At 44.1% G+C, this 115,343-nt stretch carries 96 protein-coding genes, 1 tRNA gene and 1 pseudogene (2 of these 98 cut by a window edge); 42 read left to right on the top strand and 56 right to left on the bottom strand.

Translation table 11 applies throughout. The features are described 5' to 3' along the window. Together dnm_RS25795 and kdsB are read left to right on the top strand one after the other, a co-directional pair. Window positions 1-2,828, top strand: the final stretch of a protein-coding gene (locus tag dnm_RS25795; RefSeq protein ID WP_207679763.1) for a response regulator. 4,366 nt of this gene lie to the left of the window's left edge; only the last 2,828 of its 7,194 coding nucleotides appear in the window; its start codon lies off the left edge, out of view; the stop codon is at window positions 2,826-2,828. 70 nt (window positions 2,829-2,898) lie between these two features. Continuing rightward, window positions 2,899-3,645, top strand: a complete 747-nt coding sequence (kdsB, locus tag dnm_RS25800) for a 3-deoxy-manno-octulosonate cytidylyltransferase (RefSeq protein WP_207679764.1) — start codon at window positions 2,899-2,901, stop codon at window positions 3,643-3,645. A 21-nt stretch (window positions 3,646-3,666) separates the two neighbouring features. Here the strand turns inward: kdsB and dnm_RS25805 are convergent, their stop codons facing one another. Next, window positions 3,667-4,761 carry a hypothetical protein gene (locus dnm_RS25805; RefSeq protein WP_207679765.1) on the bottom strand — a complete coding sequence of 365 codons (1,095 nt, stop codon included), beginning with the start codon at window positions 4,759-4,761 and terminating at the stop codon, window positions 3,667-3,669. Between the two features lie 271 nt (window positions 4,762-5,032). On the opposite strand from dnm_RS25805, the gene dnm_RS25810 reads away from it, so the two are divergent. Further along, window positions 5,033-5,182, top strand: a complete 150-nt coding sequence (locus dnm_RS25810) for a hypothetical protein (RefSeq protein WP_207679766.1) — start codon at window positions 5,033-5,035, stop codon at window positions 5,180-5,182. 189 nt (window positions 5,183-5,371) lie between these two features. Here dnm_RS25810 and dnm_RS25815 read toward each other — a convergent pair whose 3' ends face one another. Further along, window positions 5,372-5,581, bottom strand: a complete 210-nt coding sequence (locus tag dnm_RS25815) for a hypothetical protein (protein ID WP_207679767.1) — start codon at window positions 5,579-5,581, stop codon at window positions 5,372-5,374. Between the two features lie 217 nt (window positions 5,582-5,798). Here dnm_RS25815 and dnm_RS25820 point away from each other — a divergent pair, with 217 nt between their 5' ends. Beyond that, the gene (locus dnm_RS25820; protein ID WP_207677902.1) at window positions 5,799-6,899 is read left to right on the top strand and encodes a transposase; all 1,101 of its coding nucleotides are present in this window, start codon (window positions 5,799-5,801) and stop codon (window positions 6,897-6,899) included. Here dnm_RS25820 and dnm_RS25825 read toward each other — a convergent pair. The 4 genes from dnm_RS25825 to hisD form a co-directional block, all read right to left on the bottom strand. Continuing rightward, on the bottom strand, window positions 6,896-7,900 hold the full coding sequence (locus dnm_RS25825) for a DUF362 domain-containing protein (protein WP_207679768.1): 1,005 nt from the start codon (window positions 7,898-7,900) through the stop codon (window positions 6,896-6,898). The genes dnm_RS25820 and dnm_RS25825 overlap by 4 nt on opposite strands. 482 nt (window positions 7,901-8,382) lie before the next feature. Beyond that, window positions 8,383-8,814, bottom strand: a complete 432-nt coding sequence (locus dnm_RS25830) for a type II toxin-antitoxin system VapC family toxin (protein WP_207679769.1) — start codon at window positions 8,812-8,814, stop codon at window positions 8,383-8,385. Continuing rightward, window positions 8,795-9,043, bottom strand: coding sequence for a ribbon-helix-helix domain-containing protein (locus tag dnm_RS25835; protein ID WP_207679770.1), 249 nt, complete (start codon window positions 9,041-9,043; stop codon window positions 8,795-8,797). The genes dnm_RS25830 and dnm_RS25835 overlap by 20 nt, the downstream gene beginning before the upstream one ends. Window positions 9,044-9,477: 434 nt before the next feature. Continuing rightward, a complete protein-coding gene (gene hisD, locus dnm_RS25840) occupies window positions 9,478-10,776 on the bottom strand; it encodes a histidinol dehydrogenase (RefSeq protein WP_207679771.1) in 1,299 nt (432 codons plus the stop codon). Between the two features lie 215 nt (window positions 10,777-10,991). Here hisD and serC point away from each other — a divergent pair, with 215 nt between their 5' ends. The 3 genes from serC (at window position 10,992) to dnm_RS31815 (ending at window position 14,707) form a co-directional block, all read left to right on the top strand. Further along, window positions 10,992-12,080, top strand: a complete 1,089-nt coding sequence (serC, locus tag dnm_RS25845) for a 3-phosphoserine/phosphohydroxythreonine transaminase (protein ID WP_207679772.1) — start codon at window positions 10,992-10,994, stop codon at window positions 12,078-12,080. A gap of 461 nt (window positions 12,081-12,541) precedes the next feature. Next, on the top strand, window positions 12,542-13,600 hold the full coding sequence (locus tag dnm_RS25850; protein WP_207679773.1) for a hypothetical protein: 1,059 nt from the start codon (window positions 12,542-12,544) through the stop codon (window positions 13,598-13,600). A 729-nt stretch (window positions 13,601-14,329) separates the two neighbouring features. Beyond that, window positions 14,330-14,707 carry a type IV pilin protein gene (locus dnm_RS31815; protein ID WP_435051580.1) on the top strand — a complete coding sequence of 126 codons (378 nt, stop codon included), beginning with the start codon at window positions 14,330-14,332 and terminating at the stop codon, window positions 14,705-14,707. A 22-nt stretch (window positions 14,708-14,729) separates the two neighbouring features. Here dnm_RS31815 and dnm_RS25860 read toward each other — a convergent pair whose 3' ends face one another. Next, the gene (locus tag dnm_RS25860) at window positions 14,730-14,882 is read right to left on the bottom strand and encodes a hypothetical protein (RefSeq protein WP_207679774.1); all 153 of its coding nucleotides are present in this window, start codon (window positions 14,880-14,882) and stop codon (window positions 14,730-14,732) included. Window positions 14,883-14,982: 100 nt separating this feature from the next. Here dnm_RS25860 and dnm_RS25865 point away from each other — a divergent pair, with 100 nt between their 5' ends. From dnm_RS25865 to dnm_RS25905, 9 genes are all read left to right on the top strand, one after another. Then, a complete protein-coding gene (locus dnm_RS25865; RefSeq protein WP_207679775.1) occupies window positions 14,983-16,842 on the top strand; it encodes an ArnT family glycosyltransferase in 1,860 nt (619 codons plus the stop codon). A 67-nt stretch (window positions 16,843-16,909) separates the two neighbouring features. Next, a complete protein-coding gene (locus tag dnm_RS25870) occupies window positions 16,910-18,751 on the top strand; it encodes a tetratricopeptide repeat protein (RefSeq protein ID WP_207679776.1) in 1,842 nt (613 codons plus the stop codon). A 69-nt stretch (window positions 18,752-18,820) separates the two neighbouring features. After that, complete coding sequence (locus tag dnm_RS25875) at window positions 18,821-20,665, top strand: tetratricopeptide repeat protein (RefSeq protein ID WP_207679777.1); 1,845 nt, start codon at window positions 18,821-18,823, stop codon at window positions 20,663-20,665. Window positions 20,666-20,679: 14 nt separating this feature from the next. Beyond that, complete coding sequence (locus dnm_RS25880; protein ID WP_207679778.1) at window positions 20,680-22,734, top strand: tetratricopeptide repeat protein; 2,055 nt, start codon at window positions 20,680-20,682, stop codon at window positions 22,732-22,734. A 275-nt stretch (window positions 22,735-23,009) separates the two neighbouring features. Continuing rightward, a complete protein-coding gene (locus tag dnm_RS25885; RefSeq protein WP_207679779.1) occupies window positions 23,010-24,626 on the top strand; it encodes a tetratricopeptide repeat protein in 1,617 nt (538 codons plus the stop codon). A gap of 202 nt (window positions 24,627-24,828) precedes the next feature. Then, complete coding sequence (locus dnm_RS25890) at window positions 24,829-25,122, top strand: hypothetical protein (protein ID WP_207679780.1); 294 nt, start codon at window positions 24,829-24,831, stop codon at window positions 25,120-25,122. Between the two features lie 8 nt (window positions 25,123-25,130). Beyond that, a complete protein-coding gene (locus tag dnm_RS25895) occupies window positions 25,131-27,914 on the top strand; it encodes a fused MFS/spermidine synthase (RefSeq protein WP_207679781.1) in 2,784 nt (927 codons plus the stop codon). A gap of 303 nt (window positions 27,915-28,217) precedes the next feature. Then, window positions 28,218-29,654, top strand: a complete 1,437-nt coding sequence (locus dnm_RS25900; RefSeq protein ID WP_207679782.1) for a glycosyltransferase — start codon at window positions 28,218-28,220, stop codon at window positions 29,652-29,654. A 725-nt stretch (window positions 29,655-30,379) separates the two neighbouring features. Further along, a complete protein-coding gene (locus dnm_RS25905) occupies window positions 30,380-30,847 on the top strand; it encodes a SoxR reducing system RseC family protein (RefSeq protein ID WP_207679783.1) in 468 nt (155 codons plus the stop codon). A gap of 112 nt (window positions 30,848-30,959) precedes the next feature. Here the strand turns inward: dnm_RS25905 and dnm_RS25910 are convergent, their stop codons facing one another. The 8 genes from dnm_RS25910 to dnm_RS25945 form a co-directional block, all read right to left on the bottom strand. Further along, window positions 30,960-31,796, bottom strand: coding sequence for a nitrilase-related carbon-nitrogen hydrolase (locus dnm_RS25910; protein ID WP_207679784.1), 837 nt, complete (start codon window positions 31,794-31,796; stop codon window positions 30,960-30,962). A gap of 143 nt (window positions 31,797-31,939) precedes the next feature. Continuing rightward, window positions 31,940-32,395 carry a siroheme decarboxylase subunit alpha gene (ahbA, locus tag dnm_RS25915; protein ID WP_207679785.1) on the bottom strand — a complete coding sequence of 152 codons (456 nt, stop codon included), beginning with the start codon at window positions 32,393-32,395 and terminating at the stop codon, window positions 31,940-31,942. 90 nt (window positions 32,396-32,485) lie between these two features. Beyond that, window positions 32,486-32,878 carry a secondary thiamine-phosphate synthase enzyme YjbQ gene (locus tag dnm_RS25920; protein WP_207679786.1) on the bottom strand — a complete coding sequence of 131 codons (393 nt, stop codon included), beginning with the start codon at window positions 32,876-32,878 and terminating at the stop codon, window positions 32,486-32,488. A gap of 201 nt (window positions 32,879-33,079) precedes the next feature. Continuing rightward, window positions 33,080-33,397, bottom strand: coding sequence for a TusE/DsrC/DsvC family sulfur relay protein (locus dnm_RS25925; RefSeq protein WP_207679787.1), 318 nt, complete (start codon window positions 33,395-33,397; stop codon window positions 33,080-33,082). Window positions 33,398-33,774: 377 nt separating this feature from the next. Continuing rightward, window positions 33,775-34,620, bottom strand: a complete 846-nt coding sequence (locus dnm_RS25930; RefSeq protein WP_207679788.1) for an FAD/NAD(P)-binding protein — start codon at window positions 34,618-34,620, stop codon at window positions 33,775-33,777. 86 nt (window positions 34,621-34,706) lie between these two features. After that, a complete protein-coding gene (locus tag dnm_RS25935) occupies window positions 34,707-35,771 on the bottom strand; it encodes a 4Fe-4S dicluster domain-containing protein (RefSeq protein ID WP_207679789.1) in 1,065 nt (354 codons plus the stop codon). A 137-nt stretch (window positions 35,772-35,908) separates the two neighbouring features. After that, on the bottom strand, window positions 35,909-36,856 hold the full coding sequence (locus dnm_RS25940; RefSeq protein WP_207679790.1) for a 4Fe-4S dicluster domain-containing protein: 948 nt from the start codon (window positions 36,854-36,856) through the stop codon (window positions 35,909-35,911). A 2-nt stretch (window positions 36,857-36,858) separates the two neighbouring features. Then, window positions 36,859-37,293 carry a hydrogenase iron-sulfur subunit gene (locus tag dnm_RS25945; protein ID WP_207679791.1) on the bottom strand — a complete coding sequence of 145 codons (435 nt, stop codon included), beginning with the start codon at window positions 37,291-37,293 and terminating at the stop codon, window positions 36,859-36,861. A 1,400-nt stretch (window positions 37,294-38,693) separates the two neighbouring features. Here dnm_RS25945 and dnm_RS25950 point away from each other — a divergent pair. The 3 genes from dnm_RS25950 (at window position 38,694) to dnm_RS25960 (ending at window position 45,332) form a co-directional block, all read left to right on the top strand. Then, on the top strand, window positions 38,694-39,527 hold the full coding sequence (locus tag dnm_RS25950; protein WP_207679792.1) for a HesA/MoeB/ThiF family protein: 834 nt from the start codon (window positions 38,694-38,696) through the stop codon (window positions 39,525-39,527). Between the two features lie 536 nt (window positions 39,528-40,063). Beyond that, on the top strand, window positions 40,064-43,465 hold the full coding sequence (locus dnm_RS25955) for a MopE-related protein (RefSeq protein ID WP_207679793.1): 3,402 nt from the start codon (window positions 40,064-40,066) through the stop codon (window positions 43,463-43,465). A gap of 40 nt (window positions 43,466-43,505) precedes the next feature. After that, on the top strand, window positions 43,506-45,332 hold the full coding sequence (locus dnm_RS25960; protein ID WP_207679794.1) for an ATP-binding protein: 1,827 nt from the start codon (window positions 43,506-43,508) through the stop codon (window positions 45,330-45,332). A gap of 286 nt (window positions 45,333-45,618) precedes the next feature. Here dnm_RS25960 and dnm_RS25965 read toward each other — a convergent pair whose 3' ends face one another. The 7 genes from dnm_RS25965 to dnm_RS25995 form a co-directional block, all read right to left on the bottom strand. After that, window positions 45,619-46,506 (bottom strand): DNA-methyltransferase, encoded by an 888-nt coding sequence (locus dnm_RS25965; protein ID WP_207679795.1) that lies wholly within the window; start codon window positions 46,504-46,506, stop codon window positions 45,619-45,621. A 353-nt stretch (window positions 46,507-46,859) separates the two neighbouring features. Then, on the bottom strand, window positions 46,860-47,840 hold the full coding sequence (locus dnm_RS25970; RefSeq protein WP_207679796.1) for a polyprenyl synthetase family protein: 981 nt from the start codon (window positions 47,838-47,840) through the stop codon (window positions 46,860-46,862). Beyond that, window positions 47,837-49,324 carry a 30S ribosomal protein S12 methylthiotransferase RimO gene (gene rimO / locus dnm_RS25975; protein WP_207679797.1) on the bottom strand — a complete coding sequence of 496 codons (1,488 nt, stop codon included), beginning with the start codon at window positions 49,322-49,324 and terminating at the stop codon, window positions 47,837-47,839. Before rimO ends, dnm_RS25970 begins: the two co-directional genes overlap by 4 nt. A gap of 173 nt (window positions 49,325-49,497) precedes the next feature. Beyond that, complete coding sequence (locus dnm_RS25980) at window positions 49,498-50,478, bottom strand: hypothetical protein (protein ID WP_207679798.1); 981 nt, start codon at window positions 50,476-50,478, stop codon at window positions 49,498-49,500. A 496-nt stretch (window positions 50,479-50,974) separates the two neighbouring features. Next, window positions 50,975-52,018 carry a multiheme c-type cytochrome gene (locus dnm_RS25985; protein ID WP_207679799.1) on the bottom strand — a complete coding sequence of 348 codons (1,044 nt, stop codon included), beginning with the start codon at window positions 52,016-52,018 and terminating at the stop codon, window positions 50,975-50,977. A 33-nt stretch (window positions 52,019-52,051) separates the two neighbouring features. Then, the gene (locus tag dnm_RS25990; protein WP_207679800.1) at window positions 52,052-52,273 is read right to left on the bottom strand and encodes a hypothetical protein; all 222 of its coding nucleotides are present in this window, start codon (window positions 52,271-52,273) and stop codon (window positions 52,052-52,054) included. A gap of 463 nt (window positions 52,274-52,736) precedes the next feature. After that, a complete protein-coding gene (locus tag dnm_RS25995) occupies window positions 52,737-53,279 on the bottom strand; it encodes a rhodanese-like domain-containing protein (RefSeq protein WP_207679801.1) in 543 nt (180 codons plus the stop codon). A 948-nt stretch (window positions 53,280-54,227) separates the two neighbouring features. On the opposite strand from dnm_RS25995, the gene dnm_RS26000 reads away from it, so the two are divergent. Continuing rightward, window positions 54,228-54,303 (top strand) — tRNA-Ala (locus dnm_RS26000). Window positions 54,304-54,609: 306 nt separating this feature from the next. Continuing rightward, window positions 54,610-55,032 carry a helix-turn-helix domain-containing protein gene (locus tag dnm_RS26010; protein ID WP_207679802.1) on the top strand — a complete coding sequence of 141 codons (423 nt, stop codon included), beginning with the start codon at window positions 54,610-54,612 and terminating at the stop codon, window positions 55,030-55,032. Window positions 55,033-55,488: 456 nt separating this feature from the next. Here the strand turns inward: dnm_RS26010 and dnm_RS26015 are convergent, their stop codons facing one another. The 3 genes from dnm_RS26015 to dnm_RS26025 form a co-directional block, all read right to left on the bottom strand. Continuing rightward, window positions 55,489-56,085 carry a poly-gamma-glutamate hydrolase family protein gene (locus dnm_RS26015; protein WP_207679803.1) on the bottom strand — a complete coding sequence of 199 codons (597 nt, stop codon included), beginning with the start codon at window positions 56,083-56,085 and terminating at the stop codon, window positions 55,489-55,491. 391 nt (window positions 56,086-56,476) lie between these two features. Then, window positions 56,477-56,788: a zinc ribbon domain-containing protein gene (locus dnm_RS26020; RefSeq protein WP_207679804.1), complete on the bottom strand. Its 312-nt coding sequence runs from the start codon at window positions 56,786-56,788 to the stop codon at window positions 56,477-56,479. Window positions 56,789-56,879: 91 nt separating this feature from the next. Continuing rightward, window positions 56,880-57,428 (bottom strand): pyruvate kinase alpha/beta domain-containing protein, encoded by a 549-nt coding sequence (locus dnm_RS26025; protein ID WP_207679805.1) that lies wholly within the window; start codon window positions 57,426-57,428, stop codon window positions 56,880-56,882. A gap of 164 nt (window positions 57,429-57,592) precedes the next feature. Here dnm_RS26025 and dnm_RS26030 point away from each other — a divergent pair, with 164 nt between their 5' ends. After that, window positions 57,593-58,432, top strand: a complete 840-nt coding sequence (locus tag dnm_RS26030) for an amidohydrolase family protein (protein WP_207679806.1) — start codon at window positions 57,593-57,595, stop codon at window positions 58,430-58,432. Here dnm_RS26030 and dnm_RS26035 read toward each other — a convergent pair. From dnm_RS26035 to dnm_RS26065, 7 genes are all read right to left on the bottom strand, one after another. Beyond that, window positions 58,429-59,127: a YkgJ family cysteine cluster protein gene (locus dnm_RS26035; RefSeq protein ID WP_207679807.1), complete on the bottom strand. Its 699-nt coding sequence runs from the start codon at window positions 59,125-59,127 to the stop codon at window positions 58,429-58,431. The genes dnm_RS26030 and dnm_RS26035 overlap by 4 nt on opposite strands. 198 nt (window positions 59,128-59,325) lie before the next feature. Continuing rightward, entirely contained in the window at window positions 59,326-60,024 is a 699-nt protein-coding gene (locus tag dnm_RS26040; RefSeq protein ID WP_207679808.1) for an OmpA family protein, read from the bottom strand. Continuing rightward, window positions 59,978-60,358, bottom strand: coding sequence for a hypothetical protein (locus tag dnm_RS26045; protein WP_207679809.1), 381 nt, complete (start codon window positions 60,356-60,358; stop codon window positions 59,978-59,980). Before dnm_RS26045 ends, dnm_RS26040 begins: the two co-directional genes overlap by 47 nt. 134 nt (window positions 60,359-60,492) lie before the next feature. Continuing rightward, a complete protein-coding gene (locus dnm_RS26050; RefSeq protein WP_207679810.1) occupies window positions 60,493-60,747 on the bottom strand; it encodes a hypothetical protein in 255 nt (84 codons plus the stop codon). Between the two features lie 58 nt (window positions 60,748-60,805). Continuing rightward, complete coding sequence (locus dnm_RS26055) at window positions 60,806-61,423, bottom strand: hypothetical protein (RefSeq protein ID WP_207679811.1); 618 nt, start codon at window positions 61,421-61,423, stop codon at window positions 60,806-60,808. A gap of 130 nt (window positions 61,424-61,553) precedes the next feature. After that, complete coding sequence (locus tag dnm_RS26060; protein ID WP_207679812.1) at window positions 61,554-62,513, bottom strand: aldo/keto reductase; 960 nt, start codon at window positions 62,511-62,513, stop codon at window positions 61,554-61,556. A gap of 639 nt (window positions 62,514-63,152) precedes the next feature. Beyond that, entirely contained in the window at window positions 63,153-64,163 is a 1,011-nt protein-coding gene (locus tag dnm_RS26065; RefSeq protein ID WP_207679813.1) for a hypothetical protein, read from the bottom strand. Between the two features lie 179 nt (window positions 64,164-64,342). Between dnm_RS26065 and dnm_RS26070 the strand changes: the two genes are divergently transcribed. The 3 genes from dnm_RS26070 (at window position 64,343) to dnm_RS26080 (ending at window position 67,140) form a co-directional block, all read left to right on the top strand. Next, complete coding sequence (locus dnm_RS26070; protein WP_207679814.1) at window positions 64,343-65,122, top strand: class I SAM-dependent methyltransferase; 780 nt, start codon at window positions 64,343-64,345, stop codon at window positions 65,120-65,122. A gap of 182 nt (window positions 65,123-65,304) precedes the next feature. Further along, window positions 65,305-66,318: an AmmeMemoRadiSam system radical SAM enzyme gene (gene amrS, locus dnm_RS26075; protein ID WP_207679815.1), complete on the top strand. Its 1,014-nt coding sequence runs from the start codon at window positions 65,305-65,307 to the stop codon at window positions 66,316-66,318. Window positions 66,319-66,480: 162 nt separating this feature from the next. Further along, complete coding sequence (locus dnm_RS26080) at window positions 66,481-67,140, top strand: hypothetical protein (protein ID WP_207679816.1); 660 nt, start codon at window positions 66,481-66,483, stop codon at window positions 67,138-67,140. 174 nt (window positions 67,141-67,314) lie between these two features. Here the strand turns inward: dnm_RS26080 and dnm_RS26085 are convergent, their stop codons facing one another. The 4 genes and pseudogenes from dnm_RS26085 to dnm_RS26100 form a co-directional block, all read right to left on the bottom strand. Further along, the gene (locus dnm_RS26085) at window positions 67,315-68,868 is read right to left on the bottom strand and encodes an ATP-binding response regulator (RefSeq protein ID WP_207679817.1); all 1,554 of its coding nucleotides are present in this window, start codon (window positions 68,866-68,868) and stop codon (window positions 67,315-67,317) included. A gap of 199 nt (window positions 68,869-69,067) precedes the next feature. After that, on the bottom strand, window positions 69,068-70,528 hold the full coding sequence (locus dnm_RS26090) for a sensor histidine kinase (RefSeq protein ID WP_207679818.1): 1,461 nt from the start codon (window positions 70,526-70,528) through the stop codon (window positions 69,068-69,070). Window positions 70,529-70,589: 61 nt separating this feature from the next. Beyond that, a pseudogene (locus dnm_RS26095) lies at window positions 70,590-71,009 on the bottom strand (IS1 family transposase); the annotation flags it as partial. Between the two features lie 162 nt (window positions 71,010-71,171). Next, entirely contained in the window at window positions 71,172-72,185 is a 1,014-nt protein-coding gene (locus dnm_RS26100; RefSeq protein ID WP_207679819.1) for an ABC transporter substrate-binding protein, read from the bottom strand. 595 nt (window positions 72,186-72,780) lie between these two features. Between dnm_RS26100 and dnm_RS26105 the strand changes: the two genes are divergently transcribed. Beyond that, a complete protein-coding gene (locus tag dnm_RS26105; RefSeq protein ID WP_207679820.1) occupies window positions 72,781-73,764 on the top strand; it encodes a glycosyltransferase family 9 protein in 984 nt (327 codons plus the stop codon). A 551-nt stretch (window positions 73,765-74,315) separates the two neighbouring features. Further along, on the top strand, window positions 74,316-75,092 hold the full coding sequence (locus dnm_RS26110) for an RDD family protein (protein ID WP_207679821.1): 777 nt from the start codon (window positions 74,316-74,318) through the stop codon (window positions 75,090-75,092). A 489-nt stretch (window positions 75,093-75,581) separates the two neighbouring features. Here dnm_RS26110 and cydB read toward each other — a convergent pair whose 3' ends face one another. The 9 genes from cydB to dnm_RS26155 form a co-directional block, all read right to left on the bottom strand. Beyond that, the gene (cydB, locus tag dnm_RS26115) at window positions 75,582-76,610 is read right to left on the bottom strand and encodes a cytochrome d ubiquinol oxidase subunit II (RefSeq protein ID WP_207679822.1); all 1,029 of its coding nucleotides are present in this window, start codon (window positions 76,608-76,610) and stop codon (window positions 75,582-75,584) included. 3 nt (window positions 76,611-76,613) lie between these two features. Next, window positions 76,614-77,930 (bottom strand): cytochrome ubiquinol oxidase subunit I, encoded by a 1,317-nt coding sequence (locus dnm_RS26120; RefSeq protein ID WP_207683759.1) that lies wholly within the window; start codon window positions 77,928-77,930, stop codon window positions 76,614-76,616. A gap of 153 nt (window positions 77,931-78,083) precedes the next feature. Next, the gene (locus tag dnm_RS26125; RefSeq protein ID WP_207679823.1) at window positions 78,084-78,272 is read right to left on the bottom strand and encodes a hypothetical protein; all 189 of its coding nucleotides are present in this window, start codon (window positions 78,270-78,272) and stop codon (window positions 78,084-78,086) included. A 159-nt stretch (window positions 78,273-78,431) separates the two neighbouring features. Continuing rightward, window positions 78,432-78,869, bottom strand: a complete 438-nt coding sequence (locus dnm_RS26130; RefSeq protein WP_207679824.1) for a flavodoxin domain-containing protein — start codon at window positions 78,867-78,869, stop codon at window positions 78,432-78,434. A gap of 12 nt (window positions 78,870-78,881) precedes the next feature. After that, the gene (locus dnm_RS26135) at window positions 78,882-79,037 is read right to left on the bottom strand and encodes a rubredoxin-like domain-containing protein (protein ID WP_207679825.1); all 156 of its coding nucleotides are present in this window, start codon (window positions 79,035-79,037) and stop codon (window positions 78,882-78,884) included. Between the two features lie 172 nt (window positions 79,038-79,209). After that, window positions 79,210-79,584 carry a desulfoferrodoxin gene (locus tag dnm_RS26140; protein ID WP_207679826.1) on the bottom strand — a complete coding sequence of 125 codons (375 nt, stop codon included), beginning with the start codon at window positions 79,582-79,584 and terminating at the stop codon, window positions 79,210-79,212. A gap of 201 nt (window positions 79,585-79,785) precedes the next feature. Continuing rightward, a complete protein-coding gene (gene rbr / locus dnm_RS26145; protein ID WP_207679827.1) occupies window positions 79,786-80,361 on the bottom strand; it encodes a rubrerythrin in 576 nt (191 codons plus the stop codon). 547 nt (window positions 80,362-80,908) lie between these two features. Next, window positions 80,909-82,381 carry a bifunctional metallophosphatase/5'-nucleotidase gene (locus dnm_RS26150; RefSeq protein ID WP_207679828.1) on the bottom strand — a complete coding sequence of 491 codons (1,473 nt, stop codon included), beginning with the start codon at window positions 82,379-82,381 and terminating at the stop codon, window positions 80,909-80,911. 111 nt (window positions 82,382-82,492) lie between these two features. Then, window positions 82,493-83,515 (bottom strand): amino acid ABC transporter substrate-binding protein, encoded by a 1,023-nt coding sequence (locus dnm_RS26155; RefSeq protein WP_207679829.1) that lies wholly within the window; start codon window positions 83,513-83,515, stop codon window positions 82,493-82,495. Between the two features lie 872 nt (window positions 83,516-84,387). Here dnm_RS26155 and dnm_RS26160 point away from each other — a divergent pair. The 13 genes from dnm_RS26160 (at window position 84,388) to dnm_RS26220 (ending at window position 103,020) form a co-directional block, all read left to right on the top strand. Continuing rightward, window positions 84,388-85,890, top strand: a complete 1,503-nt coding sequence (locus dnm_RS26160; RefSeq protein WP_207679830.1) for a hypothetical protein — start codon at window positions 84,388-84,390, stop codon at window positions 85,888-85,890. 545 nt (window positions 85,891-86,435) lie between these two features. Further along, a complete protein-coding gene (locus dnm_RS26165; RefSeq protein ID WP_207679831.1) occupies window positions 86,436-86,576 on the top strand; it encodes a hypothetical protein in 141 nt (46 codons plus the stop codon). Beyond that, window positions 86,564-88,474 carry an acetate--CoA ligase gene (gene acs / locus dnm_RS26170; protein WP_246556094.1) on the top strand — a complete coding sequence of 637 codons (1,911 nt, stop codon included), beginning with the start codon at window positions 86,564-86,566 and terminating at the stop codon, window positions 88,472-88,474. The genes dnm_RS26165 and acs overlap by 13 nt, the downstream gene beginning before the upstream one ends. Window positions 88,475-88,502: 28 nt before the next feature. Next, the gene (locus dnm_RS26175) at window positions 88,503-88,985 is read left to right on the top strand and encodes a GNAT family N-acetyltransferase (RefSeq protein ID WP_207679832.1); all 483 of its coding nucleotides are present in this window, start codon (window positions 88,503-88,505) and stop codon (window positions 88,983-88,985) included. A 16-nt stretch (window positions 88,986-89,001) separates the two neighbouring features. Continuing rightward, window positions 89,002-90,066, top strand: a complete 1,065-nt coding sequence (locus dnm_RS26180; protein ID WP_207679833.1) for a histone deacetylase family protein — start codon at window positions 89,002-89,004, stop codon at window positions 90,064-90,066. Window positions 90,067-90,299: 233 nt separating this feature from the next. Further along, window positions 90,300-90,566: a hypothetical protein gene (locus dnm_RS26185; RefSeq protein ID WP_207679834.1), complete on the top strand. Its 267-nt coding sequence runs from the start codon at window positions 90,300-90,302 to the stop codon at window positions 90,564-90,566. Between the two features lie 477 nt (window positions 90,567-91,043). Then, on the top strand, window positions 91,044-91,337 hold the full coding sequence (locus dnm_RS26190; RefSeq protein WP_207679835.1) for a hypothetical protein: 294 nt from the start codon (window positions 91,044-91,046) through the stop codon (window positions 91,335-91,337). Window positions 91,338-92,039: 702 nt separating this feature from the next. After that, the gene (locus dnm_RS26195; RefSeq protein WP_207679836.1) at window positions 92,040-93,758 is read left to right on the top strand and encodes an AMP-binding protein; all 1,719 of its coding nucleotides are present in this window, start codon (window positions 92,040-92,042) and stop codon (window positions 93,756-93,758) included. 124 nt (window positions 93,759-93,882) lie between these two features. After that, window positions 93,883-94,311, top strand: coding sequence for a Crp/Fnr family transcriptional regulator (locus tag dnm_RS26200; protein WP_207679837.1), 429 nt, complete (start codon window positions 93,883-93,885; stop codon window positions 94,309-94,311). Between the two features lie 758 nt (window positions 94,312-95,069). After that, window positions 95,070-95,624, top strand: coding sequence for a DsrE family protein (locus tag dnm_RS26205; protein ID WP_207679838.1), 555 nt, complete (start codon window positions 95,070-95,072; stop codon window positions 95,622-95,624). 660 nt (window positions 95,625-96,284) lie between these two features. Next, window positions 96,285-97,904, top strand: a complete 1,620-nt coding sequence (locus dnm_RS26210; protein WP_207679839.1) for a tryptophanase — start codon at window positions 96,285-96,287, stop codon at window positions 97,902-97,904. 328 nt (window positions 97,905-98,232) lie between these two features. Then, on the top strand, window positions 98,233-98,745 hold the full coding sequence (locus tag dnm_RS26215) for a DUF29 family protein (RefSeq protein WP_207679840.1): 513 nt from the start codon (window positions 98,233-98,235) through the stop codon (window positions 98,743-98,745). A gap of 531 nt (window positions 98,746-99,276) precedes the next feature. Then, window positions 99,277-103,020: a response regulator gene (locus dnm_RS26220; protein ID WP_207679841.1), complete on the top strand. Its 3,744-nt coding sequence runs from the start codon at window positions 99,277-99,279 to the stop codon at window positions 103,018-103,020. A 192-nt stretch (window positions 103,021-103,212) separates the two neighbouring features. Here the strand turns inward: dnm_RS26220 and dnm_RS26225 are convergent, their stop codons facing one another. The 6 genes from dnm_RS26225 to dnm_RS26250 form a co-directional block, all read right to left on the bottom strand. Further along, the gene (locus dnm_RS26225; RefSeq protein WP_207679842.1) at window positions 103,213-103,590 is read right to left on the bottom strand and encodes a response regulator; all 378 of its coding nucleotides are present in this window, start codon (window positions 103,588-103,590) and stop codon (window positions 103,213-103,215) included. Window positions 103,591-103,595: 5 nt separating this feature from the next. After that, on the bottom strand, window positions 103,596-104,759 hold the full coding sequence (locus dnm_RS26230) for an RNA-guided endonuclease InsQ/TnpB family protein (protein WP_246556403.1): 1,164 nt from the start codon (window positions 104,757-104,759) through the stop codon (window positions 103,596-103,598). Next, window positions 104,668-104,913: a recombinase family protein gene (locus dnm_RS26235; RefSeq protein ID WP_207679844.1), complete on the bottom strand. Its 246-nt coding sequence runs from the start codon at window positions 104,911-104,913 to the stop codon at window positions 104,668-104,670. The genes dnm_RS26230 and dnm_RS26235 overlap by 92 nt, the downstream gene beginning before the upstream one ends. A 74-nt stretch (window positions 104,914-104,987) precedes the next feature. Continuing rightward, window positions 104,988-106,160, bottom strand: a complete 1,173-nt coding sequence (locus dnm_RS26240; protein ID WP_246556096.1) for an MFS transporter — start codon at window positions 106,158-106,160, stop codon at window positions 104,988-104,990. A gap of 220 nt (window positions 106,161-106,380) precedes the next feature. Continuing rightward, the gene (locus dnm_RS26245; protein ID WP_207679845.1) at window positions 106,381-106,776 is read right to left on the bottom strand and encodes a QcrA and Rieske domain-containing protein; all 396 of its coding nucleotides are present in this window, start codon (window positions 106,774-106,776) and stop codon (window positions 106,381-106,383) included. Between the two features lie 172 nt (window positions 106,777-106,948). Continuing rightward, a complete protein-coding gene (locus tag dnm_RS26250) occupies window positions 106,949-107,332 on the bottom strand; it encodes a RidA family protein (protein ID WP_207679846.1) in 384 nt (127 codons plus the stop codon). A 151-nt stretch (window positions 107,333-107,483) separates the two neighbouring features. Here dnm_RS26250 and dnm_RS26255 point away from each other — a divergent pair, with 151 nt between their 5' ends. Next, entirely contained in the window at window positions 107,484-107,822 is a 339-nt protein-coding gene (locus tag dnm_RS26255; RefSeq protein WP_207679847.1) for a hypothetical protein, read from the top strand. Here the strand turns inward: dnm_RS26255 and dnm_RS26260 are convergent. Together dnm_RS26260 and dnm_RS26265 are read right to left on the bottom strand one after the other, a co-directional pair. Further along, the gene (locus dnm_RS26260; RefSeq protein WP_207679848.1) at window positions 107,819-108,748 is read right to left on the bottom strand and encodes a DNA-methyltransferase; all 930 of its coding nucleotides are present in this window, start codon (window positions 108,746-108,748) and stop codon (window positions 107,819-107,821) included. The two genes, dnm_RS26255 and dnm_RS26260, sit on opposite strands and share 4 nt — an antisense overlap. Window positions 108,749-108,768: 20 nt before the next feature. Beyond that, window positions 108,769-109,032 carry a hypothetical protein gene (locus dnm_RS26265; RefSeq protein ID WP_207679849.1) on the bottom strand — a complete coding sequence of 88 codons (264 nt, stop codon included), beginning with the start codon at window positions 109,030-109,032 and terminating at the stop codon, window positions 108,769-108,771. 90 nt (window positions 109,033-109,122) lie between these two features. On the opposite strand from dnm_RS26265, the gene dnm_RS26270 reads away from it, so the two are divergent. Next, complete coding sequence (locus tag dnm_RS26270; RefSeq protein WP_207679850.1) at window positions 109,123-109,818, top strand: Bax inhibitor-1/YccA family protein; 696 nt, start codon at window positions 109,123-109,125, stop codon at window positions 109,816-109,818. Between the two features lie 129 nt (window positions 109,819-109,947). Here the strand turns inward: dnm_RS26270 and glmM are convergent, their stop codons facing one another. The 3 genes from glmM to dnm_RS26285 all read right to left on the bottom strand — a co-directional run. Then, entirely contained in the window at window positions 109,948-111,300 is a 1,353-nt protein-coding gene (glmM, locus tag dnm_RS26275) for a phosphoglucosamine mutase (RefSeq protein WP_207679851.1), read from the bottom strand. A 572-nt stretch (window positions 111,301-111,872) separates the two neighbouring features. After that, window positions 111,873-112,547 (bottom strand): hypothetical protein, encoded by a 675-nt coding sequence (locus dnm_RS26280; protein WP_207679852.1) that lies wholly within the window; start codon window positions 112,545-112,547, stop codon window positions 111,873-111,875. An 11-nt stretch (window positions 112,548-112,558) separates the two neighbouring features. After that, a protein-coding gene (locus dnm_RS26285; RefSeq protein ID WP_207679853.1) for an HsdM family class I SAM-dependent methyltransferase crosses the window boundary here: on the bottom strand, window positions 112,559-115,343 show its 3' portion. 308 nt of this gene lie beyond the right edge of the window; 2,785 of the gene's 3,093 nt are visible here — the last part of the coding sequence; its start codon lies off the right edge, out of view; the stop codon is at window positions 112,559-112,561.

Raw genomic sequence — 115,343 nt, forward strand, 5'->3', positions numbered from 1 at the left:
TCGGTCTTTTATATCTGGAGAACAACAGTACCCCGGGAGCGTTCACACCCGACCGGGTCGAAGTCCTCAGACTCCTCTCTTCTCAGGCGGCAATATCCATTGATAATGCAAGACTTTACACAAAATATCATTCTCTCTGTGAAAACGCGGTGGAAGGCATCTTCCAGATCACCCGGGATGGCCGTTTTCTCAGCGCAAATCCTTCCGCTGCCCGAATTATGGGCTATGATTCTCCGGAAGAACTCATTTCCTCTGTCACCGACATTGGAAAACAATTATATGTTTTTCCGGAAGATCACAAGACATTTGAGCGCATTGTCCGCCAGGAAGGACAGATTATCGGATTTGAAGCGCAATTTTGCAGGAAGGATTATGCTGTGATCTGGGTCTCCGTATCCGCCCGAACCGTGTGTGACAGCCGCGGCAATATCCTTTATTATGAGGGGTCTTTTTTGGACAGAACAGCCGCTTATGAGAAAATGAAAGCGGAAAGAGAGCGGAAGGCCGCAGAGGCTGCCAATGCTGCCAAGAGCGACTTTCTCGCCGCTATGAGTCACGAAATTCGGACCCCTATGAACGCTATCATCGGGCTTACCGGACAGGTATTGAAGACCGAACTGAACCTCAGACAGCGGAATTACCTGAAAAAAGTAAGCTCATCAGCCCATGCCCTTCTCGGGATATTGAATGATATCCTTGATTTTTCCAAGATTGAAGCCGGAAAGATTGACATGGAGGAAAGAGATTTTCAATTGCAGGAGATTCTGGAACAACTCGCGGACCTGTTCTCGGATCAGGCCGCGGAAAAGGGAATTGAGATTATTATCAGCAAAGGGCGGAATGTTCCCAGCGCACTGAGGGGGGACGCTTTACGCCTGAAGCAGATTCTCATTAATCTTATGAGCAATGCTGTCAAGTTTACTGAGACAGGTAAAATTATCCTCAGCGTCACCTCTGCTGAAAATACGCAGGATCGGTCTCTGCTCTCTTTTTCTGTCAGAGACACCGGTATTGGGATATCAGAGGAGAACATTGCAAAACTCTTTTCTCCCTTTACCCAGGCAGATGATTCTGTCACCAGGAATTACGGCGGAACCGGCCTGGGGTTAGCCATATCCAAAAAACTGGCCGGCCTGATGGGAGGGGAGATTTCTGTGGAAAGTGAGCCTGGAAAGGGAAGCGCATTTTCTTTTATGCTTTCTTTCAGACGACAACCTGAGGAAAATGAGCCTGCCCACAGCCTGATCAGCGAACTTTGCGGTTTAAGAACGCTGATTGTGGATGCGGATGACATCAGCAGAGAAGCGATAAAGGATATGATGCCTTTCGGTATTGAAACAGAGTTCGCTGCTTCCGGTGAAGAAGCGCTGATAAAGCTGAAAGCGGCTGCTGCCGCGAACACCCCGTGCCAGCTAGTGGTAATGGACTTGAATTTACCTGGTACTGACGGCATTGCCACGTCCAAAAAGATAAGGGAAGACCCCCGGCTTTCTGATATCCCTGTAATCATGATCGCAGCTTTTGGAAAAGAACAGGAGATGAGTCTCAGGGAAAAAACAGGAACAGACATCTTTCTCATTAAACCCCTGAAACAGTCCGTGCTTATTGATACCCTGACAGAGATTTTTGAAATTGGAGAGTTGAAACTTGAAACTGGAAACTTGAAACTGGAAACCGGAAACAGGGAACCCGATTTTCAAGTTTCAGATTTCAAGTTTCAAATTTCAACGCTTCTGGTGGAAGATAATGACATCAACCAGGAACTGGTGACGGATATATTGAATGATGCAGGTGTCGCGGTGGAAACCGCGAACAACGGAAAAGAGGCCGTCGAAGCAATATGCGGGAACTCACCGGCTGAGTGTCCTTACGACGCCGTGTTCATGGATATCCAAATGCCGGAGATGGACGGAGTTGAGGCCACAAGGCTCATTCGAAACTGGGAAGAAGAATATAAGGCTGATATCTCAAATCTTACGCAGACCACAGGCTATCAGCTCTCAGCGGTCCGTTCTCAGCTGCCCGTCATCGCCATGACCGCCCATGCCATGAAGGGAGACCGTGAAAAATACCTGAACGCGGGCATGAATGATTATATCTCCAAACCCATAGACCCGGAAAAGCTGCTTGCGATATTGGAAAAATGGACAAAAAAAGAAAGCTGTTCAAATTTAAAAAAGCAGCGTAAGGAATGTCAGTTGTCAGCCGTCAGCTATCAGTTGCCCGGAATTGATGTTGAATCCGGATTGCAGCGGTTCCGGGGAAACAAGACGCTTTTCATCAGGCTTTTACGGAATTTTGTCATGAATTATGCTGTCATTGCTGATGAAATAAGAGACGGTCTTGCTGACAATGACACGGAAAAAGTACGGAGACTGGTTCATACGCTCAAAGGGACCGCAGGCAACCTCTCTGCAACAGAATTGTTTTTGGCTGCCCAAAACCTGGAAAGTGCTATCAGAGAAAAACAGTCAGATACCGGGACAGATGTTGAACAGATGATCTGCGATATGGAAGATGCATTGCTACAGGTGATGGAGTCGGTAAGGATTTTTGAGGAAATTCCGGAAATAAAATATGAAGACAACCGTTCAGCAGAGGAAGAGACGCTGAATCTGTCTGAAATCAGACCCATGCTGGCCGGACTTGACAAGCTTCTTACTGAAAATAACATAGAGGCTGAATCCCAGATTGAATCCCTTAAAAAATATATGATTCCTTACGGACTTCGGGAGGAGCATCAGCAACTTGAAGCCCAAATCGCCCGATTTGACTTTAAAAGCGCACAAAAAATTTTGGCTAAAATTATTGAAATTTTGAATTTTTGAATTTTTGAATTTGAAAACGGAGTGCCGGACTTACAGTTTGGCAATTCTCCGAATGAGTGAGGAGAAAAATATGAAGATTGTCGTCATCATACCTTCGAGATACGGGTCAACCCGGTTTGAAGGAAAGCCGCTTGCCCTTATTTCAGGAAAACCCATGATACAAAGGGTCTATGAGAGGGCAAAACAGGCGGCATGCGTCACAGATGTTGTCATTGCCACGGATGATTCTCGGATTTTTGATGCTGTAACAAAATTCAGCGGCAACGTGGTCATGACTTCCGCTGAGAACCGATCCGGTACAGACAGGGTCGGAGAGGTTGCAGAAAAAATGGGGCTTGGTCCTGATGATATTGTGGTAAATGTGCAGGGGGACCAGCCGCTTCTTGATCCCCGCTGTCTTGATGAGGTTGTAGCGCCTTTGAAACTCGGAATTCAGAATTCGGAATTCGCAATGAGTACGCTTGCTTTTAAAATTGAGAATCCGGATGAAATAGCCCATTCAAAGAATGTGAAAGTCACTTTTGACAACAGGGGGGTTGCACTTTATTTTTCCCGATCCCCGATCCCTTATGGCCGTGACGCTTCTCTCCGTTTTGATACTTACAAACACTTGGGGGTTTATGCTTACACAAAACGCTTTCTGGAGATATTCAGAGAACTCCCCGAGGGAAGACTTGAGGCGATTGAAAAACTGGAACAACTGCGGGCCCTTGAAAACGGCCATAAAATCATGGTCGTAGTCACCTCCTATGACTCGCCTGAAGTGGATTTGCCGGAGGATATCGCCCGAGTTGAAAAGTTGAAACTTGAAATTTGAAGCTGACAAGTTGAATGTTTTCTAGCGAATATCTTGTTCGATAATATCTTCGGGTAAGGGGCCGACTGGCGGCTTTAAGGGCTTGGTCGCCGGAAGGCTGTTTTTCTGAGGGACTGATTTCAAAATCTTTTCAAGTTCCTTCAACTGCTTCTGAACGGCTTTTATTTTGTCTTCTTTGTTTTTGAGATTCTTGTTTATGGAATCCAGTTTCTGCTGGTAAATTTCTTTATGGTTTTGAAGCGCGAGGTAGATGACGTCTTTATGCTCTTCAATTGCAGTGTCCATGGCCTCTTTGTCTATTTTACCTGGCGAAGAGGCAGAAATTCTCTCCTCTAATTTACGAATTTCTTCCTCCTGGGTATTTGCTGCTTCAGCAAGGCTTGTCAGTTCTTCTTGCAGTTTGCTGATTGCTTCATCAGGATGAGTGATTGTTTCTTCAATTGCTGCCACTTTTTCTCGTAACGTACTGATTTCCTCTTCCGGGTTCTTCATTGTTTCAGAGAGTTTTGCCAATTCTTCTGTAAATTTTTCCTCAATTACTTTTATTTCTGGTGTCATATCAGCAGATTTCAGACCGTCCAATTCCTTACGAACAGGTTCTATCATTTTTTCAATACTGCTGATTTTTCCGATAATGCCTTCCCATTCTTTTTTATTTATTTCAAAGGCCCTGATTTTATTAATGCCCGCTTCTGTTTTTCTGAGATCATTTTTCAAAGAAGTGGTTGTGTCTTCAAGGGTTGCAAGAACTTCCTCCAGGGACGATACTTTTTTTGTCAATAATGCCTCAAATTCCCCATACTGAGCAGAGAGTAATGAGAATCTTGATTCAAAATGCTGTGAAAGCTTTTGCACTTCTGTGGATTCTGAACTATGTATCTTCGCAAATCTTTTTTCTATCTCAAGATAGGCGAATCCTCCTGTAATACCGATCAGAAAGAAGATGAGAATGAAAATGAGTGTTATCCTCCGGCTTAATGTTTCAACCCGTCTGTTCTCTCTCCATACATGCTCCTTTCTTGCCTGAAAAAGTGATTCGGGCCTTTCATCATCATCAACATTAAATTTGAAACTGGAAGGTTGTTCCTTTTCTTTTTCCTTTTTTTCTATGTCCATTTAATTACATCCGTATTTTTTGGGGAAAATTCCATAAGAAAGGAATTAAATCCTGCTTCTTATAATCCTCTTCTTATAGCAAGTCCCTGTAGCAAAGGCAGGTTTTATGATTTCCTGTGCAAAGAACGAAAAAATGCGATCATCGAGTACTGTTTTTTATATATAGCTCCTTTCCGATGTTTCTGCAAGCAAAATAAGCATGGATTTTATTTAATTATATTAGTTGATTATAAGCAAATAAAAATAAAACTGATTATAACGGATTTAGGGGATGCCGACAAAGCCCGCGGGGCGATATCTTTGTGGCATTTATCATGCCGGGCCGACAAAGCCCCGCAGGCTTGGCGGGGGACTGCAAACCTGCGGCTACAAATATGCCGCCCTTACAGGGCTTGGTCGGCTTCCCCTCAATCCGTTATAATCAGTTTCTTTTCACTCGATGTTCAATTTTTTTTGATCCGATCCGGCCGGAGAGTCTGTCATTTCTGCAAAAGCGGGAATCCGTTTTTTGCAGATTTTACGAATCCGGAAGCAGCGGAATCCTGCTTTCGCAGGCTTGGGCGTGAGTTCAGTCGAACGGAATGACAGAAAAAAACGTGATCATCGAGTTTCAAATTTTTACCAGTTCATATTCACGGTTCCCGATACCCAGCTTTTGAGCGTACTCAAGCTGGATGGGCCAGTCAACATCGGGATATAACCCTTTGAACTTATCCTCACCCGGTCTGACATTTTTCTCAATACAGGACCCGGGAAGAGCATGTTCCTGATTCACAAGGTCAGCAAATGCCTGGTCAATGGCAACTTCACTACCGTACACTTTTTTTAACTATTTTTAATTATTATATAAAGACGACCATAGTTGGTTTGAAATTTAAATAACTGTTTGTTTTTTAAATTTTTTTAAGATTCACCATCGGCTGTTTTTTCTGAGTAAATATTACTCATCTGAGATTATGACACAAAAAAATCTTAACAGAAAAATATAATAATGGTATGACAGCTTTCAGAAAATAACAGATAACAGGGAGGCTGTCATGAGCGACAATGTGAACAGATATCGTGAGATCAGAAAGGCTTTGGACAATATGTATCCGAAACAGCCGAAGGGAAACGAGGCCCGGCGCCTGAACACGCTGGCCGCGATAATCAGCGGCATCACGGGGAGCGGGAGCTGCCAGCTTCCGAAAATTGCAGGCAAAGTTCCGGATGAGAACGCCGCGCCGGCGAGTGTGGAAAAGCGTATAAAACGTTGGATTTCCAATGACAGCATTGAATCTGAAACATTTTTTCTGCCGTTCGCACAGGCGCTGCTGATCAGTCTGGGACTTTCCGAAATTGTGCTGGCAATGGACGGAAGCACGGTCGGCCGGGGATGCGTAACCCTGATGATCAGTGTGATTTATAAAAAACGTGCCCTGCCCCTTGCTTACACGGTGGTCAGAGGTAAGAAAGGTCATTTCCCGGAAGAAAGCCATGTCGGACTGGTCGGGGAGGTTGCCAACGTGATACCGGAATCCGCGCAGAAGGTTATTTTTCTTGGTGACGGAGAGTTCGACGGTGTCGGTTTGCAAAAAAATCTGGCCGAACGGGGATGGCTGTATGTGTGCCGAACGGCATATAATACCAAAATTTTTTGGGACGGAGAGGAGCATCGTCTTAATGTTCTCGGTGTGTTCACGGTTCCGGACAGCTATCGGTACATACGCAATGTTTTGTTCACAAATAAAAAATACGGACCGGTGACGGTTGTCGTCTGGTGGGCGAAAGGAAATAAGGAACCGATATATCTGGTTACGAATATGAGATCGCCCTGGGAAGCCTGCCAATATTATTCCAAACGGTTTCGTATCGAAACATTTTTTTCCGACCAGAAAAGCCGGGGGTTTAATATTCATAAAAGTCATATTTCCGACCCTGACCGGTTGCGCCGCCTTATGATCGGAGCGTGTCTTGCCTACATCTGGATTGTGTTCCTGGGAACACTGGCAACGGAACAGGGCTGGGACAGAATTATTCACCGTGCCGACCGATGTGATCTGAGTCTCTTTCAATTAGGTCTGAGCCTGTTGGAATATTTTTTAAATTACGACATACCTGTTCCGGTTGCCTTTCAAATGTTCAATCCGACTCTCTAGTCATCAATCATAAACGGAACCTGTGTCACATACAATTTATAAAATAAAATCAGATTATTATAAAAAGTGTACGGTAGTGAAATGGCAACAGGGTCTTTTGAGGCAACAACGCCGATATCTCTGACAATAGGGGCATCGTTGTTGGCACAGCAGTCACATGCCGGGGAGATATTGTTGATAAAGTTTACATACAACGATCTGCTTTCTTTACCTTTTAATACGCCAGCCGTGTATTCTGCCATTTTTTCCAGAAAAACAGGGATAGATTCTCCCCATTGAATCCCTATGGCGCTGTTGGGGCAAATCAGGATACACTCCGCACAGCCGATACATTTTTTTTCATCAATTACAGCCTTTTCCTCTGCCAGAGAAAGTGCATGTTGCGCGCAATGTTCCACACAATCCCCGCACCCCACGCATTTCTCTTCTTCCACTTTCGGACACAGACCTGAATGCTGGGCCATCTTTCCCCGGCGGGATGCGCATCCCATTCCCAGATTTTTAATGGTTCCTCCGAAACCGGAAAGCTCATGGCCTTTAAAATGCGCCACGGATATCAGCGCATCTGCCTCAGCAATTTCAGACCCGATATAAACCTTTTTAAAATGTTTTCCGTTGACACTCACAGCAGTTTCTGTTTTTCCTCTCAGACCGTCGGCAATCACAACGGGCGCATCCACCACAGCATAGGCAAAACCGTTCTGAATGGCTGTCATCACATGACTGACTGCATTTCCCCGTGTGCCTGCGTAGAGCGTGTTGGCATCTGTGAGGAAGGGTTTGCCGCCATGATTTTTAATGCTTTCAACGATCTTCCGCAGAAATATGGGGCGAATAAACGCCGCATTTCCCGTCTCTCCGAAATGGAGTTTCACTGCCACAAGGTCTCTTTTTTTAAAGGTTTCTGAAAGCCCTGCTGTTTCCAGAAGTCTTCCGAGCTTTGCAAAAAGGTTTTCCTTAGGCGTTGTTCTCAAATCCATAAACCAGACCGTGCTTTTCATAATATCCTCCTGATTTAGTTGATGAGTGTATTGATAAGTACCTGACCATAAGTTTTCGATATTTGCCCGGGGAAGAAACCCGGGTTTTTTCCCGGAATGATCCGCCGACCCTGAGGGAAAAACCCGGGTTTCTCCGCGGTTTGCAGAAAAAAAGATGTATAAAAAACTTTTGATCGGGTACTTGGTTGATAAGTGTGTTAATCTCGTTCTGCCCTCCTGCTGATCTTGTTCCGGGCGTGTTTATAAGTCGGGGAGAAGTGCTGAAATGAAATCCGGCCTCCGGCCATTTTCATTGCTCTTACTTTTGTTCAGGATGTGGCAACAGATTAGGGGAATATCAGCAGATTGAAAAATTTCGGAGTTCCGCCTTCAGGCAATCCGAAATTCCAGAGACATCTCTCTGTTTTCATGAGGACTGCATCAAGGCTGAACTCCGAAATTTTTCTGGATTAATCTGAGGTTTTCAATCTGCTGAATATGCTTTATTTTAGCGGGGCAATATAAGGTTCTAATAAATTTTTCAAAGCCCGTTTGTCTTTCGTCCGATAAATATAATAATCAGAATCTATTGTAATTATATCTTTTATTCCGGTCAGTTCTGAGACAACTAATAACGAGCCGTCCGCTAAATCCATCGGAATATCTGAGTATTTTTCTGAAAGCTCAATCAGTCGTTCCAAATGTTCATCTCTGAGACTTGCGATGCGAATCGCACCCTTATAAAGCCATTTTAGGAAATCAATCTGAACTCTTACATTGAAATCAAGCATATGGGTTGTTTCAGTTATCACAGGCCATGTTGTAATAAGGCTGCCAAAATAATCTGAGAGGAACTTTTTTACGATATCATGAAATTTATCGCTTTTATCAAAAAGTGCGATGAGAGGACCGGCATCAATGAGAGTGTTTTTCACAAAGCTTTTCCTTTAGTATTTTTTTGTAATTTTGTGAAAGTCTGCCGTCTCCGCTACCGTATTTTCCGAACAGATCCCTTCCGAGATCATACGGAACTGCTTTCTGATAATAACCGTCAAAATATAGCTGAAGTGCTTTCTTTATAATCTCAGATGTTGTGATATTTTCATCTTTGGCAATTTGTTCCACTTTTGTTTCATAATCTGACGGAAGATTTATAGAAATCATATTATCACCTCTCCGGTTTGCTAATGCTGCTTTTTTCCCCGAGTGTAAAATTTTGGCACTGGTTCCGTTCAATGGGATTTTCTGGAAAAATCGTCCGAATTTGTTTGAAAAATCAGCAGATTGTCCGGATTTTGACGTGACCATATAACAGCCTGATTTTATAAAATTCTCCATTAAACGGAACCCGTCCCGAAATTTTCAGTCCGGCTACAATAGCCCTGTTTCCAAGCCAATAGGCTGTAATCTGAAAGCAAGCGTAAATGAAAATCAATAATGTGTCAAGCAGAAGCAGAAAATTCAGCGTTTTGATTGAAAGCTGAATTTTATACATTAAATAGCGAGGCTATTGTCCATTATACCAAAACTGTCATCTCGTTCTCGTTCCCACGCTCCCGCGTGGGAACGAAATGAGCAGGTAAAATACCAAACACCTTTTATTTTAACCTGATCTTAACGGAATTTGCATGGGCATCCAGTCCTTCGATTTCAGCCAGCCGGACAATATCCTCGGCCTCTTTTTTAAATGTGGCCTCGGAATAGTGAATCAGACTGGTTTTTTTGATGAAATGATCCACTGAAAGCGCGGACGCGAACCGTGCCGTACCCGCGGTGGGAAGCACATGATTTGGCCCGGCAATATAGTCACCCACCGGTTCCGGCGTATAATTCCCCATAAAGATGGCCCCCGCGTTTCGAATCTGTCCGATATACTCAAACGGGTCCTTTATCTGAAGTTCAAGATGCTCCGGCGCGATGCGGTTTGCAAGTTCCGCGGCAGCCGCAAGATCAGGAACAACAAGGATGACCCCGTATTTTTCAAGGGATTCCCTGGCAATTTCTTTCCGGGAAAGACATTCCACCTGTTTTTCCACAGCAGCGGCAGCAGCCTTTGCAATCGCTTCTGAATCTGTCACCAAAATGGCAGATGACAACGGGTCATGTTCGGCCTGTGAAAGAAGATCAGCCGCGATAAATTCCGGGTTTGCCGTATGATCCGCAATCACCAGAATTTCACTCGGACCGGCAATCATGTCAATGCCCACGGTTCCTGATACAATTTTTTTGGCAAGGGTCACATAAATATTTCCGGGTCCCACAATGACATCTGCTTTGGGAATGGTTTCCGTGCCATACGCGAGCGCCGCAATGGCCCAGGCACTCCCGGCCTTGAATATGGCATCCGCGCCCACTTTTTTCGCGGCAACGAGGAGATAGGGATTTACGGTTCCCTCCTTTGTCGGCGGGGTCATCATGGAAACATGCCTCACACCGGCAATTTTGGCAGGAATGACCCCCATCAGAACAGAGGAGACCAGGGGAGTCATTCCCCCTTTTGCCCCGGGAACATAAACCCCTGCCGCACCCACCGGGTTCACCATCTGTCCCAGAAGCGTTCCGGGCCTTTCTGTATTAATCCAGGATTTGCTTAACTGGTGTTTATGAAATGCTTTGATCTGCGACACGGCACGATCTAAAGATTTTATAAAGGCTTTGTCCACCTCTTTTTCAGCAATATCTGTTTCATCAGGTGTCACCTGAAGGGATTCTGCTGTTAAATCAGGAGCGTCAAAGCGTTTGGTGTATTTAACAACCGCCTTGTCCCCATTTTCTCTGACATCCTCGATAATGCGGGTAATTTCGGCGATATCTTCTTTTCTGAAATCAAGCCCGCGGTTTGAAATAGCTATAACTTTTATTTTAGCTGATTCTGATGGATAGTTATAAATTTTCATATTCAAAACTTTCTGTTATTTTAAAAGATTATAAATTGCTGAGGTCATAAAAGGGCTTTGTCATCAAAATATTGATTGACATACTTTGATATATCGGTGCAAGTTAAAAATTTTTTAATTAACATATAAGAATTCACGGGATGAATGAACTGCAAGCTGTCCCCTGCCCTGTGTGATTCTTGTAATTTCAAATAAAATCGGAGGAATTAAAGTACATGAAGGAAAACAGAATTTATAATTTTAACGCGGGACCTGCCGCACTTCCCCTTCCTGTTCTTGAGGAAATCAAAGACTCATTTTTAAATTTTAACGGATCAGGTATGTCCATTACGGAAGTCAGCCACAGATCCAAATGGTTTGATGATGTTATAAATGATGCCATTGCCAGGACCAAACGGCTTTTAAAGCTAAATGACAAATTCCAAGTCCTGTTTTTCCAGGGCGGTGCCAGCACGCAGTTCTGCATGATTCCCATGAATTTTCTGAAGCAAGGCCAGTCCGCGGATTATGTGAATACTGGCACATGGTCCACCAAAGCCATAAAGGAAGCTCAGATACAGGGAAAATCTGTCAATGTTGTCGCGTCATCCGAAGATAAGAATTTTTCCTATATCCCCAAAGATATCCCTTTCAACAGTGATGCCGTTTATACCCACATCACATCCAACAACACCATCAAGGGGACCCAGTGGGCAAATTTTCCTGATACAAAAGGCGTTCCCCTGATTGCAGATATGTCCTCTGATATCATGTGCAGAGCATTTGATCCGAATCCGTTTGGTCTTATTTATGCGGGCGCACAGAAAAACATCGGTCCGGCCGGTGTGTGCATGGTGATTATCCGGGAAGATATGTTGGAAATGGTTCCGGATTCCCTGCCCAGCATGTTGAAATACACGACATTCAGCGCAAAGAACTCCATGTACAACACCCCGCCCTGTTTTGCCATTTACACGATTCAGCTTGTGATGAAATGGCTGGAAGAGACCATCGGGGGCCTTGACAAGATGGAAGAAATAAATCGGAAAAAGGCGGGGGATCTGTATTCCTTTATGGATTCCGGTGAGTTCTACAGGGCCACTGCTGAACCTGACAGCCGTTCCCTGATGAATGTCACCTTCCGCCTTCCCAGCGAAGAACTGGAACAGGCTTTTGTTCAGAAAGCTTTGGAAAATGGCTTCGGCGGCCTGAAAGGACATCGGTCCGTTGGCGGTTGCAGAGCATCCATTTATAATGCCACAACGCCCGATGCAATAGAATCGCTTGTTGATTTTATGAAAACATTTGAAAAAGAAAACGGATGATCCCAAATGGCCCGGTCGTTTTTGTTGCCGGGCTGTTTTTTTCAGAAGATGATGTGGCATCCTTCATCGAAGCTGAAAAGCAGTTCACACTTTTTTCGACCTGTACAACAATTTTATAAATTGTTCTGTGATGAAGCGTGAACTGACAAATAAAGGATGCCAATATTTATATAAAAATTTTTTTTTAAAGAGGCGGTTAGGAGGTATCCGGACGGATAGTTTTATAATTTTACTGAATCAGATTTATTAATTTGCGGAGATTCGTTTGATGAGAATTAAATCTGTTATGAATAACACTTTAATCCTTAACTGCATTAAGTATCTGAACCAATAACTTTCTGACATTCCCGATACGGCGACGGCCTGAAAATCACACCATGTGATTCAGGGAAAAGTTACGAAACTTCTGCAAAGATACTGAATCTCAGCAGCTATCAGAAACATCATGAAGGAGAGAAAAAATGGAAATTGAGTTGAGATGGAAAAACTGTACATGGATAATGGCCCTGCTTGCATGGGCGGTCTTCGCTTTTGCAGTACTCATCTGGAGCTGGCATCTGATGGGAGAGGTGTGGCATAAATCTTATTTTATTCCGATTCTGGGATATTATGTTTTTGTTTCCATCTGTCAGAGTCATTATTTTAAGGCAACCATGACCCCGAACTGGGAAGGGCTTCTGAGGCAATGGGTCTCTTTGTCAAGCGCTGTTTTTATTTTCATCATTCACGGATGGATAATGAGACATATCATCGGCGTGCCGGAAAAACTGATCATGGCCGGACAGTTTATCTTTATTGTTCTGGGCTTCTTTTTCTTTGGCTGGGATGATTTTCTGTTCAAGGGCCAGTTGTCCAAATGGATAAAACATGACAGTCTGAAAGCGCTTTTCTGGTATATGATTATGTGGCTTGTCTGGTATCCGCTGTTTGCCATGGACGGGGGAATATGTTCAGCCCTGGGTAAATTCGACGGACTGACCTTTAATTGGCTTCTGGGATCATTTCAATGGGTGATTATGATGTCCATGATGATTGCCATTACATGGAATGATTTTCTGGAAACGGTTTCTTTTCCGAGCAACTATGTCAGGGGTATTTTGCTTTTCGCATTCTGCCTCATCGCAGGGTTTATCATCGCTTATCTGTGTTACTCGGGCATCAATATTTTTGCTCCGGACCTTAAAGCATCTGAGAAATGGCATCATGTGCTTTATATGGGAACCTATCCGCTCATTCCCATGATCCTGTTCGGTGTCTATTCAAATCATTTTAACCATATTCAGGATATCAAGAAAAAGACTTTGGCCCGGACAGCCTTTGTCGTGGCGATGATTGTAACAGGATATCTGATATTTCATTATGTCATCGCCCCCACCAACGTCTTTGGGGAGCATCACTGGGTTCATCATTTTGATCTGGCATTTAACTTTACCATTGCCATCATGCTTCTGACCCATCACTGGTTTAATGGACGACTGGGATTTGTGACCGTCAGAATGCGGGAACCCGGAACTTCTTAAAACTGATTTTCATGGGGGATAAAAGACCATGGTCTTCCCCCTTTGTCAGCTTATGAAGTGATTCACAGGGAGGATTTGTTTCCTCCGGAAAAGTTGCTATCCGTCCGATACCTCATTCCAGTACGTCCCAAGCCTCTGATAATCCGCGGGGAAACGTCATCAGCGTGACCCTGCGGTTTTTCTTCTCATAATACGAAAGTTTCAGAATCTTTCTTAACACCTAACACCTAACACCTAACACCCAACACCCAACACCTAACACTTCCTAATTAACATGTTCCAATTTGGATATCACCCGATGTTTTGCGATTTGCCGGACGGGGATAATTTAAAGAGGCTGAGTTTACAAAATTTGTAAACAAGTTTACAAATTTTGTAATTAAATAACATACTGATTTAATAGCAATAAAAAAACATGGGATTTTTATCGAACATTTTTTATTTAAATTCAGAAGGTTGTAAACTTACAAATTTTGTAAACTTATGATAACTTAATCAATAATAAGATTTAACAATTGTTCTTCCTTAAATTTTTTATTTCATATAAATACAAAATGTTATTAAAAAACTAATAAAATTTTGAAGTGTATGGCATGATCATTGCTTATTATACAAAGTAAATTTAAATTATATTGAGGAGGTGATAAGAAAAAGTTTGAAAATTTTTTTATAATTTTATACTTTGGTTGATTTTATTAAATTAAATTTATTTAAAAAGGAGAATTTCACATGCTACAGAAAATCAGAGGTAATGACCAAAAAGGTTTTACCCTTATTGAGTTGATGATCGTTATCGCCATTATCGGTATTTTGGCGGCTATTGCTATTCCGAACTTTATTGCGTATCGGAAGAGAGGTTACAACTCCCAGGCTAATGCTGATGTTAAAAATGCTTTTACCTCATGCCAGGCTTATTTTGTAGATTATACGGGTATGGACTGTAGTCTTAACGGGGCATCATCGTCCGGGTGGAAGAAATCAGAGGATACTGCCTGTAGTATTACAGGGCCCTCAACTGCTTTGTCAATCCATTGTACTCATCCTGAAGGGGATAAACAGTTTAGTACTGACGATACCGGAGAGATTACAGAGTGGCATTATGAGTAGATATCAAAAGTTCGTTGTGCCGCTATTCAGACGGGCGATTGCGGTCGCATTCGAGCTTAATTGTCTGAATTTTATAGGCGTTACTTAAAAAAAAATTACGGACTTTTGATCTGCTGTTAATGGTTTTTGAAAGCGGAGAAGGAGATATCACCTTCTCCGCTTTTGTAATTTTCAAGAAGTCTCTCCTTCTTCTGAGTACTCTGTTGCAATTACGCCCGGTCAGTTCATTAAATCTGAAAATGCCAAAAATTCCCCTGCCGCATTTCTGAATCATTATGACAGATATCATTTGCTTATCAGGTATATGTGTTCTTGTGGTAGGAATGGGGCGCTTTATTCTGGATAGGATCGGTATCCGTTCGGTATCCTTGGGTCAGGACGTGATAATCTCCGCAGGAACAGGCTTGGGCGTTCTGAGCTATTCTGTTTTTATTCTGGGCATATTCCAATGCCTTTTTCCTGTTGTCCTGTATATTTTATTAGGAATATACGCGGCATTCTCTCTGAGCGGATGGCTCATCTTACGAAGGTCGTGGCTGAACCTTCGGACGCTGAACAAAAAGGATAACAGACTCTCTTTTTCAGATATATGTATCAGCGTTATTTTAGGTATATCGCTTCTGGGCGCTCTCCTGTTTGTTCTGACACCGGCCATCGGAAATGACGCGCTCACATATCACCTGGCAGTTCCCAAACTCTTTTTAGAACATCACGGATTTTTTTTTATCCCGGGCAATATATTTTCTCACTATCCCCTGAACAGCGAAATGCTGTTCCTCATCGCCCTTGTCCTGCGAGGTGATATTCTGGCCAAAGGCATTCATTTTGCCATGGCAATGTTCACCCTCGGGGCCCTGTGGCAGTTTACCAGGGATTATATCTCCGAAACCGCTTCTTTCCCTCTGATCCTTCTTATCTTTTTCACCATTCCGTCCGTTTTTATGAACGCCCATATGGCATATAACGATATGACCCTCACATTTTATACGTTTTTAGCTGTTTACACGTTTATGAACTGGTTCAGCCAAAAAGGATCCCGGTGGATTATCTTATGCGGTCTGTTTTCCGGCCTGGCCATGGCCACGAAATACGCTGCCCTTCTTGTCCCCTTGTTAGGATGTCTGGGCATCCTGTGTGCTTTTCATCGGGAAACCCATTACCGCAAAATGTTTTATGTTCTCGGGATCTATGCTCTGTGTGTGGCGGTATTCGGAAGCCCTTTTTACATAAAAAACTGGGTCATGAGCGGCAATCCCCTTTATCCTTTTTTTTACAAAATATTCGGAGGCAAAGGATGGAGTACGGATCAGGCCCGATACTATGATTTTTTTCTTCAGAATCTGGGGATGGGGCGGGGGCTTTGGGACTATGTGCTGCTGCCGTGGAACCTGAGTTTCCACGCCAAAATGCACAGCCCCCAGTTTGACGGGATTATGGGGCCTGTGTTCATTTTAACCCTGCCTTTTGCGCTGGGGATGCGGAAAATTGCCACAGGGGCCAAAGTGGGAATGATCTACTGCCTGTTTACTTTTATTTTCTGGGCGTCCTCTGCCCAGCAGATCCGGTATTTAATCCCCATATTTCCGTTCCTTGCAGTTATGACGGGCTATACACTTGACTACTATCGTAAAAACAGAATTGTTCACACGCTGCTGGCCATGTTCATCACCCTGAGCCTGGTATTTAACGGTTATTATATTGTCAAAGATTTTATAAAAATCAGACCATTCAGTTTTGTGGCAGGAACTGAGGACAGAGACGCGTATTTAAACCGGCTGATTCCTTCTTATGCCATGTTCCGCTATGTCAATACCCGTTTACCCAAGGACACGAAAATATTTTTTATTTACATGAAGAATCAGGGATACCTCTGTGACCGTCCTTATTATTCGGATTCCATGTTTGAATCTTATACGATCCAGAATATCCTGGCCAAGTCCGCGACACCGAAAGATGTTTATCTTGCCCTGAAAAAAACAGGGTTTACTCACATGCTTTACGATATTAATTATATTACAGGGAAGATCAGCACATTTTCGGATCAGGAAAAATCGCTTTTTCTTGATTTTCAGAAAAGATATCTTAAATTGTTAAAAATTGAAAAAAGAAAGTATTATCTTTTTGCTTTGCCGTAAGGGATTTCCCCAAAAATAAAATACCCTACGTTTTTGTATCGGGTATGTTATTTATTTCGAGTGAATCATGAACAAAGAGACGCTTTTCAGCATACGCGCGGACTTTCTGATCTGCCTGTTTTTCGTCCTTGGCATACTTACGGTCTATTGGCAGGTGAGACATCATGAATTTGTGGCGTTTGACGATGAAGTCTATCTCACCCAAAATTCCAAGGTCCGGGCCGGTCTGACCCCGGAGAACCTCGTATGGGCATTTACCACAGGATACGCATCCAACTGGCATCCCCTGACATGGCTCTCCCATATGTCAGATGTTCAGTTGTACGGAATGGACCCGGGGAGACATCATCTGACCAATGTGCTTTTCCATATGGCAAACACGCTGTTGTTATTCTTTGTTCTCAGACGAATGACCAATAACTTATGGCCCGGTGCGATAGCGGCCGCGCTGTTCGCGCTTCATCCGCTTCACGCGGAGTCTGTTGCTCAGGTCGCGGAGCGTAAGGATGTGTTAAGCACATTGTTCTGGATGCTCACCTTATGGGCCTATGTCCGATATGCTGAACGTCCTGTCCTGGGCAGATATCTGCTGGTTCTTGTGTGCTTTATGCTGGGACTTATGGCCAAACCCATGGTCATAACCTTGCCTTGTGTGCTGATTTTACTGGATTATTGGCCTCTGAACCGATTTTCCTCTGACACTTCGGGGAAAAACAATTTGAAAAATTGTCTGGCTGAGAAAATTCCTTTTTTTATCCTCTCCGGCGTATCAGGTGCGGTCACTTTTCTTGTTCAGCAAAACGGGGGAGCAGTTCGGTCTTTGGAAACCTATCCCCTCCATATCAGGATTGGCAATGCACTGGTTGCATATGTAAAATATATTGGAAAAATGATATGGCCCTCGGACCTGTCATTTTTCTACCCGCATGAGGGGATATTACCCTTATGGCAGATTCTCGGGGCCGGCATATTGCTTCTGCTTGTATTTTTGTTTGTCATTCGGAATATAAAGCAGCACCCTTATCTCGCGGCAGGCTGGCTCTGGTATATGGGAACCCTTGTGCCTGTTATCGGGCTGGTACAGGTCGGCAGCCAGTCCATGGCAGACCGATATACTTACATCCCCCTCATCGGCATATTTATAATGATTGCATACGGCATTCCTGATCTTCTGACGCTGTGGCCCGGCAAGGAGCGATTACAAACCGTTTCTTACAAGGCAGGGCTTGCCGTGGTAAGCACAGTGCTTCTTTCGGCTCTCATGGCGATGACTTATACACAAGTCCGATACTGGCGCAACAGCATCACACTTTTAGAACATGCCATTGATGTCACAAAGAACAATCTGCCTGCCCATACCAATCTGGGGGTCCTTTTGCTGGAACAAGGCAAATTAAAACAGGGTTTCAGGCATCTTTCCGAAGCCTTGCGCATCCGACCGGATGCAGTGAGACACCGCAATATGGGAATTGCTCTGGAAAAGCTGGGGAAATCAGATCAGGCTAAGGACCATTACACCCGGGCATTGCGTCTGAATCCCAACTATGTAAACGCGCACATCAATATGGGACTTCTTTTGGAGAGCCAGGGGAATCTGACTCAGGCCATCCGTCATCATGCCGAGGCGTTGCGTCTGGATCCCGGTTCTGCAAAAGCCCATCATGCCATGGGAGTCGCACTGTTCCGACAAGGCAGGACAGATAAGGCCATTGCCCATTTCCAAAAGGCATTGCAAATCAATCCTGATGACCCGGAATCACATAACAGCCTGGGAGTGGCGCTGTTTCAGAAGGGAAAGAATGAGGAGACCGTGGCTCACTTTAAAAAAGCATTGCAAATAAAACCTGATTATGCTGAAGCCCATGACAACCTTAGAAAAGTAAAGAAAAAATTGGGAATTAATAAATGATGCCCCTTTTTTTCAGAAATAACTCATTTAAATTATAATAGAAAATATTTTTCTCATAACATTGGATTTATGTTGACCAAAAACAGTTTCACCATAAGACCCGATTTCCTGATTTGTCTCATGCTTACGCTGGCTGTTATCAGCGTCTATTGGCAGGTAGGCAGCCATGAATTTATCAGCTTTGATGACAGCGTATATGTCACAGAGAACCGCTATGTAAAAGCCGGGCTGACCCGGGAAAGCATGATATGGGCATTCAGTTTCGCAGATAAGAAGGGCGCGTACTGGCAGCCGCTCACATGGCTTTCCCATATGCTGGATTGCGAACTTTATGGCTTAAACGCGGGGATGCATCATCGGACAAATCTGCTTTTTCATATTGCGAACACCATACTCCTTTTTCTTGTATTCGGACGGATAACCGGAGAACTCCGGAAGAGCGCGTTTGTCGCTGCCTTGTTTGCCCTGCATCCCCTGAACGTGGATTCGGTCGCGTGGGTGGCGGAACGTAAGAATTTGCTGAGTACTTTCTTTTGGATGCTTACCATATTCGCATATGTCCGTTATACTGAATCCCCCAGTTTTATCAGATATATATCAGTATCCCTGATGTTTTTGTCAGGCCTCCTGGCAAAGCCTATGATCGTGACCCTGCCCTTTGTGCTTCTTCTTTTGGACCATTGGCCTATGGGACGTTTTGAAAGTCTTAAATCCGCAGCTCTGACATCAGGCATCCGATCTCCCACGTCAGTTTTGCTTTTAGAAAAGCTTCCCCTGTTCATGCTTTCGGTCATCTCAGTCAGTCTGTCTTCTTCATCGCTTCAGCATTATGAAAACATAACTGTCCGAGGTGCCCCGACTGATCTTCGGTTTGCAAATGCACTGGTCTCATATGTGGGATATATCTGGAAAATAATCTGCCCCCGAAATCTGTCAGTTTATTATCCTTATCCTGAGGCCATTCCCCTGTGGCAATACACCGGAGGCGGACTGCTATTGATCTGTGTTTCTATTCTGACCTTGAGGACATTAAAGCGAATGCCCTGTCTTGCCACAGGATGGTTATGGTATCTCGGAACCCTTGTGCCGGTCAGCGGACTGATTCAGACAGGTCTGTGGCCGGCCCTGGCTGATCGCTGGGCATATGTGCCGCTCATCGGTATTTTTGTTATGATGGCCTGGGGAATCCCTGAAATATGTAAAGATCGGGAATGGCGACATGCAAAAACAGGGCTTGTCATCATCGCTGTCATGGTTCTTTCAATTCTCACGGTAATGACATGGTTTCAGGTCCGATATTGGAAAAATAACATTACCCTGTTTGAACACGCCCTTAAAGTGAATCCTCATAATTATGTGGCCCATGGTCATATGGGCGTCGCGCTGGCCGCCCAGGAAAAAACAGATGAGGCAATCCGTCATTACACCAGGATATTGCGCTCAGATCCCAATGATTTTAAGACGCTCAATAACATGGGGCTTGCGCTGAGTGACCAGGGAAAGCCTGATGAAGCCATCCGATATTTATCTCAGGCATTGCGTCTGAAGCCCGATTACGCAAAAACGCTCAACAATATGGGCATTGTTTTGGCCAAACAGGGAAAGACAGAAGAGGCGGTTCATTATTTTTCGGAAGCATTGAAGTCAGACCCTGATTATGCGGAACCCTCTTATAATATGGGGAATATTTTTAACAATCAGGGAAATATCAATCAGGCTGTTGAATATTATACCCGTGCCCTGCGTTCATCTCCTTATGATGCGGAGATTTATAACAACTTAGGGATAGCGATGCTTCGCAAGAAGAAAATCAATGAAGCCGCAGCCTGCTTTCAAAAAGCCCTGCAAAATGATCCGGACAATACCGAGGCCCTGGGCAATCTTAAAATGATAATGAATTCAAGGAAGAATTAAAGGCAGCGTCAAAAATGAAAAATCAGAAAATCATCCCCGTGTCAGAGCGGGAACCAGAAATCAGAAATAGCAAAGTTCTCAATATCCGTCCGGATATGCTGATCTGCCTGCTTCTCGTCCTGGCCACATTTTTTGTTTATTGGCAAGTCAGAGACCACGCTTTTATCAACTTCGACGATGACCACTATGTATATAAGAACAGTCATGTGAGTACGGGTCTGACATGGGAAAATGTCGTATGGGCATTCACTACCACCAACGGTGCCAACTGGCATCCGGTGACATGGCTGTCGCATATGACAGACACCACGCTTTACGGACTGAATCCGGGTCAGCATCATCTGACCAATGTGATTTTTCATATTTTAAATAGCTTATTATTGTTCTTTCTGTTCAGACGGATGACAGGGGCCTTATGGCGGAGCGGATTTGTGGCCGCTCTGTTTGCCCTTCATCCCCTTCATGTGGAATCTGTCGCGTGGGTGGCAGAGCGTAAAGATGTATTAAGCACATTTTTCTGTTTCCTGACCTTGCACTGTTACGTCCGGTATGCGGAACATCCGAACAGAAAAATCTATCTGATGACAATCATTTTCTTTATCCTCGGGCTGATGTCCAAACCCATGCTGGTGACCTTGCCCTTTGTATTCCTTCTGCTGGACTACTGGCCCCTCGGGCGGTTTCCCCGGGAAACACAAAACGCACAGGGATTTCCCGTAAAAAAGCGGACGCAATTCCTTTTCTTATCAAGAATTTTTGTAATAGAAAAATTGCCTTTTTTTGCACTCTCGGCCGGATCAAGCATTGTCACTTTCCTTGTCCAGCAAGGCGCGGGAGCCACTGCTTGTATTGAGTACTGTCCGTTGCATTTCAGGCTTGCAAACGCGCTGGTTTCCTACGCAGCCTATATTGTGAAGATGGTTTACCCTCACCCGCTCGCTGTTTTGTATCCCCATCCCGGTATGCAGCCCTGGTGGAAGATTACAGGGGCAGCTTTTCTGCTCATGTTCCTGTGTGTATTCGTGATCCGGTATGCGAAATCATCCCCCTGTTTAATTACGGGCTGGCTGTGGTATCTGGGAACCCTTGTGCCAGTTATCGGGCTGGTTCAGGTGGGAATTCAGTCCATGGCGGACCGATATACATACATACCGCTTATTGGCTTGTTTATTATCCTTGGCTGGGGGATTCCGGATATATTTTTCCGAAAGCGGCAGGGAGAAAATCTTTTTTCTAAAATTTTCAGGATAGGAATCCCCGCGGCCGCGATATCAGTTATTTTTGTGTTCACGGTTCTTTCATGGTTACAGCTACGACACTGGTCAGATGGCATCACCCTCTACAAACATACCCTGAATGTAACATCCGGCAGTTACATTGTCTATTATAACATGGGCAACACTTTGTTATCCCGGGGCAGATTTGACGAGTCTTTGCCTTATTATTACAAGGCATTGCAGAGAGACCCCGAATCCTTTGACGCGCATAATAATATCGGGCTTGTACTGGCTCAGAAAGGAAAAACAGATAAAGCAATAGCCCATTATCGTGAAGCATTGCGGATAAAACCTGATTTTTCAAATCCCTATAACAATCTGGGCAATCTTTTTGCGTCTCAGGGCCGCATAAACAAAGCCATTGATCATTATCGTGAAGCATTGCTGAGAGAGCCTGAAAATGCTGAAGCCCTTAACAATCTGGGGCTTTCTCTGATTCGGATCGGCAAGCTTGAGGAGGCCATTGCCCATTTTCAAAAAGCTTTGAAGGTAAAGCCGGACCATGGCGGTGCATATAGAAACCTTAACAGAGCGCTGGCCCTCAGGGAAAAACTTGATCAGGCAGTTGCAAATATGGATGAGGCCATGAATATGACACCCGCGGACCCTGATTTTACGAATAAGTTGGAGAATCTGTCTCAGAAAAAAAAGGAACTGGATGAGGCCATAGAATTCTATCAGAAGGCCCTTTCCCCTCAGCCCGGATACAGGCGGGATACCTTAAACATAGATAACTACACGAAAGTCCGTAAGATAAAAAAAGAATATGATAAAATGAGGAATGAGGAATGATGCGCGGTAAGTACCTGAACGAAAGTTTTTCATACATCTTTTTTTCCGCGGGCAACAGAGAAACCCGGCTTTTTCCTTCACGGGCGGCGGATCATTCCGGAAAAAAGCCGGGTTTCTTCCTCGGGTAAATATAGAAAATTTATGGTTAGGTTCTTACCTGAAAGATTTACGCAGATGGTTGTATTCACGGCTTCAGGAAGCTGTTCCCGGTATTGTGAATAAAGCCTGATGATGCTGATGCCCGTAACAATCTTGAACAAATTAGAAATCCGAATATGAGCAATAAAAAAACCTTTTTGAATATACGCCCGGAACTGCTGATCTGTTTTTTTCTTGTGATCACGACCATCGGGGTCTATGTCCAGGTGGGGACTCATGCGTTTGTCAATTATGATGATGAATTGTATGTGATAAAAAACCCATATGTCCGGGCAGGACTCAGCCCTGAGAGTGTTACCTGGGCATTTACAGCCACCCATGCGAGCAATTGGCATCCGCTGACTTGGCTTTCCCATATGGCCGATGTGGAACTTTACGGAATGAACCCGGGGCAGCACCATCTCACCAATGTGCTTTTTCATGTGGCCAATACCCTGTTACTTTTTTTCGTGTTCAGACGGATGACCGGAGAAGAATGGCCCGCCGCGTTTGTAGCGGCCCTGTTCGCGCTCCATCCGGTTCATGCGGAATCGGTGGCATGGGTGGCTGAACGGAAAGATGTGTTAAGCACGTTTTTCTGGATGCTCACCTTATGGGGATATATCCGGTATGTTCAGACCCCGGGGGCTGGCAGATATCTCATGGTTCTTTTGTTTTTTATTTTGGGACTCATGGCCAAACCCATGGTTGTAACGCTGCCTTTTGTATTGCTTCTGCTTGATTACTGGCCCCTGAGACGATTTCTGATTCCGGATCAGGCGCATTCCTCTGATATGCCGATAAAAAATCAACAAGCCCCTGGCAGCGGACAACAGACAAGTATTCAATCTTTGATCACAGAGAAGATACCTTTTTTCATACTTTCGGCTGGGTCATCCGTGGTAACGATTCTTGTTCAGAAAAGCGGCGGAGCCGTGGCTTCTTTGGAATCGCTCCCCCTGATTGAAAGAATTGCCAACGCGGTCATTGCTTACTCAGGATATATCGGAAAAATGATATGGCCTTCTCAGCTGGCCGTGTTTTACTCTCATCCCCGCAGCTTTTCAGGATGGCATGTGGCAGGGGCCTCTGTGCTGATTTTTTCCGTATCTTTATGGGTCATCGTGAATATAAAAAAACGTCCTTATCTTGCTGTGGGATGGTTTTGGTATATGGGAACCCTTCTTCCGGTGATCGGGCTGGTACAGGTGGGATTACAGTCCATTGCAGATCGTTATACATATATACCGTTCATTGGATTATTTATTATGATGGCTTGGGGGATTCCTGATATTGCGAATGCCCGGGTTTTTCAGAACATCCGGGATCATATTAAAAACAGAGTGATTCCCGGATTCGCGGCACTGATTCTTCTCAGTCTCATGGGCGCGACCTGGATCCAAGTGGGATATTGGCGAAACAGCGTGACTTTGCATAAGCATACCCTTGAAGTGACAAGCAATAACGGTATGGCCCATTATCTCATGGGAAATGCCTTTCTTCTTGTGCAAGGGGATACAGACAAAGCCATTGTCCATTATACTGAGTCCCTGCGTCTGGGGTTTGATCATATGATGCTCGCACATAATGACCTGGGGGCCGCGTTGTTTCAAAAAGGAAAAACCGATGAAGCCATTGCCCATTTCCGAGCAGCCCTGCGAATAAATCCTGACTATGTTCAGGCTCGCAATAATTTGAAACATGTATTGAAACTTCGAAAAAAGTCGGAGACGAAGAGCCTGTTTGAAAAGTAAGGAATATGAGCAGTCATAAGAGACAATTATCATATCTCCGTGTCACGGTCATATTTTTTCCTGACATGTCTTTTAAAAGACATGTCAGGAACGGTGTCTGTCCCCTTTCCGGCTTCCCGGGCCGCGTTCGGAGTTGCTTTTCGGACAGGCTCACGGTGTCCTCGCGGCAAAAAAAATAGCCACAAAGGCACGGAGACACAAAGTGACACAAAGAACCTTCGTGAACCTTCGTGCCTTCGTGTCTTCGTGGCAAAAAAAATTAGCCACAAAGGCACGGAGACACAAAGTGACACAAAGAACCTTCGTGAACCTTCGTGCCTTCGTGGCAAAAAGAACAGCCACTTATGATTACTCATATTCTTTATTTTTCAAACACGCTCTAAGAGGCAATGATATTATGAAAGTGATTTGTCTTTCGCCCCGGGTTTCATTGCTTGTTGTCACTGGCAGATCATGGCCATTTATCAAGATGTGTAAGCTACTGAATGAAGGATAGCCTTAATAATGATTAAAAAAAATGTTTTCAATGTAAGACCGGGTTTTCCGGTTTTAATTTCTGTTTTAGTATATACTGTCGTATTTATCACAGGTCTTACAGGTCTGGTTTATCAGGTCGCGTGGCAAAAATATCTGGGCAGGCTCCTGGGAAGTGACACCATCGCTACCGCAACCATATTGGCCGTGTTTCTGGGAGGTTTATCTCTCGGATATTATATCTGCGGAAGATTCACCACACAGGTCAGAAACCAGTTTAAAGCTTATGCTGTGTTAGAAGGTATTATCGGAATCTGGTGTCTCAATTTTCCCATGGTCTTTAAGGTTGTTGAATCGCTTACCCGGGAATGGCATTTTTCTCCGCCGCCGGTAATGATCCTTCAGGGGTTTTTCTGCTCCGTGATACTCATGGGAATCCCCACCATTTGCATGGGCGGAACGATTCCGTTTCTGACACGGGGGCTGTCAGGACATATTGGCGAAGCCACGCGTATCCACGCCAGCGTCTATGCTGTCAACACTGCCGGTGCGTTTATAGGAACCCTCCTGGCCGGTTTCTATCTGATTCCGAATCATGGTCTGCCCGTAACCGTAAAAGGAACTGCTTTCCTGAATCTGGGCGCGTTTCTGTTTTTTTATTTTATACCGGGCAAGGGGCAAGGGGCGAGGGGCGAGGGTGAACCGGCACTCAGCAATCCCCAATCACAAATCACAAATCACAAATTACAAATCACAAATCGCAAATCCCCGGCCATCCTCTGTGCGATTGCCTTTTTAAGCGGTTTCTATGTGATGACGCTGGAAAATGTTCTGATCCGAATCAGCAACCTTTCATTCGGGAGTTCTTCTTATTCTTTCTCTCTGATTGTATCTGTTTTTATTCTTTCCATTGCCATGGGAAGCTATGTTGTGGGCAGATTAAAAGATATCCCTCGGCATTTATTATTTACAAATCAGTTGCTTATCACGATAACCTTGTTAATCGTCTATCTCTCCCTTGATACCTGGCCCTACTGGGCTCATCTGATCCGGGGTTCTTTTCCTTCGGACATTTCGGCATTTTCCACATATTATCTCAATGTGTTCGCGGCCCTGGCCCTTATTCTGATACTGCCCATAGGTCTCATGGGAGCGACCGTTCCCATTGCATTTCACGAGATCAAAAGAGATCTGAAAAATGTGGGAAAACACTCCGGTATCCTTTTCTCATTAAATACCATCGGCAACCTTGTGGGAAGTCTGGTCGGGGGAATCTTTTTTTACTATTACTTCAACAATGCAAGGGTCTTTCTGTGTGCAGCGTTACTTGCCGCTATTTCCACATTCCTGGCCACTGTGGAAAAAATCCGAAATCCGAAAATCCGAAATCAAAAATCAAAACTCCTCTCTTTGGCCCTGATCATTACAGTTCTGGTTTTTTTTATATGGGCACCGTTTTATGATGAAGATCATTTTATGGTGGGGACCTTCACCCAGAAGAGACTTTTATCTTATTCCCAGGATGGCCCGGATGATTTCTTCAGAAAGTGGAACAGTAAAAGGGATTTAAAATTTTACAAAGACGGGCCTATGGCCACCGTGGCCGTTACCGAGCATCCCTATCCTCCGGGATCGCCAACAGCACAGAAATCCCTGTCCATCGTTGTCAACGGCAAGTCTGATTCCTCCACCATCGGGGATGCTTATCTGCTCAAGCTTTTGGCCCATCTGCCGGCTCTGTTGGCAGAGAAAAGAGAAAACACTATGGTCGTGGGACTGGGCACAGGCGTCACAGCGGCCGAATTAACCCTCTATCCTGATATCGAGAGTATTGATGTGGCTGAAATTTCACCCTCGGTTGTGGAAGTTCTTCCCTATTTCCGAGAATTCACATATGATCTTCATCTGAACCCGAAGGCCCGTATTCTGATGGGAGACGCGTTCCGCATTCTGAAACGAAGTGAAAAAAAATGGGATATCATTCTCTCAGAGCCGAGCAATCCCTGGGTGACAGGGGTGGATTTGTTATTTACACAGGAGTTTTATAAATTAGTCAGAGAACATCTCACCGAAAACGGGATATTGGCCCAGTGGATCCATACCTATTTTGCGGATCCGTCCATGCTGGGGATGATCATCAATACGGTCAGCCAGGAATTTGACCAATGCCGTGTGTTCATGGCAACCCCGGGAGATATGATACTGCTGGCCTCGGACAAATCTTTTTCACTCAGGGATATCCGGAAGGCTCAGGAGACGTTGAACACCAATGAGGCAGTCAGGGCCTCTCTTGACAAGATCAACTTTCACACGATTGAAACAATGCTTATCCGGGAAGTATGGCCCCCTTCTTATATTTCGGACCATTTCCGGGATTCCGGATCAGGGAAAACAAGTTTCGGGATTCAGACCATGGACAATCCCCGGCTTCATTACATAGCCGGGAAATGTTTTTTTACTGGAAAAGGTATTCCGAATTCCTATTTTTTCAATTCATCATCTGCCCCGTATTTCAAGGATTTCTTAATAACAAAAAAATATGGAAACTGGGCAGCGTTCCCGTTTTCAAAAGAAAAATTTGATTCTCTGATCCTTTCGTTAAAAGACAAATATCTGGGATATGAATTACCCATGACCCACGCACTCAGATTAAAAGCCTTCCTCAGCGATTCCGAACAGTATCCGCTTTCTGAAAAACAAAGGCAAGCCTACGGGATTGACGACCTTATCCGACATGACGGATTAAAAGGCAATATCCGCAGATTCAGAAGCTGGATCGTTCCTTATCCTGTTAAGGGAACTCGAAATAAATAATATACCCGATACAAAAAACGTAGGGTGGGTGGAGCGAAGCGCAACCCACCTTGTGCGGTGGGTTGCGCTTCGCTCCACCCACCCTACACCGGATATTTTATTTTTGTCGAGACCAGCTCAGAAAACCTGATCATCGAGTGATAATATTCCAAAGCTAACCATGCCCCCATATTTAACAAACTGATTCAGGTGGTTATACGGCTTATATGCGGAATTGAAACAAGGGACGTCAAATTTCATTTGCCATTCTCATTTTTTATGATATGCGTGATTGTTTTGAAATAAAATCACTAAGGGGAACATATGGATTCGGCGAAACATCGCTATCAGCAGGAACGTATTGCTCATTGGAATAAGATTTCCCGGTTACATGAAAATCCGAAACGGATCGGCGCGTTTTATCAAAAACTTCTTCAGCATTATTACAAGTTCCTCATTCCTCCGGGATTGCGGATATTGGAACTGGGGTGCGGTCACGGAGACCTTCTTGCTTTGTTGGAGCCATCTGTCGGGGTGGGAGCTGACTTTTCAGATGAGATGATCAGATATGCTTCGGCAAGGCATCCCGGGCTGTCTTTTGTCCGGGCTGATGCGCACGACATGGTCTTTAAGGAAAAATTTGATGTCATTATCCTCTCCGATTTGGTGAACGATCTCCGGGATGTGCAGTCTGTTTTTGAAAGATTTCGTGAGATAAGCCATCCGGGAACACGCATCATTCTGAATTTTTACAATAATCTGTGGCGTATTCCCCTGTCAGTCGCGAATCGCCTGGGCATGGGGGCAGCGGTTTTGGAACAAAACTGGTTATCTCCTCATGATATTTTCAACCTGCTGAATCTGGAAGACTTTGACGTTGTCAAACATATTCGGTGCATTTTGTTTCCTTTGAAAGTTCCGTTGTTACCAAATCTGGCGAACCAGTACATGGTGAATTTTTTGCCTTTCAGCTGGTTTGCCCTGACAAATTTTGTCGTTGCCCGGCCCGCACCAATGCGGAAACAGGCCCGGACAGGCGGACAACCTTCTGTTTCAGTCATTATCCCTGCCCGGAACGAAGCCGGGAATATTGAACATATTTTAAAGCGTACGCCTTCCCTGGGCAGCGAGACCGAACTTATATTTGTCGAAGGGCATTCAAACGATAATACCTTTGAGACCATTGAACAGGTGATTGAACGCTTTCCGGAAAAAAAATGCAGACTGTTCAGGCAGCCCGGAAAGGGAAAAGGTGACGCGGTCCGCCTGGGTTTTGAGAAAGCCCGGGGAGATGTGCTGATGATACTGGACGCGGACATGACCGTCCCCCCCGAGGACCTGACACGCTTTTTTAATGCGATTGTATCGGGAAAAGGGGAATTTATCAACGGGGTTCGCCTTGTCTATCCGTTGGAACAGGAATCCATGCGTTTCTTTAACATCCTCGGAAACAAGTTTTTCAGCCTGGCATTTTCATGGCTGCTCGGGCAGCCAATAAAAGACACCCTGTGCGGAACAAAAGTGCTGTGGAAACGTGACTATGAACTGATTGCCAAAAACAGGGATTATTTTGGAGATTTTGATCCGTTCGGAGATTTTGATTTGTTGTTCGGAGCTGCAAAACTGAATTTAAAAATTGCCGAAGTTCCCATTCGTTACCGCTCCCGAGCTTATGGTAATACCAATATTAACCGCTGGCGTCACGGATGGCTTTTGCTTAAAATGGTGTTGTTCGCGGCAAAACGCATAAAATTTATCTGAGCAACATTATTTTGCAGACTTTTGATAAAAATCTAATGCTGAGGCATGGTTTTTGCTAATTATAACGGGTTCAGGGGGGCAATGCTGTTGATTTAGGCAATTCCGAACGGATCCGGAGTGCAAAAATTTTATTTTTGCGCCTGCGAAAAAGCATTTTTCGCACTCCGGAGAAAATATCGGAAAACCTGCTTATGCTTAAGTCAATAGTATTGGTTCAGGGGAGAGGTCCGGTTAAGCCCATATGCATCAGGCTAAGATCGTAACTCATTGTTTTTATTAATCCGTGATCTGCCGGACGGGGTTTGCAACCCCGTCCGAAATATTTTCCGACCCCCGAAAACAAACGTTTCGGACGGGGTTGCAAACCCCGTCCGGCAGTCTTAGCCTGATGCATATGCCAGTTAAGCCCCGTAGGTGCGATATATTTGTAACATTCCGGCCTGGCCAAGCCCCGTGGAGGCGGCATATTTTCAGGATACTTACTACAAATATGTCGCCCCTACGGGGCTTGGTCGGCCCTCCCCTGAATCCGGTTATAACCAGAAGATTTTTTCCACTGAACCCATGGCTGATTTCATCAGTGAGAATTCATTTCTCATAATAATCTGAGCGGCCTGTTGATACGCGGTGGGGAAGCGGGGCATCATACTTGACAAATTCATTTTTTTCGGAGATATTGTAAGAAAAAGATTGTTGAACACAAAAGAAACAAAAGGAGCTAAATTTTGGCAACTGAAGAAGGTATCGTCATAAAGGTCAGTAATTCCGGAACCGCATGGGTAAAAACAACGAAAAGCAGTTCATGCGAAGCGTGTGCGGCAAGAGATAGCTGTCATTCGATGGGCGGGGGAAAGGAAATGAAGGTTGAAACAATCAACACCGCGGGGGCAAAAGTAGGTGATAAAGTTATCATTGGTTTTGAAACAGCGTCCCTGCTCAAAGCAGCTTTCCTTGTTTATGTATTTCCAATTTTAAGCATGATTGCGGGGGCGGTGATCGGGCAGGAAGTCGCACCAAATTATAACTTCAGTGCCCCTTATGCCTCGGTGACACTGGGGTTCATGTTTTTCTTTCTTGCATTTTTGCTTGTCAGAATAATGGGGATTAAAATGTCCAAAAAGGAAGAATACAGAGCAAAAATCATCAGGATTAAGAGAGGAAAAAAAACAGAAGATCTTTCAGAGGTAGCCTGAAGGCCCGTTTGCAGAACAAACTTTCTATTTAACATTCTCAAAACGGCCTGACGTGGTGAAGTATCCCCAGCTTTCAAGACTTCTGCAACCTTCATCATCCAATTTTTCTGAGCTATATTTTTCTGAGCTGGTTAATCTTACGGCCGCATAGCAGATCATCTCTTCTGTTCGGAAGAAAAAAGTGCATTTTATTATTTCGTACTCCTGTCAGAACATCCGCTTTCAGTTCCGCAACCACCATGTTTTCTCCGCCACTCACATCCTTTTCCATAATTTTTCCGGCCGGATCAATTACCACTGCAACCCCTGGAAAGTGAAGCCCTTTTCCATTTTCACCGGTCTGGTTACATGCAATGACAAAAAAGCTGTTATCATAAGCTCTTGCAGGAAGATGCCGCATCCATGACTCGTATTTTTCCCGGGGAGTTCCCCTCGGAGACGCATGGGGAATAAAAATAACCTCAGCACCTTTTAAGGCCATGAGGGTGGAAAGTTCGGGAAAATGGGCGTCATAGCAAAGCTGAATTCCGAATTTCACGCCACAGGCTTCAAACAGGGGAACTTTATCACCTGCTGAGAACACAGGGCGTTCGGGCGGGGCAATATGCAGTTTTCGGTAAACATCAAAATTTCCCTCGGGTTTTACAACCAGATGGCTTGCAAAGATAAGGCCATTTTCATCTTTTTCAGCCATTCCCGCGAGAATGACAATATCCTGGTCCTCGGCCAGATATGAAAGATGGTCAGTTACGGAACCCGGAACAGGCTCTGCCGCATCCTTTATATCCTGACAAACGCTGTATCCCGTAACATTCATTTCCGGGAAACAGACAACAGCCGCACCCTCTTTTTTTGCAGCCTTTATCCATTTGACCATTCCGTCAAGATTATCAGCAGTCTTACCTGCAAACGACTGGGAAATTATTGCGGCAATGCGGATGTCTTTCATAATTGAGAATTGAGAATTGGGAATTGGGAACAGAAAAGCGGAACCATCTGTTTAGAAACTGAAATCCGAATGCTTAAAACCAAAAAGTTTCAAGTTTCGAGTTTCGAGTTTCGAGTTTCAAGTTTCGAGTTTCAAGTTTCAAACTACAGATCAAAATGCGCTTTAACTTTAAACAGCTTTGTCGCAGGCAGATTGAGAATATCAGTTATTCCTGTTTCTTTGGAAATTTTTTCAAGGTTTGATTCTATTTCTTCCATGGAGGGTGCAATAAAGGTGAACCAGATATTAAAATTATTATCTCTTTGGTAATTATGCGTCACTCCCGGATAATGGTTGACAGTTTCCGCAAATAAACTGATTTTGTCTTCCGGAACCTTTGCCGCACAGAGCGTGCTGACAAATCCCAGTTTTCCAGGAAAAAAATTTCCGCCAATTCGTCGGATAATTCCGGCTTCTTTCAGGCGGACAACCCGGTTTAGCACATCTGTCTCAGAAAGCCCGATATCATTGGCTATGGAAAGATATGGACGCGAGGTAATAGGAAAGTCGGACTGAATCCGGTTAAGAACAGCTCTGTCAATGTCATCCATCAACGGCATGGGATACTCCTTGGAAATTGATAATTGATAATGGACAATTGATAATTATCCATTATCAATTGTCCATTATCAATTATCCATTATCAATTATCAATTTTTTATAAAGCTTATATTTACTTTTCTGTTTCGAGGGCCGTCAAATTCACAGAAAAATATTCCCTGCCATGTCCCTAAAACCAGTTTTCCGTTTTCAACTGCTATCAGTTCCGAGGCCCCAACAAGTGTTGATTTTATATGGGCTGGTGAGTTTCCTTCGAGGTGACGGTAATCTGCTTCCCAGGGGATGATCTTGTTTAAGACCATCAGAATGTCGGCCTTCACACTTGGGTCGGCGTTTTCATTTATGGTCACGGCGGCGGTGGTATGCGGAACACAGACCATGCAAAGCCCTTCATTCAGACCGGCTGACTGAACCGCTTCCTGTATCTCTGAGGTGATATCAATTAATTCTGTTCTGGCTTTGGTTTTGACGGTCAGAAGCATTTTTTTTCAACCTCCGTACAGTGAGAATTGAGAATTGAGAATTGAAAATCGAGAATCCGGAAGATTGCCATTTTCAGTTCCCAATCCTGACTTCCGGTTTTATAATTTCCTGTACAAATAAAAAAAGCCCTCCCGCTTTTTACGGTCAGGGCTTTTTCTTTTATAAATTAAATACAGGACAAAAACAAGATGATCTTAGTTTTAGACGCATCCCGTAGGTTTGGGAAGGCCAGCCATTTTACAGGCTCCCTTACCAGGTCCTGAGGGGAACAGTTCATAAATATGTTTCAGTTTGAAACCGGTAACCTTTGAAAGAACACGGACCATGGGGGCAATTCCGTTTTTCTCATAGTACTCCCGAAGCACGTCAATGACTTTCTTATGCTCGTCATTAAGTTCTGAGATTCCTTCTTCCTGTTTTACGAACTGCACCCATTCCTCAGACCAATTGGTATAGTCATCAATAAATCCGTCCTCATCAACGTTGAACTTTTTCCCTTGGAATTCAACTTCTGGCATTTAAACATCCTCCTTTTTTATTTTTCTTTATGGCTCGCAGCCTGTTAAGCTTTTATAAAAAACGTATTCTTATACGATTAATTTTTCAATGTCAATATGAAAAAATATAAAAAATATAACTGTTGCAAGCTGAAAGTCTTAAAAGCTTAAAAAAATTAAAAACTCAGGTAGCTGTAAAAACAATCTGAGTATGATTAAACATAATATTTACAAGTTGTTAGCCTTGTAGGACGGTGACAATCTTACCAAGTTGGGTTACAGCATCCTCTTTACCGTGAAAATACATTTTGAAAAGCCGGGTTTTTTATCTGAAAACATTTTCATGACCGGGGGCGAAAAACCCGGCTTTTTTATGAGCGTTTATTTTTTAAGATATCTTAATATTCTTTTGGTGTGTTGTTCAATTCGGCCAATGTAAAAACCGGACCGTCTTTGCATACAAATTCTTTTCCGATATTGCACCGTCCGCACATTCCGATACCGCATTTCATGCGATTTTCAAGAGACATGATAATCTGGTCATGGCTGTACCCCAGATTGTCCAGAACAGGCTGGGTAAACTTGATCATAATCGGAGGCCCGCAAATAATGGCATAAGTTTCTCCGTCAGAGGAAGGGGCTTTCTGTTCAGTAATGGTCGGAACAAATCCCACATTGTATTTCCAATCCGGATCATCTGTGCCATCCACGGTGATGTGCATATTGATATCGTCCCGCTTTTCCCACTCGGCCAGCTCGTCCCGATAAAGCAGCATCCCGGGGGACCGTGCGCCGTATATCACATGGATATCTTTGAATTTTGAGCGGTTGGCCGGATCCAGCATATATATGATGGATGAACGGAGTGTGGTAAATGCGAACCCGCCTCCGATGATGACAACATTTTTTCCCTCCATGGTTTCCCAAGGATACCAGTTTCCCAGGGGACCCCGGATTCCCATAATATCACCGACCTTCATGGTATGCAGGAAAGATGAAACCAGTCCCACCTTGTTGACCGTGAATTTCACAAATCCTTTTTCTGTAGGAGATGAGGCAATTCCGATGGGAATTTCGCCTTTTCCGGTCACAGAAAGCTCACCAAACTGCCCGGACTTGTAAGCGAATTTTTTTTCATCCTCAGGGTTTAAAAAAACAAATTTGAATGTTTTAAGATTCTTATCCTCGGTCTCAGTAATGATTTCATCAATACGAACCGGATAAGGCAAATATGGATTTTGCATGGTTTTCTCCCTTTGGAAACCAAAAACCGGAAACCGGAAACCTGAAATGAATCAAGTTCCGAGTTTCAAGTTTCAAGTTTCAAATTTCAAGCGACCTGACAGGCAGCGTCTGCCGGTTCATAACTGTTCATCAATTCGCAAACCTTCCGGATATCAATGTTGACCGGACACAGGCGGATACACCGCCCGCATCCCACACATTGTATCCCGTCACCATACTTGTCCACATAGTATTTCAATTTGTGCATGAACCGTTGCCGAACCCTGTGAACTTTGGTGCCTCTGGGATTATGCCCCGAACCATGAAGCGTAAACAGCGGATACATGCAACTGTCCCAGGTTTTCATGCGTATTCCTGATGTTCCATGAGTCTCATCCTGAATATCAAAACACCAGCATGTGGGGCAGACATAAGTACAGGTTCCGCAGTTCAGGCAGGCAAAAGCCACATCTTCCCAAAACGGAGCATCATAAAGCTCAGTTGTTATTTTGTCTTTCAGTCCGTCAGTGTTGACAGAAGCGGTGATTTTGGCCTCTGCCTCTTTTTTCAGGGTTTCGATCTGGTCTTCCCCGGCATCCGCCTCGGTATTCCAACCAGCGGCCTGTAACAGTTTTTCCCCTTTATCCGTAATGACCTTCGCCAGAAAATAGTCTCCCGCGTCAGCAAGAAGCACGTCCAGTCCGTCTTCATGAAAAGGCCCGCACCCGGCACTCGTGCAAAAGCAGGTGGAACAGGGATTGTTACAGGCAAGTCCCACAAACACACTGGCTTCATAGGCGTTTATCCAGTAAGGGTCTTTGTATTCCGGAGTATCAAAATTTTTTTTCACCAGCAGAAAAGCGGCCGCGTCACAAGGTCGGATTCCGATAGCCGCCCGGGGGGAATAATCCTTTTCAGCCTCTTTCATGATATGATGATCTGCTTCGTTTTCATCCAAGGAATATTTGAACATTGCCTCTGCCTGGGGAAAAACCATGGATTTTGCCGAAAGTTTTGTATTGGAAAAATCAAAATCCGGCAGTTCACCGTTATCAAGTTCCTTAAAATTATGAAATTCCTTATCTTTTACAGGGCCAAACAGGCGATAGCCTCCGCTTAACTTAGCAAGTCCGTCAGCCCAGTCTTTCTTATCAATCTTAATGACCTTCATAGCGTTTAACCTTAATTAGAAATTAGAAATTGGAAATTTGAAATCAGAAATTCGAAAACAGTGTCAGAAATTCGAATGTTGAATTTCAAGTTTCAAATTTCAAGTTTCAAATTTCAAATTTCAAATTTCCATATATTTTATTTTATAAAATCTTCAGGGTCATCCGGTTTATAGGCATCAAGGGGCGGGCGGGCATCCAGTGTCAGCCCCGCTTCCCAGCCGTAGTATTCAAAACAGTCTTTTTCCAATTTCTTTGTGAGTGTCCTCATATTGATCCCTACGGGACAGGCACGCTCACAGGCCCCGCAATCCGTACACCGGCCCGCACAATGATAAGCCCTCAAAAAATGGAATGTTTTTGTGTCAATCGGATCCGTGGTTTTGCCCACCCACTGGGGCTGAGATTCGTCAACAAAGCATGTGGGACAGTAGCAAAGCGGACAGGCGTTTCTGCAAGCATAACAACGGACGCAGGCGGACAGAAGATCATCGAAATAGTTCCATTTGTCCTCAGGAGACATGGCTTCGATTTCACGGATATCCGCATATCTGTCAATATCCTTTTGTTCTTCCACAAGATCCGCGGCCAGTTCATCATATATGACAGGATTCCGATGGATGCATACGGCACAGTTTTTCTGCAAAACCTCTTCTTTTTCCAGGATTTTCTCAGCATCCCCCGTTTTTACAATGACCTTGCCATCTTCTTCGGCAACGGACAGAATTTCCGTTTCAAACATGGAAGTGATTTTGCGCCGGTCAATCATTCCCTTGCATGGCACACCAATGATAACAAGCTGATCCCTTTTGATTTTGTTTTCAATGATATGAGTGACAATGTTCCGTGAATCACAGCCTTTGGCGATCACACCGATTTTTTCTTTTCTGTCGGTCAGATAATTTGCCAGGTTGATTCCGCAATTGCTGTCCCACGTCAGTTTTTCCACATCTTCCGGCCTCTTTGCAAAGCAGGGTTCGTTCATCATGGGCATGCTTCCCTGTCGGAAACCGATGACCATGTCAACTGTGCCCTCTTTTAAAAGCCTTTCCGATATTTCCCTTATTTTATCAGTATATCCTACCATAATTAAGCCACCTTAGGCATATGTTTTACAAAATTGTCATGAGGTCCTAACGCTCTGACCGCCTCGGTAACTTCGTTGACAACCTCAATGAATTTAGTCGCTTCTGCTGAAGATACCCATGAAAAATGCAGACGGCCGGGTTCAATCCCCATATGTTCGATAAGGTTTTTAAAAAGCGTAAACTTTCTGCGTGCGTAATAATTACCTTCCAGGTAATGACAGTCTCCGGGATGTCAGCCGGAAACCCATACCCCGTCTGCTCCGTTTCTGAATGAAGCCAGAATAAATTTAGGGCTTATCCGTCCGGTGCAAGGAATCCGGATAACCCGGATATTGGGGGGATATTGCATCCGGCTGACACCTGCGAGGTCGGCAGCTCCGTAGCTGCACCAGTTGCACAGGAAAGCCACAATTTTTGGTTCCCAATCTGTTGGCATGTTATTTTCTCCTTAATTTAAAAAAAAAGATTCAATCAGGAATTTAAAAGATTCAATCAGGATAAAACACTAATTATCTGAAACTTTTTCAGGGAATGATATTCCCATTTAGCCGGGCAGGACCTGCGAAATTTTGTGAATCTCCCAAGTCTTACGAAATTTTCAGGAAACAATCCTAATTTGAATATTTTCTGATCATTAAATCAGGTTATCCAATTGAAATCATAATGTATTATAAGTATGTTCAATTTAATCTGTTCTCCCAAATAAGCATGAGTCAGATAAAACCAGAATTTGAAGAAATAGATCGTAACTTGCAACCTGTCAAGAATAAAAACAGAGGATGAAGATTAATGCGAAGATACAGAGAAATACGAGTGGGGTAATACTAGTGCATGACCGCAATGATTATGACGGGTGAGAGAAATTCGGAAAATCCGAAAGCATGTAGGACAATTTTTCAAATTGTCCGAAAAAACAATTTGAAAAATTGTTTTACATTCGAAAAACCCGTCAGAATCAATGCGGTCGGGCACTAGTTAAATATCTCAGAATCTGACTTGCTTTCTTTTTTTTACTTTTGTTATTGGCAAACTTGTTTGAAATTGATCCGGAACAGAGCATTTCTGCTGAAAGTTTTAATCGTATGTTTGCATTCATCAGGAAGCACGGGATGATATTTTTCAACATTTTTTGCCAAACAGGAATGTCTTGAGGGGCTACTGGTATTGATTTGACATGTGTTTGTTACCCTGTTGCGCTGTAAAACACGGAAAAAACCCTTTGAATTTTCCATTTACTCGCCATATCAGCCTGTATAATGGAAATCAATAAAAAAATCAGCAGTGATTTTCATTTGCCAGTTCGGATTTCTGTCTTTTTCTTTACCGTGAAAATACATTTTGAAAAGCCGGGTTTTTTATATGAAAACATTTTCATAACCGGGGGCGAAAAACCCCATATGCATTAGGCTAAGATTACAACCTACTGTTTTTATTAACTCTGATTTTGCCGGACGGGGTTTGCAACCCCGTCCGGAATATTTTCCCGGATCGCCGCCCGCAAACGTTTCGGACGGGGTTGCAAACCCCGTCCGGCAGCCGTCCCTCATTCTTAGCCTGATGCATATGGCGAAAAACCCGGCTTTTTCATAAGCGTTTATTTATAACCAGGAAAAATCCGATGTTTCATGAGCGGTTCTGTTATTTTAATTATTGTTTTCGGAAATGCGGAGCGAAAATGATTTGCCAAATTTTTTTTAGTTTGATAAATAAACGCTCATAAGAAAGCCAAGTTTTTTGCTTCTCCGGTTATGAAGATATTTTCATATAAAAACCCGGCTTTTCAAAATGTATTTTAACGCTAAAAAAATTCCCTCTGGCAATGGGAAATTAAATTTTTTGAAAAAAGCTGTTTTCCAGACCGTTCATTTTCGTGGCAACCGTCAAAACACCAAAACACTTTACACAATTAATTCCTTAAATGCTATGACAATACTATCTTCGGAAGAACTGACCCGATACAACAGACAAATCATCATCCCTGAAATCGGTGAACAGGGACAAAAAAAACTCAGACAGGCAAAGGTATTTATCGCCGGAATGGGCGGACTTGGTTCTGTTTCCGCCTATTATATGGCAGCGGCCGGAATTGGCACTCTCAAAATCGCTGACATGGATCATGTGCTTTTAGGAAACCTTAACCGTCAGATTCTTTACGGCATCAATGATATCAAAAGACCCAAAACAGAGTCCGCACTGGAAAAACTCCGGGAACTGAATCCCTTTTGTCATATTCTGCCGGTTCAGGAGGAAATCTGTGATGAAAATGTTATGGATATGGTCGCTGATTGTGAAATCATTCTGGATGCCACAGATAACCCGGAAACCCGAAAAGTCCTTAACCGGGCTTCTGTTTCAAAAAAAATTCCTTTTGTTTACGGAGGGGTAAACGGTTTTAGCGGGATGGTGACGACCTTTGTGCCCGGGGAAACCCCGTGTTTTGAGTGCCTGTTTCCTCAGAACTCGTTAAAAAAAGGAGAAATTCCCTCGCTGGGGCCTGTGGTCGGGATAGTGGCCTCCATACAAAGCCTGGAGGTAATAAAGATCATTTTGGGGATAGGCAGCCCCCTGAAATGCAAATTGCTTTATATTGAGGGGCTTGACATGACTTTCAAAGAGATCAGGGTAAAAAGAAACCCTAACTGTAAAGTCTGTCAGAAACTTGAAACTTGAAACTCGAAACTCGGAACTTGAAACTTGAAACTTGAAACTTGAAACTTGAAACTCGGAACTTGAAACTCGAAACTTGAAACTTGAAACTTGAAACTTGAAACTCGAAACTTGAAACTCGAAACTTGAAACTTGAAACTCGGAACTTGAAACTCGGAACTTGAAACTCGGAACTTGAAACTTGATTGTCAGGCTTCAGGTTTCAGATTCAGGGATTATATTTGCCGGACGGGATTTGAAACCCCGTCCGGCAATGTCCGGCAATGCGGCAATGAGCAAATCCTGTCCTGCAAAGGGCAAACGAGCGTGCTTGAACAGTCCCGTAGGGACGGCATATTTGTAGCATAAGAGTCTCACCCCCGCCCGAGTCCCATAGGGACGGCATATCCGGCGTAAACATACCATCCCCGCGGGACTCGGAAACACGGACATATCACCTGCAAATAATATCGTCCCCATAGGGACTTTTCAAACACGCTCTTAGGCATATAGCTGATAAGAATAAAATAATCCATAACTTTATGAAAGGAATGTGTCTGATGAAAAAAACAGGGCAAATCCTCAAAAGTATGCAGTTCTGCCTTATGAGATTTATTTTTATTTTGGGGCTGGTTATTATTGTTGGCATGGGATGCAGCAGCAGTGATGATGGCGGTGATGATAATACCACCACTATGGACAACGATAAAGATGGGTACACAGTGGAACAGGGCGATTGTAATGACAATAATATTGGCATTCACCCGGGTGCCAATGAAATATGCGGTGACGGCATTGATCAGGATTGTGATGGCAGTGATCTTGCTTGTGATCCTGATAATGACGGGGATGGTTACACTGTAAAACAGGGCGACTGTGACGACACCAGAGCCAGTGTCCATCCGAACGCTGATGAAATATGCGGTGACGGCATTGACCAGGATTGTAATGGCTATGATCTCCCTTGTGGTCCGGGGAGTGACATTGATAATGACGGGGATGGTTACACAGAAAAACAGGGCGATTGCAACGACAGTAACGCCGCTATTCACCCCGGGGCACAGGAAATCTCCGGAGATGGTATTGACCAGGATTGTGACGGAAAAGATCTGTCTGAAGATAAAAAATCGCCTGTGGCAAGATTCACGGCCACTCTGCCTGAAGATCAATATACCCCGCCATATGAGATAACTCTGGACGCATCCAAATCCTATGATCCTGATGGCAATATCGTCCAATATCAGTGGACAAGTTCACAGGAACCAGGAAAAACCTGGGAAGGCAAAACACAGACATTGACAGTGCCAGATGCGGGAACTTATACGTTTACCCTTACAGTAACCGATAATGACGGTCTCCGGCACACAGACGGGAACCAGGTAACAATAACGCCTTCCGGGCCAAATGTCGGCGGACCTTTTAAGGTAACAGAACTGATCCTTACAGCCGAATCTCCCCAAAGTGACTGTCAAAAACCGTCATCTGAAACTTCCTTTGATGATAATGACAAAAACATTACCGTCTGGGTCCATTATCTTAACTTTGAAGCTGGTAAGACGTATCAGTTTAAATGGTATGATCCGAATAATAATCTTGTTCACACAAGCGAAGAAAAAAAGCCGGAAACTGCTATTTCAAGCGGATGTTCATATGTCAGTGTTCCGTTGGCAGTTTTTCAGAAATACGGGGCAGGGGAGTGGCGTGTTGAATTTTATTACAATGGTCAGAACTATAAGGAAAAAAATTTTATCTTCAGTTCCGAGCATACAGGCTTTCAATTTGAACTGCTTGAATTCGTAGTCACTGCTGAAAAATCCCCGGATGATACTGCTGACCCTTCCGCGGATGAATGTGAAAAACCCGTACCTCAGACATCCTTTGGTGAGGATGACGCTCATATAAGCGTCTGGGCCTATTATCGTAATCTTGAAGGCGGCAAAGATTATGAATTCGTATGGTATGCTCCGAACAACGCACTGGCGCATAAAGACAAAGGTAAGCGTAATTATGATGTTATTGGCGGATGTTCATGGGGAAGCATTGAAAAAGATACACTTCAGACACATGGCTCCGGCCAATGGCGGGTTGAATTTCATTATGATGGTCAGAAATATGATGAAAAATATTTTACCTTTAGTTCTGTCAAGCCGCCCGGGAAATTTGAGCCAACAGAATTTGTTCTGACAACAGCATCTCCGAACCAGGATGACTGTGAAACCCCTGCCGCCCAAACTGCTTTTGATGAAAATGATCCCCGGGTGACAGCATGGGTTCGTTACCAGAATCCTGACAGCGGGGAAAAATCTTTCAGCTTCAAATGGTATAGTCCGGATGGGTCTCTTTCCCAGGAGAGTGCCGGAAATTCATATCTGACCGGGGCTGGGGACGGATGTGTGGCAGGAAGTATTGAAACCGAAAGGCTGCGGTTATACAACCCGGGTCAGTGGACAGTTGAATTTTATTCTGATGATCAGAAGCATGGGGAAAAGACATTTACATTCACTTATACCATTGTCTTTGAGGCAGAGGAAATCTTGTTTACCACTGAACCCCCTGCGGACGGATGCAAAAGACCCGCAACATCTGAAACGAATTTCAGTGAGAATGACGAAAACATTTTTACCTGGGTTCGTTATCATCATTTCGAAGCTGGCAAATCGTATAAATTCGAGTGGTATGCTCCTGACGGAACGCTCGCCCAAACCAGTGATGCTGATGAGTCATATGATGTTTATGTCAGAGACGGATGCGTATGGAAAAGTATTGATGCACAAAGGCTCCGGCAGTACGGTTCCGGCTGGTGGACGGTTAAATTCTGCTATGACGGACAGCCGTGCAAAGAAGATAAATTCTATTTTACCTCTGATAATCCGAATATGGAATTTGAAGTAAAGGAATTCCTTTTTACAACCGAATATTCACTGGGGGATGAATGTGAAACCCCGGAGATTCAGACCACTTCTTTTGATGATAATGATACCAAAGTGATCGCCTGGGTCCGTTATGCGTTTTTTGAAGAAGGAAAATCTTATGAATTCAAGTGGTATAGCCCTAATGGCACTCAGATAAATACGCCTGCGCCACATACCCCCGATACCCGTGACGGATGTGCTTTGTCCGAAATTCCCACAAACACACTTCTGGAACATGGCCCGGGCAAATGGACCGTTAAATTTTGCTACAATAATGATGAATATTGCAGGGAAAACCAGTTTGACTTTGTTTCCAATGCGGAATTTGAGATAACGGAATTCGTTTTTACAACCGAATATGAAGACTCCGAAGCCAAATGTGAGCAGCCCACGCCAGAAACATCTTTCAATGATTTTGACGGCGATGATGGCGAGGTCATCGCCTGGGTCCGTTATCACAGATCAGAACCGGGAATGTCCTATGGCTTCAGGTGGTACAGCCCGGACGGGATTCTTGCTCAGACCGCTCAGAATCCGCCCAAAACTGGTGAAAGTCCAATGGGATGCTTATGGGAAAGTATTCCGATAAATAAACTCCGGCGATATAACTCAGGAACATGGCGTGTTGAATTTCTTTACAATAACCGGAAATATGAGGAAAAATATTTTACCTTTGCTTCCCGTTATTCTGACACGGAATTTCAGGTAACCGAATTTGTTCTCACAAGTGAATATTCCTCGGAAAACAATTGTGAAACTCCGGAATCTGAGACTTTTTTCAGCGATAACAACGCCCAGGTCGTTGCCTGGATTTACTATCGCAACCTTGAAAAAGGCGTTCCATATGAATTCAGATGGTATAATCCCGCTGGTGTTAATGTTCAACCAGGTACAGCAAATCTAGGCTCGGACAAGGATATTCCCCGAGGGTGTACATATGTAAGTATTTTAAAAAGCACACTCAAAATCTATAAGCCGGGGAAATGGCATGTTGAGTTCTATTATAACGGCCAAAAAATATCGAAGAAAGATTTTGAGTTTCAATTTTGAAATATTTGAGATTTGGGATTTGGGATTTGGGATTTGGGATTTGAGATTTGAAATTCGAAGCCCGATAACAAAGTTTCAAGTTTCAAATTTCAAGTTTCGAGTTTCAAATTTCAAGTTTCGAGTTTCAAGTTTCGAGTTTCAAATTTCAAGTTTCGAGTTTCAAGTTTCGAGTTTCAAGTTCCGAGTTTCAAGTTCCGAGTTTCAAGTTTCAAGTTTCAAGTTTCAAGTTTCGAGTTTCGAGTTTCAAGTTTCAAGTTTCGAGTTTCAAGTTTCAAGTTTCAAGTTTCAAGTTTCAAGTTTCAAGTTTCGAGTTTCAAACATGACAAAATTTTTTAATACAACAGGCCCTTGCAGGCCGGAGATACATTATATGGCTGATCCTCTGTCGCGGCTTCCGATGGTACGGGAACTGATTGAGGATCAGCATTATTTTGTATTACACGGGCCCCGTCGAACAGGAAAAACCACATATCTTTATGCCCTGATGAACCAGCTCAGTCAGGAGGGAAAGTATTCCGCGCTTACGGTAAATATCCAGCCTGCGGCCAGCGTTCAGAACCCGACCCGCGCCATGATAATGGTGGCAGATGCTATCTGCAATAAAGCCAGGCGTCATCTCCCTGAAAAAGAGTGGCCGGAACCTGTTGAGAATCTGGATCAGGACATGCTCGCCCGGGGCCAGTTACAGCGATATCTGAACTTGTGGGCGGAAAAAAATCCCAAACCCGTGGTCCTGTTTATAGACGAAGCAGATTCCCTGCCGGATGAACTGTTTTTAGCCCTTTTACGTCAGTTGCGTGCCGGGTTTGAAGATCGGCCCCATGGCTTTCCTCACTCCGTGGCTTTGGCGGGTCTGAGACTTGGGATCAATGCTTTGCTCAATATAAAAACACCATCACTTCTGCTGGATGCTTTTACGCTATCGGAGACAGATGCTCTCCTAAATCAGCATACCGCTGAAACAGGACAAATTTTCACCAGGGAAGCTATAAACGAAATATTCCGTCTCACCCGGGGCCAGCCCTGGCTCACCAATACCCTTGTCAGAGAGACCATTACTGAAATTCTCAAAAATGACTTCACCAAGGAAATCACACCCGCCCATGTTGCCCGGGCCAGAAAAGCACTGGTCCGAGAGCGGAAGACCCATTTGGACAATCTGATTGGCAAATTAAAAGAATCTCCTGTGAAAAATGTCACGGAAGCACTTATCAGCGGAGAATTTTTGCAGTCTGACCGGCTCGAAGACCTGACATATCTTCAGGATTTCGGGCTTGTTACCAGAGAACTTCCTATAAAGTTTGCCAATCCCATCTATACGGAAATTATCCCCGAGGCATTAAGTTACTGCTGGAAGGTTTCTTTTAGTCAGGAACTTGTTTATGAAAAAAAATACATAAAAAACGGGTTATTAGATATAGATTCCCTGATCTCGGCTTTTCAGGAGTTTTACCGCCATCATTCTGAAATATGGCTTGAAAGGTTTGAGTTCTGTGAAATTGGCAGACAGCTGTTGTTCATTGCCTTTCTTCAAAGAATTGTGGGAACAGAAGCCATGTTTGAATATGAAATGGAACTGGGCAGCAGACACCTCAGCTTACTCCTGGAATTCGCTTCCGAACGGTTTGCCATGGAACTCAAGTTACAGAGAAACCGTTATTCAGAAGATGAAGGGCTGAAAGAGATTGTCCGTTATCTGAATCGCATAGGCATGGATCAGGGCTATCTTATTTTATTTGAGACCAACTCGCAAATCCCATGGGAAGAATGTACTTACCGCTTAGACTCTCAGATTCCCTGGGAAAAGCGCATCTATCGGAAAGAGATAACGCACGAAGGGAAAAAAATTATTTTTGTAGGAATGTAGGGAGGAAATGGGACCGCCGAGGTTTTCAAAACCTCGGCGGTCTTCGGCGGTCTGAAAAAAGAGTATGCAAATTTCCATTGCCCTTCCTATGACTCGATAATCAAGTTTTTGACCCGGATCGAATAAAAAGTCTGTCATTCCTGCTTTCGCAGGAATGACAGAAAAAAACTGGATTATCGAGTATGAGTGTATCCAGTAAAAGTAATATCTTTTATCATTGCCTTCGGTATTCGCTGTCTGGTCGCATAAGGTGGCAACTTGTTTTATTTTATAATCTTTTTGTAATTCACCGGATGGAATTCCGCCTCTCCTCATTTTTCTTGTCAAATTCAATCCATGCGTCTTTGTTTTTTCTGACAACATTCTCAAGGCGGCTTATTGCCCACTCATTATATTTTGATTCAAGTTCACAGCCCATCCATTTTCTGCCAAGCTGTTCCGCTACAACCAGAGTCGTTCCCGACCCGGAAAACGGATCCAGCACCACATCTCCCTCATCAGAAGATGCGAGAACCAGTTTTCTTAAGAGTTCCTCCGGTTTCTGAGTGGGATGCGGAGTCTTCTCACCCATTCCGTTGCAGGTCGTGGGGATTTCAATCACATCTTTGGGTTTTGCGCCTTTCGGGTGCGGAGTCCAGATATCTTTTCTTTTGCCATTGTTTCCGTACTGACTGGTAACCGCCTGGGGATGCGAGGGATATTTCAAGGTGTGCTTTCCGTAGGGAATTCTCACATCGTCAATATTAAACGTAAATTTCCGAGCTTTTCTCAGATGAAGAATGCTTTCATGGGAACGGCCCCAGTCTTTCCCCAGATTTGCCTTATTTTTATAATGCCAGATCAGCCATCTGCACCCTTTGAAATACCTCATGGACGGATGCTTCAGATCCGCCAGTATTTCTGTAAAACCGCAAATATAAAGAGTTCCTGTCTTTGTCAGAATTCTTGACGCCTCTTTAATCCACTGCATTGACCATCTGATATATTTTTCCTGATTCTCAAATTTGTCCCAGTCTGCTTTTTTAATATTATACGGAGGATCAGCAAAAATCAGAACCGCACTTTCCGACGCCAGAGACCTCAGCCATTCGGTGCTGTCTCCCTGGAAAAGCGTTCCGTTTTTTTGTTCGTGGATGAGACAGAAAGATTTTCTTTTATAATTCTTGCTGTTCACAATTATAAAAAGTGTCAGGTGTCAAGTGGTGTCCTAAAACTGGACCTGAGCCGATATTTCCTAAATTGATTCAAATGGTTAAAATTTTTAGCTCCTGTTTTGAAACACTAGCTAAAAAGTGTTAGGTGTTAGGTGGGGTGATGAAAATGTTTCTAAGACTCTGAAAAAGCTGATCCCGTTTTTGTTCCCCTAAATTTTTTAACTCTCTGATTTTTAAGTCATAAAAATTTTTCGGAATAAAAATGGAATCGCAATTATCCGCCCGGTTTGTGACATTTTCATCACCCCAGGTGTTAGGTATAATTAAAATACCAGAGTTTTCCTAACACCTAACACCTAACACTTAAAAAAAACTATTCTTTTCTGTTCAGCGCATAGTCAGCGATATGTAGCAGAATGTCTTTTGTTTTTGAATCACCAAACACCGAAAGGGCTTGTTTTGCGTTTTCAATGTGCTTTGCCGCCACCTGCTCCGCATACACAAGTCCCCCGTATTTTTTTAACATTTCCACCAGGGTCTCAAAATCCTGAACAGAAAAATTTTCATTTTTTATTATATTTTCCATGGAGATGCGATGTTCAGGAGCAGCCGCTTTCATGGAACAGATCACTGGCAGCGTCAGTTTTCCTTCTCTCAGGTCAGCCCCGAGTTCCTTTCCCAGAGATTTGGTATCTGCTGTATAATCAAGAAGATCATCTGCGATCTGAAAAGCAATCCCTAAATTAAGGCCGTAAGTTGAAAGCGCCTCTTCCTCTTCCGGAGATGCATCTGCCATTACCGCCCCCACACGACATGTTCCCTGGATAAGCATAGCCGTTTTTCTTTGAATAATTTCCATGTACTCAGCTTCTGAAAGATCAGGATTTCCTTTTCTCATCAGTTGCTGGATTTCTCCCTGGGACATATTCTCAGTGACATCCGCTATGATTTTGATGATTTTCAGATACCCTGTTTCAGTTCCGATGGAAAGGGAACGCGCAAGCAGAAAGTCTCCCACAAGAACCGCTATGGAATTCCCCCATACAGAATGAGCAACAGGTTTTCCCCGGCGTAATGTCGCACTGTCTATAAGATCATCATGCAGAAGAGTGGCTGCGTGCAGATATTCAAAAACAATGGAAAAAGTCTTGACGTAATCGTCGCCATAACCGCAGATTCTCGATGAAAGCACCAGCAGCAGGGGTCTCAGTCGCTTACCACCGCTGAACAGTATGTGACTGGCGACCTGACGCACCACATCAATATGGGGACCTAAATTTTCCTGAAGAGCAGTTTCAATATCTCTGAGGTCATCTTTCACTTCATCAAGGAGCTTATGCTTCAGATTGCTCATAGCGATTCTCCGATAAGATCATACTCAAGTGTGTCTGTGATTTTTACGCTGACAAAACTTCCAATCTCCAATTCCCCTGTTCCTTTCTGTTCTGTTTCTGAGGACTCGGAAGTGCGGATATATGTGATCCCGTCCACTTCCGGAGCCTGAAAAGCTGTCCGGCCTGTAAAAAGATTCTCTTCTGTTTTTTCTTCCACCAGGACAGTGAGGTTTTTTCCCAAATATTTTTCATTATTTTCCGAGGATATTTCCAGCTGACACGACATGAGCCGGTCATACCGTTCCTGAGCCACATTTTTCGGAACATGCCCCGGAAGCTGGTGAGACGCGAGGTCTTCGGAATCAGAATAGATGAATGTGCCCAAGTTGTCGAAACGGACATCTTCAGCAAACCTTAAAAGCAATTCAAAATCCGCATCAGTTTCTCCCGGAAATCCCACAATTACGGTGGTTCGGAGCGACGCATCCGGTGATAAGAACCGGATATTGTCAAACAGCCTGTAAAGCGATTCCCGCGAGTAATTCCGTCCCATCTGTTTCAAAACAGCGGCACTGGCATGCTGGATCGGAATATCATAATAAGCGCATATGTTATGGCGTTCCGAGACAGTTCTGATCACCGATTCGCTGATGCTGTCAGGATGGCCGTACAAAAACCGGATCCATACACTTTCAGATATATCTGAAATTTCTTCAAGCAGGCGGCCAAGATCAGCATTCTGATTCAAATCTTTTCCATAATTTGTTGTATCCTGAGCAACCAGCGTCAGTTCTTTTACACCGGATTCAATTAAAAAGCGTGCCTCAGCGACAATATCTTCAACGGGCCGGCTTCTCTGCTTTCCCCGAAGTTTCGGAATAATACAATAGGTGCAATGCCTGTTGCATCCCTCCGCAATTTTGAGATAAGTTTGAAATTTGAAACTTGAAACTTGAAACTTGAAACTTGAAACTCGGGAGCCGAATCCTGACAGATTAGGGTCTGGCAAAAGGCACATTGAACTCCCGATTTTCGATTTTCGATTTTCGAGTTTCGAGTTTCGAGTTTCCAGTTTCCAGTTTCCAGTTTCGAGTTTCCAGTTTCCAGTTTCCAGTTTCGAGTTTCCAGTTTCCAGTTTCCAGTTTCCAGTTTCCAGTTTCCAGTTTCCAACTGCCTGTACAATTTTGTCAAAAGCCCCGGTTCCCAGGAAAACATCCACTTCCGGCAGTGCGCTGACAATATCTTCTCTGAAGCGTTCGGGGAGGCATCCGGCAACGATAAGACGCTGGCATGATCCGTGTTTTTTCAATTTTGCCAGTTCAAGAATCGTGTCAACGGATTCATCCACGGCAGACTCAATAAAGCTACAGGTATTTATGATAATGACATCGGCCTCGGCAGGTGTCTGGGTAACGGTCCATCCGGCTCCTGTAAGTTGGCCCAGCATGAACTCACTGTCAACAATATTTCTCGCACATCCGAGACTCACCAAGTGTACTTTCATTGATTATTTTCTAAATTTTCTCAAAGACCTTTGAAGTTAAAAAAAACGACAAGGTCTGAATATAATGTTTCCTGAAAAATTTTCAAGGATTTTAATAACAGCCATGGCCCTTTGGCCACAAGCAAATATAAACTTTAAGCGTTTTTCCTGACACTTAATACCTGACACGGTCGTTAAGGTTCCGTATCCTGTTGAAGCCGAAAAGATTTCACTCTTTTTTGCAAAAAAATTTTTAATTCCTCAATTGCCTGTTTTCGCAATTCGTTCCCATTTTTACCATTAAAAAAATACACATTGACACTGGATCCGAATTGTTGTCTGTTTTTTAATTTGAACTTAATTTCAGGAAAATATTTTTTATGTCCTTCTTTCCTGAAAACGCATTTTATTCTGTCCCAGTTTATAACAATTCCAAATATTGAAACGATAGTAAAAATGTCAATGACAGATATGTTTTGTCTCACTAGAAGCGTTGCAGCGTCTGTTCCCACGGCAACAGCCAGACTGAATATTATTTTAAACAGCACCCTTACCAATTTTTTTAATGGTCTTTCCGGAGTCACAATGACACTGTCATAAGGCGTTTCAACAGTTGCAAGGTCAGACCACAGTCCAAAGGTTATTGCCAAAGCCTGGCCTAATGATTTGTATCTGCTGCCATAAGCTCTTCCGAATTTAATTGCGTCCTTAACTGACAATCTTACCTGTTTTTTATAGTGATAAAAACCTCCCCCGTTATCAATAACAGATATTCTTTTATATTTTCCCAGTACAATCTTAATCACACAAAAGGCAACGCCCTGTTTTACGTGCTGATGAACATTTTCCAGCAGCCCGGCCGCGGCACAAATTTCCCTTTCTTTTAAAATCGAACCGTAACGTGTGGTTATATAATCATAAAATTGTTTATAATCATTTCCTTTCACAGACCAGAAATCAACATTAAGATTTTTAAGACTTGTTTTATCTGCTTTGGGACCGGCCGTCACCAATACATATGTGTAGGGCATTTTTTCCAGTTGATCTCTGAGGCGGCTAAAAGTTTTCCAATCCCCATTATTTTCATAATAAGGCATCGCTTCTTCAGCCTGTTGTATCAGCTCATCTGTTTCTGTAAAGAAATCTTCAAGTTCCCTGTCATCTGTCTGGTCCATTTTCTACCTTTCAGAAATTGAGTTATCATTTCCGGAAATCAATGCGGCCCGATACAATTTCCCCTGTATTATTAGTTACAACAATCTGCTTCGAAGTATTCATTTAGAAATTTCAATTTTATAACAGGTATCTTTTATTTGACAGTTTACACTTTACTGTAAACTACTTTTCAGCTTTTGCGAAGGATGCCTTATCGTCAGCAGATCAAAAAAGTTTTCAGGCCCTCGCGGGGCAGACAGAACGGAGAAAAAACCCGGCTTTTTCCGGCGGGGGACACTTCATCCGGGGAAAAAAGCCGGGTTTCTCCGCTGTCCGGCGCACAGCCCGAAAACTCTTCGGTCTGCCAGATAATATATCATATCATCTCACTGCCATTAAGTCAGGCTTTCCGGAGTGCGAAAATTATTTTTCACACCCTCGCCTGAAACAGCTTTTGCCACCTCGGATGATTTTTAATTTTAATGGCAGTGAGGCAGAGTTCGGGAACAAGCATGGTTATTTGCTTTTTATCGGCTTTGGTAAGTATATCAGTTCTTCATTTGCTTTAGACCCGTTTTCTATCAGTTTTGACTTGTTCAGAAAACCCATCTTAATCAGATGGCACATATTACAATTATTCGTTCTTTCAGTGGATTTTCTTATCACATGAGGCATGGTATCGTAGTAATTGGGTACGGTGTCATATTTTTCCATCTTTATACCGACCTTCCCAAAAGTGTCTCTTACCGTAGGAACAGCTCTCAACGTGGTAATTTCATCTTTGTTCCTCGGATTCCGGCCCAGAATAAAACCCGCTTTTGATTTTCCACCTTTGCCTAAATGGCAGTTGTAACAATTTTTATAAGTTGACAGCGCGTGGCAGGCTGTGCAGCTGACCTTGTCCTTATGTTTTTCATGCGCCTGCTTTGCCTTATCACTCTTTTCTTTTCCCGGAGGATGGCAGGTCACACATTCAGGTTTGTTTTTTACGTCTCTTCTTGATGTATAGGCATTTCCATCTCCGTGAAACTCATTTTTTTTGTGGCAGTCCAGGCACATCATTTTCTTTTCAAAATGCACATCCTGAACCACACCATACTGCCCCGTGAATTCAGGATACACCCTGCCGCCATGACAAAAGCCGCATGTTTTCACCTCATCACGTCTGACAAATTTATGACCTTTGAGAAGCCCTGTGCATATCACACCGATTTTAGGGCCTTTCACATGGCAGTCACCGCATGAGGCATGGCAGCTTCGGCATGATTGCTGAAAAACTTTTTCATCAAAGATTTTTGCTTCCTTATCTGAAAATCTGGCAACAGCGCCATGTCTCAGACCGGCTGTTGTATAATGAAGGGAAGTTTTGTATCTGTCTGCAATCTCATAGTGACACTCACCACATACATTCACATCATCAGAGGGTCTTTTTATCAGTCCTTTGTGAGCATCTTCTTTATTATGAGCATTTTCATTCCCCTTATGACAGAAGCCGCATCCCTGGGCAAAATGCTCATCTTCATCTGTCAGATTTTTGTCCACTAAAAAACCTTTGTACATCTCTTCCGCCCTGACCGGAGGAAGTATGCCGGCTCACCCTTCGCCTTCTTCTGCTTTGAAATTGATCTTGGGAGGCATATAAAGGGATCTGATTTTCTTTTCGTCCGTATGACATTCAATACACCCGTTCACGTTTTTTAAAGAGTAAACATTTTTCACCAAACAAATAAAACACACAAAAACAACCAGAAATATTGTTGCAAACACAAACAGATGTGCTTTTATCCTGGACAAAAACAACCTGATGATTGTCATATTACAGTCTTCCTCTCATATAAACATTTATGAAAAGAAGCCCGGTTTTTCACCCCCGGAGATGAAAAAAAATCTGCTTAAAAAACCCGGCTTCTCAGTTATATTTTCATGGTAAAAAATCATAAAATTTTGTCTGATAAGTACTTGATCAAAAGTTTTTTATACATCTTTTTTTCTGTGAACGGCGGAGAAACCCGGCTTTTTTCTTCAGGGCCGGCGAATCATATTCCGGGAAAAAGCCGGGTTTCTTCCCCGGGCAAATATCGAAAACTTATGGTTAGGTACTTACTTCCTATCGGGAAATTTTTAAATTCCCCCTGAGCGAGTATCAGCAGATCGAAAATGATCCCAAATCGGTTCCGGGAGATTGGAAAATCAGCGGGAAAGGCCTGGGATTTGTCAATCCCAGGCGAGCATTTTTAGAGTATTTTCAACTTACTAAGTATGAAAAATAATCAAAAGATTAATACGGATGGAATTCCCTTACACGATATTTTCCATCTTCGTTGAAATTCTTATGGTACTCCGTAATCACAAATTTCCCCGCGAATTGGTTCACCACAGGATGCCCTGCCTTTACCCATCCGACAAGACCGCCTTTGACAGCATGGATATTTTTGTATCCGTATTTGTAGAGAAAACCAGCCACATAAAAACTGCGATGCTCGGTTCTGCACAACAAATATATTTCAGCGTTGGGATCTTTGATTTTTCTCGGAATGGTGTACATATGCCCGGCGTGAATATGATCCGAGCCTTCAATGTGGAAGGCATAAAACTCAGGATGGGTCCTGCAATCAATTATATACGCATTTTTCTTGCCCGCGAGAACTTCGTCATGAATCTTTTTAAACTCATCAAGCCCTACGACCTTGTCTTTCGGCACCAGTGCTGCAAATTCATCATATATTTTCTTTTCATTCACTTGCAAATCCTGGGCCTGGACAGAACTGAAAATTCCTGCCGCCAAAAGTATGGCGGCCAGTAGTGTAACGATTTTTTTCATTTTTTCATTTCCTCCTAATTAAAAGATACAAGTTGAACATATTTTTAGCCTAAAAAAGTTATCACACCTCCTTTTTCTGATAATTTTTCTCACCATCACTCACTTTTTCACTATTATAAATTTTTATAATCAAAAGAAAAAGTTATATATCCATTATCAGGTTATTCCTTTATCTTCAGACCTCAGTGTATTTACTATAATAAATTGAAATAGTAATAAGTTATTCTGATTTATCAGCCATTAAAAGATAAAGAATCTTATTTACTGATAGCAAGACAAGTAAATTACTATTCACTCGATGATCAGGTCTTCTGACCCGGTCCGAACAAAAAGCTTGTCATTCCTGGGAAAGCAGGAATCCGTTTTTGGCAGATGGGGCGTTCCGGGAGCGGTGAAGTCCTGCTTTTACAGGCTTCAGCAAGCTCAGACTTCGGCAAGCTCAGTCGGCTCGTCGAACGGAATGACAGAAAAACTTGATCATCGAGCATACAAGTAATTTGAATAGTAATTTATAATAGATATATATCAAATAGTTAATCTGATTATCTGATATTAAAATTTAATGCTGATAACTATTTAATATTATTTGATATAAATCCAATAAGAATTCATTTTTATTAATCGGATAATGGATATATATCATATAAAAAAAAATATTGTCAATCAGGAATATTCTTATGTTATCACTCGATGATCAACTATCAGCAGGTTTTTCCGCGGCTTGAGCGTCTGCGATATTCAAAAGTTGAATATCCTGATTTATGGACAGATATGTTCATACAGAATATGATAAACAGAGTATGAATATCAACTAAATTTAATATAATTTCAAATGATTAATGTCAGATTTATACCATTGCCCGGCCAAGTTTATAAATATTTTTTGTAAAGCGTAAAATTTGCTATTGACAGAAGCAATAATCTCTGTTAGAACGCCTCTCAAGTTATGGGGCTGTAGCTCAGCTGGGAGAGCGCATGACTGGCAGTCATGAGGTCAGGGGTTCGATCCCCCTCAGCTCCACCAAAAGAAAACAAGGGGTTATGATACTTTTATCATAATCCCTTTTTTTGTTCCTGCGATTTTGTCCCTAAATAAAAGTCGGTGATGTTCCAAAGCCGGACTCGATTCGATATTTACTGAATTGATTCAAATGGTTAAAAAGTTCAAGTCCAGTTTCAGAACACTTCCCCTAAAATTACACATAAAAAGAGAAACCTTCCGACACTGCTGATTTTGCTGAAACAAAATCCTGACCAGGTGAGCGCCGGTCACTACGACCTTTCAACAGGAAAAAAATATATATCCGTGACATTCTCACGCATAAAGAATATGACAGAAACAAATGGAGGAAATGAGATGTTACCCCGTCAGACAATAGAGAATTTTGAGCAAATTTCGGAGTTTGTCTTTGTTCCGAACAGCGAAAGCGAATATGACCGGATTCTTGAGCTGCTCGACGAGATTACAGACATAGTGAGAGACGATGAGAAACATCCGTTGGCAAATCTGATGGATGTGCTCGGCGTGCTGATAGAAAATTATGAAAACCGGTTCATTCCCGAACCTGTGTCAAAACCGGCAGATGTTCTGAGGCACTTTATGAAGGAACACGGCCTGGAATCAGAAGACCTTCCGGAACTTGGCAGTCAGGAGGCTGCGCTTGACATATTAAACGGGACAAAAGAACTGAATCTGAGACAGATCAGGGAACTGAGCAGGCGGTTCAATGTTCCGGCATCTGTGTTTATCTGAGATTACCGAGCATTTCTGTGATGCTTATGGTGAAACTGAATGCTCTTTTTTTAAAATCCTGTTAGTAAGTTATCAGCTTTCTCCCTGGAAAGAAACCTCTGGCGTTTATTGTCCCCCTGTGGAAATTTGACACGGGTGACCGGGTTTTCTCCGGTAAAAACATAAAAGTCACAGGCCTGATTAAAAACCTGTCTGACCACCGCCAGACAATACCGGATTGTCCGGGGGGAAAGGTGTTCTGTTTTCTTCTTGATGCGTTCCAGATCAAAAGGGGAAATTTCCGGAAAGGTCTTGTTGCCGATAACAGGAGCTATGTAATCCCGGAAAAGGTATTGTTCTGTGTCACAGCTTATCTGACCTTTGTTTTGTCTGGCAACTGGCAGATAAGTTCATAGAAAGGGGTAAGAAAAGGAAAAAAATTTCCTTATCCGATTTCCCTGCACTTTTAATAAGTTGTCATCGAAACGCCCGTCTCAGTGTACTTATAAATTTAAAAAACAGGTGACTTCGTTTCCGCCATGACCGTCTGACAAGATTATCAAACATTTTCTCTCTCAGCCCCCTGGATATTTCCAACTGCACTCCCTCACCGGTCCGGCATCGGTTACATATGTTTTCAGGATGCCGGGCACGCAAACCCGCCTTTGTACATATCTCGGCATTAAATCCCTCTTTCTTCAGGGTCTGCCTTATTTTTTCCATGAGAGTCTGATTCCTGCCTCCGATAAAAATCTCATCCCCTTTTCCATGGTATCCGTGAATTGAAAGAACAATGTCGGCATTTTCTGCGATTCTGATCCCTTCTGGCTCGTCAAATTTGTTGCTCGTAATATGTAAGACCCCATTTTTTTTCTTTTTTATCCCCTTAAAAGCATAAAAACTGTGTCTGCCGCCGGCTATCCCGTCTGCAATATCAACGGTTCCAGGCTCTATGCCTCCGCCGTGAGGCGCGATGACGGCAATACCAGAATAGCCTTCTCTGGAGAGGATTACATAATCTTCCCCTTCCTTTTCATGTTGCTTCAGATCGTCGTAGTTTGCGTATTTATCCATTTTTTATAAAAGAGGTGTTAGGGTGTTAGGGTGTTAGGTGTTAGGGTGTTAGGGTGTTAGGTGTTAGGGTGTTAGGGTGTTAGGTGTTAGGGTGTTAGGTGTTAGGTGTTAGGTGTTAAGTGTCAGGCGGTTTCCGAAAAAAAAAGTTCGTAGTTCCGCCTTTAGGCGGTGTGAGACCGCCTAAAGGCGGAACTACGAACTGGTAAAATCGTCTTAGATGGTTTTAAGGTGTTCAGGGATTTCTGCCAAACTGCAAGTTTGGCACTCCGGATCGCTTAATTTCTTAGGATTGATAAAGCCGATGGTTTGAATTTATCGATCCGAACTGAACAAAGGGGCAGGCATTCGCTCTTCTTAACACCTAACACCTAACACCTAACACCTAAATTTTTCAAACCTGCTTTCCACAGAAAGGGCAATACTGAAAATCCTGATGCAATGCCCTTCCGCAGTGCTTGCACGTTTTGTCCTGTTTGTCCAACCAGTCATTATATTCGTCTCCGAATTCGTGCATATTTCTTTCACATTTTTCACACATGATGAAAGGTTCCCCTTTTTTAACTCTCAGAATCGGAATGAAAAATAAACTGAAATAATGGTCTGTCCGTCTGTAATAAGCCTGGGCCAGACCGCATACGGGACACAGTCTGGGTTTGTCATCAAGCGTTTTTATTTTTGGGGAAATACCGGCGATAAGGAACATTTTAAATTGCCTCGTTTGGTGTTCGGTGTTTGGTGTTCAATGTCCGGTGTCTGGCTAAGGACTGAAATTAAACACCAAACACCCTGTCACATCAGAAATCTCTTGGTTTACAAATGATTTCCCGTATCCGCATGTCAAAAAGATCAGACTGGTTGGCAGGTTTTAAGACCAGGGCGGTATCCGCCCCTCTTGATGTCCCGCCGATGGAAATGATATCATTTCCTTTGAGAGTTCCCGCATCCGTAGCCATGATGGACACTTCCACAGCAACCTTTGTGCCATGGCCGAAAAGTCTCAGTGTGTCGGCAATCAGCAACACAGGATAACTTCCCGTGTATTTTTTGGCAATGGATCGTTCCACACCGGACAGGGCGTGGGTTGCCGACACAATCCTCACCCCTTTTTCTTCCAAATCTTTTTTCACACCATCCGACATCATATTTTGAAATGGTTTTTTTAAACCACAGTGATACGTTACCGAGATAATCTTGAATCCGTCAAATATTTCCAGGGCTTTGTAAGCGGTGTCCCCCATGGTGGAAGCTAAGACCACCTCGTTTAATCCCAGTTCCTTTCCCCGTTCATATGCGAGTTTCAGTGTTTGCTCAGTATTAACTTTTCCCGGTTTGTCAAAATACATACTATCCTCCTGTTTAGATTTGGTTGAAAAAGTAGGTTGCATTGTATAAGAATTAGCGTCATAGTCAACAGGATTCCGGAGACTTTCGAAATTTTAAGCTGCCTTATGTTTTCTGTTTCGGAAGTCTGAAGAAAGAATTATAAATTGAAAGGAGATAGTTACGCATGATCATTGATTTTCACACACACATTTTTTCTAAACAGATCCGTGAAAACAGGGAAAAACATTTTCCTTCTGAACCAGCTTTCAAGCTTTTGTATGATTCACCCAAATCAAAACTTGTCGGGGCTGATGAACTGATCATTTCCATGGATGATCAGGAGGTGGATGTATCTGTTATTTTCGGGTTTCCCTGGAAAGATTCAGAAACATTTAAAAAAGAAAATGATTATATCATGGAAGCCGTTCAGAGATATCCAAATCGTCTCATTGGGTTCTGTTGTTTTGATCCCTTTCATAAGGATGCCCCTTCGGAAACAGTACGATGTCTTGACAGCGGGCTTTCAGGGGTGGGTGAACTTGCGTTTTATCAGTCCGGCATTGATGAAGCATCCCGGAATCATTTGGAACCGATTATGGATATCTGCCGGGAAAGGGACCTCCCTGTCCTGATTCATACCAATGAGCCGGTGGGTCATATGTATCCGGGCAAAACCCCGAACACGCTGGGACAGATTTACAGTCTTGCCAAACAATTCCCAGATAATAACATTGTGCTTGCCCACTGGGGAGGAGGCATATTTTTCTTTAATCTTCTTAAAAAAGAAGTAAAGGAGACGCTGAAAAATATCTGGTTTGACACCGCGGCCTCCCCGTTTCTTTATGATCCTGAAATCTACAAGACCGCCCTCTGGTTCGCAGGAGAGGATAAGATTCTGTTTGGCAGTGACTTTCCGCTGTTAAAGCCGTCAAGATATTTTAAGGAAATTGAAAACGCCGGGGTGTCAGAAAATGGCAGGAAACGTATTTGCGGGATCAACGCGGGAAATCTGCTTAAAATTTAAATCTGTTCCCTTGGTACTTTGATGGACTGAAGGGACCTGAGGATTGGCTCTGCCTTATCCTTATGCTCAGGGGAAACAAGCACAACTTTTATAGGCGCGTTTGATATCAGTCCGTCACAGGGATTTGTCAACGTGCTGTCTTTGTAGCATTGACGGTTATTGTCAGATGCCATGAAAAGAAGAACATCTGTCAGATTGCCGGAAAAGCCCTGGGCGTCAATGTGTTCGATGAACTGTAAGAACACATTATTCACAGCGATAACGAACGGCTCTGTGTCCGCATATCCGGTTTCACTGCAATTTTGTTTTGAAACAAAACATCTGCATCCGAAAGGTCTTACCGGATACACAGGGCATTCGTTATCTGTTAAAAAAGGGCACCTTCCCCATGAGGGATCATTTTCCTCTTCCGGAGGCTCGTCTCCCCGCATACAAATCTCCGCAAGCTGGTTTGTCGTGGTCAGGGGCTGAAATCGTTTTTTATGTGACGCATCTTTAAGTTTTTCAAATAAATCTGATTTCCCATTTGAAATCAGATAGTGGGCAATTTTGTATCCCTCAAGGGTCGTCAGGGTTACATTTCGGGTGCAGCACTGAGCGCAGTATTGTTTGCACGCCACGTCCAGAGTTGCTGCAAATTCATCATAAATTTTGTAAATCTGATTTAAAACAACTAATTTTGTGTCCAAATTCATTGATTAGATTAACCCTCAGTAAAGTAAAGGAGTGCGGAAATTTTATTTTCGCAAAACACTTTGCGAAAATAAAATTTCCGCACTCCTTTGTTTGTATTTTCTTCCGCACTCCTTTGTTTGTATTTTCTTCCGCACTCCTTTGTTTGTATTTTCTTCCGCACTCCTTTGTTTGTATTTTCTGTTGCGGCCCGAATTTTATTATTCCATTACCAGAAGCATCACCCGCCGGTTTTTTGAACGGTTAATTTTATTGGTGTTGGGTACAACGGGCTTTTCTTCGCCATAAGAAAAAGTACTCATTTTATGGAGCGGGATATTGTGTTCAGTGTAAAGATAATTTCTAACGGTTTCGGCCCTGTCATGCCCCAGCTTTAAATTGTATTCCTTGGAACCAATGTTATCTGTATGTCCCTGAATCTCGATAAAAATATCTTTGTTTTGTGCTAACAGGACATTGGCAAAAACATTGATGGCCAATTTGGCTTCTTTGGAAAGCTCCTTTTCATTATAAGCAAAGAAAACAGACTCATCAGACATTGTCACCTCATAAAGCAATTTGCCGACAGCCAGTTTGCCTGCGGTTTCAGCCCTTGCCAATGCCTCTTCAACCACACTCAGTTCCGCGATTCTCTCTTTTTGCTTTTCTACGGAGTCTTTTAAACCGCTAATCTCTTTCTGATTTTCCCCTATCTCTTTCCAGACTTTGCCGATATCCTCCTCCATTTCTGTCCGGAACGATTTGATTTCAGAGCTTAATTGCTTATTTTTAACGGATGATAGCAATCTGATGTTTTCATCAACGTATTCATTAACGTATTTTTTTGTGGCACATCCGAGCATTCCTGATAAGCTAATGCTGGCTATGGCAAAAAAAACAAAGAAATATCTTCCCATCATTCATCCTCCTTTGAAACTTGAAACTGGAAACTTGAAACTGGAAACTTGAAACTGGAAACTGGAAACTTGAAACTCGGAACTCGGAATTTGAAACTTGAAACTTGAAACTTGAAACTCGGAACTCGGAATTTGAAACTTGAAACTTGAAACTTGAAACTCGGAACTCGGAATTTGAAACTTGAAACTTGAAACTTGAAACTCGGAACTCGGAATTTGAAACTTGAAACTTGAAACTCGGAACTCGGAATTTGAAACTTGAAACTTGAAACTTGAAACTCGGAACTTGAAACTTGAAATTCGGAGGTTCTGCGGATTTTCTTCTGTGCATATGCATATAAGAAATATAACTCCCTGTATAATTTCTTATGGATAAGGCGATTTAAATATGCCAGGCATGTTTTTTTCCGGAAATCGCCTAAGCGTTCCGAGGGTTCGGAAATCTCAGAACGCTTTGAAACTGTGTTTTGTCTAACTGGTTTTCCTAAGCAATTCTCTTGCCACTTCAATATCATACGCTTCGTTTGGATTAAACCCCTCTCCTTTATACATGGCAGAGGCTTGTCTGATGGCGTCATAAGACACCCAGCCATGCTCTTCCCAGAGGTTCGGGTCATCCGAATTCCACAGTCTGAAACAAGTCCCTTCCCCTGTCTCACGGACATACATGCGAACGTGAGTGTTCTGGGGAAAGGGATGATAATATAAACCTCTTTCGTCTTTCATTTATGTTACTCCTTATTTTATATTAAAAAGTGGGAATGTCAATCCTGCGTCCCACTTCTCACTTTATCTGTGCGAGTTTTTTCACACGCAGCAATCCGGGACTGTTGTGCATATACATAAGCGGGGAAGAATATCCCGCGTTCAGAAAATAATGTTCCAGCGTATCAAAAAGCACGATTCTGTCCGGCCATGTATATTGTTTTTTACGCTGCTTTAATTCTTCCCATATGGTTTCAGTACCTGGTTTTTCTCCGAACACTGTTTTCTGAGCCTGATCACAAAGAAACATTTCACAGACAATGGGCTTCAGATGCCACATACATCCGTTTTGTCCGAGATAAACGCATTTGGACCCGTTATTGGGTTTTTGAAGCACTGTCATCAGGGCTTCAATTTCCTGTTTTTCAGATAACAGAACATTGATGACCACATCTGCAAAAAAAGTAATAATCCCCTCACGGGAGCAGCACGCACTCAGCTTGCTTTCATAGCATTTCTGAGTGCATATCTCGCCGAAATATTCAGACTGAAAAGATTCCACGTCCTTACGAAAGGAAAGGTAGTCTGCTGTCATTGCCTTTAATTGCTGCTTTTCTGAAAGAGAAATGGTCTCAAGATGCCGACTGACTTCGACAAGTGTTTCTAACTGCTCTTTTTGATAGTCGTTGTTACTCATATGTTATACTGCGATTTTTTTCCATAATAATTGCCTGACACTCGGCAGCGCGCTGTTGCGTTCAGGCGAAAAAGGTGTTTTTATCTGATATGTCTTTTAAACTCGTGACTCATAACTTTTGATTAATAGGTTAAAACTCCCACATTACCGGATTATCATCCAGATGGTCAGTGACCGTGCGCCCTATGGTGTCTATTTCCGCCAAATCCTCGTCAGCCAGGGACACATCGGCTGCTTTTGCGTTTTGTGTGGCTTGTTCGGCATTGCGTGCCCCGGCAATAGCGCAGACTCCCGGATGGGAAATCACCCAGGCCAGGGCCAGCTGCCCGAGACTCACCTGATTCTCTTCCGCTATGGGTCGCAAACGGGTCAGTGCCGCTTGTATCCGCTGGTAATTTTCCGGTTTGAACAGTTTGCTTTTCGAACGATGATCCTTTTTGGCAAATTTATGATCAGGGCCGAATTTTCCGGTCAGAAATCCCTGGGCCATAGAAGAGTAAGCCATAATGGTAATGTTGTTTTCAACGCAATAAGGCAGGGTATCTGCTTCCACATGCCGCCAAAACAGGGAATACGGCGGTTGGAGACTGGAAATTTCACTGTATTGACAAGCTTCCGCTAACTGATCACGGGAAAAATTGGACACACCGATGGCCCGGATTTTTCCCTGGTGCCTGAGTTCATTCATGGCTCCCAGGGTTTCTTCAATGGGAACAGTTTTACCGCCAAAAGAACCGGAGGGCCAATGAATCTGGTAAAGGTCAATATGGTCGGTTCCGAGGTCTCTGAGGGACTGATGGCAGGATTCAAAAACCTGGTCGCGTTTAAGACGGTTGGCAAACACCTTGGTTGCCAGAACAACCTCATGTCTCACATCTTTCAATGCTTTTCCCACGATTTGCTCTGAATGACCGTCTCCGTAAACTGTGGCAGTGTCAAAGGTGGTGATGCCTGAATCAAACGCCGCCCGCATGGCTTTGACGGTCTCAGTATCGTCAATTCCTGCCCACATTTTCTTACCTGCCTGCCATGTGCCCATGATAATTGATGAAATTTTTATGTCTGACTGACCGAGTGATCTGAATTGCATGATTGTCTCCTGATTCTGATATGTTTCCTATTCCTTTACCGTAAAAATATAACTGAAAAGCCGGGTTTTTTTAACCTGCTCTCTTTTCGTCTCCGGCAAAAAACCCGGCTTTTTCTCCGACAAAAACCCGGCTTTTTTCCCGGAATGATTCGCTGACCCTGAGAGAAAAAGCCGGGTTTCTCCGCCGCTCGCGGAAAAAAGAATGTATAAAAAAACTTTTGATCGGGTATTTATAACCGAAAAGCCGGGTCTTTTTAAGCGACTCTTTTTTTATCTCCGGTGAGAAACCCGGGTTTTTAAAACCCGGCTTTTTCATGAGCGTTTAATTCACAAAGATATTCTTCTATGTTATTCGATATCAAAAATAAAGGATATTGAAAATTTTTGATTGAAAAACAGATTTTTTTTAATAACTGGATTAGCTATCCGGGCGGGTAAGACTCGCACCATCGCATCATCATCGCATGGGTGAATTCAGAGCATGTTTGAAAAGTGATATGCCCCGTGTTTCCGAGGAACGTAGGGTGGGTGGAGCGAAGCGCAACCCACCGTTACATCATTTGTAATGATGGTGGGTTGCGCTTCGCTCCACCCACCCTACGTTTTTTGTATCGGGTATGTTATTTATTTCGAGTTCCCTTATTTTATTTCGTTGGTTCCCATAGCCATATTTTTGGCTTCTTCCAGGTTCAGAGAGAATGTCAACCCGCCTGATGTCACCGCTACAACAGGATTTTCACAAGTCGTATCACTGAAATTCAACTCAATGTCATTAAGGGTCAGTGTGCCTGATACGGGGATACAGCAGGTGGCATCCGGCTTAATGTTGCTGAATGTGCAAACATAGCTCTCATCACCGGACATCATTGTTGTCGAGCCGCTGACACCGGTCTCAGAACTGTAAGAAAACGTTAATGGAACTGTCACATCGGACTGGCCTATGGAAAATGTATTCTGAGATTCCCCGCTCACGGAAAATGTACTCATGTCCTTATCATAGATCATGGTGACAGTGCCATTAAGATTCTGCCCGCAAACTGCCATATTATCGAAAATATGAGTTGCGCTAATCTGGTCCCCTTCAGCAGACAATGTTGTCTGTGAATTTCCGTGAATAACGCAATCCCCCTTTGTGACATTATCAAACGCCACTGAGAAACTCCCGGCAGATGGTGTTACTTTTACGGTTCCGCTGACACCGTCACATCCGGCATCCCCGCTGAAAGTGAACACAATAACAGACTGCCCCTCCATCTCAACGGTTCCGCATGCAAACAGGTTCTTTAATGCATTACAGATCAGCAGGGTTGCAGTATCTCTTTTCTTTGATGTTGCCTTATCCAACCCCATATAATTCATGACACTGACCATTTCCTGTAAGCCCTGTACTGTTTTTTCATTGTCCGCCAAGGCCAAAGCCGCGGCATTTGTAACATCTTCCAGGGACTCCCTTTGTTCATCACTCATCGGATTTATTATTCCGGCCGCTACCTGCAATGCCCAAATCGCCTCGGCAAGTCCGATTTTGCCATCATCATTAATATCGCCATTAAGCTGCGCGTGTGCGGATTGCCCCATAAAAATAAACGCGCACATAATGACTGCCACATACAAAAGATATCTTTGGCCTAACCATTTTTTTCCTTTCATGATATTTTTCCTTTCGCTGGTTGGTTATGAAAAAATAATAAAAAAAAGGCTTTTTATATATCAATAAACAGTGGTGATTTGTCAAGAAAATTAATATCAGGATTTTTTTAGGAAATCATTTGTCAGATCAAAACCTTTTCTCTTGATCAAATCACTTTTTTTCTTTAGAGTTAGTATTTATGGGTTACATTTTCAATTATAATGATGCCATTGCTTATGAACAGTGGTGTAATGAGGCGAAAAATAAACGCGCCACTGAGCTTGAAAACCGGCTTATGCTCAATATGCTTGAACCGGTACAGGGAAGTCGTGTGCTTGATATCGGTTGCGGAACTGGCGCGAGCCTGTTTCCTTTTATTGAAAAGGGCCTTTTGACGACAGGGCTGGACCCCTCACCGGATATGATTGATATTGCCTTAAAAAATTTAGGACACCGTGCGGACCTGTATCGCGGATTTGCCGAAGACCTTCCTTTTGATGATAATTTCTTTAACCAGGCCTGTCTGGTGAAGAGTCTGGAGTTTGTCGAAGATCCCAAAAAGGCAATTGAAGAAGCTTGCAGGGTTGCAAAAGACAAAATTTTCATTGGTGTGCTTAACAGATATTCAATCAGGGGAACCCGTTTGCGAGTCCGGCGAATATTTACAAAAAGCCTTTATGATCATGCGCGTTTTTTCAGTATTTGGGAATTGGAAGAAATTATACGGGAGCTTTTGGGAAATGTCCCTATATCATGGCGGACCGTATGTCAGTTTTCTGCCCCGACCGGAAGAATTTCCCACACCATAGAACATTCCAATCTTGTACAAAAATGTCCTTTCGGAGCTTTTACCGGCATGACTGTCACTCTTATTCCCCGTTTCAGAACCAGACTCCTTGAACTTCTTCGCCACCCCGCGTCCGAGGGAGGGGCAGTGGCAGGTTTGGCAAGAGCGAAGGAATTGAAAATTGAAAATTGAGAATTGAGAATTGGGAATTGAGAACTGGGAATTGAGAATTGAGAATTGAAAACTGAGAAAGGCATCAGAACCTCGCATTGGCACAGATTTTTTTTAATCTGCGAAATCCGTCAAATCCGTGTTAATCCGTGGTTCAGAACTGCTGTTATCGGATTTTAAACAAATAACGGAGACCCAACATCATGGAAGCGTATCTTTATGAGCCTTTGGAGGACAGGAAAGTCAGATGCAACCTTTGCAATCATCGCTGTATTATCAAAGAAGGCAGACGCGGCATATGCAATGTCCGGGAAAACCAGGCAGGTATTCTGAAAAGCCTGGTGTATGGGAAACTCATTGCCCAGCATATTGATCCTATTGAAAAAAAACCGCTGTTCCATCTGCTTCCGGGGAGCCTGTCCTATTCCATTGCGACGGTGGGCTGCAACTTCAAATGTATGTTCTGCCAGAACGCAAATATCGCTCAGATGCCCACTGATCATAAGGGGCTGATAATGGGCGATCCCTGCACACCGGAGGCGGTTGTCCGTGCTGCCGAAGCCGGAAACTGCAAAAGCATTGCTTACACCTATACCGAGCCGACCATATATTTTGAATTTGCTTTTAATACAGCCAAGATCGCTCACGAAAAGGGAATCAAAAATGTTTTCGTAACAAACGGCTATATGACATCCGAGGCCCTGGAGATGATATCGCCTTATCTGGACGCTGCAAATGTTGATCTGAAAGCCTTTAATAACGAGTTTTATAAAAAATTGTGCGGGGCAAAACTGGAACCTGTCAAAGAGAGTCTGAAGAAAATGAAATCTCTCGGTATCTTCGTGGAGATCACAACACTGCTGATTCCGGGTCTGAACGACGACAAAGAAGAGCTTGAAGGTCTGGCTTCATTTATCGCAGAAGAACTGGGAATTGAAACGCCCTGGCATATCAGCCGGTTCCATCCGACATACCGCCTGACTGACCGGCCCCCAACACCGGTCCCAACCCTTGTCATGGCCCGTGAAATCGGTATCAAAGCGGGCCTCCGATATGTCTATGTGGGGAATGTTCCCGGGGAGAAAGGGGAAGATACGTTTTGTTATCATTGCGGGGAAACCCTGGTTGACCGATGGGGGTTCAGTATCAGAAAAAATCTGATAAAGAACGGCGTGTGCAGTTATTGCGGCTCAGAAATTGACGGTGTGGGGTTGTAACTACAATTGATAATTGATAATTGATAATTGATAATCAGTAGGTCAAAATTTTTTGAGCTGCAAAGAAACCCGGCTTTTCCGGCTGAGGAAAGCGCCCCGTCCGGAGAAAAAAGCCGGGTTTCTTCCCCGCAAATCGGTTTTTCCCCATAAGGAACGGAAAAGATGGCATACAGCGAATTTGATCTGGACACGGTTACGAAATCGTTCAACTTGACGATAGAGCATGAAAAGCTGTTTGAAAAGATAAAGCAGACAGGGGTTAGTTCATGGCTTGAAGAATCCCTTGAAAAAGGCTTAAAATTATCGCTGGGCAGTGAAAAAGCACGGGCAGAATTTATTGTCGCACCGGTGCTGCTCGCCAGCAGAGAATTAAGCCATGACAGTTTTTATCTTTATTCGGGTCAGAATCTGGATATTGATCCTGAAAGAGGGCTGAAGGGCAACTGTGATTTTATTCTGACCAATTCACCGCCTTCGCCCACAATGCAGTCCCCCATTGCAGTCATCACAGAGGCGAAGAAAAATGATATAGAAGGAACGTTGGGAGAATGTATTGCCCAGATGCTCGGGGTAAGGTTATACAGAAGGATAATCTCCTTATTCCTCTATCGTGCGGCCTGGATGCTGGGAACAAAATATTCTGAAAAACAGGGCACCCGTGAGCTAAGGACAATTTTTGGCTGTGTCACAACAGGCGAAACCTGGCAGTTTTTAAAGCTCAGGGGCAAAACTGTTTGGATTGACAGCGACCGCTATTATATAAATAAGGTGGATAAAATATTAGGTGTTCTTCAGGCGATTGTCAGCTATTATAAAGAATGAAAATCAGACCATTTTTGTTTCTTTATCTCGGTTTGTGGCCTCCCCCTGTAATCAATACTGTTGACTTTAAGGCTGAACAGGTTTTCCGGTATTCTCTCCGGAGTGCGAAAAATACTTTTTCGCAATTGCAAAAATAAAATTTTTGCACTCCGGATCCGTCCGGCACTTCTTAAGTCAACGGTATTGCCCCTGTAATACCCTGTGTAATATGTTATTCAGTTCTTTCTTCATACAAGGCTTGGGTATGGCCCCCGCAAAACCGTATTCCCTGAAATTCATCATTACCGGATCATTTGAATACCCGCTGGAAATAATTGCTTTTACTTCAGAATCAATTTCTTTCAGTCTCCATACCGCTTCTTTTCCTCCCATGCCGCCTCGTACGGTCAGACCCAGGATAACCGCGTCAAAAGGCTCACCAGATGTTTTGGCTTTTTCATATAAATCAATCGCTTCTCCCCCATCCCGGGCAAATTCTGTCTCGCATCCTAAACGATCCAGCATCTGTTTTAAAAAATTTCGAATCATCTCCTCATCATCCATCACAAGAAGCTTCTTTTTTCCTTTTTCAGCAGCAACAGGCACAGAATTTACTTTTACATTCCTGGGTTCAGCAGTTTCTTTTTCAGAAGCAGGAAGATAGATATGGAAGGTCGTCCCCACACCTGGTTCAGATTCCACCGCAATATGTCCTTTATGTTTTTTGACCACAGAGTAAACGATGGCAAGCCCCAGTCCCATTCCTTTCTGAGTGCCCTTCTCTTTGGTGGAAAAATAGGGATCAAATATCATGGGGAGATGTTCCTCAGAAATGCCGCTTCCTTTATCTTGAAGGGATATTTTTACATACTTTCCGTGTGCTAAAAATAAGACATGTTCTCCTTTTTCCGCATCCACAACAAAATTCTCCGCACACACATTAATTGTTCCTCCCTCCGGCATGGCCTGATCCGCATTCATTGTCATATTACTGATGACATGCCTCATCTGCGCCTCATCATATTCAACCCGCCACAGGTCATTCGGAATATTAAACTCACAACTCACGTTGGAACCTGTCAGCACCAGCTTCACCGATTCTTTTAGGAAGTCCGCGATTGAATCTGTTTTTTTTGTCGAGAATCCGCTTTTTGAAAGGGTAAGCATCTGATGCGTGAGATATTTCGCACGCAATGTCGCTTTTTCGGCCTCATCTAAAAAACCATAAATATCAAAGCATTCCGGTCTTATATCCTCTTTTGCCATATTAATATTGCCTAAAATCACAGATAAGAGATTATTATAATCGTGGGCAATGCCCCCGGCAAGAATAGCAACAGATTCAAATTTTTTGGCTTTCAGAAGTTCTTGTTCCATTCTGGCTTTATAAAACGCCATTTCAATATTGGCGTACAATTCGCGATCCTCAAAAGGCTTGAGGAGATACCCGAACGGCTCGGTTATTTTTGCTCGGTCAAGCATCTCTTTGTCTGAAAAAGCAGTGAGATAAATAATCGGGATATTGAAACGCTTGCGTATCTGATTTGCCGCTTCAATGCCGTCCATAGGCCCTTTTAACATGATGTCCATCAGCACCAGGTCCGGCTTTTCTGTCTTTGCTTTTTGGATCGCTCTTTTTCCCGAGGGCGCCACGCCGCAGACGACGTAACCCTCTTTTTCCAATTTGGCCTGCATATTTTCGGCAATAACATATTCATCTTCTACAATCAGAATTCTTGCCTTTGTCATGTCTCAATCCCCTTTTTTTGAAATTAAGAATTCGGACAGTGTCAAACTGAAGATTAAAAAAATCTTAAATCTTAATTCCTGATTCTTTACCGTGAAAATACATTTTGAAAAGCCGGTTGAAAAGCCGGGTTTTTTATCTGAAAATATTTTCATAACCGGGGGCGAAAAACCCGGCTTTTTCATAAGCGTTTATTTCTAATTATTTTTCATTTTGGAATTTAATGATAAATTCAGTTCCGCTGTTCCTGTTCAGTTTCAATTCACCGTCCAACTGATGTTCGGCAAAACCTCTGACAAGTTTTAATCCTAAGGATGAAAAATTGTTTACGTCCCTGTCTTCCGGTATCCCGACCCCGTTGTCACTGACAGTCAGTTCAATTTCATCATTTTCCCCTGAACACAGGGATACTCTGATTTCACCGGTCCTCTCCTCCGGAAAAGCGTATTTCAGGGAATTGGAAATCAGTTCGTTAAGAATGAGGCCGCAGGGAATTGCAATGTCAATTCCCAGGGAAACATCCTCGATATCTGTTTTCAATCTGACTCTGGTGTTACTGATTTTATAAGACTTAAACAGTGTCCTTGTCAACTCATTAAGATAGGTTCTGAAACCAATGTCTGACAGACTGTCGGACTGATAAAGCTTTTCATGAACAAGCGACATGGATCTGACACGATCTCTGCTTTCCCTGAATAATTTAAATGTATTTTCATCCCCGGCATATTTGCACTGTGTATCAAGAAGGCTCGATATCACCTGCATATTGTTCTTAACCCGGTGGTGAACTTCTCTCAGAAGCACTTCTTTTTCCCGAAGGGCGACGCTGATCTGTTCATTGGCCCGCATCAGTTCATCTCTGGCTTTTCTCAGCTCATGCTCCGCTCTTTTACGTTCATTGACTTCTTCATTAAGCTTATCCCGTGACACAGTGACGGCCGCCAGATTTTCCGTCATCTGATCAAACACGCGGGACAGTTCCCCAATTTCATCTTCTGCGGCTGTGGCAATTTTATAGTTCAGGTCTCCCTTGCCAATCATCTCAGCGACTTCACAGAGTTTTTCAATGGGCTTTGCAATTCCCCTGCCGATGAAAGCTGAATTGACAGCGATCATCAGCGCAATAATAAAGACCATGGATAAGACAATCCAAGCCGTGTTCCGCTGGGTGGCAGAAACTTCCCTGCGGCTTATGATGTTCAGCTGTTCGACACTGGTAATAATATTTTGTGATTTTACAAGCAACTGGCTGACAAATCGTTCCTGAAACTCTGCTGAACGTTCTGTCTTTTTATGATTCTTTTGGCTTTGAAAATTATTAACCAGCAGGGGAAAAATTGCCTTCATGTTGTCATGATTGCGTTTTATTTTATCAAATAAAAGTTGTTCCGCTCTGTTTTCAAATGTTATATTTTCAATCAGTGCCGACAGGGCCTCATGTCTCAGATGCCATTGCATTCGGCTTCTTTCTGAGTGTTTCCAAAGATATTCATACGTCACAAGATTGAGTTCAAACGCGTTTCTGACAATCTGGTCAATGCTGCTGCTTTTTTTTAGAACCGAACTGACCTCTTGAAACGTCATCAGTTCTGTCAGTCCGATGAACAGAATCATAAGAACAGAACAAACGGTATTTATTCTGAATTTTGTTGTAATTCGCATAACAAACGCTTTTTATTTTAAGATGGTCATGCTTTCAGGGTAGTGATGTAGTAATGATGATTTAATTTAAAATCAATGAATTATAGTGATGAATGAAAAGCCATATGGCTCCTATATGATTCTCAAGTTTTTTCGAGAAGGAAAGAGTTTTCCGCACCAGCCGGGAAATTCTCTGGCGAAAAGTATTATTTAATCTCTCGATATAACTTGTTTTTCCGCTGTCTTTCGGGACGGATTTATGGCGTTTCGAAGGAAGGACACTCTTATATGGTTTCCAAAAATCTGTATAAATAACAGCGCATTGACGATATACAGGCGGAAGCGAGTTCCAAAGACCTTCGGCACCTTCCGTGTCCCGGTCACCGACATACGCGCCGACAATTTTTCTCGTATCCTCATCGATTGCCAGCCATATCCATACCTTACAATATTTCCCGCCGACAAACGACCACATTTCGTCACACTGAATCGTCGGTAGTCCTGCAAAGGTAGTGATGAATCCCGTTCAGTCCCCTGATTATCAGGCCACTGAATCTCATTCATCACTACTTGTGCAGGACTACCATTCATTTTATCATCTCGCAATCAGAGAATTGAAGAATAAGGATTGACGATTGCAAATTTTCAATTTTCAATTCCCTTGTTATTTTATGATGGTCATATTTGCAGGTTCCGCGTTTTTAAGCGCGTCCGTATAAATAAAATTCAAATAATTGGGAACGGTTGTGCATTCAGTCAGGTTATTTTTTATTGCCCATTCTGACTGATCCTCCAATGTCATCAGAAAAGACTGATCCAATGATATTTTAAAATGGTAGGTTGCGGTTAATTCATTCAGCAGGGAAGGATCAGTCCTGAGATATCGGGCGGCAATTTCACGAGATTTATCCGAATTATTTTGAATAAATTCACAGCTTCTAATAAGTGATCGGACAACTTTTTCTATTATTTGAGGGTTGTTATGCACATAATCATGTCTTGCGGAAACAGCAAAGAAAGGCGAATACAGGCCCTTTGCATAAAATACGCTTCCCCCCTGTCCGAGCATTTTTCGGGCTTTGCACATCAGAGGATTCCATGTTGCGATGGCATCTGCTTCCCCGCTCATCAGGGTATCAACCATCTGCTCCGGTTTCAAATGGACTATATTTATATCATTGCGTGAGATATTGTGCAAGAGCAAAACCGTGTCCAGAAAATATTCCCCGTTTGTGCCGGTAGTTACTCCGATCTTCTTACCTTTCAGATCGTTGGGTGTCAGAATGCCCCTGTCTTTTCTGGCAACAATGGCAAGATGTTTTTTCGCTGTCATCGTGGTGGCAAACGCGTATATTTTTCCTCCGTTCAGAACAGTGTGCATGAACGGCGTTTCCGATGAAATGCCAAAATCTGCCTTTCCTCTGATTACCGCGTCAAGTACGAGGTTTCCATAGGGATAGTATTGTAAGGCAATGTCCAGTCCCTGATCTTTAAAATAGTCTTTTTCCAGGGCAACATAAACAGGATAGCCCGTAAATGAGAGATGTATGATGCCAATCGTTGCTTTTTCAAGAGGCCCGACCGGTTTTCGGAGGGATTTCCAAGCAGACCATATGCCCGCTCCGATTATTGCCATCAGGGTTACGACAAGAGCTATGATGAATGGTCGTTTGGACATGTTCTGTTTCCTTTCGTCGTCTCCGACCCCCAGTGATTCTGACGGGTAAAAGACCGCCGGGGTTTTCAAAATCTCGGCGGCTCACAGTGTTCCGACCTGTCAGAATCATTGCAGTCGCACAGTAATTTTTCAGTTATCCGGACAGGAATCTGATTCACTGTTCAAAGTGTTTCGGAGTTTCAGAAAATTCAGAAGCCCGGACCAGTCTCACCTGTTTTTTTTTTACTTTAAAATTTCAGGACAAATCAGTGGTCTTATTTTGCATGATTGTTCTGTATTTTCCACGACCCCCTGATCTTGCTCACTGGGATTTTTTCTTGACAATGACAGAGGCGAGGTATTATTGATAAAGTTCAGTTTCTGAGTCTGACTAATTAACCTGTCTGAATCAATGTGATAAACATGGATTCGTATCCGGATGTGTGGCACTGCCGAATTTTTTTCTCCTTTTATAAATTCAGCAGATGGGAAATGCTCTCAGCCGCCTCCGGCGGACTGACAGTTCCTCCGAAAAATGCCCGGGCGTTGTCAGTCCCTGGCGAGTATTCGGAGAACACTTTTCATTTTCTGATATGTCGTAACATGTTTTCTTCTGATGGCAAAACTTCTGATTATCCACCAGGGAGCCCTTGGCGATTTTGTGGCAACGTTTCCCGCTATTATCCGGCTGAAAAAAAGATTCTGCCGGACAGATGTCCTTTGTCAGAGCAAGCTTGGAAAACTGGCCTGTGAGCTTGACATTGCAGATCAGTACTTTCCGCTTGAGGCAGCGTCTTTTTCGTCTCTTTACTCGGATGCTGCGGATCCCCGGGTGCAAAATATTCTGCGTACTTACCATGAAATTGTCCTTTTCTCTTATTCGGAACAACTCGGACAGACCATCAATAAAATCACACATAAAAAAGCCTATCTCATCCACCCCCGGGCAGATGTTCATCAGAGAATTCATATCACAGAACATATTTTATCCCACCTTGTGAAATGCGGGCTGGCTGACCCGCTGCCTCCTGTCTCAGAGGGAATTTTCTCATCTGTTTTCCATAGGGACAGAAGAGAGAAACAGTATGATCCTGCAAGAATACTGATTCATCCCGGATCAGGGGGCAGAAAAAAATTCTGGCATCTTTCAAATTTTACGCAAGTTGAAACTGCGCTCAGATCGGACCGCTTCATGCCTGAATTTATACTCGGTCCTGCAGAGCATTTTCTGGCAAAATCGCTTCAGGATCATCAGAACAGGATTGTTCACACGATTTCCGATTTGACAGAACTTGTTTCATTGCTTAAAATAGCCGGTGGTTTTATTGGAAACGATTCCGGTGTGAGCCATCTGGCCGCATTTATGGGACTGCCTGCTGTGGCGGTTTTCGGACCGTCTGATCCGGAAAGATGGCGGCCTGTGGGACGGGCTGTCAGCGTTGTAAGACCTGCTGACCTTGATTGCAGTCCGTGTTTTGAACTGACGCATCAGAAAACCTGTGACAAACAGGAATGCTTTGACAGAACCTCCCCTGAAACCGTTCTCGGCGTTTTTTATGAACTCTGGCAAAAAAATCTGAAAAACCATTATGTTGTGTAAAAGGAGTGTCAAACTTACAGTTTGGCAGGGCGTGTGCCTCAGCGGGAAGATTTAAAACTATCTGATTATAAAGGATTTTGGGAGGTCTGTCCGCGCCCTGAGCTTGTCGAAGGGGACACACCCCCATATGCATCAGGCTAAGATTACAACCTACTGTTTTTATTAACTCTGATTTTGCCGGACGGGGTTTGCAACCCCGTCCGGAATATTTTCCCGGATCGCCGCCTGCAAACGTTTCGGACGGGGTTGCAAACCCCGTCCGGCAGCCGTCCCGCATTCTTAGCCTGATGCATATGGGACACACCCCCCGTTTCGACAAGCTCAACGAGCGGTTTCCATTTACCCGCTCCGGGCTTGTACAAGGGGACCTTTCGGAGAATCCGGAACATACGTCTTTTTTCCATGTATTCTGCGGTTTTCCCGGTGCCTCCCCAAAATCCGTTATCATCATGAAAATATTGCCAAACTGCAAGTTTGGCACTCCGGATATCCGGATGCTTATTTTCGATAATGCCTGATACACACAACCGAGTATATTCCGGAGAACAGCCATGAACAAAGAAAGAAAACGGACCTTAACCATCAAAACCCCGGAGGGGATTGCTTTCTCCCTGCATCTTGCCGGGCCTGTCACCCGGTTTCTGGCATGGCTGATTGATCTTGCAAGTATCTTTGTCATTTCGCTTACAGCCAGAATTGCCGCGGGCTTCCTGGGCGTTATCAGCCCGGATATTGCTTCGGCGGCCGTTATTTTGGCGTATTTTATTATTTCCATCGGCTATGGTATTGCAATGGAATGGTATTGGCGGGGACAGACCATTGGCAAACGTCTCCTCCGTCTGAGGGTGATGGATGAACAGGGATTACGCCTGCAATTCAATCAGGTTGTGATCCGCAATCTGCTTCGTTTTGTGGACAGCCTGCCCGCATTTTATATGGTGGGCGGACTTGCCTGCCTGGTCAGCCCTCGGGTCCAGCGGCTTGGTGATCTTGCAGCCAATACGATTGTGGTATGGAACGGCGCTGTTTCGGAGCCGGATCTGGATCAGCTGCTTACAGGCAAATATAATTCATTTCGGAATTATCCGCATTTGGAAGCCCGCCTGCGCCATCATATCTCTGTCCGGGAAGCCGGAATCGTGTTGCAGGCCCTGTTGCGCCGGGATGAGCTTGATCCTTCTGCGCGGCTTGAATTGTTTAAAGAAATTGCCATGCATTTCAAAAGGGCTGTAAAATTCCCGCAGGAAGCCACCGACGGAATCTCCGACGAACAGTATGTGCGTAATGTCGCGGATGTGCTATTCAGATCAGAATTTCCGGGCAGGTGAAGCCAGTTTAATGAAATAATAAGTACCTGAGCACTCGATGATCAGGTTTTCTGACCCGATTTGAACAAAAAGCCTGTCATTCGTGCTTTTGCAGGCTTCGGCGAACGGAATGACAAAAAAAATTTGAACATCGATTGAGCAAAAGTTTTTGGTAGTCCTGCACAAGCAGTGATGAATGAGAGTCAGTGTTCTGATAACCAGGGGACTGAACGGGATTCATCACTGCCTTTGCGGGACTACCAGATTTTTAATAGCTGCCCGGGGAAGAAACCCGGCTTTTTTTCCGGAGTGATGCGTCTCGGATAAAGGAAAAAGCCGGGTTTCTCCGCCGATCACAGAAAAAAGATGTATAAAAAATTTTGATCGGGTACTTATCAAAAACTTATGGCTATGTACTTATGTTGTCCGGGGGCCCTGCCGGATTCAGCAATCCGGCAGGAGCATGGAAACGAAACGTAATGTGTCTGCGGCGGGAACTCTGGTAACTTCCTAATACGCCTCATCATAACTCAGGTCTTCTTTGGTCACTTTCCCTTTGAACAGATTATATGCCCAGGTCTGATATGCAATGACAAGAGGAATAAAAACAATCACCACAACCAGCATAATTTTCAGCGTAAGCGGGCTTGAGGATGCATTGTAGGCCGTGAGGCTGAAATCTCCGTTAATGCTTGAGGGCAGCAGCCTGGGAAACAGTCCGATAATGCCGAAAAACGTACACAGAACAATAGTCAGAGCGGACGCGAACCATGCCTTGAAATAGGTTTTCTTAACCAGGAAAACCTTTACGCCCAAAAGGGCAGCCACATTCAGCACAATAAAAATAAACAAAGCCGGATTTGTGATATAATTATCATAGAGCGCTGTTTCAGATTTACTGGCAATCAGAAAGGCCACAGCCACGATCACAAGAAGCACCCACACCTTGTTCGCGACCGACACGGCTCTGTCATGAAGTTCTCCCTCTGTCTTAATCGCCAGCCATAATGCGCCGTGTACCAGAAAAAGGCACAGAAAAAGCAGACCTCCCAGCAGTCCGTATCCATTAAAAAGGGTAAACAGTGTTCCGTGATAGACGCCACTCTCACCAAGGGGTAATCCCTGAAAAATATTTGCAAAAGTGACTCCGAACAAAACAGCGGGCGCGAAACTGCCCACAAAGATGCAGATATCCCAGACCAGACGCCACCCGGGATCATCCACCTTGCTGCGAAACTCAAGGGAAACGCCGCGCAGAATCAGGGCAAAAAGAATCAGCATCAATGCTGAATAAAGGGATGAGAACATCACCGAATACACCAGGGGAAACGCTGCGAACGTCACGCCTCCGGCAGCGACCAGCCAGACTTCGTTACCGTCCCAGAAAGGCCCCATGGAATTCAGCATGATCCTTTTTTCATCATCATTCTTTCCGATAAACGGGTAAAGGGTTCCTATTCCGAAATCAAATCCGTCTGTCATGAAAAACACCGCCCACAACAGTCCCCAAAGGAAAAACCATATACTCTGCAAAGCCATTTTTTACCTCCCCTCTGTCAGTGAATCCGGCCCTTTTTTGGCATTTTTAGCGATCAGATAAAAACCTGTCGCGCCTAACAGTCCGTAAACTCCGATAAACGCAATGAGCGAAACCGCCACCTGAGAGACTGCCACAGGCGAAGCCGCGTCCGATGTTTTCATCAGACCATAGACAATCCAGGGCTGGCGTCCCACTTCCGCCAGAACCCATCCCATTTCACAGGCAATATATGGTAGCGGAATGGCAAAAAGCATCACCTTCAGGTAAAGCGGACTTTCAACCAGACGTTTTCTCAGAAACCATCCGATGATCATCAGAAGGGGAAATAAGGTTCCCAGTCCCACCATGGTTCTGAAGGCCAGCAAGGAGAGCAGGACAGGGGGTCTTTCATCTTTGGGGAAATCTTTCAGTCCCTTTACTTCGGCATTGATATCATGATGCCCCAAAAAGCTGAGAAGTCCGGGAATGGATCCGATTTCAATGAGGTTTCTCTCATTTTCTTCATCAGGAATGGCGAACATGTGAAGCGGCGCTCTTGTGGTTGTTTCCCAGTGCGCTTCCATTGCCGCAAGCTTTGCAGGTTGGACTTCCGTGACATGAACGCCGTGCATGTCGCCGTTGATGGCTAAAAACACGGAAAAGACAAGCCCGAATACCAGACCGATCTTAAATGACCGGGTAAAAAATTCAATATGCTGTTTCTTCAGAAGATGATACGCGCTGATTCCCATGACAAAAAACGCGCTCAGAACATAAGCCGCGCTGACCGTGTGAAGGAATTCTAAAATAGCAAATTTGTTAAAAACCACCGCGGCAAAATCATCAAGCTCGGCTCTGCCGTTTCTGATAACATAGCCCACAGGATGCTGCATCCAGGCATTTGCAATCAGAATCCACACAGCAGAAAGGGTGGAGGCACCTGCGATAATCCACATTATCGTGGCATGGGCTTTTTTTGAAATTTTATTCCAACCGAAAATCCATACGCCGAGAAGGGTGGATTCCAGAAAAAAAGCGGCACTTGCCTCTATTGCGAGAAGTGACCCGAAGATATCTCCGACATAAGCGGAATAACGCGACCAGTTAGTTCCGAACTGAAATTCGAGTGTAATACCGGTAACAACGCCCAGGGCAAAATTGATAAGAAACAATTTGCTCCAGAATTTGGTCATGGAGAGATAGGTTTCATCTCCGGTTCTGACATATTTTGTTTCCATATACGCCACCAGAATTGACAGGCCGAGCGTCAGCGGCACAAACAAAAAATGGAACATGGTGGCGGCGGCGAACTGTAAACGCGAAAGCAGCACAACATCCATTTTATTCTCCTCTGTGAATTGAAACTTGAAACTTGAAATCCGAAGGCTTGACTGCATCTTTTTACTGCCTGAATTCTGAGTTTCAAGTTTCAGGGATTGAAGATTGGAGAAAATTCCTCTCCAATCTCCAATCGTCAATCATAAAACCGGATTTTAAGCTCCTCCCTCCAACGTACACTGGGTGAAGTCTATTTCTTTGCCGCATTTACTGCATTTATGCGTTTTGTCAAACTCATCGGAAAATATTTCTTTTTCTTCTCCGCACTCAGGGCATTTGCATGTAAAGGACTTCAAACTTTTGAACTGTTCATAACCGGGACAATGTTGCGGTGTAGTAGCCATGGCAATCTCCTTTTTTTAGTTGAATTGAACATTAACGTTAACTACTTATTTAATTAAAAATTAAAAATTGAAAGTTGAGAATTATCAATTATCAATTATCAATTATCAATTATCAATTATCAATTATCAATTATCAATTATCAATTATCAATTATCAATTTATTCACCCAGCTTTGCGGCAATTTCCCGGCCATAATCCTGGGCCATCTTTGTTCCGCCGCCAAGCATGGAAGATTTTAACCTCAGGGGGGCGCTGACCATATCCATCTTAAAGATGTTTTTCATGGTGTCAAAAATTCGGTCAGGAGCTTCTCCGCTCCATCCGAACGCGCCGAACGCGCCGCCGACTTTTCCTTCAAGCCCCGCTTTTTCAGCAAGGAAAAGCATGGTCTTCATTTTCTGCATCATGTCGCCGTGATAGGTGGCTGAACCAAATACCAAGCCATCATAGCCCTGAAGATCAGCTTCAGTTTTGATGTCATTGATATTTGTGACCACGGCTTCAGCCCCGGAAAATCGGATACCTTCGGCAACAAGGTCAGCGATGCTTTGCGTTTCTCCGGTTCTTGTGGCATATACTACAAGTACTTTTGGCATGACGCTTCTCCTTTATTTTATCCGCTTGTCAACACCCTCAGTCTCACAATCCGGTGTATAGCAGGTATTGTCAACGAATTCACATTTTTCCTTGCATGACGGACACTCTTCCGGAGGAGCGTCAGCTTCCAATGTATATCCGCAGTTTTTACATTTCCAACTGGCCATGGTATCCCCTCCTTTTTAATTAAGAATTGAAAATTGAGAATTAAGAATGATGCCTCTGATTCTCAATTTTCACATCCTTTACCGTGAAAATACATTTTGAAAACCCGGGTTTTTTATCTGAAAATATTTTCATGACCGGGGGCGAAAAACCTGGCTTTTTCATAGGCATTTATTATGCTTTCCAGAGGCCGTGAAGATTACAGTAGCCTCGTGCCGTAATTTGACTGGCTTCCACTGTAAAGGTTGCTTCAGGAGCTTCGCCGGGATTCAGATATTCGCGGTAAACTTTCCCATCTGCAATAATTTCAATCCATTCGATATAGTGTTTTTCTTCCATGGGATGCGCGACCTCTCCGACCTTCACTTTTACACCGCCTGAAAATTTTTCCAGCACAGGAACATGTTTCTCTTTTGCGGCATCCACGGTATTCTCAGTCATCAGGGACATGGATTTGCCACAACATACAAGTTCCCCCTCTCCTCCGTGAAGCACCTCAACAATATTTCCGCACAGTTCACATTTATAAACTTGAAGCTTCTCGGCCATGTCTTTCTCCTTTCTTTTGGTTAAAAAAGTAAAAACACAAAAATTCCCATCATTGACACGAAACACCTGCCCAAAAATTTCTTAATATTTTTCTAAGTTCAGCCTTGAACATTTATCTCAGCCACATGAAAAATATTAAAAAAGCTTATACGCAGGTAACAAAAAAATAAAAATCCATAAATACGGACAAATTCTGTCAGGTTACCAGTTTTCCCCGAGCAGTTCAAAGTGGGCTTGCGGATGCGCACATGCCGGGCATTGCTCAATTGCTTCGTTGCCTTCATGGAGATAGCCGCAATTCCGGCAACGCCACGTCACTTTTTCTTTTCTTTTGAAAACCCTGCCTGCCTCAATGTTCGCGGCAAGGTCATTATAGCGTTTTTCATGCTGCTTTTCAGCCACAGAAATCATTTCAAAAACAACTGCGATGGGTTCAAATCCCTCTTCACGGGCTGTTTTGGCAAAGCCGGGATACATTTCCGTATGTTCGTAATGCTCTCCCGCGGCTGCTGCTTTCAAGTTTTCAAGGGTGGTTCCGATAATCCCGGCCGGAAAAGCTCCGGTGATTTCAACCTCTCCGCCCTCAAGAAATTTAAAAAACCGCTTGGCATGTTCTTTTTCCTGATTGGCAGTTTCAGTAAAAATATCAGAAATCTGAACATAGCCCTCTTTTTTTGCCTGGCTGGCAAAATAGGTATAGCGGTTTCGGGCCTGGGACTCCCCTGCAAAAGCGGTCAAAAGATTTTTTTCGGTCTGAGTGCCTTTTAATTTTCCCACGGTTGTGTCCTCCCAATGTTTGTTTTTTGAATAGAAATAGTTACCTGACGATTCTTTATTCAGAGGCCAGGCTTACCAAAATCAACTTATATAACGGAGGGAAGTAGCGGTCATGATCATCATCGCACTCCCTTTTTATCAGCAATACACTAAAAGAGGTTAATTTTTTGGTAGTCCTGCAAAGGTAGTGATGAATCCCGTTCACTCCCCGATTATCGGGACACTGAATCCCATTCATCACTACTTGTGCAGGACTACCAATTTTTTTTAGTAGGCTATTTTTTAATAATTGTCAAACTGATATTTTATGAATTTCAATTCATGGTCTGAATATATTATGGATTTTTTATACTCGATAACCAAGTTTTCTGATCTGATCCGGCCGGACAGGTTGTCAGTCCTGCGAAAGCAGGAATCCGTTTCCGACCCATGCCATGCTTCCGGGGGCATCGAATTCCTGCTTTCAAAGGAATGGCAGAAAAGAATTTGATTATCGAGTATCAGTAAGTCTGATTCAGGACTAAACCGAATAATGAGCCTCTGATTGTCATTTATACACAAGTCGCCCTTCAGCCTGGTTGCTGATATTATGGTGGGAACGCAAATACTCTTCCACCACATCACGCATGGAGGTGGTAACAACATGGGAATCTGCCAGAGCCATCAGTTCGGAATTGGTGATACCCATATTTTTTTCTGAGTTTTTGTAGTGAAATCCTTGAAGCGCGATTGTGTAATATTCATTATCCGTCACAGGTTCACCATTAAGTGTCAGGGAGTCAAGTGAGCGCCGGGCTTCATTATAGACTGCCTGGATACCACGGTTCACCTGATAGCATTCGCCTTCACCGGTTCTGTTTTCCGGATGCATGATGTGTGAAAAAATTTGCCTGAGCTGAACGCCAGTGACAGTGAATTTGGACATGGAATCATCATAGGGGAAAATTCTGTACAGGTCCCCCAGCGTTACCAAAGGCCCTAATTCTGTTCCCCGGATTGATCCGCTGCCGACAAACGCCACACTGAGTCCCGCACTCTCAGCAAAAATGTCGGCAAACAGGTTGCCCAATGATGTTTCTTCCTCCCGTCTCGGATGCCTCAGTTTCCGAGCAAACCGGCAGATGAGCGTATTATATTTCCGATCCACCACTTCCTGAAATGAGTCAATGAATTTCTGCAATTCAGCGTCAGGTTTTGCCAGATGATTGTCCACCGGGATCAGTTTCCATTTCCATTCCACAATGCTGTTGGTATCGTCATCCACGACAATGTCAAATCGCCCGATCTGATCGGTCCCGGTCCCTGCCTGCGCAATGAGAATTCCATTCACTGCTTCGGGCTGTTCCAGGATGGTGTGGGAGTGTCCTCCGATAATCATATCCACGCCACATGCCGGATCCAGGATCGCTGCCAGTTCCTTATCTGACTCAAATCCGATATGGGTGAGGAGAATTGTCAGATCAATATCGTCATCTTTATAAGCATTACAAATTTTGCTCACTTCCGCGGCTGCGTCTTCCAGCCCCACAAATGAGCTGATATCACTGTCCATTTTCAGTGAACTGATCACACTCTCGGTGATAATGCCGATACACAGAATGTCAAAACCGTCCACATTAAGAATAATATAGGGCTGCATCAGGCGTTTGTGATATTTTTTGATATACAAATTGGCGTTGACAATGGGAAAATTTGCTATTTTTTCCAGGAAGAGCAGGTGGGGCAGTCCGTAGTCCAGTTCATGGTTGCCCAGGGTCACAACATCGGGGGCCAGGTAGTTCATAATCTCCATGGTGGATGCACCCTTATATTCAGAATCAATCATGGCCCCTTGCAACATGTCTCCGGCAATGAGGTAAAGGACATTTTTTTCTTCCTCACGTACCTTGTTGAGATAGCCGGAAACCAGAGCCAGCCCCCCGATGAGATTCCCTTCCTGCCCCCCGGCTTCTGCCAGGAAATCGCCATGGATGTCGTTTGAATGTAAAATTGTAAACTTCTTGAACCGTTCTGTGTTCATCTGAATATTATTCCTCCCCTGTAAAAGTGAGAAGTGAGAAATTGTGATCCCATTTTCATATGTTATCTGTCAGAATATTCTTTATGGGATCAATCAGTTAGCCATTCTGATTTATCTAAACGGCGGAGAATACATCAGACCGCCGTCTTTCCACAAAGCATTCAGCCCGCGTTCAAGTCCCACACGCGTGCCAGGTCCCAGATTACGTTCAAAAACTTCGCCATAGTTGCCCACCTGTTTCACGATGTTGTAAGCGAATTTCTCATCAAGACCCAGGTCCTTTCCGTTCCCCGGCGTGACCCCCAGGAAACGCCTCACCGACGGTTTTTTGCTTTTAAGCATTTTATCCACGTTTTTTGAAGTGATGCCCAGTTCTTCGGCATTGATCATGGCAAGAACAGAATAATTCACAATGTCTCTCCACTGATCATCACCGTGGCGCACTGCGGGAGCAAGGGGTTCTTTTGAAATGATTTCAGGAAGGATGATATAATCGCCGGGGGGTTGGCTTACGGCTCGGAGACCAGCTAGTTGAGAAACATCCGAAATCATGCAGTCACATTGTCCGGAAAAAAATACATTACTCAGTTCAGCAGTCTGTTCAATAATAACCGGTTTCCACTTCATATCGTTTGATCGGAAAAAATCAGCCGCATTTAATTCTGTAGTCGTTCCCGGAAGAATGCACACAGTGGCTCCGTCCAGTTCTTTTGCGCTTTTAATGCCCGATTTTTTAGCAACCATAAACCCCTGACCATCGTAATAGTTCACATGAACAAAATCTGCTCCGAGTGCGGTGTCCCGGTGCAAGGTTTGCGTGGCGCTGTGACATAACACATCAATCTCCCCGCTTTGCAGTGCTGTGAATCGTTCCACAGCCGTCAGCGGGATAAATTTTGCTTTGGTGGTGTCGCCAAATACAGCAGCAGCAACAGCCCGTCCCGTGTCAACATTAAGCCCGTGCCATCTTCCTTTTTCGTCCTGTATTCCAAGACCGAGGACACTGTCATTCACACCGATCTGAACAACGCCTCTTGTTTTTACGGTATTCAGAGTTTCACCTGCTCCAACTATGCCTGTGGTAACAAAGAACACTGCCGCCGCTATTACGATATACCATCTAAAATGATTCATTCAAATCTTCTCCTTTTTTTAAAACAAGTATCAGTGCAAAAGATTTTGTAATCTGATATCTCATTCTGAATTTTGAAGTTGTCACCGTTTCGGAAACATTACAAAATAACCGAGTATTAAAATGAATTTATTTCATCTGCTTAAATCGTAATATAAATAGAACTCGATTTGATTAACATAAAAAATTCATATTTTGCAATAGAATATTTCAATAAAATGGGGGCTGCCTGAATTTGATGCGCCTCGGAAGGGGAAAATGATAATTTTGCTGAAACTATCGGATAATATGCCATTTTCTTATGGAAAACATTCAACCTCTTTATTTTCTTGACAAAAAAGACAGGTTGCTTTAGGAACAGTATAACTCGATAATTAAGTTTTCTGATCCGGTCCGGCAGGACAGTGTGTTATTCCTGCGAAAGCAGGAATGACAGAAAAAAATCTGATTATCCAGCGACCAAGGTCCTGTTAATGGGACAGTTGAAAAGAATTCAGACAAAGTATTTTTTTAAATTAAACGATGAAAATATAGTTTTTAAGAAAAAAGTATGCCGCTCCGGAGTGCCAAACTTGCAGTTTGGCAATATTGCTCTCCGTTGTTTCTCTCAGGTGTTTCTGCCAAACTGCAAGTTTGGCACTCCGGATATTTTTTTTGCCAGGGGATTTCCCCAAAAATAAAATACCCGGAACGTAGGGTGGGTGGAGCGAAGCGCAACCCACCGCACAAGGTGGGTTGCGCTTCGCTCCACCCACCCTACATTTTTTGTATCGGGTATATTATTTATTTTGAGTTCCCTAAACTGCAAGTTTGGCACTCCGGATATTTTTTTTCTTAAAGTCTATAGCAATAGATTTTTGAAAGATGAGCATTTATGACTTATAAAATCGGATTTGCAGGAACTGACGGAAGAACACTTCTCGGTGCATGGGTGACTTCCACGGCAACAAGTGAAACGCATCAGGATAATTTTCAGGGCGTGGTCTTTCGGGGAATGCCGGCCATGCCGCCATTTGTAAACCTGATGGGATGGCCTGTGGAGTTTATTCCTACGGCGGATAATTCCAAAGAGGGCTATGCCGCAGCAATTAAAGCGGCGATTGAAAACGGTTCGGTTGACTGTGTTCTGCCAATGCCTGAAGATTTATTGCTTGAGGGATTGGTTGACGAACTGGAAAAAGACGGACTGAGTGAGCATGTTATCGGATTTACCCAGGAAGGTTCGTTTGTCGAGGGGGACAAGATTGCCTGCAAACGGCTTTGTGATGACTACGGCATTCCGGTGGCTGATGAATGGTATGAGGCGGACGCGAGGAATTATGATGAGGTTCTGGGCCATTGTCTGACATTATTGGATAAATACGGCGGCGCGGTCCTGAAGTATCCTTTCAGCGCCGGCGGAAAAGGTGCCCGTATTATTTTAAATTCCTGGGAAATCAAAGAGATATACGATACTCTCATAAAAGATTATGGCAAAAACTATAAAAAACTTTATGGGAAAAAATCAAAATGGCCCTTGCTTATAGAGGCAAGAATGTCCGGGGCTGAAATATCTTTTACCGCACTTGTTGATAAAAACGGCAATTTTCAAATTCTGCCCACAGCGTTGGATTACCCGGAACGGTTTTCAGGGCCGGCAAGCAAAGACAATCCCATTACCGGCGGCATGTGCAGTATTTCGCCGCATCCCATGGAAACGCCAGAACTGATTCAGAAAGCAGCGGATGATATTTTCAGACCGTTCATCACTGCTTTGAAAGAAAAGAATATTTTACGACCATGCGTGTTATATCCCGGATGTTTTGTCTCTTTTGACAGCAACATGAAACCCACAAAGATAAGAATGTGTGAGATGAATATCCGGCCCGGAGAACCTGAAGCCCAGCCGATTTTCCGTAGAATAAGAAATCTGGGCGCTTTGATCAGAGCCACGATTCAGGGAAATCTGGACCAGACAGCCCCGGAAATCAGATCAGATCAGATTTCTCTCTGTGTGGCCCTGGTTACCGGACCCGGCGGCCCCCAGGGACAAAAAGGATATCCCTGGTCTTGTACCAAAGGAGAACCGCTTGATATGGATCTGGATTATTTGAAAAAGAAAAATATTCAGGTGATCCCCTCGGCCATGAAATACTCAGCGGAGGATAAAACATTCAAATCAGACGGCACGCGGGTTGTTTTCCTGAATGTCAACGCGACAGTGAAACCGGATGAGACCAGGGCAATCGTTGCTGAACGGCTTCGCCAGAGGCTGCTGACCGCGTTTGAAAATGGTAAAATCAGGGTGATTCCCCGTGAGAATCCTGAAGGGAACCGCCTGGATTTACGAAGAGATGTCGGTATTCATTTCCAAATTGCTGAAAAATTATTTTTATAAGAGAAAAGCGGAAAATTCTCGTTAAGTTTTTACGATCAAAGACCTCCGAGGTTTTCAAAACCTCGGAGGTCTTATATCCGAAAATTTATGATCATTCCTTACTTCAGGGTGTTTATCTCAATTTTAAGCAGCGCTTTAATTTATTCAAACTTTAATTAAACACCTAATATAGAAATATTGTAAATCAGGAAAATCCCGATTTTATCAGAAAAATTTCTTAAAGATAAAAAACAGGGGGAACATTTTTCACCACCCATATTTTTATACGCCCTAAACAAATTTATACTTGTAAATAATTATGTTTCAGATTAATATTTTCTGAAATTATAGTTTTTCTGATTATAACGAATTTAGGAGAGGGCCGACCAAGCCCTGTAAGGGCGGCATATTTGTAGCAGCTGCTGTGCCCCCATGCCAAGCCCTGTAAGGGCGGCATATTTACAGCAAACCTGCTGTTGCAAATATGTCGCCCCCGAGGGGCTTTGACAGCCTCCCCTAAATCCGTTATAATCAGTAGTTTTTAAGAAAACGTCTGTCGCTCCGGAGTGCCGAATTTCAAATTTCAAGTTTCAAGTTTCAAGTTTCAAGTTTCAAGTTTCAAGTTTCAAGTTTCAAGTTTCAAGTTTCAAATTTCGAGTTTCGAGTTTCAAATTTCAAAGGAGAATGACCACAATTGGCAGATATAAAAAATATGGAAGAATACGAGCGTCTTCACAGACAGTCGCTTGAAGACCCGGATACATTTTGGGCAGAACAGGCAAAAAAATATCTGTCCTGGGATAAAGCGTGGGATGTTGTACTCCGCTACAACGCTGACGAGGCAAAAATCGAATGGTTTGGCGGGGGGGTCTTAAATGCCGCTTACAACTGTCTTGACCGGCATTTGGAAAAGCACAAGAACAAGGTAGCGTATTACTGGGAAGGGGATGCCCCTCATGAAACAAAGGTCTTAACTTATTCAGACCTTTACGATAAAGTCAATAAACTTGCAGCCGTTCTGAAGGCCAAAGGCATTCGCAAGGGGGACAGGGTCGTCATTTATATGCCCATGATCATCGAACTTCCTGTTGCCATGCTTGCATGTGCCAGAATAGGCGCTGTGCATACTGTTGTTTTTGTGGGATTCAGCGCAAAGGCCCTTGTAAATCGTATTTGGGACTGCGGTGCAAAGATGGTGATCACGGTGGATGGCGGATATCGGGCAGGCAGGATCATTCCGCTTAAAAAAAACGTGGATGATGCCCTGAAACACTGTCCGAGCGTGGAAAGTGTTATTGTGTTCAGCCGCATCGGGCTGAAACTTGATCTGGATGGTTCCCGGGAAATATGGGGGCATGAAGCCATGTCAGATAAGTCCCTTCCCTCTTTTGTACCTCCTGAACCCATGAATGCCGAAGACCCGCTGTTTATTCTCTACACAAGTGCCAGTACCCGCAGACCTAAAGGGATCGTTCACACCCACGGGGGCTATCTGCTTTACGCAGCCATGACAACCCGGGTGGTCTTTGATCTGCAAGATAATGAAACATTCTGGTGTACCGCAAACATCGGCTGGATCAGCGGACACACTTACAGCGTGTATGGCCCTCTGGTCAACGGACTGACGGGCGTGTTGTTTGAGGGGGCACCCTGTTATCCCGATTACGGCCGGTACTGGGAAATTGTGGCGAAATACAAGGTGAATAAATTTTACACGGCTCCCACCGTGATTCGGATGCTGGCAAAAGAAGATATCCGTTATCTCAAAGAACATGACATATCATCTCTTAAACTTCTGGGAACAGGCGGTGAACCCCTGGAGCCTGAGACATGGCAATGGTATCACCGTCATGTGGGAAGGGAACAGTGTCCTGTCATAGATACTTATTGGCAGATTGAAACAGGGGGTCATATTTTTACGCCCCTTCCCGGTGTTGCTCCTGTCAGGCCCGGGTCCTGCTCTTTTCCCTTTTTTGGAATCGATCCTGTAATTCTGGATGATACTGGCGAGGAAGCAAAGTATCCGAATCAGGAAGGTGTCCTTTGCATCCGAAAACCATGGCCCGGGATGGCCCGGACAATTTACGGGGATCATGAACGCTTCACAGAGTCTTATTTCAGCCAGATACCCGGCATGTATTTTACCGCGGACGGAGCCACAAGGGATGAAGACGGATACTACTGGCTCACCGGCCGCATTGATGACGTTATCAACGTATCGGGCCATAGTATTGCCACAGCCGACATCGAGTCAGCCCTGGTGCTTCACGAACAGGTGGCCGAAGCTGCGGTCGTGGGATGTCCCCATCCCATTAAAGGTCAGGGAATTTACGCCTTTATCACCCTCAGCAAAGACGTTCCCCGCTCTGATGATCTGAAAAAAGAACTCACAGAACTGGTTCGGACTGAAATCGGACCCATCACCACAATAGATATCATTCAATGGGCAGATGTCCTGCCAAAAACCCGAAGCGGTAAAATTATAAGACACATCCTTGATAAAATCGCATCAGGAAAGGCAAATGAGCTGGGAGACACTTCCGCCATCATCGAGCCTGCTGTAATCGAAAAACTGATAAAAGAACATGTTTTAATTGAAAATTAAATTCTCAATTTAATTGGGGAGCAGACGCATGAGCCTGACTGATAAGAAGGGATATCCTTTTGAGGTAAAGAACTGCCGGCCCGAGGATTATTCATTCCTTGAGGAAATGTACGATGCTTTTTCTCCAAAGGGCGAGTTTCAGGGGATGCCCCCTCGTGACAAACATGCTCGGACCAAATGGATTCAGAGCCTGATTGAAATCGGAAAAAACTTCCTGGCCTGGCAGGACGGCAGGGTCGTGGGTCATGTCGCTATTTTGCCTGACTTTGACAAAGCAAATGCAGAATATCTGATTTTTCTGATCCAGACTGTCCGGGGCCGGGGGATCGGAAAAGAACTCACGTTAAAGGCGATTGAAGGCATCAGAAACCTCGGACTCAGCTCAGTCTGGCTGACTGTGGATGCCTATAATTTCAAGGCCACACGGCTCTATAGAAAAATCGGCTTTGAATTTCTTGAAGAATATAGTTCCGCGTCTGAGCGAATGATGGTCTTGAAACTTGAAACTTGAAACTGGAAATCGGAGATTGAATAATCAGAGGTCAGGTGTCAGGCGTCAGATCGCTGTTGTCAGGGATGACAGATACTTTGAACATAAGACTGGCCATATTCATCCTGAGCATCCCAGACGTCTGCAAGCCATTTATCGAATGCTGGACACAGATTTTCCCGGGAACACTCTCATTCATATTGAGCCTGAACCTGTCCCTCTGGAATATCTGGAACTTATTCACACTCCGGTTTATATTGAAAAAGTCTTAAAAACGGCGGATCATTATTTTACAAGTCTTGCGCCTGACACTCCTGCCAGTGCAAAGACGTATCTGGCCGCGTGGCTGGCTGTGGGTGGGTGTATTACAGGTTTGGATGCCCTGATTTCAGGGCAGTGTGATGTGTGTTTTTCACTGGGACGTCCCCCGGGACATCATGCACTTGCGGATCGGGCCGGAGGGTTTTGTATCTTCAATAATCTCGGGGTGACCGCACGATATGCCATGAAGCAACACGGGTTTCAGCGCATTCTGATCATTGACTGGGATATTCATCACGGAAACGGCCTGCATGATTTGTTTTATGAAGAAAAAGAGGTGCTGTATTTTTCTTCCCACGATACTTTGTTATATCCTTATACTGGTGACTGGGAGGAGACCGGCAGAGGCCAGGGCAAAGGATATACCGTCAATCTCCCTGTGCCCAGGAAATTGGAGGATAAGGAAATTCTTTATCTGTATCAGAAAATACTTGGCCCGGTTGTCAGGCGATATCAGCCTGAACTGATTCTGGTAAGCGCAGGGTTTGACGCACATCATAATGACCCCATTGGCAGGTCCCGGCTGACTGAACAGGTATTCGGATGGCTGACCTGCCTGCTTCTTGATCTGAGGGCAGAGATCAGCAATCCGCCGCTTCTTTTTACATTGGAAGGGGGATATCATCCGCGATCTCTGGCCCGTTCTGTAAAAGCGGTTTTAAAAGCGCTGACAGAAGATGACCATGGGAAAAATTTTTCCGCTGAGAAGACCGGCCGAGTTGAAAAAATAATTAAAAAAGCTCTGAAAATCCATGCAAGGCACAATGTGTGGACAAAGTAAAATTCCTCCGAAAGAAACCCGGCTTTTTCTTCTAAGAGCATGTTTGAAAAGTAATTCCGGGCTGTTTTTTGCCACGAAGACACGAAGGCTCACGAAGGCTCACGAAGTCTCTTTGTGTCACTTTGTGTCTTTGTGGCTCTGAGAGCGTGTCTGAAAAGTAATTCCGAACGCGGCTTTGCGGCTGTTTTTTTGCCACGAAGACACGAAGGCACGAAGGCTCACGAAGTCTCTTTGTGTCACTTTGTGTCTTTGTGGCTCTGAGAGCATGTCTGAAAAGTAATTCCGAACGCGGCTTTGCGGCTGTTTTTTGCCACGAAGACACGAAGGCTCACGAAGGCTCACGAAGTCTCTTTGTGTCACTTTGTGTCTTTGTGGCTCTGAGAGCGTGTCTGAAAAGTAATTCCGAACGCGGCTTTGCGGCTGTTTTTTTGCCACGAAGACACGAAGGCACGAAGGCTCACGAAGTCTCTTTGTGTCACTTTGTGTCTTTGTGGCTCTGAGAGCGTGTCTGAAAAATGACGGACAGACCGGCTTTTAACCGCGAAACACACGAAAAAGAATACGAAACGATACGAAAACAGACGGAAAATTTCCCCGGTTCCGGTATTTTTCCGTGTGTTCCGTGTGTTTCGCGGTTAAAAAAATCGCCAGGCCCGTTTTCGGGGATATTTGTCATTTTTCAAACACGCTTTAAGAGAAGGGTCAGTTCATTCTGAAAAACCCGGGTTTCTGGCCGAGGTGGGACACCGCCCATTAAAAATCCCTTTCCCCATATCAAATTCAGTGATTTCATACCTTAAAATCAGGAATTTCCTGATTGAATTTTTATTCGTTGTATAATAGAAATATTTATATGAGCGGGTTGTACTTAAAGATGAAAGAAAGTCTGAGAATATAACTGTCCGGGCGATATTACATATTCAGATCATCCGAATATGTTGTTTTTTTTAATCTTTAAACAAGAAAGGAGGCATATTATGAAGGGAGGCATTTTTTTTACAGGCACAGGACCCATTGTTATTCTGACCACTTATGAGTCCTTTTCTGATGCTCTTTTTGTTGAGAAGCTGGCTGCTAAAGGGATCAAAAAGTACATCGCCTATGAGGTCGGTGAGGATGCGGTGAAAGAGAAATACGGAATGCATTTTAAAGTGGTGATGGGCGATCTGCGTCAGAAAGACGATTTGCGGGTTCTTGACTACGACGGACACAACATTTTCAATAAATTCTCTTTGAAAGAACTTGGAGAACCGGTTTTCTGCGAACCTTGAAACAGTGACGCACATTTTTTTAGCACCCCGAGGTGCCAAAAAGTCGCGCAGGGTGAAGCGCAATGCAATCACCGTATCAGCGGCAGCGGAACGTTGATTTACGTCGTGCTTCACTCATCTGTAACTTTTAAGAAAATGGGTTGTGTACGAAAAAAAAAACGCTGCCCTCTGTTTTCGCACCCCGCATACGCTTTTTTACAATTTGTATGCGAGGGACATCTTCCTCATCCTGCTGTAGTCAAAAAAATTAAACATCTGTAGTATCACCCTTCCACAAACAACAAAAGCTTCATGATCCTGGCTCACAGGGCTGTGTTGTTTCTGTTGATTCCTTGCAATAACAGCGTTAAGCTTCTTTTCTCAAGCAGAAGCTTGACAATAACCAAATTTTTTCATAGTATTCTTTTGGTTACAGAATATAAGTCTCCGGGAATTGTGTGTAAGAAAAGAATTTTTCCGAATCCCCCAACCCGGATAAACCGGAAACAACAAATTTCAAATAACTCCCAAATTTCAATGTCCAAATTCTTAGACATGGCTGAAAATCGGGGGCTGTATGTCTCATCACCGATATTTTTAATTTGGGGATTGGAATTTATTTGTAATTTGTAATTTAACTATTGGAATTTATCTGCTGTCAGACCAAACAGTCAGAAGAGGTTTTAAGTGTTCCCGCGAAGTTGAAGAACGGAGAAAGTCTTTATGATTAAGGCAAAAATACGCGCACAACATACCGATACAAACCTCCGTTCCTATGAACAGACCTGTAAATCGTTTTCCTGGTCTGACGTGAAAAAGATGTTCACATGGCATGGAACCGGCAAAATAAATATTGTGCATGAGGCCATTGACCGGTGGGCTGATGATCCGGCCAGACAGGGTCGGACCGCGCTGATATTTGAAAAGGCCGGAGAGGTAAGAACTTACAGTTATCTTGAACTGAAGAAAATCTCATGCCAATGGGCCAATCTTTTGCTTAAATACGGTTTCAAAACAGGGGACCGGCTTTTCATCTTTCTGCCGTCATGCCCGGAAGCCTACTTTGTCATGCTGGCCTGTGCGCGTCTGGGGGTTCTGTTTTGCCCTCTTTTTTCAACCCTCAGCTTTGATGAACTGGAAGACCGTCTTGAAAATGCAGAACCCCGCGGCATCCTGACCCATCCTGATCTTAGCGAAGATCTTCCCTGTGAGGCCATGAAGGGAGTTGAACATATTTTTCTGACACAAGGGCCTCTGCCTGGCCTGTTCCCCGGAGAAGTCCTGCTCCAAGAGCTGTCTGACAAGATGCCGGCACAGTTTTCTCCCCGATGGTTTCCGGGCAATACTCCCCTTTATCTCCTTTATACTTCCGGTTCCACAGGCCCCCCGAAAGGTGTTGTCCATGCCCATCATGATATGCTCGGCCATCTGGTAACTGCCAGATTTGTGCTTGATCTTCGGGAAGAGAGCATTCTTTGGACCGATTGTGAGCCTGCGTGGGTAACCGGTACAGTCTATGGCGCTTTCGGGCCGTGGCTTTGCGGGGCAGCCTCGGTGGTTCAGGGAGACCCGTTTTCAGCTTCCAACTGGTATCGGACATTGGAAAAACATCAGGTGTCTGTCTGGTACACGACCCCCGGAACCATCAGAAGGCTTATCGAGGCGGGAGAAGACCTGGCGGGCCGATATGATTTCTCGCATTTGCGTCATATCTCGGCCGTGGGAGACGCCATGGCACCGGAGCTTATCTATTGGATAAAAAAAAATCTGAAGCTTTCTCCTCATGATACCTGGTGGATGACTGAAACCGGCATGATCTGTCTGGCAAACTTCCCGTGTATGGATATAAAGCCAGGGTCCATGGGAAAGCCTGTCCCTGGTATTGAAGCCGCGGTAATTGATGAGAAAGGAAAACCTTTGCCTGACCTGACCATGGGAGAACTGGCGCTGAAGCTCGGATGGCCTTCCATGATGACGGACATTTGGCAGGATAAAAAACGATATCAGGAATATTTCAGCCCCGAGGGGTGGTTTTTAACCGGAGATATGGTTATAAAAGATGAAGATGGCTATTTTTATCATCAGGGTCGTATTGATGATCTCATCAAGGCCGGTGTAAAATTGATCGGTCCTTATGAAATTGAGCGGGCTCTCTACCGGCATCCTGCTGTGGGCGAGGCTGCGGTCATTTCCAGAAGCGCAAAACCAGGGGAGTCCTTTCTGAAGGCATTTATCACTACAAATAAGGGCTTTTCTCCTTCTGCCCGGCTGAATCGGGAAATCAGAGCGTTTGTAAAAGCCAACCTGTCTTCCGACATCGCACTGAGGGAAATTGCCTTTCTGGAGGAAATCCCCAAGACCCGGTCCGGCAAACTGCTTCGCCGGGTTCTGAGAGCCAGGGAACTGGGGCTGCCTGTTGGCGACCCACTGAAAATGAAGTAAAAATTAAAAATTGAGAATTGAGAGTTGAGAATGAAGGGACAATTATCTGCCTTTTGACTTCTCACTTCTTAATTCTCATTTTTCACTTCTCTCTTTCTTCACTTCTAAACAAAAGGAGGTTGCGATGATAATTGACCAAGGAGAACTTCTGCAGGGAACAACAATGGTTTTCATGAAGGAATTCATGGAACTCACAGTGAGAGAATCTCACAACGCAGGAGATTTTATCTTTCACGAGGGCGATCAGGCGACTCAGTTTTACACCCTGATTAAGGGAAATGTGAAATTGAATGTTGGTGAGACCGGTCAGAAGGTTTATATTGTCAGCAGGTCAGGAGAAGCTTTTGGCTGGTCAAGTGTTGTGGGCAGAGATGTTTATTCCGCAGCAGCGGAATGTATGGAACCGACAAGTCTGCTCAGAATTGACAGGGGAGATCTCCAACATCTCCTGGAAAAATACCCCGACTGCGGGCTGGTGTTCTATAAAAGCCTTTCAGAGGTTTTAGGAAAGCGCCTGCTTCAGTGCTACGAGATAATTTCTACTTTTTCCTAAGCAAAAATTTCTCTGCCACTCCGAGGCGGGGGACAAGCCTGACACTTTCGGGCTGAGTCACAGATTATAACAGTATGCTTTTATCAGACGAAATCCAAAAATGTATAATACATTTACTTTTTTTTATCGGGGCAAGGATATCAGACCGTATCTGTTCATAGTCTGACTGACTTGCCTCGCCTGTCACATTGTCTTACCAGGCTTTTCTCAGTGTCAGCCCAGATCGAAAATACGGAAAAAAACTGCTCCGGAGTGCGAAAAACATTTTCCGCAACAACTCCGGAAAATAAATTTCAGACACCGAATTTAATGCTTTTCCATATAACAGTCATCACTCGGCAATCACAACGAAATATGAAAGTAAGTACCTGTCAAAATTTTTTATATATCTTTTTTCTGCGAACGGCGGAGAAACCCGGCTTTTTCCTTTGTCGGAGACGCATCATTCCGGAAAAAAAGCCGGGTTTCTTTCCGGACAAATATAAAAAACTTTTTGCTCAGGTACTTATCACTCGATAGACAAGTTTCTTTCTGTCATTCCGTTCGACTGAACTCACGCCGAAGCCTATGAAAGCAGGCATCTGTTTTTGGACGATGCCGCGCTTCCGGAGACCGTGGATTCCTGCTTTCGCAGGAATGACAAAAAATTTGATTATCGAATAACACCTAACACTTAACACCTAACACCTAACACCTAACACCTAACACCTAACACTTAACACCTAACACCTAGCACCTAACACCTAACACTTATAATTATGGAATATCAAGATTCGGATGTTTTATTATTTTACGGCATAATCATCGTTTTTGTTATCATATATTTTGTCAGGAATAAACGCTCAAAGCCAGAAACCACCAGAAAAGCTGAGACCGGCAGTCAGCCTGATTATCATCGTACTCCGGAATACCCGGTCGGCGTTCGAAACGCTGCTAACGCAGCCGGGGGAGAAATTAAAGGTATTTTTGTTGTTGTCACCTCGTCCGAACCCCAGACCCAGTTGGTTGCGATGTCATTATCATCCCAGACCCTGAACAAAGGAAAATATGTGCGGGTTCTCTTATGCGGTCCAGGAGGGGATATTGCCCTTAAAAATGGAAAAGAGGTCATACTGAAACCAATAGACAAGTCGCCGCAGATGATCCTGAAAGGTCTGATCAAAAGCGGTGTCACTGTTGAAGTATGCCCGTTTTATCTGGCAAACAAGGAGGGGGCTTCAGAGTCAGATCTTATCGAAGGAATCAAAAAAGCGGACCCTCCTCTTGTTGCGGACGGGCTGCTCGAACCCGGGGTTAAGCTCTTTACCTTCTGACATCTCTCATAAGTACCAGACCATAAGTTTTTTGATGTTTGCCGGAAAGGAAACCCGGCTTTTTTCCGGGGATAATGTTCTCTCCTTAGCGGGAAAAAGCCGGGTTTCTCTGCCGCCCCGGAACATTCAGTAAGGCGGAGATATTTGCCCGGAAAAGAAACCCGGCTTTTTTCCGGGGATAATGTTCTTTCCTTAGCGGGAAAAAGCCGGGTTTCTCCGCCGCCCCGGAACATTCAGTAAAGCGGAGATATTGAGGAGGCCCCGGGGGAATCGGGTAACTACAACATTTATTTTAAGCCTGTCGAAACAGTTCGTTGAGCCTGTCGAAACAGTTCGTTGAGCCTGTCGAAACAGTTCGTTGAGCCTGTCGAAACAGTTCGTTGAGCCTGTCGAAACAGTTCGTTGAGCCTGTCGAAACAGTTCGTTGAGCCTGTCGAAACAGTTCGTTGAGCCTGTCGAAACAGTTCGTTGAGCCTGTCGAAACAGTTCGTTGAGCCTGTCGAAACAGTTCGTTGAGCCTGTCGAAACAGTTCGTTGAGCCTGTCGAAACGGGCAATTTTCCCCTTCGACAAGCTCAGGGGGCTTAAATGGCAACATACCCGGGCGGCCCCGCGCCCTGCGGACCAAACAGAACCCCAAATCACAGAAAGGAGGACATCTATGTCAGATGATGCTGTTAAGTTTTTTATTTCAAAGTTCCGAGGCTTGCTGGATAATGTACCTGAACTTCCAACATATTACCGACCCAGGCCCTATAAGAACGCGGCTGTGCAGTTTAAGATATCTACGCCTGAGGACTTTGAAGAGAGAAGGAGAATTGTTGAAAAAACAGGGCTGAATGTCTTTTTCTTCCCTGCTCACCATATTCCCGGATGCGATTTGCTGTCTGATTCCGGCACGACCACCATGACCATGACACAATGGTCCCAATTGCTCTTAGGAGATGAAGCTTACGGATCAAACGAAGGGTTTTTCCATCTCAAGACGCAGATGGTGGAAACATTCGGCCCTTCCTGGAATCAGACCCGAGAACATACTGAAACCCTTTTTCTCTTTCACCAGGGCCGGGCCGCGGAAAACGCCCTGTTCAGCGTTTTTTCCCGCATGCTGCATAAAGGTGGCAGCGTTTCACCGCTGTTTTCTGATTCGCTTGAGTCCTCTCTCAGAAACACAATAGAAGAGAAACTCAGTGCGTTTCCGCCATCGGAAAGGCCATATTTTATCATCCCCAGCAATTCCCATTTTGATACCACCGAAGCCAACATCGGAAACAACAACATTCTCCCTCTGAACCTGCCATGCAATGAACATGTTCATAATGATGAGGCCTTTTCGTTCAGGGGAAACATGAACACAAACGCGCTGAGGAATCTGCTGGAAAATGAGCATCACCGGGTTCCGCTCATTTACCTCACCATTACGAACAACACCGGGGGAGGGCAGCCCGCATCCATGAGCAATATAAAGGAAGTGAGTGAAATTGCGGGTGAGTATGACATTCCTTTTTTCCTTGATGCGTGCAGATTTGCCGAAAATGCCTGGTTTGTCCAGCAAAAAGAGAGTCAATACCAAAACAAAAGCATTCAGGATATTGTTTGGGAGATGTTTGAATATGCAGACGGATTTCATATCAGTTTCAAAAAAGACGGACTGGTCAATATCGGCGGGGCCTTGGTGATCAAGGAAGGGGGGCGCATGGCTCGGAAACACCCTGATCTTCAGAACAGGCTCACGGATTATCAGATTTTGACCGAAGGCCATCCCACCTATGGCGGCATGGCAGGAAGAGATTTAAAAGGGCTTGTCCAGGGCCTGAAGACAGTGGTTAATCAGAAATATCTGGATCACCGGATCCGGCGGGTGGAGAAGTTCGGCAGAAAACTGGAAGCGTATCATATCCCGGTGATAAAGCCAGTGGGAGGACACGCTGTTTACATGAATATGGACAGGTTTTTTGAAGGAACCGAGACCAAAGATCATGAGTTCAAAGGCATTGCATTTACCGCGCTGATGCTGATTGCCGGGCACCGTCTTTGCGAGCTGGGCGTTTATGCGTTCGGCAAATATAAAAACGGAAAAGAATATCCTCCGGATCCGAGGGTCAATTTTGTCAGAGGGGCAGTGCCGCGGCTGATGTATGAGGACCAGGATCTGTTTTCAGCAGCAGAAGCTGCGAAGGTCCTTTATGACAACAGAGACAGGATTCCAGGGGTGGAGGTCGTGTATGGAAGAGACCTGACGCTGAGGCATTTTAAGAGCAGGTTCAGATTTAAGATTTAAGCCCCGGAATCAGTTCCGGGACAGGGTTTCGTATAACTCGATGATTAAGTTTTTTTGTCATGCTTATGAAAGCAGGAATGACAGACTTTTTGTCCGAACCAGGTCAAAAAATTTGATCATCGAGTATCAGCAGATCGAAAAGTTTTCGGACTGTCGCGGGACAGACACGGCGAACGGGGGAGAAACCCGGCTTTTTCCGGCGGGGGGAGCCTTCTGTCCGGGGAAAAAAAGCCGGGTTTCTCTGCCATGCCGCACACAGTCCGGAAACTCTTCGATCTACTGAGTATAATAAACGCTCATGAAAAAGCCGGGTTTTTCGCACCCGGTTATGAAAATATTTTCAGATAAAAAACCCGGGTTTTCAAAATGTATTTTCACGGTAAAGAAAGAAGTCATCATCATGGAAGAATTATTTGAACTCAGAACCTGCCTCGAGCAGGGACGTTACAACGATGCAATGGCCCTGATAGGGGAAATGGAAAATATGAGCAAAGATGATAAAATCAGCAAAGTTGAAAGTTTCACCATCGTTCTCCTGGTTCATCTCATCAAAAAAGAAGCGGAAAAACGGACAACCCGCTCCCGGGAACTTTCGATCAGAAACGCTCTCCGTGAAATCAGCCGTGTGAACAAACGCAGAAAATCCGGAGGGTATTATCTGAAAGAGGAAGAACTGAGAGAAACGGTTCATGAGGCTTATGAAGACGCACTGGACAATGCCGCGCTCGAAGCCTTTGAGGGTCGCTATTCCGAATCGGAACTTGCCGAAATAGTGGACGAGGAAAAGATCAGAAAAGAGGCGTTGCAACTGATATTGGAAAGACAGATAAAAGGGAAATGAAGATGAGAGAAGCTGTTTGCAGAGCTATGACAGGAAAACCATCATAAAAGCTATCAGACTCCGAGCGTAGTCGTGGAAGCCGGAGATCATGCCCCCCTTTGTCCGAACCCTGATGAAAGGATGAAAAGATTTTCAGGATTTCGGTTCTGCTAGTTCTGCCAGGATTGCAGAAGCTTCGGAAGTCTGGCAAAAATCCTGAAAATCCGCCAATCAAGTGAATCAGGAGTTGAAAAATTGTCCAAACATGATGAAAAAATTCAGATGATTGCCATGACGAAACCGAACGGTCTTTTATTTTTAATAGAATTTTCATAACGATCTAATAATAATTTAACAATTAACTATGATAAATAAGAATGAACAGATTTGTTGCCATGAGACATCGGAATTTTCGGATGCCGTGGTGGATCACATTGTAATTTTTGAAACAATTGTCTGAACCATGATTAAAGAAATTAACGGATTGACAGAATTAACTTATTGTTTTTTATAACTGAAAGTTAATCATGCTCAACAAACAGGAGGTTGTGATTGCAGCATACGACGACGAACACAAGTCTTATCGAAAGGCAGCATACTGGCTTTAAAGGTGAATTTTATTCAGATATTATCTTAACGGCACTTTCTCCCAAGTGTTTGGACAAATTGGAATATTCAATTGGCAGACAGAATGTGGCTTTTCTTTCTGCCCAGATATCCGATTTTTATTCTCTGGTCGGTGAATACGGAACAACAGCCGGATTTCATCTTCTTAAATACTTGGAAGAGGAGATCATTAACTGTTTTCATCAGTATTTTCCGGATGGTGATATAATTTTCATCGAACGAACAAAGCTGGATGAAACGATTATCTGTTTTTATTTGCCGGATACTTATGTCTTTAAATTGCGAGACCAGGCACTTTCTGTGCGTTCAGATATATCGAGAAACTTAAATGACAGGATTTCTTCATATATAACAGGGCAGCACGCGAATGTTCTTGTGGGCTATGCACTGATCAGTAAAAATCAGAAAGGGGGGTTTTATGAAACCCTGTTCAGAGCATTTTGTGAGTTACAAACTTCGGCAAATGATAAGGAATATGAACTCGGACTTCGGAATTATTTCTTTGAAATTCTTGAAAATCCGGGCCTGAAATCAGTCTATCAGCCGATTGTCAATCTCAGAAACGGAAAGATATTAGGCTGGGAAGCCTTTGTGAGGGGGCCTGAAAAAGGACATTTTTATCAGCCTGCCACGCTTTTTAATTATGCGGCAGAAATCGGAAAGATTTATCTTTTGGATAAAAAATGCCGTGAACACGCGATAAAAAATTTCGGTTCCTCAGCATCCGATCATATCCTTTTTATGAATATCCGCACGGAATCCCTGAATGATCCGGATTTTATCGGGGGATTTACGCGAAATTATATACGGCACTATGGTCTGAAGCCGGAAAATATTGTGTTTGAGTTTTCCGAAGAACACGGAATCAGGAATTACAGTCTGCTGCTCAGAAATCTTGAGTATTACAGAAAAGAGGGTTTTCAGGTTGCCATTGATGACGCGGGTCGTTCCACACCGCAGTTCGTGTCCGAGGTCAGACCGGATTACATAAAAATCGGCACATCATTGGTTCGGGGAATCGGTTATCACCCGGTAAAAAAAGCCATGGCAGAAGGATTTATAAGCCTTTCGGAAAAAATCGGCGCGCGGGTGATTGCCGTGGGCATTGAGACGGCAACGGAACTCAGCACCCTCGCTTCAATGGGACTGAAATTCGGACAGGGATATTATCTTGCAAAGCCCGAGTTCCCAAAGCCTTCCGAGTCTGTTGTTATCCCATATGAAATATCATTTCAGGATGAAAAAAACGCAGAGATGAGGACACTCATTCCCATCAGAAAGCTTGTCAGGAAAGCAATCCGGGTTCCCCCTGATATCCGAGTGGCCGAGGTCAAAGAGATGCTGAGGGATCAGCCTTCTTTATGCAGCGTGGTGGTTGCGGAGGGCAAAAAACCGAAAGGTCTTCTCATGAGTCATCATCTGGATCGTCAGCTCGGAACGCTTTACGGGGTATCCCTTTTCTTTCATCGCAAAATATCCCTTCTGATGGACAGCGAACCCTTTATCGCTGACGCAAATCAGCCTTTAGGTGAAGTGGCAAAGGCAGCCATGAACCGGGAGGCTTCTAAAATCTATGATGATATTATCGTGACCCGTGATGATGAGGTAATCGGCACAGTGTCGGTCCAGAAGATGATGGAGACCCTGGCAAAAATTGAAATCCGCGCCAGAGAAGCAGCAGAAGCCGCGACCCGGGCCAAGAGTGAATTTCTGGCAAATATGAGTCATGACATCCGAACACCGATGAATGCCATCTTAGGCATGGCTGATATGCTTTGGGAATCCCCGCTGAACCAAGAACAACGCAAGTGTGTCAGTGTGTTCCGCAATGCAGGGGAAAGTCTCCTGGAACTGATCAATGATATTCTGGACCTCTCCAAAGTGGAAGCCGGACAAATCGAACTGGAGGAGATTTCTTTCAATCTTCGGGACCTGGTTGAAAAGACCTGTGAGGTGATAGCAATCAAAGCACATGAAAAAGGAATCGAACTGGTCTGTCATCCTGATCCGCAACTCCCTTGTTCCGTGATAGGAGATCCTGCCCGGGTGCGCCGCATCCTATCCAATTTAATCGGAAATGCCGTCAAATTTACGAACAAAGGAGAGATCATTGTGAGGATTCGGAAGGCGGAGTATATTTCAAAAGACAGAGCGGTTCTCATTCAATTTTCAGTGAGTGACACAGGGATCGGAATCCCCAAAAGAAAACAGCAGGAGATTTTTGAGACATTCACCCAGGCACATTCTTCCACTTCACGGGAATACGGAGGAACCGGTCTGGGACTGGCGATTTGCAGGCATCTTGCAGGGTTAATGCGAGGAAAAATATGGGTCAGAAGCGAATCCGGGAACGGTAGCACTTTTTATTTTACAGCGAGATTTGCCTTACAAGAAAACACAAAGTCCGAGATAACAGACAGAAAACTGAAAGGGGTTTCTTTTCTGGTGGCAGATGACAACAGGGCGAGCCGGGACATTTTAGAGGAGACACTGAACCAATGGGGCGCGAATGTGTCACTGTGTGAAAGCGGTGAAAACTGTCTGGAGAGAATGGCTCAGGCTGCAAATCCTTTCCAAGTGATCCTTCTGGACAGCCGGATGCCGGATACAGACGGATTTGAAATAGCAAAGAAGATCAAAGCGCGGTTTCCGGATCAGATTGCTCAGGTGGTGATGATGCTGACTGCGGAAAAGGTGAGTGAGGATATCACCAGGGCCAAAAACATGGGAATTGCGTATTATATTGTCAAGCCGATTAAGCATCAGGAATTCAGAGATGTTATCCGTGCGATGCTGGGCAGGGATTTGGAAAAGGAATATGTTCCCGAGGCTGAGACTCACACCCGGGAAGAGGTGTCACCGATGCGGATATTGTTGGCCGAGGATAATCAGAACAACCGGATTCTTTTTTCCTTTTACCTGAAAGATACAGTCCACGAAGTTGATATGGCGGAAAACGGCAAAGTCTGTGTTGATAAATATGTTCGAGGTCGTTATGATATTATTTTTATGGATATTGACATGCCGGTGATGGACGGCTATAAGGCCACAGATGCCATCAGAAACTGGGAACTGAAGAATAACAGACCTCGGATTCCCATCATCGCGCTCACTGCCCACGCGCTCAAAGGCAAAAAACAGGAAAGCCTGGACGCGGGATGTACGGAACATATGACAAAGCCGTTCAAGAAGCAGGAATTATCAGAAGTATTGAGAAAATATTCAAGATGGGTTACGAAAAACCAACATGAGGAATCTCCTCAATATGAAAATAAGTTGCCTGTCTGCTCTGAGGATTCCCAAGTGCGGAATGAGAAAAAAATTGCCTATGTTAATTCGGAAATCAGAGAACTGATTCCGATATTTTTTGAAACAAACAGACAAGAAATCAGAGAATTGCAGAATGCGGTGGCAAAAAGAGATTATAAAATGATACAACGTATCGGACACCGGCTTAAAGGAGCATCACTATGCTATGGTTTCGAGGAAATGGGGGATATCAGTCTGCGAATCGAAAACGCAGGCAGAGAAAAGAAGAACATCGAACATATCCGGCCCATTGTGGCTGAACTTATCTCCTACACAGATCATGTGGAAGTCATATATAACGATCATGATTCAGAGGTTGCCCCAACACATGAAAGTTTCGGGGTCTTTCCTAACCCCTAACCCCTAACACCTGACACTTAACACCCCTAACACCTGACCCCTAACACTTAACACCCCTAACACCTAACACCCCTAACACCTAACACCTAACACCTAACACTTAACACCCCTAACCCCTAACACTTAACACCCCTAACACCTAACACTTAACACCCCTAACACCTAACACCTAACACCCCTAACACCTAACACCTAACACCCTTTATTTATCAACAGTTTATCCACCACAGCTAATAACTGGGCAGGTCTGAAGGGTTTGGTGATCCATCCGTCCGCACCTGCGGCTTTGGCTTTCTGCTTTATCAGTGTGTCAGATTTTGCGGTTAGTATGAGGATAGGCAGGGATTGATATCCGGAGATGGCCCGAACATTCCTGATCAGTTCGATTCCGTTCATGCCCGGCATATCCAGATCCGTAATCAGCATATCCGTATGTGTGTCTCTGATCTTTTTCAGGGCTTCGCTTCCATTCCGGGCTTCTGTAACTTCATAGTTTGCCTGTTTCAAGGAGAAGCGGATCATCTGTCTTACACTTTCTGAGTCATCAGCCACTATAATTTTTCTGCTCATCTGATTTACCGATCCTTTTTTCTTAATAATTTTTTAACCGAAGAATTATCAACTGCACAAACATTGAAATTTGTGGGTGAATCTACCAAAGCTCGCAACAAGATGTTCCGAGCGCCGACAATATCTCTGTCCGCCATTGACCCATCTGTCAGTCTGATCCATTTTGCCCCGCCTATGTTCCTGATTTCGCCTGTCTGCGGATGTGTCTTGCTTGTGTACGCTTCGCAGCAGTCAAGAACAGTTCTGCCAGTCTGAAAGGCTTTCCATTTCAAAATCTGTTTGAATTTGTAATGTGAGAAGGTGAGCATCATTCTGACTGTCTTCTTTCGGATTTTTCTACCCGCTCTTGCTGTCATCCGGCTTGTCTCAAAAGTGGGCAAAAGAATCACTCCGAAATTATCCGTAAGAAACTTGGCGGTCTTAAAATGAAGTTCGCTGATCAAATGTCTGATTTTCCCACGCATCTTTTTGGAGGCTTTCGTAAGGGACCTGCGTTTCTGTTTGTTTTTGCATTTGTCCCTTTTTGAAAGCAGATTGTCCAAATGATGGCAAAGTCTCCGGATGCGTGAAAAATCTCCCTGTCCTATGTTGCCTGAGAAATCAGGTGAATAAAAAGTGATGAATGACCGCACCCCCGGGTCAAGGGCGACTACCGAATCTTGGTTCTCGACTTCTCGTAGTTTCATTGTGTGGGGCACCGCCACCCACCACTTTTCATGACGCCATATCAGGCGTGAATCTTTGAAGTTCTCCGGCAAGGCTTCATGAAAAAACAGACCCTTGCCGGAGATCGTCGGATAGATGCCTGTCTCTTTTATCGCTGTCTTGGGAATGAAACATGACTGCTCAGGATTTTTCAAAGCTCTGAACTTGGGATGTCCTTTCGCCTTGAAGAAAGCCTGACGCGCCTCCTTGACGGCAATGCCTTTCACCTGATAAGGAACATCGTCGCACCACTCCGGCAAAATTTTCAAAAGGTCTTTTTTAATGTCCATCCATGAAGGCGTGAATCCTATGCAAGTTCTGATGTAATCAATTGTCTGATTGAAGACATAACGTGAAACGTCCGTCCAATGCTTAAACGTCCTTTTTTGTCCCCTTGTCGGAGAAAGTCTTATCAATTTCGTCTTTGTAACGTCGGAAACCGTGCATTTTGCAAGAGAAGACATGCAAAATGGTGAGTAAATCTTGAACAAGCTCCTGTTCCGGTGAGAGATCAGATTCCTTGAGAACCACGACTTCTCCACCGCCGTTCTCAACAATCCATCTGACAAGCTCAAAGCCGAATCTTGCAAGTCTGTCCTTTGTCTGTTCACACTTCACTGTGTTTACAACTTGTCTCGGAACAATTCGCAAACTTATTCTGCAACTCGGAAAAAGTGTGAACTGGTATCCATTCACAAATCAGCATGTATCCATTCAGGGTTGCGTTCCCAGAGACCTGTAACAAAAGGGGGAATCATAAAAAACATCGCGACATAAACCACAGCACTCCAACCGCCATGTTTGTAAGCAAATCCTGACACGGTGATTCCGAACCATCCGCCTATGTAATAAAACAGCGTGTATAATGCGTTGGCCCGCCCCTGTCCTTCGGAGAGTTTGCGATTCAGAGAACCGATTGCCGCGGCATGAACAGTGAAAAAACCTATGCAGATGCCCAAAAGACCGGATACAACACCGGGAACCGAAGGCACCAGAAGAAGTGCCAGTGAAAGCCCTAAAAAAAAAGTGCCTCCGAGCAACGTATTACCCGTTCCGAAACGATTACCGATCTGACCGGCCACGGGTCCCATAAAAATACCGATAACATAAACAAAATACATCAGGGTTGTCATTTTTGTTGTAAAATCAAACGGCGGTCTGCTCAGTCTGAAAGGCAGATAGTTAAAAACAGATGAAAAAATAAAAAGACTTCCTGCCGCACAAAAATATATACGCAATAAATCCCAACGCCTCAGCAACTCCCCGAAAGGTGTTGAATTCTTCTGCTGTAAAAGAGTATCATCGGCACTGCCCCGCGGCAGTCCCCGGAACGCGATAAATGCCGTGATGAGCGTAAATACGGACGCAGATACAAAAGCATATCGCCAGTGCAATGGCGGATGAATCCATCCGCCGAGCAGGCGGCCGCCAAGTCCGCCAAGCACTGTCGCGGATATATAAGAACCCATGACCACATTCAGTCTTTCCCGGGGAAGGGTTTTTGCCAGATAGGCCGCAAGGGCGGTTGTCAGTGCGGGAATAAATATCCCCTGGAAAAAACGGGCTGCGATTAACATCCCGAAATTTTCTGTCACCGCACAAATCAGCCCCCCGAGCGCAACGGAGACGCCGCCGGTAAGTATAATGGGATGGATAGGCAATCTGTCTGACAGAGAGCCAAAGAATAAAATAGATACAGCGATGCCGAAAATGACAGCAGAGACACTGAAAGAAACCTGCACCATATCTGCTGTGAATTCATGTTGCAACACCGGCAATATCGGCTGAGTGATATAAATATTCGTAAACGCAGCGGATACCAATGCAAAAACAATGAACTGAAGATGAAAATCAGATTTTGTCATTTTTATTTGTGGTCAGATTAGAAATTTAAATTCGGCAGAGACAAGACATGCCTTGTCTCTGCGAGTGTACCCGTGTACCGGTTGAGCCGGTTTTTAAAAAAGTGCCTGTGAAAACATTTCAATCTTCTGAATTAAAAAATAATCAGAAGAGGCTAATATAAAAAGGCAGAATCAGAAGAGATTCTGCCTTGTCAGCAATGGCTGAAAGCTGAGACATAAATTAATCCAGAGAAAAAATAATCTTTCCGTCTTTAAGACTTGCTCCCAAATTTTTCAGCGGCTCCTTAGCCGGTCCTCCCAGAACATTTCCTTCCAGATCAAAGGCCGACCGATGGCAGGGACATTCAATGCGTTTTGTTTCTTTGTTATAGGCGGTCTCGCATCCCTTATGGGTGCAGGTCAGATCAAAGGCACGGATGGTTGTTTCGGAATCTCGAAAGAACAGAATCGGTTTCTTTTTAATTTTAAGGGTCTTTATCCCCCCCACCTCTTTCAGCGCCTTTATTTTTTCAAGTTTGATGGAAAGCGGTTTGGCATAAAGCAGACGAGATGGAAAAGCAATCAGCACGCTTGAAATAATTCCAAGCAGTTTCAAAAAGTTTCGACGGCTAAACATGGGGAACCTCCTTTTTTAGATGTTATCCTGTTTTTTATCCATCCGGCTATATCCTGAATTTTTGTAAGAAGTTAGTGCAAAAACAAAGCGATGTCAAGCAGAACCTGGAACAGCCCCCTTTGACATCGCCATTCTGTAACCGTCATGGACCGGCTGAACACCTGACACTTATCTAAGCACAGCTTGCAATACATTTAATTTCCACACATGCTCCTTTTGGCAACGCGCTGACCTCCACCACAGCCCTGGCCGGACGATGTTCTGAGAAATATTCCTGATAAATCTCGTTGAACTCGGTGAACTTTCCCATGTCAGTAAGGAAGACATCAACAGAGACCACATGATTAAGGTCGCACCCCGCGGCCAGAAGTATCTGCTGAAGGTTACTGAGTGCCTGACGGGCCTGGGAAGCAATATCCTGACCTGCCAAGTCTCCGGTTTCAGGTTTCATACCAAGCTGTCCGCTGACAAAAAGCCACGGAGAAACAGCAATTCCCTGAGAATAAGGCCCGATGGCACCCGGTGCCTTGTCAGTTCGGATGACTTTACATTCCATAATAATATCCTCCTTTAAGTATAGGGTTTTCAGTTTCAATATTCCACATTCAGCAGATCGAAAATCTTTTCCGGAGTCTGCAAAAAACCGCTTCGCTCTATTTTTGCTCTCCTTTTGCAAAAAACCGCCTCGCTCTATTTTTGCTCTCCTTTTGCAAAAAACCGCTTCGCTCTATTTTTGCTCTCCTTTTGCAAAAAACCGCCTCGCTCTATTTTTGCTCTCCTTTTGCAAAAAACCGCCTCGCTCTATTTTTGCTCTCCTTTTGCAAAAAACCGCCTCGCTCTATTTTTGCTCTCCTTTTGCAAAAAACCGCTTCGCTCTATTTTTGCTCTCCTTTTGCAAAAAACCGCTTCGCTCTATTTTTGCTCTCCTTTTGCAAAAAACCGCTTCGCTCTATTCTTTTGCAAAAAACCGCTTCGCTCTATTTTTGCTCTCCTTTTGCAAAAAACCGCTTCGCTCTATTTTTGCACTCCGGATCCGGGTATTTTAATTTTTAGGACTTCGTTTATGAGTGTCCTCCTTTTTTGCAGACTGATACGCCCGAATCCGTGTTCTTGCCAATTTCGCATACTCCTTATTTGTATCGTATCCAACATAACTTCGCTCTGATTTTAATGCGGAAAGGCAGGTGGTTCCGCTGCCCGCAAAGGGATCCAATATCACATCATCTTTAAAAGAATACAACTGTATCAGGCGATAAGGAAGTTCTTCGGGAAACGGAGCCGGATGCCCGATTTTCTTTGCCGAAACCGCAGGAAATGTCCATACGCTCTTGGTCCATTCCAAAAACTCCTGTTTTTGTATGCTGTTCTCTCTTTCCCCCCGCTGTCTTGAAAATGAATCTTTGGAAAAAACCAGAATATACTCATGCACATCTCTCAGCACAGGATTTGCTGCGGACATCCAGCTTCCCCAGGCCGTGGAAGGACTGGCACTGGATGCTTTGTTCCATATAATCTCACCCCGCATTAAAAACCCCAGATTCTGCATGTCCTCAATAATGTGGCTGTGCAAGGGAATATAAGGTTTTCGTCCCAGATTCGCTATGTTAACACAGGCCCGCCCCCCCGTGACCAGCACCCGATATGTTTCCTCCCACACGCTTTTTAATAATTGAAGATATTCATCCAGACTCAGATTGTCATCATAGTCTTTGGATGCGTTATAGGGCGGTGAGGTGATCATCATATGAACGCTGTTATCCGGAAGTTCTTCCATACATTCGCTTGATTTGCAGAATATCCGGTTCTTGTATTTTCCGGGAAGATGGTTTTCAATATATTTTATTTTTTTCTTTTTATCAAAGCCCTCATACAAACGGCTTTTATAAAATTTTGATGAATCATGGTTGATGCGCCCGGGAATTCCGAATGAGCTTGTGGATGTTCCGGTACGCTGATATGACTTTTCAGACACTTATGGCCTCTTTAAACAGTTCATGGGTTATGGGTTAATATTTCCCGAACAGCCGGTACGACATAGATATCTTCATGGGGCATTTTGCTCAGGCAGGACGCAAGAATTTTATTTTTTTTATGGACAGGCAATTTTTTATCCATGACAAAAAGATGTTTTCCTTTTATCTTGCACAATCCGCTTTTGACTTTGATGCCCGCGCTGCGAAGATTTTGTTCGGATACGGTAATACCGAGTTTTTCAGCAAGCTCTTTAAGATTCTGATATAATTGTTCCGGTTTCATGATATTTTGCTATTTTTATCTTGAAAAGCCTGGCAAATGTGTTATAGTCTGTTCAAAATTTAAAAAAACAATTTTAAGGAGGTAATTGTTATGGAGATTTTGGAAAAAAGAGCGCAGACAACAGAGGTGATGGTCAATTCCTTTATACAAAGCGTGTATAACTGGATGGCTGTCGGACTGGGGCTCACAGCCCTTGTCGCATTTGTTGTGGCAAGCAATATGACCCTGCTGAAAATGATGTATTCGGTTCGTTTTCTGCTTATTATCGGCGAACTTGCCCTTGTTTTTATTCTCGCGGGAAGAATACACAAAATGGAAGCCTCGACCGCCACTGCTCTGTTTCTGTTCTATTCCGCACTAAACGGTGCCACGCTCTCTGTCATATTTATGGTATATACCATGTCGTCCATTGCTTCAACATTTTTTGTCTGTGCGCTGACTTTTACCGCGTGCAGCATTTACGGCATGGTGACAAAACGTGATCTGACCTCTGTTGGCGGGTTCATGTTTATGGGGCTGATCGGTATTATCATTGCATCTCTTGTGAATCTCTTTATCCAGAGTTCCGCAATGACCATGATCATCAGCTATCTGGGCGTATTTATTTTCATCGGGCTGACCGCATATGACACCCAGAAAATCAAAGCCATGGCCCTTTCACAGCCCGCGGGACTTGACGCGGCCGTGGTCAGAAAAGGCGCGATCATGGGAGCGCTGACATTGTATCTGGACTTCATCAATATGTTTTTGTTTCTGCTTCATATTCTGGGAGGAGGCAGAGACTAACTCAGTGTCTGTTTGTAGTTCCGCCTTTAGGCGGTGTCACACCGCCTAAAGGCGGAACTACGAACGACGCTTTGCTTGGAGACACAAAAATCATCTGTGAAATCTCCTTAATCTGTGTCAGTCAGCGGTTCAGGTCCCCAGTTTTTCCTGAACCACATCAACAATCTGCCGGCAATATCGTTCGGTTTCCTCATGGGTGGGGCCTTCCACCATCACCCTGCAAAGAGGCTGTGTTCCTGAATAGCGCACCAGCACCCGTCCTTTTTCCCCCAGGTGGTTTTCCACGGATTTTATTTCATTGACAATATCAGGAACCGTTTCAATCTCAGGCTTGTTTTTCACTTCCACATTCATCAGAATCTGAGGAAATGTGGTCATGATTTTGCCAAGCTCGGACAGAGGCTTTGATTCCTCTTTCATGGCCTGGATCAGTTTAAGGGCAGTGAGAATCCCGTCGCCTGTTGTGTGATGATCTGAAAAGATCATGTGACCGGAATCTTCTCCGCCGATCACCGCGCCCGAGCCTCTCATTTCCTGTAGCACATAGCGGTCCCCCACATCCGCCATAATATGATTTATTCCCATCTCTTTTAACGCGAGCTTGAATCCGATATTGCTCATGACGGTGCAGACCACCAGATTATTTTTCAGCAGCCCTTTTGTTTTCATGCTCTTTGCACAGATTGCAAGAATCTGATCGCCGGTGACAATGTTTCCTTTATCATCTATGGCAATCAGCCGGTCTCCGTCTCCGTCAAAGGCAAGACCAATATCCGCTCCTTGTTCCGTAACCTTTTTTTGTAAAGTTTCAGTATGCTGTGACCCGCAATTTTCATTAATATTCTTCCCGTCAGGAGAGACAAACAGAGCCTCGACATTCGCGCCAAGCTGGGTAAATATTTCAGGACCGACCCTGTAAGTTGCGCCATTTGAACAATCCAGAATGATTTTCATGCCGCTGAAGGGGGATTCTCCGGGGACCGCCTGTTTCAAAAACGTGATGTAACGCTTTCTGGCATCCTCTATTTTATAAACCTTGCCGGTCTCCTGAGCAGAACAGCACAGGGAGGCCAGGTTGTCATCTGATAAAAGCTGCTCAATTTCTGCTTCTTTTTCATCTGAGAGCTTGTACCCGTCATTTTTAAAAATTTTTATGCCATTGTCGTAAAAAGGGTTGTGGGATGCGGATATGACGACTCCCGCGTCCGCCCCTGCCGAGGATGTCATAAACGCAATTCCGGGCGTGGGAAGGGTTCCCGCGAGATATGCGTCCCCCCCCGTTGAACATATGCCTGAAGCCATTGCATATTCCAGCATATAACCGGACACACGGGTGTCCTTTCCGATAACGATTTTTGATTTGCTCCCCTGTTTTCTGAAAAGGGAGGCAACTGCTCTTCCGACATTCAGCGCCATTTCAGCAGTCATCGGATATTCATTTGCCACGCCTCTGATTCCGTCAGTGCCAAATAATTTGCCCATGATTTTAACCTTTTTTCCTTGATGTTAATCCACGTCATCATTTCAGGCAGAATGGCTGAATTGCTTCTGAATTGCAAGAGTTTTCCGCGTGTCTTAGGTAATTTTTCTTGCCGGAAAATCATATCATCCGGGGAAAAAGCCGGGTTTCTCCGCGGTCCCGCAACAGCCCGGAAACTTTTCGATTTGCTGATTGTTTATATGAAAGTGTTAGGTGTCAGGTGTCAGGTGTTAGGTGTTAGGTGTTAAGTGTTAGGAAAAACTATAAAACTTTCATGGTTCGTTGTGACCGGCAGGTCATGGCCGTTTATATGAAAAAGGTGTTAGGTGTTAGGTGTTAGGTGTTAGGAAAAATTACAAATTTTTCATGATTCGTTTTGACTGGCAGCTTCAGGAAAAATACTGTCCCGCGTGCAAAGCCTGTTTTACACTTCGGCCTGACAAACTGGCAAATGACAGATGATGTTGAAATGACGGGGCAAAAAACAAAAGCCTGCTCAGGCAGGCTGTTTCCAAGCTTCCTTCAGGATGCTTCTGCTTTCAGCCGGAGGATTGATCCTCCGGTCATTTTTTTCTCAGCAAAAAACAAGAAACAAATGATACAGTGTTATTGGCCTCCCGACCGTGATACGCTGATGGCAGGAGCAGTAGCAATAGTCCGAATCAGACAGGATGCTTGTGTCTGACCATGTGCCGCCGGCATACGCCTGAACCAGATCCGGATCACTCCTGAATTTGTCCTGAGCCTTCTCTGACCAAGCTTCCGGCGTGTCAGACTGCACATAGCCCAGCATTCCGGCTTCGTTTTCTTCCGCTGCATAATTCCCGGAAAGGAATTCTCCGAGACCTTCAGGTCCAAGATAGGCCCCCATGGTTGCGTGTGTGTTTGCACAAAGTCGTTTTGCTTCAAACGAATAACGGGGCCTTCGGCCATGTCGGAGTCTTTCTATCTCAATATCCAGACGCTGCCGCTTTTTCCCCTTACGGTCAGATGTGGTTATAGGTTTTTCCTCATGTACGGAATAGCGTCCGACCCATCTCGGATAAGACCGATCCTGAACGATTTCATCAAGTTCTCTGGCAAGATCACTGGTGATCTCCTCCTCTTCCCAATCCTGATATTGCAAAGCATCAAGGCGGTCATATCCCCATTTCAGCAGTTGGAAGACATGCTTTCGGAAAGCAAGCTGATAATCTCCTCGGTCATCAGGATATTTGGCAGGACGCGGCGAGCGGTTACTGACAGCCATTGGGTCTCCATTCAGTTCAGTTTTTCAGCAATAAATTCATCCGCATCAAGCAGGGCCTGGCTTTTCAGCCAACTGAGCCGCTGAATCGGCTTGAAAAAATAAGTGGTTCTGCCTTCATAGTATTTCAGGTTGCGTTCAAAATACATCCATTGCCCCTGACTGTGTGACAGATTTCGTCTGAGTCTTGAAAATTCTTTCTCAATTTCGGAATCCGTTATTTTGGAAACAGATACAGGCCCTGCGGGCGGTATTTCAGGGTGTTCGATTCTGATCATGGCAATCTGATCTGAATAATATGCTGAAACTTTATGCTGGTCCCTTATTTCGTTATCTAAAAAATTATCAAGTTCAGTTTTCAGAATTTCTGCATATGTCTCAATCTCAGATACTTTTGCCGATCTGACGGCCTCCCGGGGAATCCTGCCTTCATTCAGTTTCATCCTGACAAAAAGCAAATCTTCAATAAGCCATCTTTCTGCCTCATTGAGCCTTAGCAAATCATACACCGCTTTGTTTAGTTCAGACAGCAGCAGATTCAACTTGTCTTCCTCTTTTCTTTGTGCAGACAGATTTGTATTGCTTTCTCGGACTTTTTTTTCTTGTCTTACGATTTTATCATGCAGCCTTGCCCAGTTTTTCAATTCCTTTTCTGACAAAAGATCAATGGGTATGGGAAGCTTTTCCAAATCATTTTTGTCAGGCCGGTCTCTTTCAACTCCCCAGAAAGTTGAGGTCAGAAATTGCTGATAATAAGCAAAATCAGAATTCAGATAAAGTGTCAGCGCTTTCAATAAATTGGCTTTGGAGGGTTTTCCAGAAATTCCGAGCTGCCTTGGCGGAACAACTATGAATTCTTCTGAGAACACGGCAAATCTTCTGGCAGCGTCAATGATGATATGCGGTGGGCTGCAAATTTTGATAGGTTTCATTCCGCCTCTCTTTCTGACATAAGCTCGTTCTGGCTCAACTTTTTTTAGTGACTCATCAGGAAACGAGAAAATTCTTCTATGGTTCCGAAGAACCCTCATATCAATCTCAGAGTTTCCGATGAGTTCCGGTATGTATTCAACAGGGTCTTTAGCATCTTTTTTATTTCGCAACTCAAGACCCGGATGTATGAAAAGACCATGTTTGTCCTTGAAGTCAGATAATGTTGGAAAACTTTTCCCGATTGACCTGAGTAAATGTCTGTCCCGAAACGATCCCCACATCGCAAGCTTCCAATACAAACTGCTGCCCGAAATCACATCTTTCCGTAAAACTTCTCGGATTTCGCTTGCATCAACAGCAATCGTCCACAATTTTGTTCTTTTCCGCGTATTCGTATCGTGCCGAACGGACTGATTCACGGCAAAAGGAGCATAAGAAATAATGCGGTGATACGTTTCGTCTCTGTCACTGGCGAATGAATAAAAAAATGCGGCAGCGGGACTGGCAGCCCCTTCAAATAACAAATGGCGAAGATTTGCAAAATTGGCAACACACCACATATTTGTCTGACTGAAAAAACATTTCCGAAAAGTTTTTCCTTTGGTTTTAAACAAGGTGGCAGCAGGCATCAGCAGACCGATCAGGCCCTGCTTTGAAATGTATTCCGTCACTCCCCAGGCAAATGCCTCGGCCAGTTGGTTATCGCTGACCGGGAACCGTTTCTGATAATTTTCCATCCAGTCCAAAGCAGCCTTGTCGCTCGCTTCATCGCCATTTCGAGAAAGTTTTTTCCACGGCGGATTGCCAACAATCCAGTCAAAACCTTTCCCGGGTTTGTTTTCCTCAAACGCTGAATTCGGCGCAAAAAAACCTTTTTCACAATGAAAGATGTTCTGGTTCCTCAATACGGGTAATTGAAACTTCTTATAACATGCCTTTTCCAGATCAGGCGGATCAACATAATCCAGAAGCGTGAGTATCAGGCTGAGTTCCGTGATGCCGCAGGCGTCTTCATCCACATCAAGGCCGTAAATATGCCGTACCAGAAGATCACGCAATTCAGAAGGGCGAAGACGGTTTTCCGGGTTCTGCGTAAGTTCTCTTTCAATAATCAGCCGGTAGCATTGGACAAGAAAGGCACCGGAACCACATGCCGGATCAAAGACGCTTCTGCCTTTTTGCAGAGGCAGTTTTGCATCAAGTTCATCGAGAATGAAATTTACTAAATGGACAGGTGTGTAATACGCTCCCTGCCCTTTTTCCCTGCCCTCGTCATGCAGAAATTGCTGATAGACAACAGACAGCGTTTCTGTAGGAATATATTCAAAATTGTATGCCTTGAAATCCAGGTGCATCTGGCCGGATATGGGATGATCTCCGGCAAAAGTCGAGGCCACCATTCGGATGTGTCTGAGGCAGGGGGCGTTTTTTCCCCTTGCAGGTATGGGGAACAAGGCCCCGTTAAGCCATTCGTCGAGCTTTTCAGCAACCTTGAAAAATCCCTTTGGCGTGGCATCGCGTCCGAAAACCGACCTGGGTTCAATTTCCCATTGCTCAAATTTCCGATCAGAAAGAATGTTTCTGTCTCTCAGATAATGCAGGTAAACATATTTTCCGATAAGGGCATGGGCCAAATGTCTTGGCAGATCATTTTTTATAAGTTGCTCTCCGAGTTTCTTCAAATTGGAGAGCAGTCTTCTGTCCACCCTTGCTTCAACAGATACTTCCCTGCCCCATTTTTTCCAAACACGACCAATATCAATAGCGTCTGCCCTGAATTCAGATAATTTCTCCAGAACTTGGTTTGTTGTTTTTGAAATTTTCAGGATTGCCCGGGTGTCGCTTTCCTCTGACTTGCTATCGTAT

Source organism: Desulfonema magnum (assembly GCF_017377395.1).
GTDB lineage: Bacteria > Desulfobacterota > Desulfobacteria > Desulfobacterales > 4be13 > Desulfonema_C > Desulfonema_C magnum.

Bases quoted from the DNA above. Each gene is read 5' to 3' on its own strand.
- dnm_RS26155 (WP_207679829.1), bottom strand. From the start codon at position 83,515: ATGAATCATTTTAGATGGTATATCGTAATAGCGGCGGCAGTGTTCTTT.
- hisD (WP_207679771.1), bottom strand. From the start codon at position 10,776: ATGAAAATTTATAACTATCCATCAGAATCAGCTAAAATAAAAGTTATA.
- dnm_RS26035 (WP_207679807.1), bottom strand. From the start codon at position 59,127: ATGAATTTGGACACAAAATTAGTTGTTTTAAATCAGATTTACAAAATT.
- dnm_RS25985 (WP_207679799.1), bottom strand. From the start codon at position 52,018: ATGTACAAAGGTTTTTTAGTGGACAAAAATCTGACAGATGAAGATGAG.
- dnm_RS25810 (WP_207679766.1), top strand. From the start codon at position 5,033: ATGCCGACAAAGCCCGCGGGGCGATATCTTTGTGGCATTTATCATGCC.
- dnm_RS25900 (WP_207679782.1), top strand. From the start codon at position 28,218: ATGGATTCGGCGAAACATCGCTATCAGCAGGAACGTATTGCTCATTGG.
- dnm_RS26130 (WP_207679824.1), bottom strand. From the start codon at position 78,869: ATGCCAAAAGTACTTGTAGTATATGCCACAAGAACCGGAGAAACGCAA.
- dnm_RS25820 (WP_207677902.1), top strand. From the start codon at position 5,799: ATGAGCGACAATGTGAACAGATATCGTGAGATCAGAAAGGCTTTGGAC.
- dnm_RS25885 (WP_207679779.1), top strand. From the start codon at position 23,010: ATGAGCAATAAAAAAACCTTTTTGAATATACGCCCGGAACTGCTGATC.
- dnm_RS26205 (WP_207679838.1), top strand. From the start codon at position 95,070: ATGGAATATCAAGATTCGGATGTTTTATTATTTTACGGCATAATCATC.
- dnm_RS25970 (WP_207679796.1), bottom strand. From the start codon at position 47,840: ATGAGCAATCTGAAGCATAAGCTCCTTGATGAAGTGAAAGATGACCTC.
- dnm_RS26050 (WP_207679810.1), bottom strand. From the start codon at position 60,747: ATGAAAGACGAAAGAGGTTTATATTATCATCCCTTTCCCCAGAACACT.
- dnm_RS25930 (WP_207679788.1), bottom strand. From the start codon at position 34,620: ATGCAAAATCCATATTTGCCTTATCCGGTTCGTATTGATGAAATCATT.
- dnm_RS26100 (WP_207679819.1), bottom strand. From the start codon at position 72,185: ATGTCCAAACGACCATTCATCATAGCTCTTGTCGTAACCCTGATGGCA.
- dnm_RS26270 (WP_207679850.1), top strand. From the start codon at position 109,123: ATGGAGATTTTGGAAAAAAGAGCGCAGACAACAGAGGTGATGGTCAAT.
- dnm_RS25995 (WP_207679801.1), bottom strand. From the start codon at position 53,279: ATGAAAAAAATCGTTACACTACTGGCCGCCATACTTTTGGCGGCAGGA.
- dnm_RS26195 (WP_207679836.1), top strand. From the start codon at position 92,040: ATGATTAAGGCAAAAATACGCGCACAACATACCGATACAAACCTCCGT.
- dnm_RS25935 (WP_207679789.1), bottom strand. From the start codon at position 35,771: ATGAAGGTCATTAAGATTGATAAGAAAGACTGGGCTGACGGACTTGCT.
- dnm_RS26265 (WP_207679849.1), bottom strand. From the start codon at position 109,032: ATGAAACCGGAACAATTATATCAGAATCTTAAAGAGCTTGCTGAAAAA.
- dnm_RS25895 (WP_207679781.1), top strand. From the start codon at position 25,131: ATGATTAAAAAAAATGTTTTCAATGTAAGACCGGGTTTTCCGGTTTTA.
- dnm_RS25955 (WP_207679793.1), top strand. From the start codon at position 40,064: ATGAAAAAAACAGGGCAAATCCTCAAAAGTATGCAGTTCTGCCTTATG.
- dnm_RS26135 (WP_207679825.1), bottom strand. From the start codon at position 79,037: ATGGCCAGTTGGAAATGTAAAAACTGCGGATATACATTGGAAGCTGAC.
- dnm_RS26010 (WP_207679802.1), top strand. From the start codon at position 54,610: ATGACAGAAACAAATGGAGGAAATGAGATGTTACCCCGTCAGACAATA.
- dnm_RS26055 (WP_207679811.1), bottom strand. From the start codon at position 61,423: ATGAGTAACAACGACTATCAAAAAGAGCAGTTAGAAACACTTGTCGAA.
- dnm_RS26245 (WP_207679845.1), bottom strand. From the start codon at position 106,776: ATGTTTAGCCGTCGAAACTTTTTGAAACTGCTTGGAATTATTTCAAGC.
- dnm_RS26250 (WP_207679846.1), bottom strand. From the start codon at position 107,332: ATGGAATGTAAAGTCATCCGAACTGACAAGGCACCGGGTGCCATCGGG.
- dnm_RS26160 (WP_207679830.1), top strand. From the start codon at position 84,388: ATGACTTATAAAATCGGATTTGCAGGAACTGACGGAAGAACACTTCTC.
- dnm_RS26110 (WP_207679821.1), top strand. From the start codon at position 74,316: ATGAACAAAGAAAGAAAACGGACCTTAACCATCAAAACCCCGGAGGGG.
- dnm_RS26015 (WP_207679803.1), bottom strand. From the start codon at position 56,085: ATGGATAAATACGCAAACTACGACGATCTGAAGCAACATGAAAAGGAA.
- dnm_RS25825 (WP_207679768.1), bottom strand. From the start codon at position 7,900: ATGAAAAGCACGGTCTGGTTTATGGATTTGAGAACAACGCCTAAGGAA.
- kdsB (WP_207679764.1), top strand. From the start codon at position 2,899: ATGAAGATTGTCGTCATCATACCTTCGAGATACGGGTCAACCCGGTTT.
- cydB (WP_207679822.1), bottom strand. From the start codon at position 76,610: ATGGCTTTGCAGAGTATATGGTTTTTCCTTTGGGGACTGTTGTGGGCG.
- dnm_RS26090 (WP_207679818.1), bottom strand. From the start codon at position 70,528: ATGCGAATTACAACAAAATTCAGAATAAATACCGTTTGTTCTGTTCTT.
- dnm_RS25835 (WP_207679770.1), bottom strand. From the start codon at position 9,043: ATGATTTCTATAAATCTTCCGTCAGATTATGAAACAAAAGTGGAACAA.
- dnm_RS25875 (WP_207679777.1), top strand. From the start codon at position 18,821: ATGTTGACCAAAAACAGTTTCACCATAAGACCCGATTTCCTGATTTGT.
- dnm_RS25980 (WP_207679798.1), bottom strand. From the start codon at position 50,478: ATGGACCAGACAGATGACAGGGAACTTGAAGATTTCTTTACAGAAACA.
- serC (WP_207679772.1), top strand. From the start codon at position 10,992: ATGAAGGAAAACAGAATTTATAATTTTAACGCGGGACCTGCCGCACTT.
- dnm_RS26240 (WP_246556096.1), bottom strand. From the start codon at position 106,160: ATGACAAAATCTGATTTTCATCTTCAGTTCATTGTTTTTGCATTGGTA.
- ahbA (WP_207679785.1), bottom strand. From the start codon at position 32,395: ATGCCGTTGATGGATGACATTGACAGAGCTGTTCTTAACCGGATTCAG.
- dnm_RS26225 (WP_207679842.1), bottom strand. From the start codon at position 103,590: ATGAGCAGAAAAATTATAGTGGCTGATGACTCAGAAAGTGTAAGACAG.
- dnm_RS26215 (WP_207679840.1), top strand. From the start codon at position 98,233: ATGAAAATATTTTCAGATAAAAAACCCGGGTTTTCAAAATGTATTTTC.
- dnm_RS25870 (WP_207679776.1), top strand. From the start codon at position 16,910: ATGAACAAAGAGACGCTTTTCAGCATACGCGCGGACTTTCTGATCTGC.
- dnm_RS26020 (WP_207679804.1), bottom strand. From the start codon at position 56,788: ATGTTCCTTATCGCCGGTATTTCCCCAAAAATAAAAACGCTTGATGAC.
- dnm_RS25865 (WP_207679775.1), top strand. From the start codon at position 14,983: ATGACAGATATCATTTGCTTATCAGGTATATGTGTTCTTGTGGTAGGA.
- dnm_RS25850 (WP_207679773.1), top strand. From the start codon at position 12,542: ATGGAAATTGAGTTGAGATGGAAAAACTGTACATGGATAATGGCCCTG.
- rimO (WP_207679797.1), bottom strand. From the start codon at position 49,324: ATGAAAGTACACTTGGTGAGTCTCGGATGTGCGAGAAATATTGTTGAC.
- dnm_RS25925 (WP_207679787.1), bottom strand. From the start codon at position 33,397: ATGCCAGAAGTTGAATTCCAAGGGAAAAAGTTCAACGTTGATGAGGAC.
- dnm_RS26230 (WP_246556403.1), bottom strand. From the start codon at position 104,759: ATGTCTTCTCTTGCAAAATGCACGGTTTCCGACGTTACAAAGACGAAA.
- amrS (WP_207679815.1), top strand. From the start codon at position 65,305: ATGGAAGCGTATCTTTATGAGCCTTTGGAGGACAGGAAAGTCAGATGC.
- dnm_RS31815 (WP_435051580.1), top strand. From the start codon at position 14,330: ATGCTACAGAAAATCAGAGGTAATGACCAAAAAGGTTTTACCCTTATT.
- dnm_RS26030 (WP_207679806.1), top strand. From the start codon at position 57,593: ATGATCATTGATTTTCACACACACATTTTTTCTAAACAGATCCGTGAA.
- dnm_RS26125 (WP_207679823.1), bottom strand. From the start codon at position 78,272: ATGGCTACTACACCGCAACATTGTCCCGGTTATGAACAGTTCAAAAGT.
- dnm_RS26280 (WP_207679852.1), bottom strand. From the start codon at position 112,547: ATGGCTGTCAGTAACCGCTCGCCGCGTCCTGCCAAATATCCTGATGAC.
- dnm_RS25910 (WP_207679784.1), bottom strand. From the start codon at position 31,796: ATGAAAGACATCCGCATTGCCGCAATAATTTCCCAGTCGTTTGCAGGT.
- dnm_RS26070 (WP_207679814.1), top strand. From the start codon at position 64,343: ATGGGTTACATTTTCAATTATAATGATGCCATTGCTTATGAACAGTGG.
- dnm_RS26025 (WP_207679805.1), bottom strand. From the start codon at position 57,428: ATGTATTTTGACAAACCGGGAAAAGTTAATACTGAGCAAACACTGAAA.
- dnm_RS26065 (WP_207679813.1), bottom strand. From the start codon at position 64,163: ATGAAAGGAAAAAAATGGTTAGGCCAAAGATATCTTTTGTATGTGGCA.
- dnm_RS26085 (WP_207679817.1), bottom strand. From the start codon at position 68,868: ATGACAAAGGCAAGAATTCTGATTGTAGAAGATGAATATGTTATTGCC.
- dnm_RS26045 (WP_207679809.1), bottom strand. From the start codon at position 60,358: ATGCATATGCACAGAAGAAAATCCGCAGAACCTCCGAATTTCAAGTTT.
- dnm_RS26200 (WP_207679837.1), top strand. From the start codon at position 93,883: ATGATAATTGACCAAGGAGAACTTCTGCAGGGAACAACAATGGTTTTC.
- dnm_RS25990 (WP_207679800.1), bottom strand. From the start codon at position 52,273: ATGACAATCATCAGGTTGTTTTTGTCCAGGATAAAAGCACATCTGTTT.
- dnm_RS25880 (WP_207679778.1), top strand. From the start codon at position 20,680: ATGAAAAATCAGAAAATCATCCCCGTGTCAGAGCGGGAACCAGAAATC.
- dnm_RS26060 (WP_207679812.1), bottom strand. From the start codon at position 62,513: ATGCAATTCAGATCACTCGGTCAGTCAGACATAAAAATTTCATCAATT.
- dnm_RS25920 (WP_207679786.1), bottom strand. From the start codon at position 32,878: ATGCTTCTGACCGTCAAAACCAAAGCCAGAACAGAATTAATTGATATC.
- dnm_RS26175 (WP_207679832.1), top strand. From the start codon at position 88,503: ATGAGCCTGACTGATAAGAAGGGATATCCTTTTGAGGTAAAGAACTGC.
- dnm_RS26210 (WP_207679839.1), top strand. From the start codon at position 96,285: ATGTCAGATGATGCTGTTAAGTTTTTTATTTCAAAGTTCCGAGGCTTG.
- dnm_RS26105 (WP_207679820.1), top strand. From the start codon at position 72,781: ATGGCAAAACTTCTGATTATCCACCAGGGAGCCCTTGGCGATTTTGTG.
- dnm_RS26040 (WP_207679808.1), bottom strand. From the start codon at position 60,024: ATGATGGGAAGATATTTCTTTGTTTTTTTTGCCATAGCCAGCATTAGC.
- dnm_RS26080 (WP_207679816.1), top strand. From the start codon at position 66,481: ATGGCATACAGCGAATTTGATCTGGACACGGTTACGAAATCGTTCAAC.
- dnm_RS26190 (WP_207679835.1), top strand. From the start codon at position 91,044: ATGAAGGGAGGCATTTTTTTTACAGGCACAGGACCCATTGTTATTCTG.
- glmM (WP_207679851.1), bottom strand. From the start codon at position 111,300: ATGGGCAAATTATTTGGCACTGACGGAATCAGAGGCGTGGCAAATGAA.
- dnm_RS25805 (WP_207679765.1), bottom strand. From the start codon at position 4,761: ATGGACATAGAAAAAAAGGAAAAAGAAAAGGAACAACCTTCCAGTTTC.
- dnm_RS26140 (WP_207679826.1), bottom strand. From the start codon at position 79,584: ATGGCCGAGAAGCTTCAAGTTTATAAATGTGAACTGTGCGGAAATATT.
- dnm_RS26120 (WP_207683759.1), bottom strand. From the start codon at position 77,930: ATGGATGTTGTGCTGCTTTCGCGTTTACAGTTCGCCGCCGCCACCATG.
- dnm_RS26150 (WP_207679828.1), bottom strand. From the start codon at position 82,381: ATGAACACAGAACGGTTCAAGAAGTTTACAATTTTACATTCAAACGAC.
- dnm_RS25940 (WP_207679790.1), bottom strand. From the start codon at position 36,856: ATGGTAGGATATACTGATAAAATAAGGGAAATATCGGAAAGGCTTTTA.